The organism is Mesobacillus sp. MER 48 (genome assembly GCF_023714225.1).
GTDB lineage: Bacteria > Bacillota > Bacilli > Bacillales > Cytobacillaceae > Mesobacillus > Mesobacillus oceanisediminis_A.
In genome coordinates this window covers 230,420-345,762 of sequence record NZ_JAMAUR010000001.1, presented here as the reverse complement: position 1 = coordinate 345,762, position 115,343 = coordinate 230,420, and the positions used below count along the sequence as shown (strand labels likewise).

The window sequence follows — 115,343 nt, the reverse complement described above, 5'->3', positions numbered from 1 at the left end:
AGCAAGGAACATTGTGAATTTGCAGATGGATATTATGACAGGATTAACGGTGCGGTACTGGATATCCTCAGGAATGAAGCTATCCTGGATAGATGCTGTATTGAAAAGTATGCAAAAAAACATAGAGTCTGTCCCTTTGAGTTTTCATTGGATTTAGCATACGCAGCAGATGCGGTCATATGCGATTACAATTATATATTTGATCCAAAAGTCTCTTTGAAAAGGCTATTCGACGAACAAAAAAAGAAAACAGTCCTTCTTGTCGATGAGGCACATAATCTCGTTGACAGAGGAAGGGATATGTTCTCCGCTGCTCTGGAGAAATCACCATTCCTTCAGTTGAAAAGGGAGTTTAAAGAAAAGAATCATTCATTAGGCCATATATCCAAACGTCTAAATGACTATTTTATCCAATTAAGAAAGCAGGCTGGATTCTCAAAAACAATTGAGTGCGTGGAGCCACTAGAGGAACTGAATCAGTTAATAGCAGAGTTTATGGAACATGCGGAAAAAGAACTCCTTAGAGGGAGTGCAGGAGAATCAGACTTGCTGCTTGAAACTTTTTTCGTTGCGCAAAATTGGCAAAGAATCAGCAGTTTATATGATGAACGCTTCATTGTATATGCTCTAATCGAAAAAAATGATGTGCGTATTAAACAATTTTGTCTGGATCCTTCTCATTTAATCAAACAGGCAGGAAAAAGCTTTAAGTCCCGAATCTTTTTTTCAGCTACTCTTAATCCTATGGGCTATTACAGAGATATGCTTGGCGGTGATAGCGAGGATTATGTCTCTTTGATTCCTTCTCCTTTTTCTAGTGAACAGACAGATGTGAAGATTCAATCCTTATCAACAAGGTACAAAGACCGGACAAGGTCAATTAAACCAATAGTCAAAACAATGTCTGATTTAGTTCACAATTATCCAGGTAATTATCTGTTTTTCTTTCCATCCTACCAATATCTTAATATGGTACTGGAGGAGTGGAGCATTTCCAATGAGGATATCTGTACGATTGTCCAGGGTACAGGGATGAACGAAGAAGAACGTGCCGCATTTCTGGAATCCTTCACAGCTGATAATCAAGGATCACTCGTTGGTTTTGCTGTTCTTGGAGGTGTATTTTCTGAAGGAATCGATTTAAAGGGGGACAGGCTTAACGGGGTTGTGGTTGTAGGTGTGGGTCTCCCTCAGATTGGGTTCGAAAGGGACTTGATTAGTAAGCATTTTGCTGCTATAGGTAAGAATGGTTATGATTATGCATACGTCTTTCCTGGAATGAATAAAGTACTGCAGGCCGGAGGAAGACTTATTCGGTCAGAAGATGACACAGGCAGAATTGTGTTGATTGACGACCGTTACCTGCACAATAAATATCAGGCACTTCTGCCCGATGCTTGGAAAAAATTCACGCTTCTGTATTGATGAACATCCTTTCTATAAAGGGTGTTTTTTCTTTTGCAAGACGTTTGGATTTACAGCTTGGTTTGATAGCCTAGACATTTGAATTTTTTTACAGGATATTAAAGCCAAACTGGCGAATCTAACGTCTAATGGATAACAAGGAGTACAAGGGAGTGCATCTAATGCTGAAATTAATAAAAAAAGCACAAAAAGGCAATGATAAGGCATTTTTGGAGCTGTTCCAGCTATATGAACAGGATTTATACAGAATGGCGTTTATCTATGTAAAAAACCAGAATGACGCAATGGATGTTGTCCAGGAAACTGCTTACAGATCATTCAAGTCCATCAAAGATCTTAAAGAACCCAAATATTTTAAAACCTGGCTGATGAGGATTGCCATCAGCTGTTCCATTGACCTATTGAGAATAAGAAAGAACATTGTACCTTTAAAACCAGAATTTGCGGAATATACAAAAGAAGCTGTTCAAGAAGATGATATCTTAGGAATCGATTTGAAGGATTTAATTGAAAAACTTCAGGAAGAAGAAAAAAGTGTCATTCTCCTGAAATTCTATCAGCAAATGACATTCAAGGAAATCGCCGATATTCTCCAGCTTCCGCTTGGCACAGTAAAGACAATTCTTTATCGCAGTCTTGGAAAACTTCGAAAGACATTAAAGGAGGATGAAGCTAATGAACAATAACATTCAATCAGAAATTAATAAAATCGAGATACCAGAGGGTTTAAGCAGAAGAACTGAACTGGGAGTCCAAAAGGCCAAGACAGAAATGAGCAGCAAAACAAAAAAACGGAAGTTGCTGGCAGCCCCTGCAATCGCAGCAGCCATCGCACTTTCAGTTGCCGGATCAGTCCTATTTTTAGAGAATACTCCCGGAAATCTGGAAGTACAGAACATCCCGGCGAGCTATGCATTTGATGTAACGGACCAAAAACAACTCGTTGGATGGGCGGATAATGTTTTTATTGGGAAGGTACAAGAGACGAAGGGAACAAGTAATGAAGATGGGATACTTGAAACTCAATATGAAGTTGAGGTTGCCGAAAATATCAAAGGCCAATTGAATGGCCGGATAACTGTGAACCAACAGGGGGGATACGAAGGAAACAAACTGGTCCTGGTTGAAAATGATCAACTTCTGAAAGAAGGTGAGAGCTATTTATTCGTGTCACGTCAAAACAAAAAACACGAATGGCACACTATTGTCCCAGCTTATGGGGATATTCTAATAGAGAATGAAAAGCAAAAGGAGGAATTGATCAGCATCTATAAAGCCGCCTATGACAATGAGGTTCCGTTTGAATAATGTGATTGGTTAAAATCAAATTTGTGGTTTGAGGCTATGGTTCATGGCCTCTTTTTTTCAATTTTAATTCCCTATAAGCTAGTTGTCTTTAATATTGGCCTGGAAAAAGTACTTAATGGTATTTTTCATTTTCTCTTTGTTAGTGGTAAATTGCTGCAGGCGGTGACCGTTTGCACCTGACGGGTGAGGGAATCCAAAGAGAATATTTCTTTCTTCCAGAAGGCCTTCACTGGCATACACCCTCATGATTTCTTCGACACTCTTTCCGAGCGGGATCACAAGCGTATTCCGAAGCATGGCAGCCTGTGGTTCAAAATATCCCTTTAAGAAACCCACAAGCATATTGTTCTTTAGAATACCAGGTTTATGTCCAGTGTAATTCTTCCCATCATTAAAAACCGCATATGGAATGAGAGATGTTGTATGGAGAAGGTTGTCATTTTCATCAAATAGTTGCGCGCAGGATTCCAATGAAAGCCATTTTTGTAAGCCAAGTTCATCAAGCATTTCAATGATATGATTACGAAGTATTCCGGAAAATCTCGCTTCACGCTTGCATAAATAAGGAATCACGGAAACTGGATAGTTTACTTCAATCAGGGAGCGGGCAACAGCGATTGATTTGCTCATTTGCTGGAAACCCGGTGTTATTCCTACGATAAATACTTTCGCATCTGGATTTACATACTCGTTATGCGTACAATAATAGACCGCAAGGCGCCCTTCATTAGCTAATAAAAAGTCCTGAGTCAAAAGTTCCTCCCGTGAATAACTGTCTTTTAAAGGGAGATCAGCAATCTTTTCTATATATTCAACCAGTCTAGGCATGAATGATCCCCCTTGGATTTAATAACTGTATTATGATCGTATCTGTTTAAAAATATCAATTAATTGAACTAGCTGGCAAAGGAGATTTAAGGGTTGGAAGTGTAAGAAACGGTCTTTATTAGACATTTCAGCATAGTGAGCAGGGGAAAATGTCCGATAACCCCTATTTAATAGACATTTCAGCAGCGGGAGCAGGGGAAAGTGTCCAAGAACCCCTATTTAATAGACATTTCAGCAGTGTGAGCAGGGCAAAATGTCCAAGAACCCCTATTTAATAGACATTTCAGCAGTGTGAGCAGGGCAAAATGTCCAAGAACCCCTATTTAATAGACATTTCAGCAGCGGCAGCAGGGCAAAATGTCCAAGAACCCCTATTTAATAGACATTTCAGAAGCCGGAGCGGGGCAAAATGTCCAAGAATCCCCATTTAATAGACATTTCAAGAAAGGGAGCATGCCAAAATGTCCATGAAAAGGAGAATTCACGAAAATCGATATAGCTTTAATGTCAAATAGATTATAAAAGTATTATGTAAACTTTAAAAATAAATTCAGAACCCTGTTGACCCTGACGCAAGGTGATAGTTTACGCTATAGGTGTGGAGGTGATCAAGATATGTTCAAGGTGAAAGAAGTTGCCAACCTGACAGGAGTGAGTATTAGAACTCTGCATCATTACGACAGGATTGGTTTGCTGCAGCCAGAGGCTGTGACTGATGCTGGATATCGGCTTTATTCAGAAAGAGACCTAGAACGCCTGCAGCAAATATTGTTTTTTAAAGAAATGGATTTCACCCTGCAAGAAATTAAGGATATTTTGGACCGGCCCGATTTCAACAGGAAAGAATCCTTGAAGAATCATAAAGCTTTGCTTTTAAAGAAAAAGAAGCGGCTAGATGAGATCATCAGGACAGTGGAAAAGACGATTAATTCAATTGAAGGGGGATATGAAATGAAGGAGAAAGATATGTTCGAAGGATTCGATATGAAAGAAATTGAAGAACATCAGAAGAAATATAGTGAGGAAGCAAAGGCGAGATACGGAAAAGAGACAGTTGAAAAGGTAGAAAAGAGGACTGCGAATTATACTCCTGATGACTGGGGAAATATTCAGGCGAAAACAGAAGAGATATACCAGAGGCTGATTTCCGGTATGGCTGATGGCCCGAATGATCCGGCTGTTCAGGAAGCAGTTGCGGATTGGAGACAGTTCATCACAGATCACTATTATGATTGTACCATTGATATTTTTCGAGGGCTGGGGGATCTATATGTCGATGATCCACGCTTCACAAAGAATATCGATAAATATCAGCCCGGCTTGGCTGCATTCTTCAAAAGAGCGATCCATCATTATTGCGATGAACAAGAATAGTAAAGAAACTGGGCGGCCATTGAAATGGCTGCTTTTTTTAAAATCGGCAGTTCTTGGGCAAACGTTATTTTTCTTTTTTGGATGAACACTGTGATATTTACGAAAATAGACTTTGATAAAATGAAACGAATCCACCTGCTGATCGTAAATATAAATATGCCTCAAAGAGGTTTTAAAACTGACAACTGGTGAAAGAAGGATATAATAGTCTCTATAAAAGAGGTGGATGAAATGAAGAAGTTTTTTAAAAGAATTCGGTTGGTTTTTAAAGTGAAAAAGTTCTTTCCCTTTCTTATAGAATTTTTTGCTTCTGGAATTGTTCCGGTTAGGCAAAAAATAATTTCAGCGAGCTTGATCATTGGTTATTTTTTGTTTCCATTTGATATTATTCCGGACTTTTTGACACTAATTGGCATCGTTGATGATGTTGGTGTGCTATTAATTGTATTTCAACAAATTATTAAAATGGCACCTAAAGAATTAAAGGAGAAGCACAAATTGGAATAAAGCACCGGCGTTAAAATTATTTAATAGGAGAATGTTTGTTATAATCCTTTTAGGCTGAATATAGGCTTACGAATATTTTGATCATCTGTTTGCTTCCAGACGAGGGGGGATTTCTTTGCATAGAAATCAGGAATTATACAATTTTTTAAGGGAAAATAGTCGGAATTTAACGGAGGAATGGCATCAAAATATCGATAAAGAAAATACCGCAGGTGTATACGCCTCTAGTGATCCAGATGTCGTTTCTGCGCTGAAAGAACAAAATCATGAATTTCACCTTCATTTCATTGAATTATTCAAAAAGGCAGAAGGGGAATTCTTTCAGGACTTTAAACCATGGATCGAGAAGATTGCAAGTGATGGCGAGCATGTGAAAACTCCGATTCAGTTTGTGATAAAGGAATTTAAAAATGTAAGAAACCAGTACTTTGATTATATCCGCCGATTTGCACAGTTACATCCTGAAATAGCAAGAGAAGAGGTCGATTTCTGGTATGATACCATCCTTAAAGAAATGGATGAGGTAATCCTGCGTTTTATAGAAGCTACGTATAAATATTCCCAGGGTGTGTTGAAAGCACAGCAGGAAACAATCAATGAATTAAGCGCCCCTGTCATTTCGCTGACGAACCGTCAAGGGTTGCTGCCGCTTATTGGGGATATTGATACATCAAGGGCTAAAATGATCCTTGAAAATACATTGCATCAGTGCACCCAAAGGGGAATCCAACATTTGTTTGTTGATTTATCAGGGGTTGCAATGATTGATACCATGGTTGCCCATCAGATATTCCAGCTGTTGAATGCCTTGAAACTAATAGGGGTAAATGCAACACTTTCCGGTATGCGCCCTGAGATTGCACAAACAGCTGTACAGTTGGGAATTTCCTTTAAAGAAATAGACATAAAAACGAATCTTGCCCAGGCTATTGACCAGCGTAAATAAAAAAAAGGATTTCCGATATCTTATTCGGAAATCCTTTTTTATACAGAAATCTCTTATACCATTACATATCGATCTTCACGAAAACCAGATTTATCCTGGACAATTTCATCTACTTCAGAGCCTTCAAGTGTTTCTTTCTTTAATAATGCTTCAACAAGTTGTCCAAACTGATTTTGATGAGACCTGATAATCATTTCGGATTTTTCGAGCGCGTCATCAAAAAGTTCCTGCATTTTTGTTTCTTTTAATCCTTTGCTGAATGTGAGTGAGAAACCTTCCTGCAACAAACCAGTATCGACCATTTGTTCAATGATTTGTTTCGCCTGTTGAACATCTCCGCTAACACCAATACTGTGCTCCCCTAGGAACATTCTTTCAGCGACACCGCCAGCAAGGATCATCGCGATGCGGTCAATCAAATCGCTGTGCGTCGACAATTGAAGCTCTTTTGGAATCGGGGCTACATAACCAAGTGCCTGGCCGCGCGGAATAATGGTCGCTTTCCGGACAGAACCAGGTTTGGTGACAGCAGACACAAGGGCATGTCCAGCTTCATGAATGGCAACCCTGCGCTTAGTGTCAGCATCCTGAAGTGTCCTGGATGTGCTGCCAAGGATTGTACGGTCCAGGGCATAATCAATATCGCTTTTTGAAATGAAATCCTGTCCATTTCTCAATGCACGTCTGCTGGCAGTTTCAAACAATGAGTGGAGCTCTGCACCTGAAAAACCTGAAGTGCTTTCTGCCAGGTCATCCAATGATGAGAAGACATCTGGAGCAAGATTTTTCCCTTTAATATGGATATCAATGATTTCCCTTCTGCCTTTAGTATCCGGAAGAGGCACATTGAAAGAGAAATCAATCCGTCCAGGACGAAGGAATGCATCATCCAGCATGTCCTTTCTATTTGTGGCTGCAATGAACAGAATGCCATCGTTTGAATGTCCGCCATCAAGCTGGACCAGAAGCTCAGTGAGTGTCTTTTCGCCTTCTTCACCGCCATGTGGTTTACGCTTTCCGGCAAGTGCGTCGACTTCATCAATGAAGATGACAGCAGGACCTTGCTTCCGTGCACTCTGGAACAAGCTTCGCACCCTTGAAGCACCAACTCCGATAAACATTTCATTAAAAGCCGATCCGCTGGCTGAGAAAAAGTTTGCATTGAGCTCATGGGCAATTGCCTGGGCAAGAAGAGTCTTGCCGGTACCTGGAGGGCCGTATAAAAGAATTCCTTTAGGAGGTTTAATACCCATCCTTGCTGATTTTTCTGGGTTTTTCAGGATGGAAAGTGTTTGGCTTATTTCTTCTTTCATTTCCTCCTGTAAACCTCCAACATCAGTTAGCGTGATGGAAGGCAAAGGATTAGGCTTGGAAAGGCTGTTTTTCATTCGATTACCGGCACCAATTCCTCCGGTTTTCTTTTGGATTACAAATGCAGCACCCATCAAAAGCAGCAGAACACCGCCAAGAATCCAGGCACTATACTTACTATTGTTCATATATTCATAACTGATATTATATTTTTCTACTAATTTATCGACTATATCACTGCCAGGGGGAACTTGGGAAACAAATGTTGAATCATTTGTTTTAAGTATGAGAGTTCCATCCATTTTTTCAATCAGGGTAGCCTCATCGCCGTTAAGACTTTCTACTGACTTGACAAGCGAATTAAATGGAACCGATACTTGGTCATCATTATTTTGAACGACTATTGTCGCTGCTATTGTTACCAATACCATAAACGCCGCAAAAAGCGGAAGGACCTTAGAAACAAATTTCGGATTTGAATTCATGCTTTCAGCTCCTTATCGAATCTATATACCATTATAAGTAATATACCGATGTTATAAATGGGTAAATTGTCGTGGAGGAGGTGGTAAATATATGAAACTTTAAATACAAGAGTTTAAGGGTGCCAAAAATGCGGGTATAATGCATGTTTCAATTAATTTTGTTGGGAAAATTTATATGGACAAATTGTGACAACGATTATATGTGGGATAAATTGTAAATTATTTTGATTCGGTACTTGAAACTTTTGGAAGTTACCGATAGGATGAAAGAGAAAAAAGCTTGATAAAATTCCGACAACTTAGTCTATATTCAGGAGGGGTTTGCTTGAAGGGATGGAAAAATCCCATATTATTGATTCTGGGAATTGGGATTTCGAACATTGGCAACTGGATTTATTTTGTGGCAATTAACTTATTGGTATTAAAGATCACAGGCTCGGCTGCAGCGATTGCTGGCTTGTTTATTATCAGGCCCCTGGCGATCCTTTTGACCAATACATGGGCTGGAAGCGTAATCGATCGTGTAAACAAAAGAAAGTTGATGATCTGGATTGATATTATCCGGGGGATATTCATTGTAGCGATTCCTTTTTTTACGTCGCTTTTTCCTATTTATATCATCATGTTTTTGACTAATATTGCTGGCGCTTTTTTTGGCCCTACTTCTGAAACATACATAGCAAAGTTAGTTCCCCCTGAAAAAAGAAAACGGTTTAATTCCATTTTTTCATTCGCGACTTCAGGAGCCATGCTGGTCGGGCCAAGTGTCTCTGGCCTGCTGATCATGTATGGAAGCATAAATACCAGCATTTATATTAATGCAGTTACATTCTTTTTCTGTGCCGCGGCTATATACTTCCTGCCGGACGTCGATGGGGAAGAGGGAAAAGAAAAATACAGAGACAGTATCACTGTGAAAATGATTGCTGCTGATTGGAAGGCAGTGGCCGATTTTGGAAAGACAGCGGTTGGATTTATGGTGGTATTTATGATTTTCCAATTCATTACATTGATATCCTTTGCACTTGATTCACAGGAGGTAACCTTTATCCAGCAAGTCATCGGTTTATCAGAAAAAAATTATGGCTTGCTAGTCAGTCTTACAGGCGCAGGTTATATGGCTGGTTCCTTCGCAGTTTCTGCGTTGGCATCGAGGCTTTCAATTCGTACGCTGCTGGGTTTAGGGTCATTTTTATCGGTGACAGGATACTTTATGTTTTTTCTGGCAACTTCAGATACTGTTCCTATGGCTGTAATAGGCTTCATTATAATCGGATTCTTCTCTCCATTTTCATTTACAGGATACACGACCTTTTTTCAGAACAATGTCCCTCTGGATTTAATGGGAAGGTTTAGCAGCGCATTTGCATTTTTTCAGGCGATACTCCAAATCCTGTTGACACTCTTGTTGGGATACCTGGCTGAAACCTTAAAGCTGCAAACGGCTACCATCGGATTTGCGTCATTTGGGCTGCTCTTGGCAATAACGTTGACAGCAATGGTTTTCCTCCAATCCAAAAAGAATCTTTTTGTCCTGGAATCCGAGAGGAATTTGAATTGAAAGAGATTTGAAAGGCTGTAATGGCAATTTAATTGCCATTACAGCCTTTTTTCTTTATTCATAGATATTTGTTGGGCCATACATAAAAAATGAGAGAAAGTTCAAAAATACCTTTAATAAACGCGTTCTTCAATTGTGTTTCTGGAAAATGCACCTTTAGCAAATGCCTTGAGAAAGCACCCTTTTTTGAATCTGTTTTCGCTTTGATTGTTGCTTTTCAAATTTATACACTTTTCCTCTGTTAATAGGGTTACAGTGCTCTTTTCAACGATACTTCCGAATATGATAGGCAAAAATATTCGTAAAACCCAGAACCCGGTTTTTACAATTGATATGGATGTAACAAAATTTATGGGAAGAGCTTTGTTTTAAAATCTGGATGTTCCGAAGTTGCAAGGGTCCTTAGTAAAGGAGGTTGAAAGCTTGTTCCATGCTGCAGTGATAGTAAGCGGGGTTTTGTTTTCATTTGGTAAGGGGAAGTGGCAAAGATGGAGAGAGTTTTTACCAACCTTTTATTATTGGGCCTTGTTTAGTTGCTTCTATGAATATATATCATACATTGGCAAAAAACATTTGTGGGAGTTTGACAGAAATTTCATCAGTCTATTTGTAACGGAATCTTTATATACATTTTTGTTTTATCCGAGTATGATCGTTTTGTTTTTGGGAAATTTCCCTGAACATCGAAACAAACAGATTTTGCATTATTTCAAATGGATATCACTTTCCGTCCTGATAGAGGCACTGGCATTAAAGTATGGAGCCATTAAATTTGACCATGGATGGTCGATTATTTGGGAAATTTTCTTTTACAGTACGATGTATCCCATGCTAAGGCTCCACTATAAAAAGCCTTTAAATGCATTGTTCCTGTCAGTATTATTTGTACTTTTCTATCTGATTGTCTTTGATTTTGATGTTCTCTAAAGAAAAGTATTATGGAAGTTGTTTAACTGTTAAGGGAATATTTTCTGTCGTTGTGCAAATCTTAAAAAGGCGAACATGGAATATGAGGTGTAATGTGATTTGTCTTATTTGCAGGAAAAAGAGAGTAAATACATCATACTATCTCTTCTCGTGATTTCAGTCTTCGTTTTGCCGTATTTTATTTTGGGGGACGATGCCCATATTCGGGTCCATGATAATCTGGATTCCAATTTGGCATGGTATAAATTTCTTGCAGAGAGTGGTCAAATTGCTGGATCAGCAGAAACTGTTATTCCCCAAGTCATCAATGGGCTTCCAAGAAATGCGCTTGGGACTGAATTCAGCCTGATTGTTTGGCTATATGTTTGGTTCCCAACAATGATCGCTTATGGAATTAGCCAGGCAATTACTAGATTTTTCGCCTTCCTTGGCATGTATTTACTTTTAAAGGACCATTTTATTACAAGTAGGGAGAGAACCCTGATCCTCATTGGTACGGCATTGGCGTTTGCCTTAACGCCTTTTTGGCCCTCTGGGATGCTGAGTACCTTAGGGATGCCATTGGCACTATGGGCTTTCTTGCATATCAGACAAGGGAATGGAAAGTGGAGTCATTATCTTACCCTTACACTTTTGCCATTTTACTCTAGCATTGTTTTAGGTTTTTTCTTTTTCCTGAGCGCCATGGGTTTACTCTGGATTAGGGATGCCATCCGCCAAAAAGCGTTCAACTGGCGTTTCTTGATTGCGATTGTTTATATGACAGCGGTTTACCTGATTACGGACTACAGACTGGTATACTCTTTTCTGTTTGATAGTGAACCGAACAGCAGGGACGAATATTTTCACGCACGGCTGTCGTTTTTTGATTCTGTAAGACTCACTTTTAAAAACTTCATCTTCGGTCATACTCATGCCATGACGGTGCATACGTTTATCATTTTGCCGGTTATTATTGCTGCCATGCTGATTTTATGGAAGCACCGGAGATGGGAAAAAGAGCGCATATTTGTTTTTCTTTTCCTGCTGAATTTTCTATTATCGGCATGGTACGCATTCTGGTTTTATAAAGGCTGGGTTCCTTTAACTGAAAGATTCCACTTCCTTGATACTTTCAATTTTGCCAGATATCATTTTTTGCGGCCATTGATCATTTATATTCTTTTTGCGGTTGGGCTTAGGATTCTCTGGGAAGAAAAGTTATTTCAAAAAACTGTTCCATTCCTGATTGGAGCACAAATTATCTTATTATTGTTTAGCAATGAAGAGATCGTCCAGAGCAAAAAACCGAGTGTGAGTGAATTTTATGCTGAAAAACAATTTGAAGCAATAAAGGACCACATTGGGAAACCCCAAAGCAGCTACCGAATAGCCAATATCGGGCTGCATCCTGCTATCGCCCAATATAACGGATTTTACACACTTGATACCTATAATAATTTTTATCCCTTAAGGTATAAGCACCAATTTCGCAAGATTATCGAAAACGAGCTGGAAAAGAACCAGCAAATCCGTACTTATTTTGATGAATGGGGAGGACGATGTTACCTCTTCACAGATGAATTGGGCAAGCATTACATGTTCAAGAAAAACTCCAAAAAAAGAATCAAGAATCTGGATATCAATATCGAGCCATTCAAACAAATGGGTGGCGAATACATTTTTTCAGCGGTCCCGATCGATAATGCAATTGAGAATGATTTGAAGCTTGATGCCATCTTCACTTCAGATGCGAGTGCCTGGAAAATTTACCTATATCAGGTTTTATAACACCAAGGAGGCCCATCCATGAATTTGCCAATCTTATCTATTATCGTTCCCTGCTACAATGAGCAGGAAGTGTTGGAAGAAACTATTGAGCAGCTAACAATAAAACTTGAGCAAATGATAAACGAAAACCTGGTTTCGAAAAAAAGTAAAATCCTGTTCGTTGATGACGGGAGCAAAGACAATACATGGCACTTGATATACAAAGCCAGCCTTAAGAATGAATTAATAAAAGGCTTGAAGCTGTCCAAAAATGCAGGCCATCAAAATGCCTTGCTAGCAGGTCTTTTTGCGGCAAGAGATTCTTCAGATTGTCTGGTGAGCATTGATGCAGACCTTCAGGACGATATCGATGCAATCAATAAAATGGTTAGAAAGTACATTGAAGGATACGAAATTGTCTATGGCGTAAGAAGCAGCAGGGAGTCGGATACATTCTTCAAACGTTTGACCGCAGAAGGATTTTACAAGCTAATGGATAAACTGGGGGTAAAACTAATTTTTAATCATGCGGACTTCCGTTTAATGAGCAGGAGAGCGGTAGATGAATTGGAGCGATTTGCTGAGAGTAATATGTTCTTGCGAGGAATTGTTCCGTTAATTGGATTCAACTCAGCTAATGTCTATTATGAAAGAAAGGAAAGGTTTGCAGGGGAAACAAAGTACCCATTGAAAAAAATGCTTGCATTTGCCTTCGATGGAATAACATCGTTTTCGGTCACTCCAATCAGGCTCGTCATGCTTATCGGATGCCTATCATTTATTGTCAGCCTGATATCTGGCATTTACTTTTTAGCTTTAAAGTTTTTTGGAAATACAGAGCTTGGGTGGACGTCCTTGATCACATCGATTTGGCTTATTGGCGGCTTGCAGCTGATTGCCCTCGGATTGGTCGGAGAATATATTGGGAAAATCTACAAGGAAACGAAGCGCAGGCCAAAATATATTGTCGATGTTGACCTGTTCAACCTGCCCCTACCAAGAAAATTGGTGAACAAGGAGGAGGACGAGTATGAGTCAATCATTGAAACACGGAAGCTATCTGAGAACAACTAGCCATTTGAACAAGTGGATCGGAGGACGTTTTGTAAACTCCATGCAATTCTTGAGGTTCCTCATCGTCGGCATGCTTAACACCATGGTTGGAATGGGTTTGATGTTTTTGCTGAAAAATGGGCTTGACTGGCCATATTGGCATTCCACCTTTACCGGCAACAGCATAGGTGCTGCTGTCAGCTTCATATTAAATAGGGCATTTACCTTTCAGAGCAGCGTTCCAGTACGTGTTGGGGCACCTCGATTTGTTTTAGTGATCCTGGTCAGTTATATTCTTTCATTCTCGGTTAGTCATAGTATAACGGAAAGGATAAATGAAAGTACGATTCATGATCTATATTTGAGTTTAGACTCTATTGCAATTATTCTAGGATCTATTTTCTATACCATTACGAATTTTATCGGCCAGAAAGTATTTGTCTTTAAAGAAAGGGATTATTGCAGCTCTTGAGGCTGCATTTTTTTATTGACTATTTATCCTATAAGAGATAAAACTGAAAGAGTGCATGCTATTTTGGTACCTTTTCATTACGAAAAGGGGAAACAGCAGCATACTTTCATCTTCTAAAGGAGTAATATACTTAATGGATATTTGGGAATTGTTTGTAGCATTCATACTTGGTCTGGTAGAAGGATTAACCGAATTTGCTCCTGTTTCATCAACAGGGCATATGATTATTGTCGATGACCTTCTTTTGCATTCTAAAGACATATTTACGGAACCTGTTGCCAATACATTTAAAGTCGTCATTCAATTAGGATCTATTCTTGCCGTAGTAATCGTGTTTAAGGATCGATTCATAAACCTGCTGGGCTTGCAAAAGGGAGTTTCTATCGCAGATTCCAGGGGAAGACTTAGTCTTTCAAAAGTAATCGTTGGTTTGATTCCTGCAGGTGTAATTGGTGTTTTATTCGAGGATTATATTGATGAGCACCTATTCTCTGTGGAAACCGTCATAATTGGGTTAGTAATCGGTGCCATCCTGATGATCATCGCCGACCGCCTGCACCCTCGTGTGGTTAAGATTGATGATGTTGATCAAATCAGCTATAAGCAGGCACTTGGTATCGGTTTATTCCAATGTCTTGGTTTATGGCCAGGGTTTTCAAGATCAGGATCCACGATTTCAGGTGGTGTACTGCTTGGTTTGAACCACCGTGCAGCTTCTGATTTCACTTTTATCATGGCAGTACCAATCATGCTTGGTGCAAGCGCGATCTCTTTAATGAAGAATTGGCAGTACTTTACGGTGGATGCCCTGCCATTTTTCACGGTAGGATTCATTAGTGCATTTGTATTTGCTTTACTTTTCATTCGATTTTTCCTTAAACTGATCAATAAAATTAAATTGGTGCCATTTGCGATTTATCGAATTATTTTGGCAGCTGCCATTTATTTTATTTTTCTTTAAACCTTGTTACTTTGAGTTTTTATGAGAAAAGACGCCCTGGGGCGTCTTTTCCTTTTTTTGTTTCAAAAATTCAAAATCGGTGTGCTTTCGCATTACTTCTTGCAAGTATAGTGTTTTTGGTTACCTGGGTTTCACCATTGACCTGCGAATTGGTATGCTTCCGCCTAGTCCAAGTGTGGTGGAATAGTTGTGAGTGTGGATCTAAATGATCTTTGTAACTCATACAATCACCTCATGATTGGATTTTTGAAACACAGGATATTCGCTTGAATATCAGTTATATCGTTTGTATTAATGACTGGCAATATACTGGCTATTCAGAGACGATATAGAATCTTTTCTATCTTTTTTGTAACTTTTTACAATATTTTTCGTATTAATCATTGGATATACGTATTTTTTTCATGAAGAGAGGAGATTCTATGTCGCATTTTGCATTAGAAGTAAAGTCACTGACTAAAACGATTGGTAAAAAGACAATCGTGGATGATGTTAGCTTTCAAGTAGAAAAAGGGGAGATATTTGGACTTCTTGGCCCAAATGGCGCAGGGAAGACAACAATCATCCGTATGATTGTCAGCCTGATTAACCGTACTGGCGGGACAGTGCTTGTGAATGGGAACGATCTGGACAATTCTTTTACGGCAGCAATGAATGAACTTGGTGCCATCGTAGAAAACCCTGAGTTTTATAAGTACCTTAGTGGTTTTAAAAACCTCAGGCATTATGCCCGCATGGCTTTAGGTGAGGTAAGTGAAGAGCGAATCAATGAAGTCACAGAACTGGTAGGGCTGGAGAATGCAATACATGATAAAGTTCGAACTTATTCATTAGGGATGCGTCAGAGGCTTGGAGTAGCACAAGCTATTCTGCATAAACCTTCCATCTTGATTTTGGATGAACCGACAAATGGACTGGATCCCCAGGGCATCAGGGAATTCCGCGATTATTTGCGTTTACTTACCAGTCAGGGAACATCCGTATTGGTATCATCTCATTTATTGTCTGAAATGCAGTTGATGTGTGACCGATTCGCGATCATTGAACATGGACAGCTCATACATATCTCATCCATGCACGAAAATGAAACGTCAGAGACAGAGAAGCCAAGAACGGTAGTTGTGGAAATATCAGACCCTGTCATAGCGGCCAGGCTGCTGGCAGAGCAAATGCCTGGGATTAAAGTGACATCAAAGGATGGTTCACGTCTGACATTATCAATGAGAAAAGAACAAATACCCGTTCTTAACAAGCTGTTAGTCGAAAATAAGATTGATGTTTTCGAAATATTGAATGTAAAAGCAACGTTGGAAGATCGCTTCCTGGAAATCACAAATAAGGACAGAAAGGAGCAAATGACATGATTGGATTAATCCAGAATGAATTAATGAAGATCTTCGGAAAAATGGCAAGCTGGATTTATATGGTCATTATTGTCCTGGCTGTTTTAATTGCAGGAATTATCTATATGAAGGTCAGTGCTGATCCAAATCCAAATTGGCGTCAGGATACGGAGGCGGAAATCGCCATGCTTGAAAACCAGCTGGCATCTGCCTCTAATGATGAAAAGGCAATGATCCAAAACCAAATTGATCAAACTCAGGAGTTTTTGGATGAGGACATCAATCCAAATGCAAAGACTAACTGGCACTTCATGAATGATGTCGTTGTTGGTGTCAGCTCGCTTGTTACTTTGTTCGTAGTTGTAGTAGGGAGTGCCAACGTAGCGGCAGAATTCTCTGATGGAACGATAAAGCAGTTATTGATTCGCCCTCACCACAGATGGAGGATCCTGCTGTCAAAGTACATAGCCGTCATCATCTATGCCTTGATGTTGGTCATTACGTTGATCGTATCCGGCTATATTATTGGTTTGGTTCTATTTGGAAGCGGTGATTTTAATATGAAGATTTTTGAAATCACACTAGAGGGAAGGAAGGTTGCCATTGTAGGTGAACAATTCCTTTTGAAAATGCTTTACTTCATTCCGAGCCTGCTCATGATCATGACGATTGCATTCATGCTTTCTACGCTATTTAAAAGCCAGGCTCTAGCAGTCGGTATCGGTATTTTTGTCCTTTTCTTTTCGTCTACACTGGGTGGCATAATCCTGATGCTTGCTGACAAGTATACTTGGGCAAAATTTTTAATTTTCCCTCATTTGGATTTAACAGTCTATGCTCTTCAGGAAAGGATCCTAGAGGATATAACACTGCCGGTATCACTGTCTATACTCGCTGTATATTACGCAATATTCATGATGTTAACCTTTTTCTTTTTTCAAAAGAGGGATATCAGCATATAGGGAGAATAATTAAAGAGCGGCTCTGGCCGCTCTTTTTTAATTGGGAAATTAGAGAAAGGAGAGGTCAGTATGGTAAACCCTATTTTATTGGAGTTTCCAGGTGAATTTGAAACAGACAGACTTTTGATCAGGATGCCGTTACCCGGAGATGGAGAGGTTACATGTCAATCCGTCAACGCTTCTTTAAAGGAACTTCAACCCTGGATGCCATTCGCCCAAAAGGAACAAACAGTTGAAGAAACAGAAGTGGTGATCAGGCAAGGCTACCTGAATTTTTTAAATCGTACAGACCTAAGGCTGCTGGTATTCAAGAAAGATACCGGGGAATTTATAGCCTCATCTGGTTTACATAGGATTGACTGGGACGTTCCTAAATTTGAAATCGGTTACTGGATCGACACACGTTATAGTGGGAGAGGATATATGACAGAGGCGGTACAGGGGATCACAGAGTTTGCGGTAAAAGAACTTAAAGCTCGCAGAATTGAAATCAGATGCGATTCATTGAATAGTAAAAGCAGGGCAATTCCCGAGAAATTAGGTTTCTCCCTTGATGGAATATTAAAAAACGATTCAGTTTCCGTTGAGGGTGATTTGCGGGATACTTGTATTTATTCTAAGACTTTTTAACTTAATAAGGAATATAAAAAAGAGAGCAGCCACATTTAACTGCTCTCACTTTGTCTTTACTGTCCTTTCCATTCACGTAGCTTATCAATGACTTTATCGCCGACTTTACCTGCATCCTCCTGCATCTGTTCAAAAACCTTTTTCCACTTCGGAGCTTCCTCTTTTAATTTTTCTTCAACCTTACCAGCGCGGTCTTTTAATTCTTCTTCTAATTTATCTGCTTTATCCTTGATTGCCTTTTCGGTTTGTTTATAGTCAATGTCTCCAGTGTTGCTTTCATTGATTGATTTGACTGCGAATTCCTCATGTTCAACATGTGGCAAAGTTTCTTCCATAATGGCCCTGAATAAAGGAACCACATCCTTCGAGCTGCTGCTGGATAAATAATGCTTTCGGTCTGTTTGATCATATCCGAGCCAGACAGCACCTACGATATTGGGGGTGTATCCAACAAACCATTGGTCCTTCGTCCCATTGATATCAGCATACGGCAGCTGTGTTGAACCAGTTTTTCCGGCAAGGTCGACTCCTTTTATATAGGTTCCTTTTCCAGTACCAGATTCCACTACATTCAACAGCATGGATGTCATTTTATTGGCCACCGACTTAGAGGTTACACGAGTGGTGGAGCCATCATGCTCGGCTATTACTTTTCCCGTAGGACCGACGATTTTCGTAATCAGGTGTCCATCTTGGCGTTTACCGCCGTTTGGAAAGGCAGAGTAGGCTTCGGCCATCTTAAGGGGTGAAACTCCATTATGCATCCCGCCTAAAGCCAGAGCCAGATTCTGGTCTTCTTTCTCGACCTTGATGCCAAACCTCCTGACAGCATCAATACCTTTATTCAAGCCAATTTCATTCAATAGCCAGACAGCAGGGAGGTTTATTGAATTTTCAATTGCCTCATACATTGGCACTTCTCCCTTGTAGGTATCTGAGAAGTTTTTCGGACTGTAGTTTTTAAAGCTCATTTTTTTGTCAATCAGCATCGAATCATACTCATATCCTTCTTCTAGAGCTGGTGTGTAAACAGCCAGCGGCTTCATGGTCGAGCCTGGCTGGGCCCTTAAATGTGTCGCCCGGTTGAAGCCACGGAAGACCTTATCGCCGCGGCCGCCGACCAGGGCTCGGACTCCGCCGCTTTTAGGGTCTAGAAGCACAGATCCGCTTTGTACCAATACATCACTCGTCCGATCAGGGAACAGATAATCCTGCCGGTATACCTTCTCTAAGCCGGATTGGATATTCTGGTCCAGTTCTGTGTAAATCCGGTAGCCTCTTGTCATGATTTCATCCTGTGTCAATCCGTATTTGCTAGTAGCTTCATCCAATACGGCATCTACATAGGAAGGATATTTACGATCTGCAAGTGAACCGCCGCCGTCTTCTAATTGTATCTCTTCAGACTTTGCTGTCTTAAACTCCGAATCAGTAATCATCCCTAATTCGTTCATTTTTGCAAGAACCACATTCCGACGCTTGATAGCAGCATCGTAATTATTATAGGGATCAAGAGCGGAAGGAGCTTTAAGCAAGCCGGCGAGCAGTGCCGCTTCACTAATCGTCACATCCTGAATATCCTTGGCAAAATACTTCTTGCTGGCATTATTGATTCCGAATGCACCACTGCCGAAATAAACCTGATTTAGGTACATTTCAATAATTTCATCTTTTTCATAGACCTTTTCAAGTTCTACGGCTAGAAAAAGTTCTTCCACTTTACGTTTATAAGTCCGTTCAGAAGAAAGCAGGGCATTTTTCGTCAGCTGCTGGGTCAGCGTACTTCCGCCACCGGTAATCTGTCCTGCAAACAGGTTTCCGAAGAATGCACGCGCAATTCCCTTGATATCAAAACCATGATGTTCGTAAAATCGCTCATCTTCAATGGCGACTACCGCATTCGGCACATGCTCTGGCATATCTTCAATCGGCACCCCGCCAGTACGGTTTGTCGCAAGTTTGCTGGCTTCCTCTCCATTTTGGTCATAGATTGTGGTTGCCTGGCTTAAACCATCCTTTAACGTCTGGACATTGGCCCTGCTGGCAATAAAAGCAAACCAAAGGATGGACAGCAATATAAAAATCAATAAGATCAATAACAAAATTTGTGTCAGGTGGCGTCTTTTCCAGAATCGGACAATAGCCTCCCAGAGTCGTTGCAACAATTGCATAAAATTTCTCCTTTTGTGAATCAAACGTTTTAAAATCAGGTAGCTTTTTGACAGGTTTGAGCTCCATTGATGGAAAGCTGTCAAAATACCGATGTTTTCTTGACAGTTTTGAGCTCCATTGATGGGAAGCTGTCAAAATAAAGGTGTTTTCTTGACAGGTTTGAGCTCCATTGATGGAAAGCTGTCAAAATACCGATGGTTTCTTGACAGGTTTGATGTCCATTGATGGAAAGCTGTCAAAATACCGATGGTTTCTTGACAGGTTTGGGTTCCTTTGATGAAAAGCTGTCAAAATACCGATGGTTTCTTGACAGGTTTGAGCTCCATTGATGGAAAGCTGTCAAAATACCGATGGTTTCTTGACAGGTTTGATGTCCATTGATGGAAAGCTGTCAAAATACCGATGGTTTCTTGACAGGTTTGTGCTCCATTGATGGAAAGCTGTCAAAATACCGATGGTTTCTTGACAGGTTTGTGCTCCATTGATGGAAAGCTGTCAAAATACCGATGGTTTCTTGACAGGTTTGGGTTCCTTTGATGGAAAGCTGTCAAAATACCGATGGTTTCTTGACAGTTTTGAGCTCCATTGATGGGAAGCTGTCAAAATACCGATGGTTTCTTGACAGGTTTGGATTCCTTTTACGGAAAGCTGTCAAAATACCGATGTTTTCTTGACAGGTTTGGGTTCCTTTGATGAAAAGCTGTCAAAATAAAGGTGTTTTCTTGACAGGTTTGAGCTCCATTGATGGAAAGCTGTCAAAATAAAGGTGTTTTCTTGACAACTTCGGCTCCTGATCATGAAAACCTGTCAAAATAAAGACGGTTTCAAGACAATTTGAGTTACCCTTTCTTGAAACTTGTCAAAATTAAAATTAGGTTAGCAACCTAAAGTATCTTTCATTATATATTTTTTTTTAGTTTCGGAAAAGCTGGAGCCCTTTTGGCCTGTAGTTATTAGTATGACAATAAATGATAAATACTTGTATTATACAGCGACTATATGACTTACTACCGAATGGAACATGAACATATAGCAGGGGATAATTAGCGCATATTCACTTTATTTTTACAAATATCTTAAAAGGGGAGAAGAATATCATACGTAACAATCCCATAAAAAGAGTAGAGGAAAACAAAAAAAAAATGAAATTTAGATGTATTTTTCGCATCACCATAAAATTAAATAACTTTAAGAAAACAAACACCGGCAATCTATCATAGAAAAAAGGCGAACTTATAAAGTTCCGCCTTTTACATTCTTCTTACCAGCCTGCTGGAAGCATGGCAACAGGCATCAGGGATACTTGATATGTATACCCTCCATCTTTTGTACCGGTAGGCCATAATGCAGTGTAAATAACTTTGATGGAATTGTCCTGAGAGAATTCAGTTACATATACGACTCTGTCAGCCATGAAGCCGATTTGCTGTTCAGTCCAAAGGATTCTGTCAGCCATCATTCCAATTGAGCTGACTGTATATAAAACGCCTTCCAAATTTGGGAATAGGAATCTGCACCTTGATGGCCGACAGTAACCAATACATCCGCCCGGTTGTGGCAGCTTCAGCTTTTTCTGTGGGGTTCACCAACAGCTGCCATGGAAAAAACAAGCGTTAATGCCAAAAGAGTTTTGCGATCATATTCTTCATTAAGTTATTATTCCTCGTTATTACTACCATACAGGGGTATCTAAGTTTTCTGATATATACCTAAATATGTATATTGTCAGCGTTTTTATTAAAATTCCTGATGACTTTTTCTATATTGATATTCCATTAAGACTGTTTTCGTATTGATGGTTGTATCACCTTTATTAAAGTAACTATTTGCCGAGATGCCGCTCACTTGAATTGGTTGATACAGGTTTCATTATAGTGTTAAAGCAATAAAACCTACGAATAGAGCAGTGATAGAAAAATACCATTGTACTTTAACGCAGTCAGGAGTAATATGTAAGAGGTGAAAAAAGAGAGGAGTTGGTATCTTTGGGTTATTCAATAGAACCTGATCCCGATAGGCGCGGGGAAGTCGATAATCTAGTAGATTTGATACAATTGAAAGCTGGAAGACTATCAACTCTGATAAACGGTAATTGACTTCCTCAATTTAAAAACGAGGAGGTGGCGGAAATGTTAGAAATCTACAAAAGCAATGAAGATAGATGTTTAACACGTGTTGAAGAAATTTCAAAAGGCTGCTGGATCAATATGGTGCATCCTTCTGAGGATGAAATTACGAGAGTGGCCGGTGAAACGGGGATAGCGGTTGATTTTATCAGGGACGCCCTTGATGACGAAGAACGCCCTCGTATTGATAAGGAAGATGGCAATGTATATATTATTGTCGACTATCCATATATTACCCATGATGAGTCGGGTTTTCCAATTTATGAAACGATTCCTGTAGGAATTATCCAGACATCCAGCTGTATTATTACTGTTTCTTTAAAAGAGACACCAGTACTTGAGGAATTCCGCAATAACCGGGTAAAAGAATTCTATACATTCAAAAAAACCAGGTTTGCTCTGCAGATCCTTTACGTTATTTCAATTTACTATTTGCGTTATTTGAAACAGATTAATAAAAAGACGAATGAAATCGAGCGGGAACTGCACCAATCCATGAAAAACAAGGAATTATATGCCTTCCTTGCTCTCGAGAAGAGTCTGGTATACTTCACTACTTCATTGAAATCCAACAAGGTAGTGCTTGCAAAAATCATGCGCTTTAATTATTTGAAAATGTATGAAGAAGACAAGGATTTACTTGAGGATGTCATCATCGAAAATACGCAAGCAATTGAAATGGCTGAAACATACAGCTCCATTTTAAGCGGAATGATGGATGCTTTTGCCTCTATCATTTCAAATAATCTTAATATGGTGATGAAGTTTTTGACATCCATTACCATCATCCTGTCATTCCCAACAATGGTGGCAAGCTTTTATGGTATGAACGTTGAACTGCCTTTCCAGCACAATCCATATGCCTTCTTCCTGGCCATCAGCATGGCCGTGCTCCTGGCGGGGATCACTGCCTTCATTTTCTGGAAAAAAAGATATTTTTAATGTTATTCGCATACTAATTTTTGCAGGGTGTTATTTAACAGGATTAATTTTCACATAAAAAACAACGTCTGGACTTATGTCCAGGCGTTTTTTAGTCTAAAATCTTGTTTTTTACATATTCATGAATTAAAAGAATTCGTATCACATGTATAAGGGTGATTGAATGACTGAAATTTTTGTTAAAATATACAGAAAAATTTTGATGATTTTCCTCATTTTGATCAGCACAATAAGTTTGTTCCTGGCAGCAGGACTTCTTTCTTCTTCGAATATCAGCTTTTTTAAGTTCAAAGTCAACGGTGATATAGGTGCTGAGGTTTTCCTGCGTATCATCGGTTATGAGAATCCGCTTATAGGACATGCTTTAACGGGTGCAAATTCTGATTACCCGATTTTTTCCACAGGTTTCAAATTGCTTACAAATATTGAGACGAATGATATCAGGAGCCTGATTAGAAGTGAACTGCCAGGTTTCATGGCCTTTGATTCAAATTTCATCATCGCTGAAGAGGGTGTGGATTTTACGGATATACCGATTGAATCGGCTCCGCCTATTGATGTGCTTTTGCAGGAAAGGAATATGGCAGCGAATGAGCTGAAGGAGCTTAATAGTGGGAAGGTATATTCTGGGTCTTCACCATCAGAAAAATCTGTTTTCATTTATCATACCCATAGTTGGGAATCTTACCTGCCATTGCTTGGCATGGAGGGTGCGGAGAATGAAAACGAAGCAGTGGATGGGAAGACCAACATCACCATTGTGGGTGAACTGCTCGGACAGGAATTGGAAAAGCGCGGTGTTGGAGCGAGCGTGGATAAGACCAATATTGGCCAGGAGTTGGATAAAAAGGGCTGGCTCAGTTATAAATCTTATGAGATTTCACGTTCGCTGGTCCAAAAGGCGATGGCGGGGAATCAAAAATTGGATTATTTCATAGACCTGCACCGAGATTCAGTCAGAAAGGATTCAACCACTACTGTTATAAATAATCAACCATATGCGAGGATTGTCTTTGTCATTGGTGAGGAAAATAAGAACTTCCAAAAAAACCTCAAGTTTGCGAATGAGCTTCATAAAATCCTTAATAAGCAATATCCAGGCATAAGCAAGGGGGTCCTCCCTAAAAAAGGTATTGGTGTTGATGGGATCTATAATCAGGATTTGAATGCCAATTCTCTGGTAGTGGAAGTTGGCGGTGTCGATAATAATATGAAAGAATTAAAAAATACAGTGGAAGCATTGGCCGAAGCCATCAGCCAAATTTATTGGAAGGCGGAAGAGGTTAATGGCTGAGCATCGGGAAAAATACCTTTGGCTGCTTATGACGGTTTGCTCTACGCTTTTGTCTTTTCATTATTTAACTTATGAGACCACTATTGCTTGTTTCCTGTCTGGACTTATTATAAGCAGTAAATGCCTTGTGGAGGATTTTATCAGGCTTGATAAAGATGAAGAATAGAAAAGCAAGAGACCATTGAAAACACTTCAATGGTCTCTTGCATAGGCACTTTATTTAAACCAGCCTTTTTTTCTGAACCAGAGAAACATGGCTATTCCAATGATGAACATGGCGAATAAAGCTCCAAAATAACCGAACTTCCAAGAAAGTTCTGGCATTTTCTCAAAGTTCATTCCGTAAATTCCCGCTATGAAGGTAAGAGGCATGAAAATGGTTGTGATCACAGTGAGTACTTTCATCACCCGGTTCGTTTCATGAGCGTTCATCGATAAATAGCTATCACGAATATCTGTTGTCAACTCACGGCTGGCTTCAACCTTTTCAGCCAATCTTAATAAATGGTCATGAATGTCCGCAAAATATTCCTTTTGCTCAAGTACACCAGAAAGACGGTGTGAGTTGATCATCCTATATGCCAAATCCCTCATTGGTGTGATGGTATGGCGGAGTGAAAGGAGTTCATGCCTTGTGTCGAAAAGGTCTTCCAGCAATTCTTCCATTGAGCGCTCCGCTGAATTTTCGTCTATTTCGTTCAATAAATCCTCAATACGATAGACATGAGGGAAATAATTATCGACTATTTTATCCAAAACATGATAAAGGACAATAGAGGGATTCCATTCTGCTGGTGTCTTGGAAAGCTCTAATCTCATCCAGACATCTTCAACTTCACGTGTGTTGTCACTATGGAAAGTGATGATATAGTTGGGGCCCAGGAATAGGTCGACCTCTTCCTTGTGCATGGTTTCTGAATTCAATGCCTGAAAAACAAAAAAATGATAATCATCATAGTAATCCAGTTTAGGTCTTTGCAAGGTATGGATACAATCTTCAATCGATAATGGATGGAATTTAAGAGGCTCTCTTAAAAACTCAATTTCTTCTTCTGTCGGTGCATTGAAATCAATCCAATACCATTTGTCATTTTCTGATAAAATTTTCTCTATACTTCGGCCAGTTTGAATCTGGTCAGAATGACTAACAGAAATTGTACGTATCATAAAATCTCCCTGAATGAAAGTTTCGTCTTTAATCACTTTTCATTATTATATTAACAAAAGCGAACAGGAAGCAAAGCTAAAGGCTGAGAATCTTAATTATTTTAAATCCATGAATGTTGGGTGGTGGAAATAGAGCAGAAGGATAATGATGGGAATCGAGATCAATATGCCTGCTAAAGGACGTTTATAATGAACCCAAAGCACAGTGAACATTATCCCGTTGAAGAGTGCTGAATGCATGATTTTCCATCCATTACGATAAATAAATAAGTCCATTTTCTGAAAAAAATACTCGATGACAGTAAACAGCACAACCCATCCTGTCCAATAAAGCAGTTTCTTTATAAATACCGCAGGGATATGGTCCAGATAGATCATAATGATGATCGGGATGATGATTAAACTGAAAACCAAATCTATAACCGTGTGATTCAGCCATGGAGTCCTTGGATTGTATGCCCACAAGGTATGGTTAAAGAAAATAAAGTTATACATTAAATTGCATATTATATAAAATTGTATTGTCGGATAGAAATCCCGCCAACGTTTCCAGTCAACGACAAAATAGCCTGAAATAAGGAATATAGCTACGGTTACAACCAGATACATAACATGACGTCCTTTATCATTTTATGATATTGTTTCCAATTAAAAGGTTCCCGATACAAAAGGCGGTATGGAAAGGGGGAGAAACCAGATGTTGCATCATGTCGAAATCAATGTAACGGACCTTAATCAAACAATTGCGTTTTGGGACTGGTTTTTAAGCGAATTAGGATACGAAGTCCATCAAAAATGGGATCGGGGAATCAGCTGGAAATACCAGTCGACTTATCTGGTCTTTGTACAGACAGAGGATCAATTTATTAAATCAGGTTATCATCGTTCCAGAGTAGGCCTGAACCATCTTGCTTTCCATTCAAGTTCAAGGGAACAAGTAAATTGGATGACAGAGAAGCTCAAGGAAAAAAACATCCCAATCCTATATCAAGACAGGCACCCTTTTGCTGGTGGGAATGGACATTATGCAGTCTTTTTCGAAGATCCAGATCGGATAAAAGTAGAATTAGTCGCACCATGAAAATACAAAGAATAATTTTTCCAAGTGTAATTTCCCTATTTAAGGGAAATAGTATTTTACTTTTGTAAAATAGGAGGCATTGGAAAAAATTATGGCTGAAGCTTTTTTGGGCATGGTCATCTCCGCGATGGCAACGGGTTTGGGAGCAATACCAGTTTTATTCTTAAATAATGTCTCTTCCAGAGTGAAGTCACTTCTTCTTGGTTATGCATCAGGCATTATGATGGCAGCGACAACATTCAGCTTGATACCCGAGTCTTTAAAAGCATCGAATATCTGGGTGTTAAGCGTTGGTATGCTGCTAGGGACATTTGTTCTGAATTTCATCAACTCAAAATCGGAAGATCTTGATACTAGTGACATTAAATTTTTATCAGGTGTTGATCGTAAAACATTATTGATTGTTACGGCGATCACACTTCATAACTTGCCCGAAGGTTTATCAGTCGGTGTCAGTTACGGATCCGGTGAGGATAATCTTGGTGCTATCATAGCCTTTGCTATTGGCCTGCAGAATGCACCTGAGGGATTCCTCGTAGGGATCTATTTAATACATCAGAATATGTCGAAACTGAAATCGCTTTTAATTGCTACCTTTACAGGGGCTGTAGAAATTGTAACAGCGGTAATCGGGTATTTTCTTGCAGCAGATGTTGATGGGCTGGTACCATACGGTTTAAGTTTTGCAGCTGGGGCGATGCTTTTTGTTATATATAAGGAACTGATACCAGAAAGCCAGGAGAAGCATATAAAGTTTCCAACATATTCTTTTATCCTCGGATTGATTTCAATGCTGTATCTAACGATTAAATTTGGATGAGTCAGGTTTGGAATATTCATCAGGATTAATAAAGGAATCCAAACAATTAATTAAGTGAATTGAAGATGCAATTGAGAGTCTGTTATGCTAACAGTATCCATTGTAAGGAGGGATTTTTGATATGGGAGAATGCAAAATTGACCATAGCAAGGAAGATGTCCAAAAAAAGTACGAGTCACAGAAGGAGTTCCTGCCGCAGGAAATCCAAGCCTCATTCAGCAATTTTCTGGAGGAAGAACATACCCAGGATATCCTGAACGAAGTGTTCCATCTTCTTAAAAAGTATGACCTTGCGAACGAAAAAGAAAAAGAAGAGCGTAACAACAGATTGAAATTGGTCTTGAATAACGTTTAATCGCAAAGGAGCCTTATGCTCCTTTTTTTCATGCCTCAAGAAAGAAATTCTCAGAATAATCTTTGTTTAAATAATGGATAAAATTCTTATTGCCAGTAAAAAACAGAAGGAGTAAAATTAGGTGGATATTTCGATTTACAAAATAATTTGAATCATTTGAAAGAGGAAGAAGATATGCAAAGTCCTTCTGAACAGGAACTCCGGAATGAAAAAAATAGTATCTTAAATGGTGTTGCTTCAACAATTGTAACCAGCATGAGCAATAATTATTTTGCTCTTTTCGCGATCGGTGTCCTTGGTGCAACGAATTACCAAGTAGGTTTAATTAGTTCGCTTCCGCAAATCGTAGGGATGTTCGCCATGATCCTCGGGACCGCAATCATGAGCCGGCTTCAGGAAAAGAAGAGGTTCACTGGCCTTTCAATCTTATTTACTCGCTTCTTTTTGCTTGCGATGTTCCTTGTCATTTACCTGCCTCAGGAGTACAGGGCATGGACGTTTGTTATTTTAATCGGCCTTATGAATCTTCCTGGTTCATTTGCGATGCTCAGTTGGCAGTCATTTATTGGCGATCTTATTTCTGATAGCAGGAGGAGCGGTTTTTTCAGTGAGAGGAACAGGATTCTGACCATTGCTGGCATGTTCACCACATTGATGATTGGTATTGGGCTTCAGTGGTTTGACAAAGCGAATCCTATGCCATATCAGATACTGTTTGTTCTGGCATTCTTCTTCGGTGTCGTGGAAGTGTTTTATTTGAATAAACATATAGAACCGAAAAAAGAAGTGAAAAAAGAATTGAAACGGGTGAATTTCGGCTGGGACGCTTATAAACATAAACCATTCATCTATTTTCTGATCTGCGGATTATTCTTCAACTTTGCCTGGCAGCTGGCTTGGCCGCTGTTCAATATTTATAATATTAAAATTGCGCATATGTCTGGGTTTTGGATCAGCATTATCACAGTGGCGAACCAGGTAGGACAAATCATCAGCTTCAAATGGTGGGGTAGGATGGCTGATAAGCACAGCAATGCCAAAATGCTTGCATTTACAGCGGCAGGCATGGCGACCGCACCTTTTTTAACGATCCTTTCGACGAATATGTACTATTTGACATTTGTGAATTTCACTTCAGGCTTGTTTGTTTCCGGAACTGTGCTTTTGCTATTCAATCAACTTCTTGAAGTTACATTGGAGGAAAATCGCAGCAGCTTCATTGCGCAATATAATATCATTTTAGCTATTATCGGTTTTGTCGCTCCGCAAGTTGGGGTATTTTTGCTGCAGTTTAGTTCAATCAATACTGCTATGAATCTTGCTGCCGGTATGCGTCTAGTCAGCGGTGCTGTTTTTTTAGTCTTCTACTATTATATGAGGAAGCAGCAATACTTCAGGGGCACTCTCGTGTCTGTTCAGAAATCTTAGAAGGGAGCCGGTCAAAGGCTCCTTTTTCTAATGGTTTCAGTTAAAGGAATTTATGTCTTTTTACCGAATAAACTTTAATAATAATTTAAGACAGGTTGTGTCTATTTTGGCTATAATTACTTTTTTTGTATGTTCATACTTGCTGGGAAGCTTGATGGCAGGATTTGTTGTAGTAAAGCTGCTGGGAAAAAAGGATATAAGGACTGAAGGCAGCCGAAATGTAGGGGCACGCAATGCCGGCCGGGTAAATGGGAAGTTGTCATTCATCTTAACATTTATTGGAGATGCCCTAAAAGGGGCGCTTGTCATTATCGCAGGCCATTACTTTGGATTTTCATCAGATTTAGTACTCGGAGGGTTAGGATTTGCAATCTTAGGCCATGTAAAACCCATTACTTTGAAATTTAAAGGCGGGATGGGAATCTCCACTTTCATCGGCGGGATGATCGCTTTTGAACCGTTTACTGCACTGGTCATCATCGGCGGCTTCCTATTACTCTATCCGTTTTTAAAAAGTTTTACGTTTGCCGGTCTTGGTTCTTTTCTATTGATCCCAATCAGCTTTTATTTTCTTGGAACAGACACTGCAGTTATCATGATTAGCGGATTTCTCGTAATGGCAATCATTTATATTCACCGCGAAGATATCCTTGAGAGACTAAGGTAAGGAATGAAAATCTTCCTTCGGCGATGATCCTTTTTTCCATCAATACTGTCAATGTTTAACTCTTACACATGTTGAGGTAAAGAATTGAATAGGATAATATATCTGTTCGAAAGGAGCCTGAATGATGTGGACGTGGATATGGTATTTGATTCTGCCAATTGTATTATTGCTGTTAATAGAAGAGATCAGTCAGTTCATTTGGCGGCATTATTTAAAAAATCCGGAAGAAGATCATGAAACAATGTTTATTAGAATCCGAAATAGTATGAAAGGCACACTGAAAAAGTATCGAAAGGATCCTTCACATTAAGGTGGCGGATTCTTTTTTTAATATAATAAATTACTTGTCTTTGTTGAATTATTAAGTGTATTAAATTATGATATAGATATTCAGAAAATTTTGACATGTAGAGAAAGGATGATAATATGAGTAAAGTGGTTCCTGAAAGCTGGTGGGATCAACTGACAGTACCAGCTATAGCAGCACCGATGTTCCTTGTTTCCGGGCCTGACCTTGTGAGCACATGCTGCAAAAACGGAGTGATTGGATCGTTTCCAGCCCCTAATGCCAGGCCAATCGAGGTACTTGATGAGTGGATGGGCAAGCTGAATGAAGATTTAGCAGATGTGAGAACTCATGAACCCGAACGGAAAATCGCACCATGGGCAATGAATATGGTCGTGCATAGTACATACAGCCGTCTTGACGAAGAGCTTGCATTATTAAAAAAGCATAAGCCGCAGCTCGTCATCACCTCTCTGGGAAGCCCAAGGAAAGTAGTGGAAATTGTCCACGAATATGGCGGATTAGTGTTTTCTGATGTGAGTGATGTGAAGTTTGCCAGGAAAGCGGCAGAGACCGGAGTAGATGGCCTCATTCTTGTTGCCAATGGGGCTGGAGGGCATGCTGGAGAATTGAACAGCTTTGCTTTTGTGGATTCTGTCAGGACCTTCTGGGATGGAATCATTGTGCTGGCTGGATCTATTACTACAGGAAAATCGATCCTTGCTGCCCAGGCCGCAGGAGCGGATCTTGCCTATATGGGAACAAGATTCATTGTAGCAGAGGAAAGTATGGCAAATGACGAATACAAGAAGATGGTAGTTGACGCAACACAAGAAGACCTTATCCTTACAGATGCTTTTTCAGGTGTAAAGGCCAACATGCTAATGCCAAGCATTGTGAAAGCTGGATTAAATCCAGAAACACTTAAGAAAAAGGAAAGTGTCAATTTTGATTCCATGCAGAGGGAGACCAATGCCAAGGCGTGGAAAGACATTTGGTCAGCGGGGCAGGGAGTTGGGGCCATCAATGAAATTCAGCCTGCATCTGAGATTATCAAACAATTAGAAGCTGAATATAAAGAGGCTTTATCTAGTCTTAATGGAAAAGCGGTCAAATTGGCAGCCAATGCTGTAAAATAAACACCAATTTATTTTATATAGTAAATGTTCATGAATATGGCGGATGCTTGATGTGGAAAATGGATCAGCCATTAAAATGAAAAACACGTTTAATCGATTAAAGGAAGGAAGTATGATATAATAAAGGTTATAGTTTGAATATGTGAATTCATTGTTTGTTTCCCTTGAATTCAGGAGGAGACTGATAACAATGCACAATAAAATCCTAAACCTGATTTCATCAGCGGAAGAAACCGGTGCCCATATCTTTTATTCATTCAGGGATGATCATAAATATATTAGTAATCTTTTTGTCTATTTAAATGCTGCGATTGCACTTGGCAACCATGTCATGATTATTGAAAATGACCGGTTTATGCCTGAAATCCAGAAAAGGATCAAATCTGAATTTGATGAGACGCAGAGAGATATGATCCATACCCTGAATAATTACGATTTCTACTGCTATCGAGGCAACTTCCATAAAGAAACGATTTTAAGTTATCTGGAAAATATGATTGAACCATTCCTGGAAAAAAATATTCCCATCCAGACTTGGGCCCATGTAGAATGGAGAGATCAGGATGAAATCTTCCAGAATCTTGGCGAATATGAAAGAGAAGCTGATATCATGCTTAAGGATACAAAGCTGATTACAATCTGCGCCTATGATTTCGAGAGGGTACCAGACTCACTTGAAAAGATACTTATGGATTGCCATGATTATCATATGACCGATGACAACATAGACCTTATAGAACGTAAAAGCAGTATAAACTAATACATCACCTGCCTAATATAGGCAGGTTTTTCTTTTATTGATAGTGTCCCTCAAACGGAACCTCTTTCGATTAATTGAAATGGAAGGGTGATCTTTTTCGCAAATCCTTTTTTCTCTGAGCGCTTAAGCAATGCTTGGAAGGCGGTGGTACCTAATTGTTTAGTGGGTATGCTTATTGTCGTGATGTCCATGATTTCTGAAATAGGGTGATTATCAAAGCTGATTATGGCCAATTCTCCGGGGATATCAACTCCATATTTTTTTGCCTCTGTCACCATGCCTGTCGCGACCTGGTCATTACCAACTATGAAGGCAGTCGGCCTTACCTCCATTTTTAAATACTGCTCAATCACTTCTTTTCCATCTTCTATCATTAAACATTGACCAAGGACCCACTCTGATCGCACATCCTCGCCAATCATCTTCATCTTTTTCTCGTAAGCATCTTTTCGTTTACGGCTATTTGTCCCTTCAAGCCTTCCCAGGCATATCGCTATTTTTTGATGACCTTTTAAGATTAAGTAGTCCAGCCCGAGATTGAACGCATCAACATGTTTTATCGATATTGAAGGAAACTCCTCCTGATCAGAGTCTTCACATAACACAATTGGGCCTGCACCTTTATAATTCATTAAAGTTCCAAATGGTATTGCCCGTGAAGCGAAAATGACTCCGTCAATAAGCTGGCCTCTTAATTGTTCCAATGCTTCGAACTCTTTTTCTTCACGGTAGCCTGTCTGGAAAATAACCAGCTGGATATTATGATTCATTCCCTCTTCAGCAATACCTTCGAGCAGCTCCGAAAAATAAGGATGGTTAATGGTTGGCAGTACGACTCCTACCATATTTGTCCTGCCGCGCGATAAGTGGACTGCATTAATATTAGGGCTGTAATCCAGCTTTCTCATCGTTTCCAACACTGCATCCCGTTTCTCCGGACTAACATAAGGATGGTTATTCAATACCCGGGAAACGGTTGAAACAGAGACTCCAGCCAGTCGGGCAATTTCTCGTATATTAGCCATTTAAAAAACCTCACAAAAATATTCTTGACCTGAAACGCGTTCCATAAATTATGGTATAAGCAAATAGAATTTAAGGAGCTGTCATTATGTTTACAGGAATAGTTACATTAACAGGATTATGCCTATTTGAAATTATTTTAGCAAAAATTGCATTGGGAAAGTCAGAAATAGAGGATTTTAATTTTGAAGAATTCTTTAATGGGGAATCTTAATTACAGATGGACTTTAGGTTTTAAATACTCAGAATGCGTAGCAGGAAGAAATGAGGACTTAGGGTAAAAGAACGACATATTGTGATGATCCGGTAGAGATAAGGAGATACCTTATTGTGCATCATTTCAACCAGGGAAATGTTAGAATGAATTAAAGTTTGCATGAAATTTTGAAACTTTTTTCTTAGGTTGCCGTAAATACATCTGTTGAATAGAAAGAGGTGAAAAATATGAACAAAACCAAAAAGGTTATGGCTGGGATTTCAGCTACAGCTCTTTTAATGGGAGCTACAGCATGTAATAATCCGCAGGTTTTACCAGACAGAGATTGGGATGAGGGTTCATCTGCAGGTGAGGGACAGGATTGGAGTGCATCACAGGATCAGGATATCCCTCCGGTACCAGAAGGGACAGATTGTAGTGACTGGGAATGGGATGCTGAAGATGGGGTCTGGGAATGTGATGATAATAATTCCCCATACTTTGGCCATTTCTTTTTTGCCGGTATGTTCTTTGCCAATCGATCGATGCTTTATAAGAGCAATGATTATATGAAGTATAAGAACAGCTCGTCATTTAAAGGGGCCAGGCTGGACAGCAATTACAAAAACAGGACGCCAAAAGGCAGCTCTGGATTCGGAAGCGGGTCAAGAAGCACGACTGGCGGCTAAGGGAGAGAATGAATAATGAATTTATATATAAATTTTGCCTCTTATTTAGGACTTGGACTGCTTTTGCTGACAGCAGGGGTAGGGTTATTCGTGCTTGCTACTCCTAAAATCAAGGAATTTGAACTGATCGGCAAGAGAAATGTTACTGCTGCTCTTTCTCTTGGCGGGAAAATGCTCGGACTCGCCATTGTCCTTGGGGCTGCGGCAGAATATTCAATTTCCCTGCTTGATATGGCAATTTGGGGGTCTATTGGAATTTTCACTCAAATCCTCGTGTTTTTTGTCGCCGAGGTTGTAACAATCAGGTACAGCCTTCAAAAAGCGATAGAGGAAGATAATCGTTCTGTCGGTGTCATTCTATTTTCACTTTCACTTGCTGTTGGCTGGATTGTAGCCAAGAGTCTTTCGTATTAAGGAGATTTTAGTGCCATGAAAAAACTGACTTATTTTATCCATGATGGAAAAGGCGGCTACGAACCTTTATATGAATATACGACCGCGACTGTTGGCATAGATGAGTTTTATGCACGACAGTTATGCACCTATTTCGTGATCAAGGGAAACCAATATGAATTAGTGTCGAATGAAATGAACGGGGAAGAAGAAATCCTGGTTCTTGAGGACCGTGGAAGGAACAATTCAGTCATTGACGAGAAAAATTATAGGGGATTGGGCATTCACGTTGAATTTCGCAGGTATAGTGAATTTGAGAATTACAAATTGCTATCCACTGTTCCTTGCCAAACCCATCTCGATGTCATTCGTTATCTTTTAAAGGATGTAACGGATGTCCCGGAAATTGGCCAAATGTTGGTTACTTCTACTGAAATTGATGAGGACCGGGGAGTATACGTTCTGTATGTGAAAAATTTGCATGAAAACGACATGGAATAGGAGGCATTCCATGGAAGACCATCGAATAAGACGAATGAATTTCTATAGAGGGATCAAGAATTTCTGGCCTGACTTATATGGGGAAGAATACGCTTTATACGATGTAGCAGCAATTTCCCAGAACGAAGCGGATGAAATCAGGCTTTGTACTTCCAGAGTTGGAAAAGTGTTTTTCAAAATCTGTGACCTGCTGAGAAAGGTGGATAAAGATACCTTACTTGAGTTAGGATTTCCTCACCAAACCGTAGATTTTATCCGGCTAAAAACCTTGAATCCAGAAAGTGTCATTGCAAGACTTGATCTCATAAAAACGGATGATACATACAAATGCATTGAAATTAATGCCGATACTCCTACTTTCATCAAAGAGTTGTTTCACGTAAATGGACTGGTGGCAAAGAGTTTTGGCTATGGAGATCCAAATGAATCAAAAGAAGAGCAGCTAGCCGCAGCTATCAGGAAAGCCGTTCATGCCTCTGCAAAATGGGTAGCCGAAGTGGAACCATACGTCGTTTTTACAGCGCATGAAGATAATATTGAGGACAAGAACACTGTTTTGTATTTACAAGAATTGTACGGATTACCTTCAAGGTTTATCTCATTGGATAAATTAAGAATCCAGCCAGGAGAGGGCCTTTTTGATGAATATGGACGCAAAATTGACATTCTGTACAGGCAAACTTTCCCGATTGAGAGCATGATCCTTGATGAAGACCATTCAGGGAATAGAATCGGGCTCTGGTTGATGGATCTTATAAAAACAAAGAAACTGGCTGTGATTAATCCTCCATCTGCGTTCTTGTTGCAAAATAAAGCAGTACAGGCGGTGATTTGGGGAATGCATGAAAATAAGGATCCTTTCTTCAGTAAAGAAGAGCACCAATGGATACACCAATATTTTCTTCCCACGTATCTGGAAGCAGACTATTTCCTCGAAAAAAAAATCCCTTATGTCAAAAAACCGATTTTTGGGAGGGAAGGAGACACAGTTCAGATTTTCGATTCGAGCGGTCAATTGGTTCTTGAGGAGCAACAGAAAAATTACGATCAAGTACCATCAATTTTTCAGCAGTATATCAAATTGCCTTCTGTCCAATACCTATCTGAAAATGGGAGACAAAACGGACATATACTGACCGGGAGCTTTCTTGTCTATGGTGAACCGTCCGCTTTTGGTTACAGGGTTGGCGGCAAGATCACAAACAACCTATCATGCTTTTTGCCGGCTGGCTTGATCGTTTAGGATAGGAGGTACATACATGTGGATTTTACAAAGATTATTCACAAAGATGATGAGAATCAGTCTGTGGAAAATCACACTGATTGTTTTGGCTGTGATCCTGTTAAGCAGTCTGATTATTAAAACTCTTGAACCTGAAACATTTCCAAGATATCTGGATGCCGTCTGGTGGACAATGACAACAGTCGTCACAGTTGGATATGGAGATTACTCTCCAAGCAGTGACCTCGGAAGGATTTTCACAATGGTATTGCTCTATACAGTTGGAATCGGAGCAATGGGCATCATAATTGGCAAAATTTTTGAAAGCCTGGCACTTTATAAAAAGATGAAGGAGGAAGGGGAATTGGCATACAAAGGCAAGGACCACTATATTTTGATTGGTTCCTCCAAAGATAAGCTGAAAAACGTTGTTGAAGAAATCCTGAACTCCAATAATAGATCTGATATCGTTATTGTCGACCACAGCAATGAATCACCGGTGAAGCATGAACGAGTCCATTTTGTCAGTGGCAACCCTGCAGAGGAAGAAGTGCTGATTAAGGCTAATATCCTGGAGTCAAAGTCAGTGGCAGTATTTACAGATGATCGTATCGGGCTGCCAGAATATGCTGATGGGAAAACTTTGCTTATTGCTTCAAGGGTGGAGCATATATCCAAACAGTCTGGAAAAAACATATACACAATCGCCGAGATTATGAAGGAAAAGCATATTGCACTGTTCGAACATGCAAATATAGATGAATTCATATTATCGAATGAATCAGTATCCAAGCTGATGGCCCAGGCGGCAATCTTTCATGGCTCAAGTAAGCTATTCAAACAATTGCTCAGTAACATGGAAGGTGAAAACTTGTATGAGGTCGAAAAGAAACCGCATTGGGGGACATACAAGCAGGCAGCGATGGAGTTGTTCGATTTAGGAGCGACGCTCATTTCAGACGGCCATGCACTTGATGTTGCCAGAAAGCATAATGAACCTATTCCAGACGGAGCAAAGATGTTTATCATCTGTGATGAAGAGACTTTTAGGAAAATCAGCAGTTGAAAATCAATAGAAAAGAAGCAGGTAAATGAAAGCAGCGTGTTTCTCGTTGCTCGTCTGGGAGATACTGGTTTTCAGTCCTTCCTAAAAAAAATCCTATTTTAGAGTTTAAAATATTCATGAATGGATATAATAATCACGCAAGGTTAAATTGCAATTTTCTTAAATCGCTAGGAGGCAACAATAGTGGAACGTGGTAAGGTAAAATGGTTTAACAGTGAAAAAGGCTTTGGGTTCATTGAGCGTGAAGGTGGAGACGATGTGTTCGTACATTTCTCAGCAATCCAGGGTGAAGGCTACAAATCTTTAGATGAAGGACAAGAAGTATCGTTTGATGTTGAACAGGGCCAGCGTGGTCCGCAGGCTACAAACGTACAGAAGCTCTAACTAAGGATATCCAAAACAGACTCAGTAATTTGGGTCTGTTTTTTTTGTTTGAACAAGACCAAAAAAAAAAACACATCCACGATGTGCGAGGCTTAAAATCCAAAAAAAGAACTAATGATGTTTTTCTTTTTGAATTTCCTTAGAGGTGAGAGCGACGATGACAATTCTGTCTTTACCTCGGTGGTTTCTTTTTCCCTCTCTGGGGCAGCTTCCTGCATGCTGATGATAAGATTCTTAAGAACGTCTATTTCATTCTGTAGCTCATCTATTTCCCTTCTGTGCTGGAGAATCTGATATGCAACCACTTCATCCGCCTTTCTTTCAAGCTTTTGATCAAATTCATCCATCCGCCTGACCAGCGGTCCAAGAGCCATCTCAGTTGATCCGCCTATTACGGTTGCTTTTCTTGGCTTTCTCCCTTTAATTTTTAAATCCTGAAGCAGAACACCGTTATTAAGCTGATCTTTGATATCTTTCAAGATTTCGATGCTCTCATCCGAAAATTGATAATGCCCTAGCTCTGTACGTTCCATTTGAAGGTTCGCCTGTTTCACCCAACGCTGTATCGTACTTGGCGAAACCCCAAGCAACTTTGCGACTGCACTAGTGTTCATGATCATCCCTCCCATAAAAAAATTTCGCTGTTATAATAGTCAATTCCTTTGTGCCTGACAAAACTAGTTGTCTTTCGTCAAAGATAGTGAAGAAGCAACAGAATATGATTGAAGAATCATTACTAGTGCTTAAAATCCTTTCCTAACAGTCAGATTTTTGTCATAATTTTACTGAATACCAAACAATTACACAAAAGGATGGTAATATGGTAGTAATTATTAGAAAGACAGGTAAATAGTATGAGGATAAAAGATAAAAGGTTTCTTAAAAGATGGTTAGTGGCTGGAGTGGTTCTTACCATGTTATACTTCGGCATACTCCATTATCAGATCATTCAACACGCTAATGAATCTGTGCCACAAAATGCAGATTACATGATCATTCTTGGTGCCCGTGTGAAGGGGGAAAACCCATCACTAGCGCTTCAATTCAGGATAGACTCTGCGGCAGACTACCTAAAAGAAAACCTAAACACAATTGCCATAGCTTCAGGAGGTAAAGGTCCTGGCGAGGATATATCCGAAGCAGAAGCGATTAAACGAGCTCTGATGGAATACGGCATCGAAGAATCCAGAATTCTTCTCGAAGATCAATCTACAGATACATATGAAAATATTCGCTTCTCTAAAAGGTTAATACCGAAAGATGCTGTGTCTGGACTTGTCGTAACAAATGATTTCCATATTTACCGTGCCGGCATGATTGCAGAAAAAGAGGGACTCGCGTTGAACGGACTCCCAGCTGAGACCCCAGTACAAGCAGTCGTAAAGTCGTATGCAAGAGAATATCTTGCATTGACCAAATATTTTCTGATCAATGCATTCAGATGAAATGATTTAGAGGGATTTGAGGTGTGTAGATGAACGTGACAATGTTTGTTATGAATTTTGTATCATGGATTCTGATTTTATTTATAGCTCTCAGGATTTACCGAGAGCAGGAAATTAAGCCAAAGATATGGAAGATGGCACTCGTAATTTTCATAGGGTTATTCTCATTTTCTATTAATCTTCCTTATATGGACCAGCAGATTAAAGTAGCTATACTTCCACTCGGAGTTTGGATTCTCTTTGCTCGATATAATAAAAGGAACGAAGGTACTGGCTGGTCCCGATACCGAAAATATGCATGGTTAGGATTCCTGGCTAATTATATTTTCCTTTTGTCAGCATTATTGAGTCCTCTGATTCAATCGAGCATTTATCCAAATGACAAGTTATCAACATACATTTCAGACATCAGTGAAGCATCCATCCTGAAAACTCATCCATCTGCGAACGAAAAAATGCTGGACGCAGAATCATTTCAATCTGAAATTCCAAAAATGGATAAAAAGAAAATTTCCAGCGATGCCTGGTATTATGATTCAATGGAGAACGTTGAAACGCAGGCTCAGGCCGATGAACGATTTGCATATCAAATAACCGGGGTAAAAGCCAGAATGGGCAGCGGGGTTCACCCGGTGATCTATGTAGAAGAGGATGGAAGAGGGATTTTAATTATAACACCACAGGAACAATTTTATTTCCGCTCAAAAGCCTCTTTTTTAAAGGAGGGGAAGTAGAATGGGAAATAAAAAAAGTATGCTGCTCCTTGGGGGGCTGGGGCTGACCCTATTGGTGATACTCGCTGGTTACTGGTTCTATTTCGCTCCCCCGGGTGGGTTTCCTGGCAAACAACAAGCCATTAATGAAATGATGAAGGAATTCCCTGAGGCAGACATAGAGTTGATTCAAGATATCATTTTTATTGATTCAAAGCATGTTCTGGCCCCTTTTATTACAAAAAATGAAGGATATGGTCTCAGTTTCTGGGAGTGGAGAAAACACAAGTGGGAATTTGCACGCATTGACACAGGTGCGACTCCTCAATTATGGAAAACAGACCCTAAAGATCCCGGGAGTTACTATATTATCTGGAATTTTCATCCGGATAATCAGCTTGCAAACCTGAACTTTTATTTAAAGAAAGACGGAAACTTCAGCATATCTGATGGAAAGCACCACTACTTTCCAAAGGTCCAAATGGAATTGGAAATAGAAGTAGGTGGAAAGTCCAGTTATGGTTTTACTAAAATTCCTGATGAATGGATTGAATTTATCACTGTAGAAAATCAGTTGACTGCTTCCAGTATGCCGAATTCGATTTTTTCTGATTTTTTTCCGCCTGAACAATACTATTTAGGATGGAGCTCCGTTAACAAGGATGGAAGCGATGAGTATCCGCCTTTACCAGGGAACTCACATGGTTTTGGGAGTGGAGAGAGCCATATTGAACATATCAGGTATTTGGATAAGAGGGAAATTTACCAATGATTTTCTCCAGGATTCTTTAATAGAGCAGAAAAATTTCATATTGAACTTAGTTGAAACTTTTATACCATTTTTATCGTACATATAGATGTACTGAAGGGTGGAGAAATGGATAATTGGCTGTTTATATTCATTGCAAATCTTTTTGGAGGTATTATATTATTCTATTTGTTAATGTTTTTATTTTCCGGGTTTGAAGTTGATTCTGCTTTGTTCGTGGGAATTTTCGTGTTGATCCAGCTCAGTTTTATGACTGCTTTGATCTATAACTTAATGCACAAAGTTCAAAGGCTGGAAAGGCAAGTGGCCAGAAAGCTTGAATCTGGTGAAAAATAAGATTGTTTTATAAGAATTGGTTTGAAAAGGAGAATATATATGAAACCGAAATACTTGTTGAAAATCACAGCATTATTCAATCTACTCATTTTGTCTTTAGGGATGATTGCTGTACCAGCATTTGCGTCTAATGATAATGATGAGGATGCCATTAATGAAAAATATGGCCTTCCGATTGTTGTATACGGCGAAGCTCTTTCTGAAAAACAGAAGGATGAGGTCAGGGAGCTGCTGGGAGTGAAGGACCCATCAAAAGTTAAAGAAATAATTGTCACAGGAAAAGACCTAGTAAATTATATAGACGGTGACGAACATTCAAACATGTACTCGTCGGCGAAAATCACCAGGAAAGATACAGGAGAGGGACTGGTGATTAACCAGGTCACTCCGGAAAATATTACAGAAGTAACCGATGAAATGTATGCGAACGCCCTGTTGACTGCAGGAATCGAGGATGCAGTCGTGGATGTGGTTTCCCCGGTGAAGGTTACTGGTCACTCAGCACTCGTTGGAATTTACAAGGCGTATGATGAAGGTGAAGGAACAGAACTCAATAAGGACCGCACAGAAGTAGCGAATCAAGAATTGAACCTGGCGACAAAACTGGCTAAAAAGGATGGCCTTGATCAGGATAAAGTCAGTGAACTCCTGACTGAAATCAAGAAGGAAATTGCCGAGCAAAATCCGGCAACAAAAGAAGAAATCGAAAAAATCATTGATGATAAGTTAAAAACACTTGAGATTCAGCTAAGTCCTGAAGACAGGCAGCTCCTTATCGACCTGTTCAATAAGATGAGGGACCTGAATATAAATTTTGACAATGTAAAAACCCAATTAGAAACACTTTCGGATGATATCCAGAAAAGGATCGAGGAAGCAGTGGGTGATAAAGGGTTCCTGGAATCAGTCTCCAACTTCTTCAAGGAACTAATAGAAAGCATCAAAAGCATTTTTTCATAAAAACAGAGGAATCTTTCCTCTGTTTTCTTTTTCTTAAAACTATAATGAAAGAGGTGTTTCCATGGAGATCAGACAAGCCGAGGAACGGGACGCAGATAAGTTTGCAACACTAATGCAAGAGGTGGAAAGTTCCTCAGATTTTATGCTTTTTGGGCCAGGTGAAAGAAAGTTCAATCCGGACACTCAAAAGAAAATGATTCATGTACTTATATCCGAACAAAACTCAAATATCTTTCTGGCGGAGACTGGTGGTGAATTAACCGGATATTTAATCGCCAAAGGCGGAAGTGCGCCCAGAACAAAGCATTCAGCATATCTGGTAATTGGGATAAAAGATCTATATCGCGGAAAAGGGGTTGGGACAAGTCTCTTCACTGAATTATTGGATTGGGCGAGCGGCATAGGACTGCGCAGACTGGAACTAACCGTGATAACAAAGAATCAGGGAGCCATTGCATTATACACAAAAATGGGATTTGAAATAGAAGGAACGAAGAAGGATTCAATGTTCAAGGATGGACAATTCTACGACGAATTTTATATGTCGAGAATCCTTTAGACCAGGGGATTTTTTCAGGATTATAGCTTGTTGAGCGTTAGGCATTCCATTGATGCCTACTTTTAAGTGATTTCGGAGATTCAGGTCACCAATAGACTTCATTGGTGCCCACTTTTATGGGATTCCGGAAAGTAAGGTCACCATTCCGCCGAAAATCATTGAGGTCCATCAAAAAACGCCTGACAGAAGCCAGGCATTTTTCCTTTCAATCTGATAGGGATAATGATTTATAAGATTATCCCTGATACCGTTCATCCCATTCTTCCCTTAACAACCCCATTTTGATTGAATCATAGTATTTTCCGTTATATAGCCTGCACTTTCTGATTCTTGCCTCTTCAACCATGCCGAGTTTTTTGCCGACAGTCAGCATCCTGGCGTTTCCAGACCAGGTGGTAAAACCTATGCGGGGGATGGGGAAAGTGTCGAAAAGATGCTGGATCCAGGCTATTAGAGCATCTGTTCCATATCCACCATTCCAGAATTCAGGGAGATAGATGACGATCCCGATTTCAAGCCACTGAGATGATTCGTGCTCCCAATAATATGTGACCATTCCAATGATTTCATCATCGACTTTGATTAAATATTTCCGATCATAGCCCTGTTGGATCAGGTTGCTCATCTGTTCCCTGAATTTTTCATATTCAATATGCCTCAACGGATAATAAGGAGCATCCCATTTTTTCCACTCGGGGTGTTCATCATTATGGATAAGGCTCCACCATTTTTCTAAATCATCTTCTTTCACCTTGCATAGTGCCACTTGTTCTCCGGGCAATATATCTGGGGTTTGCATGAATCCGTACCTCCTTAATTGAAATGAGGCTAGCAGTTTATGCTTAAGTATTTCTCTTTTATTCTATTATTTCCTGCGACAGCTTAAAAATACAATAAAAGTTTCAAAATTGGCACAGAAAAAAGAGACGCTGCTGCAGCGTCTCTTTAGTTAATTGCTTCATCATCTATAAATGCATTTTCATCATTAACTGCAAAGAAATTTAAACCAGCGGCGATTGCGAAAGCTCCACCAAGTAATACAAATGTAGTCATCATTATGTAATCGCTCCTGTCATCGTTTTGTTACTTGTAATATTCCCATATATAAAACTATTAAACCTGATATTACAAAAGAATGACAAATCAACCTAAAAAATTTAATCTAAGGAAGGAATTTCATATTTTCTACTGAATTATTAAGTTTGTTTGTGAAAATAAAAAGGGGGGACATAAAGTTGGAATTCGTCAGCAACAAGATGACCAGGGACCTTGCAGTAACAATCCTGAACTGGGTATATGACTCGCCTTATGAACTTTACAATAATACTGTCAGTGAGGAATCAATAGAGGAGCTCTTGAATGAAGGTTATCGGACTGTAGTAGATCAGGCAGGTACATTAATCGGTTTTTATTGCACAGGACCTTCTGCGCAAGTTCCTGCAGGAAGAGAGATCGGAGTTTATAGTGAAACGGCTATAGATATAGGGATTGGCCTGGCACCGGAGATGACAGGAAAAGGTTATGGTTTTCTTTTCTTTTCTTTTGTATTGAAAGATTTGGAGTCCAGCACACAAAACCAGCCGTTTAGGCTTACTGTAGCGTCCTTTAATATAAGGGCCATTAAGTTGTATGAAAAAATCGGATTCATGAGGGAAGCTGAATTCAAAACAATGACGAATGATTTTATTACAATGGTAAAGCGCTGAAAAGATAATGCATTGCTGCTTCAAAGTAAATAGGGACTTTTTTTGAAAAAACAAATAAAAAATTTGATTTTTGTTAAATAATCCCTATATAATGAAAAAGCTGTGTGAAATTCCGGTTTCACAACAAGCATATATATAGATTGAAGGGGAGTATCAGAATGAAAAAGTTTTGGATTTTACTTGCTGCAATTACTTTTGCACTTGGATTGACAGCGTGTTCGGCGGACAAAGAAGCAGAACCCGAAAAAGCTGAAACAGAAACAGCCGAAAAGCCGGCAGTAAACCCTAAGAGCGCCATGTACAAATTTTACATGAGCATTGTGAACACAATCAACGAGGCTGATGCTGACTTGAATGCATATGAGGGAGCAGAGGAGCCTAAACCGGAAGAGAAGGCAGCGGCAAGTGAATCAGCTGCTGCAGTTGCAACTAAAGTTGAAGGACTGGAAGTTCCTGCTGAATTGAAAGATCAAAAAGCAGACCTTGAAGCGGCTCTTAAAGATCTTGCAGAATCATATAATTTGAAAGCAGAAGAGCTGAAGAAGGATGCTCCAGCATTTGAAGCAGCCGATGAGAAATTCGCACAGGCTGAAGAAAAGATTGGTGCAGCATTTGAAAGTGTTGACATGAAAAAGCCTTCTCTAGCAAAAGAATTGTAAAAACATAAGAAAAGCTGTGCCAGCCGGCACAGCTTTTTCATTGTTCATCATTCGTCTGCTCTGATGGGTTTTTCATATTGAAATATGCGTCCATCACGGCACGGCCGATTTTTTTATTCGCTCCGTGGTCAACACTGCCCTGATAAGCCCATGGCACGATGACCGCCATGGCGATTTCAGGATTTTCCGAAGGGGCATAGCCAACTAGGCTAATATTCATTGTTTCAATGAGAGGGTCACCTTTTACTCTGTACTGGCCATCATAAAAGGCTTCGGCAGTACCAGTTTTCCCTGCCGGTGAATAGGTGGCATTGCCAAAATATCGATAAGCAGTACCTCCTGGTTCCTGCATGACTTTTTTAAAGCCAGTGTGGACGCGTGCAAGCCATTGATCTTCCATGTCAATATCATTGAGAACTTTTGGCGAGAACGATTTATAAACCGGTCCGACCAGATCGCCGTTCATTGCTGGTTCACGTATTTCCTTGACAACCCTTGGCTGCATCCGGTGCCCGCCATTGGCAATCGTAGAAATATACTGGGCTAGCTGCATATTCGAATAGGTATCATACTGTCCAATTACCAAATCCAGCACTTTACCGACTGGAGAGTTGGCTCCTTTAGCTCCGGTTTGTTCGCTGGGCAAGTCGATACCTGTCCTGATACCTAAACCGAATGAAGCGAATGAGTTTCGGATTGTATCCCAAACCTGTGGGTCCAGATTCAACGGTTTTTGATAGCGATAGACTCCATTCCCAATTCTGATTGCGGTATGGAACATATAAACGTTGGAGGACTTTTTTAATGCTTCAATATCATTCAAGGACCCTAAATAACTATAGGATTTTTTTATCGGTGTACCTTTAATGTCCAAAGCCCGATCATCGAAACTGGTCCAGGGACTGATTGCGCCTGTTTTATAACCAGTCAGGACGGTTGCTCCCTTGACAACAGATCCAACATTATAGGTGTTGATGATGTTACCTAATGCGTCATCTTGCATTTGGACTTCATTCGTTTTTTTATCTTTTACGATCTTTTTTCCTGCCATGGTCAATACTTCACCGGTATTTGGGTCCATCAGCACGACATAAGCACTGTCGAGCAGTCCGGTTCCTGGCGACCTCTTCGCTGCCCATAATTCTTTTTCAATGATTTCTTCTACAGCCACTTGCAGGTCCATGTCTATACTGAGAATTAAATCTTTACCGCGCTGGCCTTCGGCTACTAATTCTTTCTCCAGGAGAACGCCTGCTTTATCGGTGATATTTATAACCCTTTCTTTTGTTCCTTGCAAAATATCTTCATATTCTTGCTCAAGGTAACTCTTTCCTACCCTGTCATTTCGGGTATATCCGCGAGAAATGAAATAATCAATCCTGTCAGCGGGGAGACCTTCACTGCTAGTAGTCACTTTGCCCAATACAGGTTTGAAGGTTTCTTTATATTTATACTCGCGCTCCCAGTCTGTCGTTGCATTCACGCCTGGAAGAAGAGTCAGGTTTTCGCTGACAATGGCAAATTCATCTTTTGATACATCTTTATTTTTAATGATCTGTGGAACGAACTTATATCCGTTGTTCATGATGCTGAAAATAGCAAGCTCCTCAATGTCCTGTTCACTTAATTGCTTGAGATGATCCTCTGTAATCCTTTCAATCTGGAGTTTATATAAATCCTTGTTTTTCAGCTTCTTATTTCTGAACTGGTCCATTTCTTTTTCAGTTATAAGGTCTTTTGCTTCCTCTGGATGTTTGAGCATCCAGAAATCCTTCATATCTCTTTCACGGACTTTATCAGTATCTTTATCGATGATTTTGGCCAGCTTTCCTGCTACATCGAGCATTTCCTCCTGGGAGGCACCTTCATTTGTATATGTAATAGCATTTAGAGGTTTATTGTCGACAATGAGCTCCAGGTTTCTGTCCAGCATTCTTCCTCGCGGGACCGGGTTATTGACCGTAACATCTTCTTTACGGTTGATTTCCCGTTTATAGTCCTCTCCATGGACTATCTGAACAATCCCGAGACGCAGGACAAGCAGTGAAAAAAGGATAAAAACAGAAAAGAACAAAACATTGACTCGAATGGGTGTAGTATTTTTTTTTGGTGTCAAATATCTCACATCCTTTGGAATAATTCTATAAAACTAGTTCCTTGAATTTTTCAGATCTTCCCGACTTTCTGGGTTTGTTTAGTATTCAGGACTTGATGTATGGGTAAGAAGAACTGTTATAGACATAATAAGAAAGGGCTATTGCGAAACCATCTTTTACCATAAGTTTACATAACTTTTTACTTTGATGTAAAGGTTTTCCTGTTAAATAAAAGGAATCCCTTAATAAATTGGGATTCCTCTGGTATCTATAAAGGTTCTTCCGGAATTATGGCGTTACTATCCGTACTTGGAACTTTACGTTTCTCAATATCGATTTCATCTGATGAATAAATTAAGACGACCATTTTTCCGGGATAGGTTTTCGCCCTGATCAAGATTGGCTGGCTATGTTTGTTTTTAAAAGTAAAGTCCGGGCCATACCAGCTGACAGTCGCGTCTCTTCCAGGAGGGACATAAGGGACCTGCTTGCTGTGTGAGTATCGCTCAAGTATTTTCAAACCTGAGCGGTCTGCAGCATTGAACAAAGTCGAAGACACTTGGCAGATGCCTCCGCCGATTCCTTCCGATAGTTCCCCTCTCACAATAATCGGTGCGGGTTGATAACCACGGGAAGCTGTTCTTTTTCCGACAACTTTATTAAAGGAGAATATTTCACCAGGAAAAACGACATGGTTATTGATAGCATCTGCCGCAAGGGAAATATTATGGGTTCTTTCTTTATTGGCACTGTTGAAATAGGTTATGTAATGGCCAATTAGTTTAGTCCTGATGTTGGCGATTATTTCACTGTCGACCTTGGGATACACGCGACGTGTTGGAACTAAGATTTGTGAAGGCCCGTGATCAAAAAAACTTTTAGCGAACCTTTCTTTGAATTTTTTTTCGTCAAGAGTGTAGCCAACCTTTTCAGGTATGATATTTCCATAATCATCAAGTCCTGCATTCTTCGGTTCTTTTTTTATTTGATTGGAAAGTTGCATATTCAAGGTGTGAAGCAATGTATGGTTAAGAATCGGAAATCCGAACCATGGTATGGAAAAATCCGTTCGATGGACTTCCGCAACCGGCTCATCTTCCCAAATAATAGATATATCATCATGGCTGTCCGAGGTACTGCTCGATAGTATAAGTCCAAATGCAAGCAACCATTTCATAGAAATTCACCTCCCGTAATATTATGGTTTAATAAATTGGGTTTAATGTATTATGGGATTGATGGTGTTTAATGGAAAATGGAAAAGTGGAAAAGGAGTTTATTGAATTTGTCGAGATACAAACGTCAGCGTCAAGTTTTTTCCGAATAGCACGCACGATAGATAAATACATTTTTCGCTATCACTCCATCTCATTTCTAGGGTGTTTTTTTTTGAAAAAGTAAGGAATTCCAAAAATTTCTAAAATAGCTATTGAGTCGGATGTTAATAATCGTGTAAAATTACACCTGGAGTAGGTGGCTTTTAAAATCACCTTTCTCGCTTTTCTTAATTTTTCTTAAGAAATTATTAAGAAATTTCCCCCTATCTTTCTGGAAGAGGTTGGCATATAATTTAACTGTATTAATAATAATAGTACACTTAGTACAGATTGGGGGTCATTATGTTTGAGCTTGACCTGAGGAGCCGAAAACCGATATACGAACAACTGGTTGATAAGATGAAAGAGTTGATTATCAATGAAGTGCTCAAACCTGATGAACAATTGCCTTCCGTACGACATATGGCACAGCAGTTGACTATAAACCCGAACACAATCCAGAAGGCATATAGAGAACTTGAAACACAGGGGTTCATTTATTCATTAAAAGGCAAGGGGAGTTTCGTCAACCCCATGGATACTGGTAAAGATATCGATAAAATACTGCAGGTAAAACAGGATTTGGAAAAACTCCTGAATGAGGCATTATACCTTGGTGTATCTGCAGAGGCACTCCATGAATTGGTCAAAAGCGTGGAAGCTACGAAAGGGGGACACGGGCAGGATGATTCAAATGATCGAAATAAATAAAGCATTTGAAAAACAAGAAGCTGTAAAAAATGTCAATATGACCATCAATAAAGGTTCAATCTATGGGCTGATCGGTTCCAACGGTGCAGGTAAGACCACCATCATTAAATTGCTTGCCGGCATTTACAAACAGGATTCGGGGAAAGTGATGCTTGAAGGAAATTCCATATATGAAAACCAGGCATTGAAGCAAAAAATCTTTTACATATCAGATCAGCCGTATTTTTTTCCTCAATATACAGTCAGGCAGATGGCCAATTTTTATAAAAGCATTTTTCCATCCTGGAATGAGGAAAGATTTGTAAAATTAGCTGAGGTCTTTGATTTCAGCATAAAAAAGAAATTGCACACTTTTTCAAAAGGAATTCAGCGGCAGGCAGCATTCTGGCTTGCATTATCGACGATGCCAGAAGTCTTGATTCTTGATGAACCAATGGACGGGCTCGACCCTGTAGCAAGGAAAAAAGTTAAAAACCTATTGATTCAGGATGTAGCAGATCGGGAAATGACCATTTTGATTTCTTCTCATAATTTGCGTGAAATCGAGGATATCTGTGACCATATTGGAATTTTGCATCAAGGCTCACTGCTTTTGGAAAAAGACCTTGATGACCTCAAGTCTGATATTCATAAAGTACAGGTGGCCTATAAGGGGGAAGCACCAGAATATCTTGGACAACGCCTGACAATGCTCCATTGCGAAAAAAGAGGAAGTGTAATGGTATGTATTATCCGGGGGAAAGAAGAAGAAATCGTAAAGGTCTTCAGTCAAACCCAGCCTGTTATCTTCGACCTGCTTCCATTGACATTAGAAGAAATCTTCATTTATGAGATGGGGGATATCGGTTATGCCATCAAGAATATCATTGTTTAATAATAAGGAAATGATCCTCCAGGTTGGAAGGAATATCGGCTGGATATCCGTCATCTATTTTCTTGCGTTATTCTTTGCCATACCATTAAGAATCATGATGAACTATTCCGGTGATGACTACCGCTATTTTACACCTGTAGAAGGATTATTCGACTTCGACTTTGCGATCCAGTTTATCATGATCATCACGGTACCTGTGGTGATGGCAATCTTTCTTTACCGTTTCTTACATGTTAAACAGGCAGCTGATTTAATGCATAGTCTGCCTTTGAAACGGGAACATATTTTCCACTTCTATACACTGACAGGGTTTGTGTTTCTGATTATCCCCGTTGTATTGAATGCTTTGATTGCGGTCATTATCCACAGTGCATTTGGGTTGGGTTTGTATTTCCAGCTTGGGGACATTCTCAGTTGGACTGGAATTGTCATTTTATACAATGCTGTATTTTTCCTATCCGGAGTATTAATGGCAATGGTTACTGGGATATCAGTGGTACAGGGAGTTTTAACATATATCATGCTGTTGTTCCCGGCAGGCTTTACCTTGTTGATTATCTATAATCTTGGTCTGTTGTTATATGGTTTTCCTAGTGATTATTTCCAAATCAGGAATATTGAATATCTTTCACCTATTTCGCATCTCGCTTTGCTTGAGAGTAAATCTATATCTGCTAAGGCCGTTCTCCTTTATCTAGTCATAGTGATAGCAGCTTACATATTGTCACTATTAATCTATAAAAAGAGGAATATAGAATCCGCGTCAGAAGCCATAGCTTTTAAAGGCTTAAAAAAGGTCTTTAAGTTCGGAGTTGTTTTTTGCATGACACTGCTGGGCGGCATGTATTTCGATGCCATGCAAAATGAATTCGCCTGGCTGATCTTCGGTTATGCTGCCGGAGCGACAATCGGTTATTTCGCTGCCGAGATGGTTCTGCAGAAAACATGGAGGGTATTTGGCAGCGGAAGGGGTCTGGTGGCCTATGCAGTCGTACTGGCAATCTTAATCATGATTACCCAGGCATTTGCTCCTTATGAGAAAAAGGTACCTGCACTTAATGACATCAAAAGTGTCATCTATGGGAACGGTATTTATTCCGATCCAAATGACCCTTATGCTCCAAAACCAATGTTCGAGCGGGAAAACATAGTGGCTGTAAGGGAATTCCATAAAAGTATCATTCATAATGAAAAAACAAATGAACAAGGAATGAAATCTCAAGAGTATTCTCTTTTTATCTATGAATTAGAAAACGGAGACAGGTTGGTCCGCCAGTATAGAATCAATCCGAACGACTATGTACCGCAATTAAAAAAGATCTATGAATCATCCGAGTATAAACATGCTCATAATCCAGTATTCAACATTAAAACCGAAGATGTTAATTCCATCCAGATCAATAAGAATATTACAGATGTGCCGTTGACGATTACAGATAAAGAGAAAATCAAACAGGCTATCTCCATCCTGAGGAAAGAAATTGAGCGGGAACCTTATACCGTGAACAATTATCCAGTCGGAAATACGTCATCGATTGAAATCATGTCCGGTATCAATAACTATGAAAATGTAGAACTAAAACAGTCTTATTCAAGCTTCATCAAGTGGCTGGAGGATAACGGCATGCTTGAGGAAGCCATAGTGACTCCCAAGGACTTAGACTATATTGTCGTAACAAATGAATCTATAAAATCAGATCAATTCAAAGAATATCAAGAAGAAGAATTATTAAATCGAATATTGAATGATGGAAATACGCTTAAAATAACGAACGATGACCAGCTGCGTGCCGCAATAGAGAAAGCAGGTTATGGGTGGTTTAATGAGGAGCCTTATACCGCTGTTTTTGTCTACAAGAAAGGAAACCACAAAGAAATACGGACATTCAGCAGTAAAGATGTTCCAACGTTCATTAAGCAGTACTTTAAATAGGGTACTGTAAAGGCACAATGTTGATATTTTATTGGATAGCAAATCGCCAGTAACGAAATCAACAGCCTTGCTTTACAGCTTTAATAATAGACAAATAGAGACAGGAAAGGTTGAAGTTGAAATGAATTTCAGCTTCTGGGCAAGGGGGATCGATATGGCTTATATTGATTTTGATGAACTCTATAGGATACATGGCAAAAAACTTCAGCAAATCGCTTTCAGGATTACTAAAGATCGACATTTAGCTGAAGACGTGGTCCAGGAAACTTTTATAAAGGCATATAAAAAAGCTGATACCATTGTTGACGAGTATAAGATTGGTTCCTGGTTAGCGGCAATCGCAGCCAGGACCGCCATTGATTATTTGCGGGCAGAGAAGCGGAGAAGATGGCTACCATCCGATCAAAGCATCATGGAACAGATTTTTAGCGATCACGACGTTGAACAATCACTAGAGAAGGAAGTAGAAATACTTCTGTTCAAGGAGCAAATCCAGCATCTTCTATATCTTTTGACCCAAGAATATCAGCAGGTGCTTGTACTTAAACTCCAGTACGGCTTAAAGGAAAATGAGATCGCCAGTAAGTTGAACATCAAATCCGGGACAGTCAAAACAAGGCTGCATAGAGCCAGGAAACAATTGAAAAAAGTCATGTCAGAGAAATATCCAGCTTGATACAGGATTTAGGCGATGAAAGTAATCGCCTATGTTTTTCATCGTAGGTACTGGCATTTAATTACTAATATTCAATAAAATGTATGAGGAGTAGAGTTATGATTTCAATAAACCATTTGAGTCATGAATTTGAAATTGGTAAAAAAGGGCGGAAGACAGTCATCCCTGTTTTAAAGGATGTTTCTTTGCAAGTTGGGAAAGGGGAAATCGTCACCATTGTAGGCAGAAGCGGTTCGGGAAAATCAACACTACTCAATCTAGTCAGTGGCTTCATTCGCCCAAAACATGGGGAAATAACCATCAATGGGATCAAAACATCGACCTTGTCCGAGGCGAAGTTTGCAGATTTCCGAATTCACCATCTCGGTTTCATCTTTCAAAGCTTTCAGTTGATTCCAAGTATGACTGCCTATCAAAATATTGAGCTGCCTTTGATTTTAAAGGGCGTGAAAGAGCAAGAAAGAAAACTGCGGACAAGCGAAATTCTGGATATGGTTGGATTGGCAGACTTTCAGGATCATTACCCCGGAGAACTATCGGGTGGTCAACAGCAAAGAGTGAGTATTGCCCGCGCTTTGATTGTCAATCCGCCGATCATATTGGCGGATGAACCGACTGGAAGTCTGGATTCAGAAACGGAAGAGGATTTGCTTAGGTTCATAAAAAAATTAAATAGTGAACTTGGCATAACCTTTTTAATCATTACCCATGATGACAAGGTTGCAAGGATTGGCCATCGGACCATTGAATTAAAAGATGGAAGAGTAGTTGAAGAGGTGATTGCAAATGAGGCTTAAAGATCAATTTCGTTTCGTCAGGCAAAACATGAAGAAGAACAGGACAAGGCTGTTCATGACCATCCTGGCCACAGCGATGAGTGTTGCATTCCTCATTGTCCTTGCTTCTGTAGGATTTGGGCTTCATAAATCGATTGTGAAAGAAACGCTGGAAAGAAGGATTGTGACAGAGATAGAAGTACCAGGAAAAGAAGATCCTCAAAATGGATTTAAACAGCTGAGCGAAAAGGATATTGCATTTTTTGAAAAAATTAAGGATGTTAAAGCTGTTACCAGAAGGAAAAACCTCCAGGATTATCAGTTTGAAGTTGGTGAACACCAGACCTTTGCGCGGGCAGTGGTTGCCGATATGCCTTCCGAAATGAAGTCCGGGCTTGAATTATCAGATGGGCATCTGCCGAAATCAGACAATGAGGTGCTTGTTGGCTACCATTTTGTTGAAGATTTGCGACCTAACGGAGGTGCAACAGAAGACATATATAATGAAAACGGCCAGATAAAAGAAGAATATCAATACAAAGGTGAACTTGTAGGAAAGAAAATCATCATGAACGTAATCAAGTTTGAAGATGGCAAAGAAATAAAAGAGAAGCTGGAAGTTACCATTGCAGGAATCCGTAAGAAGCCCACGAAGGAATGGGTCTATGACAATGTGGTATTTGTTTCCGAAGGGGTCCTTAAGCAAGTAGAGGAGTTTACAGGAACACCGCGGGGAATGATGAAGGACCCGAACAACCCAGACATGGAACTGCCAGCAATAGCGGCTGACCAGTTTGACGAGGTTAAAATATACGCTGAAGATATGGAAGCAGTAAAAGATATTACAGTTAAGCTTGAAGAAAACAATTTTCCATCCTATTCGGTCATTAATGAATTGAAGGATGTGAATGTAATGTTCACGATCGTGAAGGCTGGACTTATTTTCATCGGAACGATTGCCATCATCATTGCCTCGATAGGAATTTATAACACAATGACCATGGCCGTTACAGAAAGGGCACCAGATATCGGAATCATGAAAGCGATTGGTGCCAATCCAAAGACAATCAAAAAGATCTTCATACTGGAAAGCAGTTATATCGGCTTGATCGGAGCAGCGATCGGCACGCTCGTAGCCTATGTTATAAGTATAATTGTTAATTTTGGATTGCCGATCATCATAAAGCAGGCATTTGGTGAAGAACCGCCCGAGGGGTTGATATTTAGCCATATTCCCTTTACACTGCCAATAATCAGCTTCATAATTTGTTACCTTGTCACAATCCTTTCTGGTTTGCGTCCAGCACAGAGAGCTACAAAAGTAGATGTGCTCCAGGCTTTGAGAAGAGAAGTATAACAGGATGCGCTACATCTTTATAACTCCTGACTAGGAATGAATAGATTTGTTGCCTTTGGAAAAATCTAAACCTATCGACCATTTTACAGGGGGATAGGATATGTCAGTCATTGTTATTCAAACATTTGAATTGAAACAAGATAAGTTCCCGGACGGGATCAAGAATCTGCGCTTGATTCAAAATTTCCGGAACGAACAGTATGACCATAGGGTGGAGCTTTTGTCGCCAATATCAGGAGAAGATCATACCTATGCATTAGTTTCCACCTATGAAGGGTTAGCGGAAATGGAGCTTCAAAATAAGAAAATGTTTGAAGATGAGGAGTATAAAGAGCTAGTTGGTGAATTCTTTCTTGAAAATATCGTGCAAGGAAGCATGTATACACAGTTGTATCGCACAATGACTGGATTGAGCAAGGAATCGGATACCGATAAAGGCAAGAATTAACTCTAAAAAAGTCATTCCTTAGGGAATTGGCTTTTTTTTTGCCTTATCACTCAATACATAATATCAGGTGGATTCTCTAATGATAATACTTATCGAGAAAGGGGAGAAAGGAATGGATTTTTTTCTGCCATCTGTAAAATCCAAAGGCGGGGATCACTCAAATGAAGGAGATTTAAAATGGTGGCAATTATCCCTTATCGGTGTGGGATGTACGATCGGCACAGGTTTTTTCCTGGGTTCAGCCATTGGAATCAAAATCACCGGGCCATCAATCGTCATCTCATTTATCCTTGCGGCTATTGGTACTTACCTGGTCTATAATTTATTGGCAAAAATGACAGCCGAAGACCCACAGGATGGTTCTTTTTGCTTTTATGCCAAAAAGGCTTACGGAAAATGGGCTGGGTTCAGCTGCGGCTGGAATTATTGGAGTTCCAATATCCTGATTATGGGAAGCCAGCTAACCGCTCTTTCGATCTTATCCCAATTCTGGTTTCCCCATATCCCTTTATGGATTTTTGCAACTGGTTACGCAGTTCTCTCAATCGGCGTTGTCCTAACCGGAAATAAAGGCTTTGATAAGGTTGAAGATTTGCTTGCGGTTATTAAAACGGCAGCCATCATCATGTTCATCCTTATTGCTGCAGCAGCTCTTTTCGGATTGTTCAATCTTGAAACGCAGGAAGTTTATATGCCGAACTCAGTAGATAAACTTTTTCCTGGCGGACTAAAAGGCTTTTGGTCATCGCTGATTTATGCTTTTTACGCATATGGAGGAATAGAGGTAATCGGATTGATGGCGACAAGATTGAAAAATAAAGAAGATGCCCCAAAAGCGGGTGTGATCATGCTGATTTTACTGGTCATTGTGTACGTGCTTTCATTGGGCTTTGCTGTCATTCTGGCTGCACACGGAGCTTTTAACGATAAGGAAAGTCCATTTGTAACTGCCATGGGTCAGTTCAAGTTGGATTTCTTTCCGCATGTATTCAATGCTGCAATCATTCTCGCAGGTTTTTCGACTATGACAGCTTCTTTATTTGGTGTTACAACCTTGCTCGTCACACTGGCCGAGGATGGGGATGCTCCGAAGATTTTCTCCAAGAAAATTGAAAAGTGGAAGCAATTGCCGCTTCCATCCCTGGGACTTGCAGTAGTAGGACTGATCGCTTCCATAATTACCGCGTTGCTGCTTCCGGGAAAAATATATGAGTATATTACTACTGCCGCAGGAATCCTGATTCTATTCAATTGGGCTTTCATTATCCTGTCGGGGCTTAAATTAGTTGAAATGAAGGTATGGGGGAAAACACTCTCCACATTGGGCATATTCCTTATTCTTGCTGCAGTTACAGGAACTCTGGCTGAGAAGAGCATACGAATGGGTTTCTTTATCAGCATTATTGTTGTTTTGTTAATTGGATTGATCTCTGTTGTTTTGCAGAAAAAAGTATGGAATAAATAGAATGGAGAAAAATAATATAAATCTTAAATATTGGTGGAGATGGAGTGGGAACACCTTAGAGCCTGGCCTTGCTGTATACCATCCTTGGGGTAATATATGAAATGCCATTTACTAACGTACTATTGATTTCTCTGATCCTTATTATTGCTTCATACTTAATAGGGGACTTATTCCTTCTGTCAAAGACTAATAATACGATCGCAACATTAGCAGATTTCGGACTTGTCTTTATGATCATTTGAATAATAGGAGAAAGCTTGACCTATGGAGAGCGCCTATTGCTCCCATCCTTAATAGAAGCTGGCGGAATTGCCGTTACTGAATACTTTTTCCATAAATACGTATCCCGAAGTGTTTTGGAAGTTGGCGAAAAGTATAACAATGGAAATTACCGATACAAAACAGAGGCATCTGAAGAATTATACCCTGTCAAACCGGATGTCAGAAGCGATGAGGATACAGGTAAATAAAGAGGTAAATAAAGAAGGCCGCAAAAAGCTGTGCTTTTCAGCTCTTTTGTGGCCTTGTTGTTTCTTCAATCTTTTACATATACGGTTTCCGAGCTTTTAGCGACCTTGAATTCCAGTACATCAAAAACAATGCCATAGATGAATGAAGTCAAGAACATGGAACCAAACATATCCAGGATATAATGCTGTTTTACAAAAAGCGTCGAGATGATGATCAAAGATCCCATTAAAGGTATGAAAATCCTGTGGATGATATGCTTGTTTTGAATGTGAAGACTGCCAAGAATGATTGTGAATGTAGTCAACACATGGATACTAGGGAAAGCATTAAAGGGTTGATCGTGGCTATAAATCATTCCGACAAGGTCAATGAGGATCCCATCTCCTGTCAATTCCGGTCTTGGAACGGTTGTTTGAAAGAAGAAATAAATCAGGAAACAAATCAATTCTCCCACAACAATTAGAGTCAATGTCTTTAAATAAACTCGTGTATCCTTATACCAAAAATACACCAAATAACCCAAAATAAAACCGTACCAAATGATATAGGGTATAATAAAAACCGGAAGGAAGGGAATCATTTTATCGAAGTCAGTTGAAAGGATTACTGCCTCCCTTGGATTGTTGTTTATTAATTTGTAAATCATGCCTAATACTGGCATGACCAGTAAAAATAATAGATAAGGCAGATCTTTCTTTTTATTTTTCATGTCCTATCCCCTTTGCTGAATTGCTGATGGTGTATAAATACCACAAACAGTCCATTTTAATCCCCATTCAATCTTTACCTTTTCTGTAATCACTTATATAGACGATTTTCATAGGCTTTAGTTCCACAATTCTTAACCAAATCTATTTTTTATCTACAAGCGTGATTTTTCATAACGGTAATGGAAAGTTCCCCTCAACTGCTCAACCAGTTTAATAAAAACTCTAAGAAAATTATTCTCTAAAAAAAAGAAGCTTATAAAAAGAAGGGAGACAGAGAAAAGAGAGAATAAGTGATTGGATATCGTAAATTTCTTATGGAAATATTAATACTATCTGAAAAAATAAAAAAACCTTGATATATTATCAAGGTTTTTAAGCGTCCCAGAAGAGATTCGAACTCCCGACCTACAGTTTAGGAAACTGTTGCTCTATCCTGCTGAGCTACTGGGACAAGATTAGAAATAAAGTTGAAATTTGAGAAAGTAACTAGATTAGTGTGATATCCCGTCCACATCTCAGAATGAATTCCAAGAAGCGGCTCGATGTGGACGCTGAAGCCGTTTCGATGAAGCGGATTCGAACGTACTGAGCTACTGGGACAAGGTATATTGGTTTTGAATTTCAGCGACTTAATTATTATATGATGAATCCAGAAAAATTTCAAGATGATTTTTCCTGTAAATTTTCAGAGGGCAATCAAGAAGCAGATGATCTGGCTTCTTGATTGCTGTTCAATGTTGTTGTTTTCGATGAAACAGGCCCATTACTTCCAGGGTTTCTGTTATATTCACAAATGCCTCAGGGTCTATTTCTTCTATGAGTGTTTTGACTTCGGTAAGTTCATACCGGGATATGACCGTAATGATGACATTGCTTTGCTCATTGGAGTATCCGCCAATAGAGTCGATAACCGTCACACCGCGATAGACATTTTTAAGAAGATGCTGTTTCACTTCCTCGCCTTTTCTGGTAATGATCATTAAAGTAAGCTTCACATGATGTGTATGAACTTTATCAATCACTTTTCCCAGAACGAAAATGGAAACAAGGGTATTCAGTGCTGCATCCCAGCTGAATAAGAAGCCTGATAACAAAATGACGATAGAATTCATCGCAAACAATAATGTTCCCATTGGAAAGTCCTTTCGTCTGGCAAGGAGCATTCCAATGATATCAAATCCGCCTGATGAACCTGATGAGCGAAAGATAATACCTATTCCCAGTCCGACAATAGCCCCTCCGAAAATGGATGAAAGAATCGGGTCCTTAGCGAGTTTAAATACAGGTATAAAATAAAGTGCAATTGAGATGGTAATGACTGAAAGGATTGTATAAATGATGAATTTTCTCCCTAATTTCAAATAACCAATAACAAGCAGGGGGAAGTTCAACAGGAAATTGTAAATGCCCGTATTTATAGATGTGAGCATCGATAAAATGATGGAAAGACCACTGATTCCACTGCTCATGATTCCATGTGGAATCAGGAAGAGGTTGAATGCAAATGAAACGATGAGTGAGCCAATAATAATTCCAGCTGTCTTCAAGTAGGACGCCTCCAATAAATAGTGTGTGAGAAATATTATATCGGTGAAAATAAAGAAATGGATTTAAAAGTTTATTTTAAATTCATATATTATTTTGATTTAGAAGTGCTATTTTCAACCAAAAATCGAATGATGAAAATTATATATCTGCCAGAGAAGGGAAAAATACGATGATTTAATGTTGGAGGTGAGCAGCTATGGACAATGATTCAGTCAGGGACCTGGTAACCGTAAGAGATGAGATGGGAAATGAGAGACAGTTCGAAGTAGAAGCATTGTTTGAAATGAATGGACTATCTTATGCGATGTTGAGAGAAGGGGAAGAAACTGTGGTAATGAAAGTAGAGGACCAAGGTGAGGACCAATTTCTCGTAGGACTTGAAAGTGAAGGTGAAAAATCCAACTTGCTAGATGCCTATCAAATTGCTGTTGATGCAGCACCAGCGGAAGAGTGATGGGGCTAACAAATTACTTGATGATAAACGAAAAGCCCAGATGTTCTCTGGGCTGCACTTTTTTCCCTGCGGTTAAAATAATCACTAGTGGATATTTCGTTTCTTGAACCTTCCTCCTCGTACTTCAGCAATGTTACCTACAGCAAGGAAGGCAGTTTCATCCAGCTCTTCGACAATTGATTTTAGTTTCGCTTCTTCCAGACGGGTAATGACACAGAAAATTACTTTCTTGTCATCCCCGGTGTATGCTCCTTCACCTGTTAAATAGGTTACACCCCGGCCAAGCCGAGCAAGAATCGCTTCGCCGATTTCCTTATGCTGGTCACTGATGATCCACGCTGCTTTTGATTCATCCAGTCCAGCAATCACAATATCAATTGTTTTAAAAGCGATGAAGTACGCGAGAATCGAATACATTGCACGATCCCAGCCAAACACAAATCCTGCGGTTCCAAAAATGAAGATGTTAAAAAACATGATGACTTCACCGACTGAAAATGGGAGTCTTCGATTTGCGAGGATTGCCAGAATCTCAGTACCGTCCAGAGATCCGCCGTAACGGATGACTATGCCTACACCAGCCCCGAGAACGATCCCTCCGAATACGGTGGCAAGCAGCAAATCTTCTGTAAAAACAGGTACTTCATGAAGAAAGCTGGTTGTTAATGAAAGAACAGTAATCCCCAAAAGGGTGGAAAGTGCGAATGTTTTTCCAATTTGTTTATAACCAATGAAAAAGAAAGGAATGTTTAATACAAAAATAAAGAGGCCGAGGCGCCAGCCTGTTAAATGAGAGAGGATAATTGAAATGCCAACAATTCCGCCATCCAAAATTCTGTTTGGGACGAGGAATTCCTCAATTCCTACACCCATCAGGACAGCTCCCAAAATGATGAAAAAGATTCTTTTAGCTAGTTTTGTTTTTGTAATGCCCTTATGCTGCTGCCGGGCAAGAACTGCTTCTTGACTGCTGTTCATTTGTTCCCCCTTAGTAGAATCAACCGTTTGAATATATAATCTATTTTATCATAAAAGATGTAAATGTACTGTTTGAAAGTATGTTTCTATTTAATGTGTGAATCTTCAATAGTTCTTATCCAGACAGTAAGTAAGCCAGTAAGTAGTTCAATTTTCCAGGGTTGAAATGTCATGAATTGGGTACAAAATAGGAAGGTAAATGCTTTTTTAAAAAACGAAAAGGTGATGTATTGAATTGAATTTGACTTTATTCATTGGAATATTTCTGTTGGTGCTTTTTCTGATCGGCATGGTTGGCATCAAATTGATTAAAATTCCAGATATATTATTATATATTTTACTTGGACTGGTATTATCATTAGTTATTAAAGAATCCAAAGTAATTGAAGTGGCAGGGGAGATTGGATTAGTCCTGCTGTTTTTTATTCTTGGAATGAAATTCCCTGTAAACAGGTTGATATCGAACAGTTCCAGGGTTTGGAAGGGCGGCTTGCTGGATGTGGTGCTGGGGGTTTTGGTAACTGCTGTGATCAGCTCGCTGTTCGGACTGGATTGGGTATCATCCTTGATTGTAGGTGGAATTGTCTATGCTACCAGTTCGTCTATTACGGCAAAACTGTTGGAGGACAAGAACAGGACTGAGAATAAAGAATCCGAGTTCATGCTTCTGATCCTGGTTTTTGAGGATTTGATTGCTCCCGTCCTTGTAACAGTACTTATTGGACTCTCTGGAAAAGGATTGACGGTTACTGATTTTTTAATAATTTTAGCGAAGATAGGCATTCTCGCCGGGATTGCCGTGTTCTTTGCAAAGGTTGTCTTTAAAAAGGCGGAATCAATTCTAAAAGAAATCAACCAGGACGATATATTCATCGTTTTGATTACCGGCATTGCCCTCACCTACGGAGGAATTGCCATAATGCTGGAGCTATCAGAGGTAATCGGTGCCTTTCTCGCTGGTATGATGCTATCTGAGTTAACAATAAAGGACAAGGTTGAAAAAGCAGCATTGCCAGTAAGGAATATATTCCTTCCATTCTTTTTCCTGAATTTTGGTCTTCACATTGAATTGACGAGCGATATTCCTTATTTAGGACTGCTTGTCGTGCTCGTTCTGTGGTCGTTGATCCATAAATTGATTGTTGGGTATATGGGAGGGCAATGGTTTGGCCTGTCAAGAAGCGATTCGCTAAAAGCGGGGCTATCGCTTACTCAGCGGGGTGAGTTTTCCGTAATCATAGCTGCAATTGCAACTGGAGAGTTAAAGGTTTTCGCCAGTATATATATCTTGGTTATTGCTTTTATAGGAACAATTTTGTTCCAGTTGGCACCGAGGTTAAATACATTGATCGTTGATAAAGTTAAAGAAAAAAGAAGTTAAGCATTAAAGGGTCATCCCTTTAATGCTTTTTTATGTGGCCGGTACTTGGCCGGAATAATCCCTTATTCCAGTATTTCTTTTACACGCCCAACCTGACCGTCCTCAAGCCTAACCTTAATTCCGTGTGGATGTGTGCCCGAATTGGTAAGGAGATCTTTAACGACTCCCTGAGTGAGTTTTCCTGTTTTCTGGTCTGCCTTGAGAACTATATTTACTTTTAAACCAGGTTTGATGTCATTTCGATTTTTTCCATCTTTACTCTTTGTCATCAATCTTCACCTCACTTCATTTCAAGTATTCTATTCTACCATCTTTTGCTTTATTATATAGGAAAAAAGCAAAGAGGGATTGCCTTGGAGGTTGGGAGATTGCCATGGTTGATTTTTTTTGTTCTTTTGTTTGCCGCCATATTGATTTATTTTCAACAAAATCAAAAAGAAAAATACGAAGGGTTTGATCTGATTCCTGAACGCACTGAGGATATTCCGCTATATAAAGGGCTGGAGGCAGATAGCCCAGTCTATAAAATAGAGGGAAATCATTGGAGTGAGGTCATGAAGTTTTACGAGGAGGAGCTCCCGAAAAATGGTTGGAGTTTAATTATGCAGCAAGCCTCGTCAGATTCCAATGAGGATGGAGCTGGCTTCACATCAAGCTGGGAAAAGAAAGGGACAGATTGGGCATTGTCAATCAGCGGGTCATATTTCATAAATATGGACCAGACGGAGGTCACATTCGATAGAACAGTACCAATAAAAGCTGCAAAATGGGTCGAATCTGAAGTGCCTGAGGTCTGTATAAATGAGCAGCCAGACCGAAGTGGTGATTGCTTCAAGATGACTGACAAAAAAATAATCAGTCAAATTGGAGAAATGATCAATGAAGCACCAGAAGCAGGAAATCAGCAACTTTTATATAAAGAGAAAAGCACTATTATGTTTGGAGCTTTGACTATTACTGTCTATTATGACTTGGATAACGGGATTTATTTAGTTTCAGATAAGGGAACAAAATGGATGAAACCAGAAAAAGAGTTTTTTGAATTGACCCGAATTTCAAAAGAATATTAAACGTGTGATTAAATGGAAGTTGAATCTTGTTTGTTACTATTTAACTAGGCCGACCCGATTATTTTCTATTCCCTGTTCAAAATAACGATTTAAAAAGAGATTATTTTTCGCTTAAAGTGTATCCTATTGATAGTAAGTAATAGACTTTTATTAATATGAAGAAAAGGGAAGTGACCTTTGTGAATCCAACAGCTGCGGTGGCAAATGAATTACAACTAAAAGCCGAAACAATCGCAAAGGAAATGGTAGATTCAATAGTTGAAATTGTTGGTGTCGAAATCCCAAAGAAGGAAATTGACCAGGCAATTGTTGTTTATACTGAGTACCTTGGGTTTCTTGGTGACTCAATCAGGAATGCAGATGAAACCACTCCACATGGGTTGATTGAATGGAGCAAGGACAATGGAGAGAGGGAAGCTGCAAGAGGAGGACAAATTTCTGACATACTTCTCAGATATCCGCCAACAAGAATAGTGTTTATCGATAAAATGGCAGATATAAGTCTCAAACATGGTGTAGACACTGAAGATTTAATTTGGATCAATAAAAAAGTAAACAATATGCTTGATATCAGCATTAATGAAACTGTATTTGCCTTTGAAAGGAAAGCTTCGAAACTGATGAAGGAAGTCCAGGACGAAGTGGATATCTTGTCGGCCCCTGTGGTTCCAGTCCAGGAGAATATAGCCGTCTTGCCTTTAGTCGGAAAAATGGACCATGATCGGGCGAGACTAATCATGGAACGGGCGATTCCACAGGTTGCTCAGCAAAAGGTTCAATCGTTGATCATTGACTTTTCAGGAATTGTCACGATAGATGCAGCGATTGCCAAGCATATTTTTGATATTCATAATGTCCTGCGGTTGTTGGGAGTGGAATCGTTCGCAACTGGGATGCGCCCCGAACTAGCACAGGCTGCGGTAGAAGGTGGAGTTGATTTCTCGAGGATCAATACATTCGCAACTGTAAAACAGGCAATTGACAGCATCAATAACCAAAATTAATGGTTTATAGGAGGATGGATTTGAATAAAATAGGATCAAATATTAAATTAATTGCACTCGATATGGACGGAACTCTCCTCAATGAAAACCATGAGGTTACAGATGAAAATAGACAGGCAATCAAGGAAGCTGAACGAAGAGGGGTATTTGTGGTACTCAGTACCGGACGCAGTCTCAAAACAGCTCGAGATTATGTTATATCCCTCGAATTATCTTCTTATCTTGTGACAGTTAATGGTGGAGAAATATGGGGACCAGATGGGGAGCTCGTTGAAGTTAATCCGGTCGATACAGAACATATCCAATGGATGTTTGAGCTGTCTAGGAAGCACAAAACGGGATTTTGGGCTACAAGCAGTGAAGACGTTTGGAGGAATAACATGCCAGAGGACTTATTTTCACAAAAGTGGCTCAAGTTTGGTTTCCATATTGAAGAGGATGAAATCAGGAAAAGTGTATTAACAGAGTTAAAAGAAAAAGGTTTATTTGAAATAAGCAATTCCAGTCTGAAAAATATTGAAGTCAACGCATTAGGAATCAATAAGGCCAAGGGCTTGCAGAAGGTCTGTGAATTATTAGGGATTTCAATGGAAAACGTGATGGCCGTTGGAGACAGCCTGAATGACATTGCAATGATCACTGAGGCTGGATTGGGAATCGCGATGGGAAATGCCCAGGATGTTGTCAAGGAAGCTGCGGATGATGTTACAGGTACGAATCGTGAAAGCGGAGTCGCTCAGTCAATTCATAAATGGGTGCTCGTTTGAAGAGAGGAAGCAGTTGCACTGCTTCCTCTCTCTGTTTCATATCGTCACACCTTAATCTCACTTCCGAAGTGTCTCGATATATTTTGCCTGAAGCCTTTTGATTGAATATCCTTTACCATGGCCTTATTTTCAGATATTTGTACAACTGTCCTGCCATTGATTGCCTCAGCGAAAACCTTCTCAACTGATGATTCTGTTACGCCCTTCCCGATTTCTATTGTTTTAGGAGCAGAATGTGTTGTGACCACATTTCTAATTTTTACATTGTCAGCATGATTATTGCCTCCGAAAACCTTGATGTCTGAACCAGCGTTTGAAAAACCCCTTAGTTCTATATTTTTTAGCATGACATTTCGGGCTCTGTACTGGATGGCCAAGACAGGTTCGCCATTATAGTCATAGGATGGATCGCCAATTGCCGTGAAATGGTTGACGGCAACGTTTTTGTACGCAGATACAACCATGGCTCTAGGTGCTGAATGGGCATATAGTTCAGTGTAAACCGGATGGATGGAGATGATGTTGGCTGCTGTTATGTTAATGGCTGTTTTTGATTCAGGATCATTCTCCTTGTGATGGCCAATATGCCGAAAATTATAAGATCGATTATCGTTCACGGATAAATGGCCTATAATGACAACATTATTTGCTGCAGAAGATGTATGGTGGGCCTTAATTTCAATACCGCCGAAGCATCTGGTGGTAGAGTTGTTCAATAGCCATACATTTCTTGAACCATCATCTATTTCTATTCCGTTGGAGTTTGAAAATCCTTTTTTATGTGCTTTTCCGCTTGGATCACTCATATGGCAATTTGAAATGAAAATGTTATCGCTATGATGAGTGGTAATCCCATCATCGCCAAAACCGTAGCCTGTCAGATTGTCCAGCCAGATAAATTCACTTCCGCCCCTTGCCCGGTACCCATCTCCATAGTAATTGTAGAGAGGTGACGAAATGTCGAAGCAATGAAGCCCGGGGTTGATTCCTTCAACATCCTTTACCCAGCCGTATTTTACATTGGCATACAGCAGGCAGCTGGAGTGGTTTCCCAAGGTGCTTGTTTTTTCAACATTTCCGAGCCGTTCAACATTCCAGTCCAGGGTCATTCCGCTGACATAAATGTTGCGATTTCCCGTTCGGTGATGTTTATTCGTTACTAGCCTTTTTCCTTTTGGGGAAGAGTCATGAAGCTTGATGACTGTTTTTCCCTTTCCTGCGCCGACAAGGATGGTATAGGATGGCAGTTTTATCTCCTTCACGATAAATATACCTTCTGGTACATATACCTTTACATGTCCACGTCCAACAGCCATCCTGAAAGCTTCGGTATTATCTGTCTTACCATCTCCGACCGCTCCGAAGTCTTCAATATGAACCTCCCGATTAATTTCTTTTACGAGGTGTTTATACTCTTCATTCAATTTTCCTATCCAATCGGGAAAGACATTTCCATTTCTGTCAACAATCGTGTCATATTGAACAGCGTCATCAAAGGCTGATTTAGTCTGGAAAACTCTTCTTAGGCTAGTCTGGAAATTAGTGAAAATAGACGATATTTTTTTATTTGAATTCATTAATAGAGGCTTGTAATCCTCGCTGACTTCTCTGAATAACTGGTTAGTTTCACTGATCAATTGAACCATCGATAATTTTTTCCCGGAGATGCGTGAGATCATTTCAGCATTTTTCCTGGGGTCATGATTTCTTTCTAATTTCAGCATCTTATTCCCACCTTTTAAAAAAGCTGCTAGAATATTATTCCCGATGGAGGGAAAGATAACCTCTTTGTATGTTAAAAACATGATATTTAAGAGAGTATTAAGACCCAATGAGTTTTTATCCTGCCTATTAAGGTAATCATAGAATAGATAGATTTTCTTTTAAAAGAAAGTGGGTTTTCCATGATTACTTTAGGTCCAAGAGTGCTGAAAACTGGAATCGCAGTGGCCCTGGCCCTCTACTTAACAAAATGGATTGGATTAGAGCCGCCGGTTTTCGCGGCAATTGCAGCTTCGTTTACAATCCAGCCATCGATTTATCGCTCCTGGAAACAAGTTTTAGAACAATTCCAGGCTAATTTGGTCGGTGCGCTCATCGCCGTTGCCTCCATATATTTATTCGGAAACAACCCTGTTGTCATCGGCCTGGTAACAATGATTGTCATCATATTAAGTCTTAAGCTTAAAATGGAAAGTTCAATATCCTTAACAGTTATCACGGTCTTAATCATGATGAGTTCACAGGAATTTGAAGGTATCATTACAGCTGCCAACAAGTTCCTGATTGTCCTTGTAGGAATGGGATCGGCATTTCTCGTGAATCTCATCGTTTATCCGCCTAATTTCAATAAAAATTTCACAGGTAAAATGGATAGCAGCTTTAAAACATTGTCATTGCTGATCAGGACGGCAATATCCAATGAACTTACCGAAAAAACTTTTCAAACACAGTGGGTCCAATTGCGAAAAGATATCGCTAAATTGGAAGAACTATATAAAATACTCGACGAAGAGAGAGAGAAAATATCAAAGTTCAAACGCCTTGATGTTAGGGAACTGGTCGTGTTTAAACAAATGCTGGCTTGTCTTCATCACGGCTTGAGACTCCTTGATATTGTCGAGGGCCATTTCTTTCAGAGCCGGCCACAGCAGGAGGAGAGCAGAGAGTTTGATGATCATCTTGAAGAACTAATCCAATACCATGAACTGATTCTCCTGAAATACTCTGGCAAAATCAAGGAATTTAATGTAGATCCGATTGTCGAGGAAAGCGGGAATTTCCTTGAAACAATCATGGAGGATAAAGCAATGGACCGAGATGACAGACTGCGTCTGACGATAATAGGTTCAGCTATTTATGATTATGCCTTTCAACTCAAAAGGCTCGATGATTTGATTGATCAGTACCAAAAAAGAAAAATATGAATGGATTGAAGGAAATAAGCAAATAGACCGGCAGAGCCTAAAACAAAAATAAGAATAAATAATCCTTATTTGTATTAAGTATTAATATGTATGACCACAAGAATGCACTCATTGCATTCTCACGTGTAAATACAGGGAATTCATTTTACTTCTAGGAGGGAATGCATTGGGCAGACCAGCAGGTTTTTGGGTGAGACTAGGTGCAGCAATTTTGGATGGATTAATTATCGGTGTACCACTTTCAATCATTAGTTACCTGATAACAGGCAACGCGGAAGACAACATATTTACTTCCACAATGAACTTGATATACACTGTTCTTGTGCCAGTAATATGGTCTGGGTATACCGTTGGAAAGAAAATTGTAGGGGTAAGGATCGCGAAAGTCAATGGCGAAAAACTTGGTTTTGGGACGATGCTCATGCGTACAGTAGTCGCTGGGCTTGTTTATCTATTGACTTTAGGGATTGGTGTAATTGTCAGTGCCTTCATGGTAGGTTTGCGCCAGGATAAAAGAGCGATTCATGATTTTATTGCTGGAACTTATGTAACCTATGAAAAACCTGATGAAATAAATTATGAACAGTAATACCATTAGCGGCTTTAGGCACCTGGGATACCAGGTGTCTGTTTTTGTGTGGAAAAGCCTGGATTATGGTAGTATGATAGATTGAAATAGATTCCGAATAAAGAATGGGAAGTGAACCAATGGGTCCAATTATGTTAGGTGTTTTAGCTGCCTTCTTTTTTGCTTTTACCTTCGTCCTTAATCAGTCAATGGAATTATCAGGTGGAAGCTGGATATGGAGTGCTTCATTAAGATACATATTCATGGTCCCGTTCCTATTGGCAATAGTAGCTGCAAGGAAGAATTTAAAGTCATTAATCCAGCATATGAAACAAAATCTATTCCCGTGGTTTTTATGGAGTTTTATTGGATTTGTCCTTTTTTATGCACCCCTGACATATGCGGCTGCCTATTCTCCAGGATGGCTGATCGCAGGTACATGGCAAATCACGATTATATCAGGCGCTTTTCTCAGTCCCTTGTTTTATGAAATAAAACAGACAAACGATGGTTTAGTAGCTGTCAGAGGAAAAATCCCTTTTAAGGGACTGGGGATGTCCGTTGTCATCCTATTGGGCATCATGTTGATGCAAATCGAACATGCACGGCAGATTCCTCTCCAAATGGTATTGCTTGGAGTGATTCCAGTCTTGATTGCATCTTTTGCTTATCCACTTGGCAATCGAAAAATGATGGAAGTTATTAATGGAAGTCTCGACGCCTATCAGCGAGTGCTTGGAATGACTTTGGCCAGTCTGCCATTCTGGCTCGTTCTTGCTGTTTTTGGTTATGTTACAGAGGGAGCTCCATCCATGAGCCAAAGCCTGCAATCCCTTCTTGTTGCCATTGCCTCAGGAGTAATCGCAACCGTATTGTTTTTCAGGGCAACAGATTTAGTTAGGGGGAATATGGCCCAACTTGCTGCTGTCGAAGCAACCCAGTCAATGGAGGTTCTCTTTGCGTTAGCTGGTGAATATTTAATCCTTTCGATGCCGCTGCCTTCTCCTTTATCCTGGGCAGGTATTGGACTTGTCATGCTTGGAATGGCATTGCACAGCTACTCTACGCTTAGCAGAAAAGAAGAAAAGCTGAAAATAAGTGCTTAATCTGAGAACAAGTTATTAGTAATTTAGCACTCTTTAAAAGAGGTGGATGCGGGATGCAGTACAAACTTACTGAACAAATGGAAAAGGCATTGGAAATCGCGGAAAAAGAGCGCAAAGGTTCTTTAAGTACCTGCATTTTGCCCGGTCATCTATTGCTCGGCTGCCTGAACGACGGTTCGTTCCCAGTCTGGGAGGCAAAGCAAAAAAGCTTAATTGACCCTTCGTTCGTGAGGGAATCTTTAATTCCTCATGAAGAGACGATGTCGTATGAGTTTTGCCAACCATTTAATCTGCCAGTCTGTCTATCAACAAAACTGGTACTCAAGCAAGCGGTCAACTATATGAAAAACTACAATCAAATTTTTCTCAATGAGGGACATGTCCTGAAAGCACTGATCAAGACAGGGCAAACAAAAGGATTATTAACCAGGGATCAGGAAAATGCCCTTTTGAATATAGCAACTATTTCAAGGGACATGATACTATCTTTAAAAAGATACAACTCAACCGGAGGAGAATACAAATATATCAGGATGTTAAGTAATCAGGACGGGGAAAAACTGATTCGTTTCATCCAAGAAGAATTCGGGTCCCGATGGACGGACTCGATTCAGCAATCCATAGTACAGCAGAAATCATCTATATGTGTTGCCCTGGATCAGGATGGGGAAGAGATTGTAGGGTTTGCAGCCTTTGACATTCAAAAACCAGGCTTTTTTGGACCGATGGGCGTTGTAAAGAACAGAAGATCGAAGGGCATTGGAGAGTCATTATTGCATTTTTGCCTGAAAGAAATGAGCAAGATGGGCTACAAGGAAATCATCATTGATCAAGCCGGACCGATTGAATTTTATGAAAAAACCTGTAACGCTAAAGTGATTCCCTCAATCGACTTAGACTGCTATTGAGACCATTATATGGTCTTTTATTTATGACCAGCTGTTACTTATTTACTATATATTCCAGCATAGTTATAATGCTTTTTAATCATTTTAATCTGAAAAGTATAAATATTCAAAATAATTAAAGGTTTTTACAAAATTTTGCAGTATTTCTTCGGTAATTAAATTTTCAGGGGGTGCAAGAAACTTGGGAAGATTATCGAAGCAAAAGACTGCTAGAAAGCTCTGGGCGGTAATACTGGCCTTCATAATGGTATTTTCGACTTTTTCATCACAGCTAGCCATTGCTGCATCACAGAAGCCAGCTAGTTTTTCAAAAGAAGAACTCGTACTGGAGAAAAAACGGGAAAAAGAATATGAATCAGGCAATACAGGAGAGAATGAAACTGAGTCAGCAGACCATAAAGAGCTGACGAACCTGTTAGATGGACTGGGCATTGAACCGCCGCCATTGAAAGGTGATAAACAAACAGCTGCTGAAAAGGAAAAGGATGCTGTTCTCCTTAAAGCCTTTGAAAGGGAGCAAGTAATTGATGTCATCATCAGGATGAAGGACCAACCTGATCTCAATAAGATTTATCCCCAGGTAAAAGAAAAGAAAAACCGGGCAGAAAAAATAAAATCAATTCTAGACCACCTCAAAGAAAAAGCGGACAATTCCCAAAAGGGATTACAACAGGCACTATCAGCAATGGAGACAAAGGGAAAAGCCAAAAAGAAAGAGACTCTATGGATTATCAATGGAATAACCGCTTCCGTCACAAAGGAAGCTCTGGATGAACTGAAAAAACGTGAAGATATTGCGGAAATCTCCCTTGATGAAACCCTCAGCTTACCTGAGGTGACTGTGGAAGAGTCTCCCCCGCGACTGCCTGAATGGGGACTCGAAAAAATCTATGCTCCTAAAGTGTGGGGACAATACGGGTTAAAAGGAAAAGGGATTGTTGTTGGTATCATGGATTCCGGAGTAGATGGAAACCACGAAGCTCTAAAGAAAAATTACCGCGGTCGGGACGGAAACGGTCAGTATTCCTGGATTGACCTGTCAGGTCAGGGGTATAAAACGCCAAATGACGGATTTGGCCATGGAACACACGTAGCGGGTACTGCCGTTGGCGGAGGAGACGGAGAGCCGATCGGCGTAGCACCTGAAGCTGAATGGATTGCCGCCAAAATTTTCAACGACGGCGGTTCGACAACACTATCAGCCATCCATCAGGCATTCCAATGGTTCATGGCTCCAGGCGGGGACCCTTCAAAGGCTCCGGATGTGGTCAATAATTCATGGGGGAATGCCAATACTTATAATCTCGAATTTTATGAAGATGTCAAAGCATGGGTATCAGCAGGGATATTCCCAGCTTTCGCAGCTGGAAACGATGGCCCTGGCTCACAAACAATCGGTTCACCGGGAAGTTTTCCGGAAACTTTCGCGGTCGGGGCAACGGATATTTATGATCAAACAGCTTATTTCTCAAGTCGGGGTCCGGTTTTTTGGAAGGATGAGAATGGAAATGAGCAGAGACTTATCAAACCGGATATCTCTGCGCCTGGCCACAAGATCTATTCAGCATGGCCATCCAAGCGAAATGAAGGAAAATACAATACAATCAGCGGTACTTCGATGGCCACTCCTCATGTCACAGGGGCAGTCGCGCTTTTATTGCAGGCGAATCCCAGCCTGACAGTCGACCAGATAAAAGAAACACTTAAACAGACTGTCAGAGTTGAACCGCATATGGGTACTCTGCCCAATGATTCCTATGGCAGCGGAATCATCAATATTTATCAGGCTGTCACCGAAACAGCCTTTGCGGGTGAACTTGCCGGAAAGCTTACAGACAAGGCTGGAAAGCCAATACCAGGGAAACTTGAGGTTGCAGAAGAAGGGCTGTCCTATGACATTGGCAAAGATGGAACTTTCAAGTTCAAAATCAGGGAAGGCAGCCATAAGGTTAAGGTCACTTCCTTTGGCTATAAGGATTTGCAATTCACAATACAGCTGAAGAAGGGCGAAACAGAATCTGTGAACTGGGTATTGGAGAATGCAGATACTTTTAGTGTAAAAGGAAATGTATCAATTGAGGACGGGGAAACAATCCCTTTTGCCTTTGTAAGGGTAAAAGGAACTCCTCTATCCACTTATCGAACGGATGCAAGCGGAAAGTTTGAGGTCAAGAATCTGCCAGCAGGAAAGTATGTTCTGCAGATTTCGGGTGAAGGAATAACTGGCCTGGCAAAGGAGATAGAAGTCAGCAAGGATCTCTCTCTTGAACTGAAGGTCAAAGCGAACGCCACACTGACAAAAAAAGAATGGAGTATGGCGAATGGGAATATGCACAGGAATGCAGTATCCGGAAATGCCATAGACCTGGATGCGCTTGTTGAAGGATGGAACTACGATACAGGAGGTAAAGGAAAAATTTTATTTTCCACTCCTGCAACAGCCAAAGGGAAATTGATTCTGGTTACCGACAGCGGGTCTGTTATTGCAGTGGATACTGTAACCGGAATAGAGCTATGGACAGTGAAAATTGGAAGCTCGAATAGGTCTTCACCAACGATAGAAGGAGACAAAGTCTATCTTTCAGGCGGGCAGGACGGAAAGATGTATGCACTCGATTTAAAATCAGGCAGCATTGTATGGACTGCAAACACAGGTGCAATAGGAGTCTATGAATCTCCTTTATACATTGATGGGACACTGTTTGTTGCTTCCGATCTTGGAGATCAAGCAAAGCTGATTGCGTTGAATGCTGAAACAGGCAAAAAGAAATGGAGCGTCGAACTTGGAGGCCCTGCCTATTTCGGGCCAAGTGCAGGCGACGGGATGCTATTTATCGGCAGCTATGATAATCAAAAACTAAGAGCTCTTCGTGTAGAAGACGGAAGCGAAGTATGGAGCAAAACTCTTGTAAATGAAGGAATTGCATCCAAGCCGGTATACGATAAAGGAACACTATATGTTGCAGGTACCAATTTCAATACAGAAGGCGGCACACTTTATGCCCTTGATGCGAAAACGGGCGAAGAAAAGTGGAAAGCAGGCGGAATTGGAGATACTCAGGCTGGGTCTCCAATCGTCTATGAAAATATCGTTGTGATCGGTTCAGCTGTACAGCCTGCATTGCGCGCTTTTGACTCGAATACTGGCGAGGAACTCTGGAACAACCGGGCTGTCGGAACGACGCTGAACAATGGTTCTGTATCTGCTAATGGGCTTCTGTTTTTTGCAGGCACAAGCGGAAACCTATCTGTCATTGATGTGTATACCGGTGAAAGATTGAAGGATTTCAGCCTTCCAGTTTACAGTACTTCTGGTATACCGATCCTGCCAGGACAAATTTTCGTGCCTTACCAGAACGGTGTTCAAAGTTACAATTCACCAGCTTCTGTAAAAGGGACATTGAAAGATACAGGTGGGAATGCCATTAAAGGTACTGTTACTGTTGCCGAAACAGGAAATTCTATTGAAACAGATAAAAATGGAGAATTTCTGCTAAAACAGACTCCGGGAGATTATACGATCCGGATTTCATCTTACGGCAAAAAGCAAATTACCGAACAAGTTGGGTTATCTTCCGGGTATGTTTTAACAAAAGACTATGAACTTGAAGATGCAGCAAAAGGGTCAATCTCCATCCTGGTAAAAGACCAGCGAACTGGCAAGCCTGTAGAGGGAGCAGGGATTGAATTGAAGGGCTCACCAGTGAAAGGTCAAACAGACAGCAAAGGGTTATTTTCAGTTGAAGAAGTGTTTGAAGGAACCTTCACTGTGTCGATTTCTATGAAAGGATTTAAGGCTGGCAGCAAGGAAATCGTTGTAAAAGCCGGTGAAAATGCGGATATGACATTCGAATTGCAGCCAATTGATATTGCGGTCTTGAATGATTACAATAGCGAAATCACCACCATGCTGAACGTTAATGGGTATACAGCTGAAGAGCGGGAATGGGACGTGATTGAGGAGATCGGCCGTTATAAAGTGATTTACTTGAATGGATGCTATGGTTCAGATGGAATCAAGCCAACAGAGGCACAGTTTAAAGATTTAGTCGATAAAGCAGAAGCGAATGATGTCAGCATCATCTTCACCGACCAGTGGGGCTCAAATTATGGGTCCATTCATCATTTGAAAGACTTCTATAATAATCCTAAAGAGCTGGGCCATGATTATGATGTTGGGGAAATCAGAATCCAGGTTGAAGCTGAACATCCTATTTTCAAAGGATACAAAGCGGGGGACAGAATCAATGTGTTAGAAAGGAACGCTGATTTTGCCTGGTTCAACCATTATTCTGGAAGGACAATTGGAAAAATCGGAAGCACCGATCAGGGTTTTGTCGGGGCGGGTATCGCTTATAATGCTGTCTCCGAAGACAGTGCCCATTTATTGTTGTCAAGTCATGCTACAGTTCCGTGGGAATCATCGAAAGCATGGCTGCGAGGACAGCAGCAAATTTTGTTCAATAGCATTGACTACCTGTATAACGTGAAATATGGAAAGGTCACTGGTAAAATAACCAATTCATCCGGACAGCCTATTGAAGCATCTATCGAAGTATTGGAAACTGGCGTAAAAGCGGAAACTGACGAAAACGGAAGCTTTACCATTTTTCATGATGAAGGAACCTTTAAGCTGGAAGTGCGTTCGAAGGGATTGGGATCCAAGTCAGAGACAATCTCAGTAGCCAATGAATCCCCAGCAACTGTTCAAATCGCACTTGGTGAATCAGAAAAAGGTGTCCTGGAAGGCAGTGTCAAGGATTCAGTATCTGGCATGGAGCTTTCCGACGTCCTTGTTTCTGTGAAAAACCAGGCGGGAGAAATAGTAGAACAAGTACAGACCGCAACGAATGGACGTTATAAAATATCAGGATTAGCGGAAGAGGTATTTGAAATTACTTTCAGCAAGGAAGGATACATCACGAATAAGCAAAGCATTGATGTAGCACGTCATACTGGAGATTTGGATATCAAAATCATCCCTATGCCATCTGTCGGAGTTGTAGGTGACTACTATTCAACAGATAAAAACTTTAAGGCATTATTTAAAGAAATCGGGGTTGAAGTCAGGGATGTACAGCCTGCAGATTTAATTGAAAAGATGAATGAGTTTGATGTTATTTTCTTCAATGATCCGAGTTCATCAGCTATAAACGATGAGATGTTTGCTGCTGCCGACAAAGCACAGACCAGCCTGATCTTTGGTGATGCGGTATGGGGTGGCGGAATCAAGCAGCTCGTGAGTTACAGGAATGATCCAAAAGAGCTGAAAACAATAAGGAAAACGACAGAAGCGGCTCAATATAAAGTTCTCGAAGAGCATCCTGTCTTCAATGGAGCAAAGGAAGAAGAATTGGTTGAAATCCTGTCCCCGGCTGCCAGCTATATCGGATATTTCAAGGACTACAGCGGTTATCCTCTGGCTGAAATCAAGCATGAAGGTTCTGATGTCCCTCATGGTCTTGGCATGGCTTATAAGCCACGGTCGGCCGGAAGTGCAGAATTGCTGATGAGCGGCCATGGTTTTGGTTATTATCATGGAGCGAAAGACTACACCGAGGAAGGAAAGCAGCTTTTGATCAACTCGGTATTATGGGCAGCCAATGTCGAGTATCCCGTAATCAGCGGGAAGGTTGTCGATGAACAAGGCAATCCATTGAAAGCGGATATCAAAGTAAAGGGACAGCCGTTCCAGACCCAGTCAAGCAACGAGGATGGGGGCTTCACGATCGCTATACTGCCAGGGGAATACGAAATTGAAATCAGTGCCTATGGGTATGGTGCAAGAACAGTGAACGCTAGTGCAGAAGTGGATAGTGAACCAAAGGAGGTTATTCTTTCTCCAGCTGAGAATGTCGGAGTGATTTCTGGAACAGTTGAAGATTCCATGGATGGAAATGCGCTAGAGGGTGCCAAGGTAACCATCCTCGGAAAACCAAGAGAAGCAGTGACAAATTTGCAGGGACAATATGTTATCACCAAAGTTGAGCCGGGAGATTACACAGCAAGGATTGAAAAGGATGGATATGTACGCCAGGATGTCAGCCTGAAGGTGACTGATAAACAAAAAGTTTCCCTGAGTGTGAAATTACGTCCTTCACCAACAATAGGAGTGATCGTGGACCTGACTGCTTCGGGAACATCGTATAAGCAGTATCTTGAGGAAAGAGGTTACAAGGTGTTGTACCTCAATTATCAGGATATAGAAAAATTGGATGAGGTGGATGTTGTTTTCGCCAACTCGGATTATGCACCGAGCCTCGTCCCGTCAAAAGAGGATTTCCTCGCATTCCAAAAAGCCCTGGATGAAAAGCGTAAATCGGTCATTTGGACTGGCCAGGCTGGCGGAAGAGGTTCCATTCGCTATTTGCAGGAATTCAACCAGGATCCAAAGACAATCTTTGAACATAATAACAAAGCCGGAGCACAAGGGGTTGTACTTGAAGACCATCCATTGACAACAGGATTCAACACAGGGGATATTATCGAGATTCCAGGAAAATCGGGTTACTATTATGGCTTTGACGGTTATTCAGGTAAAACTGTCGTAGACTTCTCGCATACAGCAACCGGAGAAAAGGGCAGCATGGTCGCATACAAGGGCAGAACAATCGATTCAGTCGAAATCCTGCTCGCCAATATGACAATCAGCCATGTTTTCAAGCCGAATGATTCCTTTGACCCTGCAAGGGAGCGTCTCTTGAATAATGCACTGAACTGGGCACTCGACGAAAAAGACGCCATTGTCGGTGAACTCCAGGGTACTGTCCGGAATGAAAATGGACCAGTCATGGCGTCGATTATAGTAAAAGAAACGGGCAAAATCTATCAGACAGATGACAAAGGCAATTTCTTTGCTGCATTTGAGGAAGGAACCTATTCGCTGACTGTGGAAGCTTTTGGTCACGAATCAAAAGATTTTACCATCACAATTTCCAATGGTCAGGCAGTGACTGAAGCTTTCGCCATCAAACCTGTCAATTCCGGTATTCTGGCAGGTAAAATAGTTGATGCATCTACTAAAGAAGAGATTGCCGGGGCAAATGTCGAGGTAATTGGCACACCAGTGACCGTGAAGACAAATGAGGAAGGGAATTATCAGACGACACTGCCTGCAGGAACTTATGAAGTTAGAGTGATTGCGACGGGCTATAGCCCGATTTACCAGTCAGTCGAAATTACAGAAGGGCAGCAAACTGATTTTAATGCCTCTCTTATTGAATCCGAGAAGATTGCTATTCTTGCCAACCCTGCTCAGAAGGATAGAATCATGCCTTTCCTTGAGGCAAATGGGTATGATAGTGAACTCTATCCTTATAAAGAATACGAACGGTTGATAGAGAATTTGCAAAATTATAAAGCAGTCATTGTCAATGACACTTACATGAATGAAGATCGCTTCAAGGCTATGGTTGAGAAGGCGAACGAGAATGAAGTCAGCATGATTTTCACTGCGAATTATGGAGGGACAATTGGTGATCTTAGCAACGCTTACGGTGATCCGGAATCCCTTGAAAGAAGTTACGTTGATAGAGAAATCAGTTTGAAAGTGGCAGAAGATCATCCTATCCTGAAAGGTTTCAATAAAGGGGATGAGGTCCAGCTCCTTGTAAATCCAAAAGGTGTTGTGCAGTACTCGGTGTATTCAAATTATAGTGGAACAACGCTTGCATCTCTGACGAATCCGAATAAGGGGGAGCTGGGAAGCACGATTGGCTATAAGTTCAGTTCATCGAATAGTGTCCACATCCTGCTTTCTGCACTACAAATTAGTGCATATGGCCACCCGAACGATCGCTGGACTGAAAATGCTAAAAAAGTATACTTGAATGCGATTGATTATGCGTTGACAGCAAGCCAGGGAGAGATTACTGGGGAAGTCAAGGACAGTCAAGGGAAGCCGATTGCAGGAGCTTTTGTCACCATTGAGGGAACCAGCCACAAAACGACAACTAATAAAGCTGGCCAGTATAAATTTGGCATTGGTGTTGGTGAGTATAACTTAAAAGTCCAGGCAAGAGGCTTTAAAGAACAGACCAAGGAAGCGAAAGTCGAAGATGTGGGAAGCAGGGTTGAGCTGCACTTTACCCTTGAAGCAATTGATGGATCAGAATTGAAGGGTGCCATTACATCCAAGAAAAGCAAGAAACCGATAGCTGATGCACAATTGATTTTGATTCCGAAAGATGAGCCGGACTTTAAGACCGAAAGCTCCGCCAAGGATGATGGAACCTATCTATTTAAAGATTTATTGCCTGGTGACTATACTCTGCAGGTAACTGTCGATGGTTACCTCAAGGAAAGTTTCGAGTTCACTATAGGCTCAGATGATTTGGAATTTAACCTGGAATTGAATCCATTTGAAGCAGCCGTGCTTGGAGATGTAAACGGAGCACTGTCAAAGCTGCTGAATGAACAAAAATTGTATGCAGAAGAAAAAGGCTGGGACATCCTCGGAAATGTCGAGAAATATGAGATCATCCTGGTCAATACGAGCAAAGGTACTAGAGAACAGTTCCAACAGCTGATAGAAGAAAGCGATGAACATAAAACCAGCTTGGTGTTCACAGGAACATGGGGTGTCGATGAAGGTTCCATTCCAGTGCTCAACGAGTTAGTGGGAAGTCCTGAAATCGATCAGCAAGGGTATAATGAAGGCGCTGTTTATATCGATGGAGTAGATGGACACCCAATTTTTGATGGCATTAGTTTTGATGAGGACGGTCTGGTCAAAATCCATACCGCAAAAAGTCCATACTCAACTTTCAAAAATTACTCAGGTGTACCACTCTCGAGCTTATATATCGATAGTGAAAGAAAAGGTAATTCGATTGAGTTTGAATTCAGAAGCAAGGAGCATATGCATTTGCTGATGTCTTCATTTGCGGTCACCAATATGATCGGACCTGATTATGGATGGACGAAGAATGGGCGAAAATTATTCGTAAATGCATTGCGCTGGTCGAAGGATGCAGAGCAGGAAATCCCTGAAGAACCATTATGGGATCAAGAAGAAATGATGGTAAAAGGAGAACCTGCCTTGGTAAAGGGTACAGCAACCAATGGCACCTCTGTGAATATCTACGAAAAGCGCGGAAACGAAATCTTCCTGATTGATTCTGTTAAAACTGGACGTGACGGAATCTTCCAGGCAGAACTGAATTTGGATAATGGTATCCATACTTTGATTGCAGAAACTGAAAACTACGCAGGTAAAACGAAGGCAATAAAGGCAATGAAATTGATTGTGACCGGGAAACCTGAGAAAAAAGACAAAGCAAGCTGACAGCAAAACTTATAATTTAAAGACCAATTCATATTGGCTCCCTTTCTGGGGGAGCCTTTTCTTTTTGAAAAGAGCATTTAAGGGTACTATGATAATGTAATACTTAAACTGAAAATTAAGGATTTTGAGCATCAAATTTTTTAATCCATTTTCAGTCCATATGCTTATCATTTCACAAACTGGGTACTTTTGTGATAGATTAATATTTAAAATATTCTCACAAGTTTTAGGAAGGTGACAAAATGACATCAGGAATTGAAGTAAATGACAGCAGTTTGCCATTGCGCCGGGATGTGAAAATGCTTGGAAACATCCTTGGTGACATACTTGTCTATCATGGCGGAGTGGAATTGTTTGAAAAAGTAGAAAAGATCAGGGCAATGTGTAAAACACTCAGAAATCAAAATGACCCTGAAACATACACGGCTTTAAAAACGGAAATTGCAGGATTGTCTGTTCCGATGAGAAAAAATATCATTCGCGCGTTTTCAGTCTATTTCCATTTAATCAATGCAGCAGAACAAAACCATCGGATCCGCAGACGCCGCGACTATCTGCTCGATTCGGACATAAGCACACAGCCAGGTTCAATAGAAGCAGCCATCCTTTCACTAAAAGACAATTATATATCCTCCGATATTATTCAAAATGTCATCAATGCCATATCGTTGGAATTAATCATCACAGCCCACCCTACAGAAGCTACTAAGCGCTCTATCCTTGAAATACAGAAAAGGATTGCGGATATCCTTAAAAGCCTTGATAATCCGCTGTTATCCCGGAAAGAGCGTGAGAAGGTAGAGGAAAGCTTATTCAATGAGGTTTCTGTCCTGTGGCAGACAGATGAACTGAGAGACCGCAAACCGACAGTCATTGATGAAGTCAGGAATGGACTATATTATTTTGACAAGACATTGTTCGATGTCCTGCCTGAAATCCATCAAGTGGTGGAAACTAGTTTGAAAGAACATTATCCGGAACATGAATGGAAAGTCCCTCATTTCCTGCGCTTTGGATCTTGGATTGGCGGTGACAGGGATGGGAATCCAAATGTCACACCTGAGGTCACATGGGAAACATTGCAAAGACAAAGACGCCTTGTGTTAAAAAAATACAAAGCTGTATTAGTTGATTTGATGAAACGATTCAGCCATTCAACTACAAGAGCAGCTGTAAGTGAAGAATTACTGGAATCCGTCAAACGGGATGAAGAAAAATACCTTGCCGACGATCAAAAATGGAATGTTGAAGGCGAGGTGTACCGCCGGAAATTCGCGGTCATTATTCAAAGGCTTAAGGAAGCAGGCAGATCAGAGATTGGCTACAAAGCATCAGAAGAATTACTCGATGACCTTCTTGTCATAAAACGAAGCATTTATCAGCATCACCCGGTACATCATGAACTGAAAACATTACAAAAATTGATCAGACAAGTACAACTATTCGGATTCCATCTTGCCACGCTTGATATACGAAACCACAGCGGGGAACATGAAGCGGCAATCGCCGAAATATTGAAAAAGGTGGGGATCACTCAAGATTATCCAGCACTATCAGAAGAGGGAAAACAGGAACTGCTTGTCAAGCTTCTGGAAAACCCAAGACCACTGCTGCTGCTTCACGAGGATTACTCAAAAGAAACACAGGAAATGATCGAGGTATTCCAGATGATCAAGCGGGCGCATCAAGAATTCGGCAAACGTTCAATTTCCGTTTATCTAGTGAGTATGACGCAATCTGCGAGTGATTTGCTAGAGGTACTTATTCTGGCAAAAGAAGCAGGTATATACAGGCTCCATGCTGACGGAACCCTGGAATCTGATCTTAATGTCGCTCCGCTTCTTGAAACAATCGATGATTTGACAGCCGGTCCAAAAATTATGGAAACATTATTCAATCTGCCATTATACCGCACTCACTTAAATAAAATGGGAGATCAGCAGGAAATCATGCTGGGATACTCAGATGGAAGCAAGGATGGCGGAACTTTGACAGCAAACTGGAAACTTTACAAAGCCCAGCTTGAGATTAATGAAATGGCAAAGAGATATAACATTGCTCTCAAGTTCTTCCATGGTCGAGGGGGGTCACTAGGACGGGGAGGCGGACCTTTGCATAGAAGCCTTCTTTCACAGCCGGTCGAGACACTTGGACAGGGCGTGAAAATCACCGAACAAGGGGAAGTTCTCTCATCCCGTTATCTTTTGAAAGACATCGCTTATAGAAGTCTTGAGCAGGCTACTTCGACAATGATGAAGGCGGCAGCCAATGTGTTGAAGGAATCAGAACAGGGGCATGTCCGCGATAAAAGATGGGTAGATGCGATTGAAGAAATTTCTGCTGTTTCGTTAAAGAAATATCAGTCCCTGGTATTTGAGGATCCCGATTTCCTTGTTTATTTCAATCAGGCGACCCCGCTGAAAGAGCTTGCGGAACTTAATATCGGTTCGAGGCCAATGAGCCGTAAAAACAGCAGCAAATTCGAAAATTTGCGTGCTATTCCATGGGTATTCGCCTGGACACAGAGCAGGCAACTGTTCCCGGCATGGTATGCAGCTGGATCAGGCCTGCAGAGCTTTGCGCAGGAAAATTCGGGAAATCTGAAGCTATTGCAGGAAATGTACGCTGAATGGCCATTCTTCCGCAGTACGATTGATAATCTGCAGATGGCTTTGATGAAAGCGGATATCACCACTGCCCAGGAATATACTTCCTTAGTTGAGGACAAATCCATTGCCGACCGTATCTTCAGCAATATCCTGGAGGAATATGAACGGACAAGGAACATTCTTCTCCAAATTTCGGAGGATGAAGAGCTGCTTGACCATACACCGAACATCAAAGATTCTGTCCATAGGCGAAATCCGTATGTCGATCCACTAAACTTCATTCAAGTGGAATTGATTAAAGAACTTCGCAAGGATGAAAATCCGGATGATGAATTATTGACACAGGTTTTATTGACAATCAGTGGCGTTGCCGCTGGTTTAAGGAATACTGGTTGACAGGATGACCCGCCGATTGGCGGGTCTCTTTAGTTATTAGTAAAAAACTGGATGGGTTTTTTAAGGTTCAAAATGGCAGTTTCATTTGCCTTTCCATGGTCATTTGCGTTAAAATTTCATGATTAAGAGTCTTAGCCATCATCATCGTAAGATTAAGGATTTTACGGATGCCTTCTTTGTGGCCGTTTTTGATGGCAAGGTTATCGCAATGAATTTCACTATCAATGCTGACTTGCTGCTCGGGGACCGGATGTTCAATATGCCCAATTTCATGCCAGATGATTGCTTCCTTTATGTCATTGTCAATACAGAAAGAGGGATAGTCGTATACAACGATGAACCAATCACACTCATCTTCATAAGATCGATAAAAGAGGGTCAGAACCCGGGGATCGATATCCCATAAATCAAGCCACTTTCCATTTTTGAATCCAAATACCTTCAAGATGGCTTCCTTATTTTCGATGATTGCGATTCTTCCATAGGCATTGTACTTCTCATGTTCCAAAAATTCGCCAATGCACTTCAAAAAAATCCTCCCTTTTCTATAATGCTTTGTTAATATTGTTAAATATATTAGTCGATCCTAATCAACATGCGTAAAATAAAAAGGGCAGGGAAAAAGAAAATGTGAAAGGGGGAAGCTGTGTATGCTTTGTTCACATGGTTATTTGAAAGTGAATCGAAGAATAGTGGATAATGAGCAAATTTATGAAGAGAATGAACAGTTCATAACAATGTATCATGATCGAATAACCACAGCTTCTGATATTTTTTACCTCCATGATATCCTTGATATTACCTTTAAAAATATGTCAGGAATGAAAGGATTCCTTTATCTCCATACCACAAGAGGGGTGTATTCCTTTTATACAAATGCCAAGCCGGACCGGCTGATCAGGGCTTATAAAGAAATAAAACATCAAAGTTAACTGCTTACATATAAAACAGCATAAAATCACACCCTATATACAAAGGGTGTGATTTTATGCTTTCTTCCATTATTTGTGCAGCAGGAGAACCGTTGAATAAATATCTTATTGTTTTAGGCACCATCTCGCTGCAGGAAGTATTGGATGCCGAGGCAAAATATCATAAGATATTAAGGGCATATTGGCACGAGAATAATTTTTTGACATATGAATGGTGGTTCCTTGTTGTCCTTTCCATTGTTCCGGCTATTATCTGGTGGATGAAGGTCGATAAAACAAGACTGATTGAAAATACTTCATTTGGTCTTTTTTATGGAGTCACAGCCATCTTCCTGGATTCAATTGGCACCAATGCCATGGTGTGGACATATCCAGTCAGGCTGACTCCATATTTAAATCCGCAGTTATATCCCTATGATGTTGGAGTTGTCATCATACCTTTCATGCTCGTATATCAAAGGTTCAGCAGTTCGTTTAAGAAATTTTTCATCGCAACTGGACTGTTATCTCTTTTCCTGGCATTTATGGCAGAGCCATTTATGGTCCATCTTGGAATTTATAAAGAATTCACATGGAAACATATATATAGCTTCCCAATTTACTGGTTATTGGGATTGATGTGCTGGGCAATCATTAAAAAATTCAAATCATATTCCACATAATCGAAAACCCTGGCTCTTGAGCCAGGGTTTTTCATGGTATATTGTTGTGAGAAGGATGTGGCACAATGACGCAGTTTACAAAAAATGTGATTAATATCATTAAAAATATTCCATCTGGAAAAGTCATGACATATGGCCAAATCGCAAAAGCCGCTGGAAGCCCAAGAGCAGCAAGACAGGTTGTCAGAATCCTGCATTCCATGTCAGAAAAATATAACTTGCCATGGCATAGAGTCATTAATTCCAAAGGGGAAATTGGTTTCAAGGATGAGGAGATGTTTCAAACCCAGAAATCTTTGCTAATCTCAGAAGGTGTTCAATTTAAGTCTGATCGAGCAATTTCCCTTCTTGTTTATTTATGGGATATAGATTGGGAATTTGGTGAACAACCTTGAGGGAAAATTAAGTATTCCTTATCCATTTATAAAGGCAGTGAATGGATATTATTTACAATCCAATGCGGCAACATTAGGGTGAAGAATAAACAGGGCATAAAAAGCCGTCATATTAACAGCAAAGCCCCCAAAAAGGTCTAAATACCCATCGGGGGTATTAATCTAAATTAACTTTTGGTAAGATCCTTTCGGTCAACTGATAAGGGTGGCTGCTCAAGCCATTCGTTCGCAATCATGATATTAATACCATCTTCTGAATATTTGAGGACCTCTGCATTCACTCGGGAATAATCCACGACGAGGTCACTCCTTTGGCTTTCCGCGATTCTGGCAGATGGGACAAGGTACAGAAACAACCGTTATTTTAAGTCGTTAGAGCAAAAGTTAGCAAAAGCCCAACAGATCCTGTCAAGGCGAATCATCGGCTCTGGTAATTGGAATAAACAACGAAAAAAGGTTTCCCGAATTCACGAAATGATTGAAAACAAACGGACAGATTTCCTACATAAGACCTCTACGGATATCATCAAAAACCACGATCTTATCGGAATAAAGATTCTGCAAGTATCAAACATGATGAAAAATAAGAAGACAGCTGGGTCTATCGCGGATGTGTCTTGGTATCAATTCAAAACGATGCTAAAATACAAGGCTGAATGAATGGTACGGCAAGACAGTAGTGGAAGTGAGTAAAACCTTCCCTAGCTCTCAGCCGTGTTCGAGCTGCGGTTATAAAAATAAGGATGTTAAAGATCAAGGTTTGCGTGAATGGACCTTTATATGTGGTGTGCATCACGACCGCGATATTAATGCAGGGTTAAATCTCAAATACGAAGCCATAAGACTTCTAACCGGGGCTAGCCTAATCCATAACTGGCGGTTACGATGGTGTTCTTAGGAATCCCCCGCTTCAACGGTTCGCAAGAGCAGTTAAGTGGCGGGTAGTTCAACATATATAGTCGATTTCTTTTAAACACAGGTAATGAAGACGGTGCCGCCAGGAGACCCTGCTGTAAATAGGGGGGCTGCCCGTCTGCCTTCGCTTTGATTAGCTTTCCAGCTCAAGATATTGCCGGGAGGTAGTTATAAATTCACGGACAGTAAAGGGTAAGTATTTATTTTTTTTCCAAATCATCCCCAGCTCTAGATTAACATTTGATTGAACAAGAGGAATGACAGCAATTTCATCATTGCTTATATTTTTGCAAATTTTACTAGGCAATAGTGCTATTCCCATTTTTCCCTCGACCATTCCAAGCAGGAAATCCTTTTGTGAACTTTCACAGACGATATTGGGCTGGAAGTGATTCTTGGAACACTCCTCAATGATTAGGTCATAAAGCGTGAAGTCTTTCCGGTATAGTATAAACGGCTCATTATCCAATTCAGAGAAGTGCACCTCTTTTTTTAAAGCTAATCCATGGTCCCGATGGACAATTAACATCAAAGGATCCTTTATTACATTTATGATTTCAAAGCTGCTGTTAGGGGCAGGCAATGTGCAAATCAGACCTATATCCAAAGTTCCTTCCTCTACACCCAGCTTTATTTTCTTGGTCCCTACTTCTGTTAAAGTTATTTTCACTAGAGGATATTTCTCTTTATATTGGCTTATGAACTTTGAAAAGAAGGCAGCACCCACAATAGGAGGAATGCCGATTCTTATTTCCCCGCTTTTCAGTTCCATAATGTCAGTTAACTCAAGTGTGAGGTTTTTGAATGCCTGTAAAACTTCCTTTGCATTAATTAATACCGCTTTTCCTGCATCAGTTAATTCCAGCTGCTTTGAGGAACGGTAAAATAAAGGAACACCCAATTCTCCCTCTAAATTTTTAATTGCCTTGCTGATTGAAGGCTGGGTTACATGCAATGTTTGTGAAGCTTTCGTGAAGCTTAAATGCTTCGCTACCTCTGTAAAGTACTCCAAATGACGAATGTCCATAAATCTTCCCTCCCTTGAAAATGGATTAATGTTTTATTGTTTTTTTATAATATTCTAACATTTTAAATGATAATACCTCATTGAGTCTACTGTGTGAACCTGCTGTTTCTATTGTGAGTAACTGCTTTATAGCTAAAAAGCATAAAGGATATAGATTATATGTATTTCATTTATAACTGCAACCCATTATATAATGAACTAAATTTATCAGGTGCATTGTAAAATCTGAATACAGAAAATTAAAAATTTTCTGCAGGAAAAGGAGATGTAAAGATGAGCAATTTACAAAAAGAGGCGCTTTTCATTCACGAGAAGTTCAAAGGAAAGTTGTCGGTAGAAGTAAAAATGCCATTAAATAGCATGAAGGATTTAAGCTTGGCATATTCCCCTGGGGTGGCTGAACCGTGCAAGCAGATCTATGATCAACCAGAAAAAGTCTATGATTATACCATCAAAGGCAATTTAATCGCAGTTGTTTCTGACGGAACATCGGTCTTGGGTTTAGGCGATATTGGCCCCGAGGCGGCAATGCCAGTAATGGAAGGGAAGTCTGCCCTATTCAAGTCGTTCGCAGGGATTGATGCCGTTCCTATTTGCCTGGATACGAAAGACCCTGAAGAAATCATTAAAACAGTAAAGCTGCTGCAGCCAGCCTTTGGAGGAATCAATTTGGAGGATATCGCATCACCCAATTGTTTTTACATCGAGGAACGGCTGAAAAAAGAAATGAATATCCCGGTATTCCATGATGATCAGCATGGAACCGCAATCGTAACAGCAGCGGGGTTGATTAACTCTTTGAAGCTTGTAGATAAAAAAATCGATGAAATAAAAGTAGTTATCAATGGAGCAGGTGCTGCAGGGATTGCCATCGTAAAGCTTTTAATCACAATGGGTGTAAACGATATTATTATGTGTGATACAAGGGGCGCAATCTATGAAGGCAGACAGGAAGGCATGAATCCGCTGAAAGAATCCATCTCAAGGATTACCAACCACCGCAAACTTAAAGGACAGCTGGCAGATGTGATTGTTAATGCCGATGTTTTCATTGGAGTTTCCTCCGCCGGTGCCATGACTAAGGAAATGGTAGAAACAATGGCTGGCGAGGCAATCATTTTTGCCATGGCCAACCCGGTGCCTGAGATTATGCCTGAAGAAGCAAAGGCTGCCGGAGCGAGGGTAGTTGGAACAGGTCGTTCTGATTTGCCTAACCAGGTAAATAATGTCCTTGCGTTCCCTGGTATTTTCAGAGGAGCTTTGGATGTTTTGGCTACCGATATAAATGACGAGATGAAGGCTGCAGCTGTTAAAGCAATTGCAGGTTTAATTCAGAGTGAGGAGCTAGAAGAGGATTATGTGATACCAGCGCCATTAGACAGCAGAGTCGTTCCTGCAGTAAGAGAAGCGGTGGCGAAGGCTGCCTGGGAAACAGGTGTAGCGCGCAAAGAGGTTTTATCCAATCAGTTGGTCAATACCCAGCAATAAATCACTTTATTTCTGTAGAGATTGTTTCCTAAACAGACTAGTGTTCAGTTTTGCAAGTTGGATTTATCAGTGACGAAGGCATTCCAGATCAATCGGCGGTATTTTGACGGAATTTAAATTATGTTGAATGAGAGAGTGATTAAGTTGAGAATTTATGAAGTGCTTGACACAAAGGAAATGCTTCGTTGCGAATTTATCGAAAACTATCATGTCTTATACGAGAAAATTGAACTTAGAGACTATGAGATTAAAGATGATTGCTTATTAGAAAAGGGCTGCACTATACAAAAATATATTACTATTTTTAAAGGCAGTTCGTTTTCTTCTCTAATGAAAATCAAAGCATATCCGATTCAAGTGGTGGATATCATTGAAATTCGAAAGATGGTTGCAAATGACTTCCCTGAACTATTCAAAAATGTTCAATTTTCCCCCAAAGCTGTTTAAATAAGGCCAGTATCCTAAAATTTGTAGTTCTCACAATGAATTCAAAATTTTCAAGAAGCAACAGCAAAATCAATACTTAAACAGCTTTAACTAAAAAAATTGGATTTGTCCCCTTTAAGTTGTTCAGTTTTTCTGTACAGAAGGAATGTAACTTGAGGGGGAATTTTTACTGGTAATAAGGATCAGTAATTTTTGCAGGTTGATTGATTGACGAGAAAGTTTTTATTGACATAAAATCCTGTGTCATACATAATGTCTAATAAACTGAAAATTTAAATATAATCGTCAACAGTAATGACAGGGAACCAGTAAATAGAAATCAGGCAATAGAGAGTAGGATTCACCGGCTGAAAGATCTTACAGCCTGCAAAGCTATTGAACCTATCCCTTGAACTGTCAGGAAAACCTGACCGGCTTCCGCCGTTTCCGGAACATGAAGTCGGGCACTTGTATGATAAGTGCCAAAGAAGGTGGTACCGCGAAAGACAAGCTCTTCCGTCCTTTTATCAAGGGATAGGAGGGCTTTTTTTTATTCATCAAAAGATCATAGGCTTTTTAATTATTGTTGAACCAATAACAAAAAGAAGGTGGCAGCATATGAAAAGAAAGAGGATTGTCGTAAAGATTGGAAGCAGTTCACTGACAAACTTGAATGGCGGGCTTTGTATCGATATGCTGCGCGAACATGTAGATGCGCTGGCGCGCTTGAAGAAGCTTGGCCATGAAGTGATTTTGATTTCATCAGGAGCCGTTGCCGCCGGTTTTGGCGACCTCGGGTATTCATCCCGGCCTGTAACCATTGCCGGGAAGCAGGCAGCTGCAGCAGTAGGGCAGGGCCATCTTCTCAAGGGATATACAGAGGAATTGAAAAAATATGGACTTGTTGCCGCACAACTGCTGCTTACACGGCAAAATTTCCTTCATAAAGAACAGTATCAGAATGCATATGCAACAATATCCGAACTACTAAAACGAAATGTGCTTCCAATCATAAATGAAAATGATTCCGTATCGATTGAGGAGCTGGCATTCGGTGATAATGACTTGCTTTCCGCATTGGTGAGCGGCCTCATTCATGCAAATCATTTAATAATCTTGACAGATATCAATGGAATATATGATCAAAATCCCAGGACCAATCCAGATGCCAAAAAGTTCAACTACCTTGCGAAAATTCCGGATGAATTATTCGAAAGTGCATCAGGAGCGGGTTCAAAAGTCGGGACGGGAGGAATGAAAACAAAGCTTGAAGCTGCACGGACTGCAACGGCATTGGGAGTTCAGGTTTTTATTGGCTCTGGTACTGGAGCGGAGAAACTGGTAGAGATTCTGGATGGGAAAGGGGATGGCACCTATATTGGATGTACTTCTCATGCAAGCCTGAAAACATCGAAGCAATGGCTGGCACTGCATTCGATTCCAAGAGGAAAGGTTGAGGTGGACAAGGGGGCAGTTCAGGCCATTTTAAAACATGGTAAAAGTCTCCTTCCGGCTGGGATAACAAATATTATTGGCAGCTTTATGGTTAACGATGTCGTGGAGATAGTTGGCCCCAATGGCGAATTAGTAGGGAGAGGACAGGTCAATTTTTCATCAAGGGAGCTAGGCGAAATTAAAGGGTTATCAAGTTCAGAGGCGATGGCCATTGTCAACAGTGATAGAAGCGTTGTTATCCACCGTGATCACTGGGTCAGCCAGCGAAAGGAGAAGAATTAATGAGTGCAATCGAATTGATTCAAAAAGGGGAAAAAGCAAAAAAAGCAGCTGCGTTAATGGGAAAAAAGACAACAGAACAGAAAAATTCAGCTCTAATACTCATTTCCAGCCAGCTGATCAAGGAAAAGGAATTTATCCTTGCAGAAAATAAAAAAGATCTGGCTGCCGGGACAGATAATGGGATGAGTGAATCAGTTTTGGATCGGCTTAGGTTGGATGCGGCGAGGCTTGAAGATATGGCGGAAGCCTTAATATCGTTAACACAGCTAAAGGACCCAGTTGGTGAAGTATTGGAGCAATGGGAACGGCAAAATGGCCTTTTAATTTCACAGACGCGCGTCCCGCTCGGGGTTATTGGCATGATCTATGAGGCGCGCCCGAATGTGACGGTTGATGCATCAAGCCTTTGTTTGAAAACTGGTAATTCTGTGCTTCTGCGCGGAAGTTCAACAGCGATCAAATCAAACAAAGCCATTGTCCAGGTAATCCATCGAGCGCTTGAGAAGAGCGATTTGCCTGTTGATGCAGTTCAGCTTGTTGAAGATACAAGCAGGGACACTGCATCTGAAATGTTCAAGTTGAACCGCTACCTCGATGTACTGATTCCCCGAGGCGGTGCGAAACTGATCAAAACGGTTGTGGAAAACTCTACTGTTCCTGTATTGGAAACGGGTGCGGGTAACTGTCACGTGTTTATCGATCAATCAGCTGACAGAAATATGGCAATCAATATTTCTATGAATGCGAAAACACAGCGTCCGTCTGTTTGTAATGCGTGTGAAACAATCCTTGTCCATGAAGAGTGGGCAGCCATGCATCTGCCCAAACTGGTAGAGACCCTGCAGGACAAAGGGGTAATCATTCACGGTGATGAAATGGTTCCCGGGAGAGCAATCATTCCAGCCACTGAGCAAGACTGGTCGACAGAATATTTGGGATTGGAAGTAGCCATAAAAGTAGTTGGCAGCATAGATGAAGCCATTTCGCATATTAACGGGTATGGGACAAAGCATTCTGAAGTGATTGTTTCTTCCGACCCTGAAAATGTATACAGGTTTTTACAGGAAGTGGATGCTGCTGCAGTTTACCACAACGCTTCAACTAGATTCACAGATGGATATGAATTTGGATTTGGGGCTGAAATTGGAATCAGTACACAAAAGCTTCATGCACGGGGGCCAATGGGGCTGCAGGCCTTGACTTCAACCAAATATATAATTAAGGGTAACGGACAAGTGAAATAATCAACGATCATGTTTTACATAAATAAAAGATAAAAACGCCAAAAGCATGCGTTTTTATCTTTTATCTGCCTAATATTTAATGTGTGTTATTTTTTTCATGAAGAACTTCTTGCAATCGGTCTGGGAAGTTTGTAAACATTCCTGTGACACCCCAATCAAGGAGTTTTCTCATATCTTCCTTCTCATTGACTGTATACGGATGTATCAGCAAATTATACTCTCTGACCTTTTGTACATATGCTTCATCTATACGGTTGAAATTCATGCCCAGTCCGATGCTGTATGTTTTATATTCCTCTAGTTCAGCATCTGTAATGGCTGCTGTCTCGTCATACCATAATAATTGGATAAGCGGGATATCAGGATTTAAATCATGAATCTTCTTCAGGCTTTCAGGGCTGAAGGATTGGATCAAAACTTTGCTGGAAGGAGCATTAACTCCTGTTAACTTATACTCTTCAAGTATTTCTAACAATTTTTCTTCCATCCCTGGGTATACTTCAGGCGATTTTGTCTCGATATAGTAGCGGGCATCCTTGCCGAATTTCTGGATCACTTCTTCAAGTGTTGGCACTTTCAGTCCTGCATATTCCTCTTTTGCATAGTCCGGATATTTTTCATTGAACCATGAGCCGGCATCCAGCTTTTTGATTTCATCCAGCGTATAGTCCTTGACGAGTCCGGTTCCGTTTGTTGTCCGGTCCAATGTTTCATCATGCATGGCAATCAATTGGCCATCCTTTGTCATTTGAAGGTCGACTTCTATGTAGTCTCCTTTCATCTTCTCACCCAATTCATAGGAAGTGAGTGTGTGCTCCGGTGCATATCCAGATGCTCCCCGATGTGCCACATTTAAAATTTGGTTTGCTGTTAAGGATGGATCAACAGGTTCAGCCGCCGCGGCCGAGTCAACTATTCCCGAACCGATTCCAATCAAGGCTGCTGACATTAAGATGTTTCTGAAAATTGGTTTCATATTTTGTAATCTCCTTTCGTGATATTTCTTCTTAATAATAATTCCGAAAGTTTAAGAGAATATGAATTTAAAGTTAAGAAGAGTTTAGATTCTATTAAGTTATGGATTTAGCAAATATCTTTTAAACGTTGACTAATTAGAGGTTCTTTTCATTGTAAGATTAAGGATGAATTTAACGGAGGAATCACTCATAGGATAATGTATTCAGTAAAGTTCCGGGAGGAGAAGGAGATTTGGCAGGAAAAATAGTTACCATCACCATTGCCAGTGTGTTCATTGGGGTCGGGATAAATGGTTTTATTATTCCTTCTCATCTGATTAATGGGGGCGTTTGGGGAATCAGCCTATTGCTTAGTTATTTATTAGGATGGAAATTGGCAATAATCTTTACTTTTTTAAACGTTCCTATTTATTTTATAGCCATTTATTATGATATGAACCTTTTTTTCTACGGCCTAATTGGTACATTTATATCTGCCTTAATGATCAGCCTTTTATCTCCTCTAAATGGAATGTTTCATTTTCCGTTTCTGATAAGTATTTGTTTAGGAGGTATCTTTGTGGGAACTGGAGCCGGCCTGATGTTAAGAATTCATGCGAGTCCTGGAGGTCTGGATTTACTGGCGCTGATGCTATCAAAAATTTTTTCGCTAAATGTTGGAGTGATCATCCTGATGATAGATACTTTCATCATCTTAAGCGGGGCAGTCATCTTTAAACAGACTGTATTTCTTTACTCCCTAGTGATTGTTACACTTGTTGGCCTGATAGCATTACTGTTTACATCAATAAAATCGATAACAATATATAGGTATTGATTGGAAAAGGATAGGGGGGAACCTATCCTTTTTTTACTTTAAAGCTAAAGAGAATATGAATTTTAAAGTTAAGAAGAATTTGTCTCCTATTCCAAATTATGGAAAGTGTAAATTAACTTATTAGATTTTTTAATATTTTCAAACTATTTTGTTGATTCCAACACATTTTAATGCTTAAATAGATTTAAGTATGACACATATCAGATATGTGATATCTGACGATAAGGGGGTGAAGTGGTGAAGGTGGAGAAGATTCCAACTAAAAAAGTGTCTGAGTCGGTTACGGAGCAAATCGAGAAAATGATTGAAGAGGGGACTTTCCTTCCGGGAGAAAAGCTTCCTTCGGTCCGTGAACTTTGTGACATGTTCGGAGTCGGCCGTTCCGCGGTACGGGACGCCATTACAACCCTTAAAGGAAAGGGTGCTGTTACCGTGAAGCAGGGGGAAGGTACCTACATATGTAAGTTCGACTCTGGAAAATTATTTAACAATCACCTTCTGCTTCCAAGTTCAAAGGACATAAGCCAGCTTTTTCAGGTAAGGAAACTCCTTGAGCCAGGCATTGCAGGCATTGCTGCGCAGAACCGTTCTGAGGCCGATTTGGAGTTAATGGCCGAATTGCTTTCCGGAAAAGGGGAAAATAGCTGGGAAGCTGATTATAACTTTCACATGGCGATTGCGAGAGCTGCCGGTAACGAAATCCTTGTTCAGCTGCTTGAATTCATTTCAGCATCCATGAAAAAAACGATGATCGGATTCCATGGCTTTATAGAAGAAGACAGGGCAGTTTTTGAAGAGATCGCCGGCCAGCACTACGGGATTTATCAGATGATCCTGACAAAAAATCCTGCTCACGCAAAACGATTGATGCAGGAACATCTGGACTGTGTAGAAGATCTGCTGAAAAATAGTTCCGTTTTAAATGTTTAAAAAAACAAATTTTGTTTCTTACTCAGAAACAGTTGGAGGGCTGCCATGATTACCGCAGAGCTTTTAACGGAGATAAAAGCTGTTTTTCCTGAAACTCAGATATCGGAAGGAGGAGACGGAAAGCAACCTTTTGGCAATGGAGGGGTGTTGACAGTATTTCCGAATACCGAAAAGGAAATCGCAAGTCTATTAAAATATGCCAATGAGACAAATAAAACCGTGAATGTCATTGGCGGAGGGACAAAAAAAGGATACGGGGGAACAACTGAAAGTGCAGATATCCTTCTGTCACTGTCCAATTGTAAAGGAATCGTCGAGCATGTTCCCGGGGATATGGCACTTACAGTTAAACCGGGTACCACCTTTAAAGAAATCCAGGATTATTTGCTGGATTTTAACCAAAAAATCGCACTTGATCCATTCTTGCCTGCCTATGCGACAATTGGCGGTATAATTTCTGCCAATGACAGCGGACCCAAACGGCTTGGCTATGGGTCGGCGCGTGATGCAGTCATCGGACTCCGGATTGTTTATCCAGACGGTACTGTCATCCGCTCAGGAGGAAAGGTTGTAAAGAATGTTGCAGGCTATGATATGAACAAATTGTTTATCGGGGCAATGGGCACTCTTGGAGTGATTTCCGAAATCACCTTGAAGCTTCGTCCTGTGGCAAAATACGAAAGCCTGGTACTTCTTAAATTTCGTCAAGAAAGTCTGGAAGATGCAAGGACTTTTGCTGTAAAACTGCTGGATACGGTAATTGAACCAGTTGCCCTGGAGCTGATCAATCCCTCATTATCAGCAAAACTCTTAAATGAAAAGGTTTACACCATGGCAGTCAGTCTCGAAGATGTGGAAAGCTCCGTGATGTATCAGGAAGATTTTATCCAGAAGCATAAGCCATCTGAGTCCAGTCTGGACATCCTTCGGAATGAAGAGGCAAGATCATTCTGGAATGAATTTTATGGATTCGTGCCAAATGCTGCTGTTAGTAATACTGAAAAACAAACAGAAGCAATATTGAAGATCGGCACTGTGAATATGAATGTAATCAAAATATTGCAGGAATGTCAGGTGGTACAGGATTCCCATAATCTGCTCATAGAAGCGCATGGCGGTCTTGGTCATGGAATAAGCCAGTTGGTACTGAAGGGAGCAGAGGCAGACATTAATTCTGCAATCCATCCTTTAAGAAGCAAAGCTGAAGAACTTAGCGGTTATGCTGTAGTCAGGCATTTACCCCTTGAACAGCGCAAAATGGTAAATGTATGGGGAGAAAAGCAGGCACACCAGTTCATTCTGGATGGAATCAAAACAAAGATTGATCCAAATCGAGTCCTGAATCCTGGACGTTTTGTTGGGGGGATATAATTGTGAGTTTACGAGAGATAGATTTAAAGCAAGAGCCTGCTTGCAGTTCCAAGACTTTAGGCAATTACCTCTGGAGCGACCTTCCAGATGAAAATAAATGGGCCGACTGTGTCCATTGCGGCATGTGTCTAGAATCTTGCCCAACCTATGAACTTACGGGTCAGGAACAGCATTCTCCGCGAGGAAGGGTCCATTTGATCAAGTCGGTTGCAGAAGGCAAACTCTCGGTAAATGAGCAGTTCATGGATCCTGTGTTCGCCTGTCTCGATTGTCGTGCCTGTACAACTGCCTGTCCTGCCGATGTCAATGTCGGTGGCCTGATTGAAGAAGCCCGCGGACAAATTCGCCAGGCGATGCCGCTGACAGGCTGGAAGGGTGCAGTAAACAAACTGTTCCTTCAAGAGTTGTTCCCGCATCAAAATCGCCTTAATTCCTTGGGCAGCCTGCTGAAATTTTACCAAAAGAGCGGCATTCAGAAGGCAGTCAGGAAAACGGGGCTGATCAACATCATGCCGAAACACCTTGTGGAAATGGAAGCAATCATGCCGGAGGTACATGAACCTGTACGCAAAAAATATCAGAATGTCGATGTGATCAAGGCGAAAACAGAAACAAAAAATGAAGTAGCGATGCTGACTGGCTGCGTAATGGACGTCATGTTCAGTGATGTCAATGAAGCAACCATAAATGTATTGACCCGAAATGGCAACGATGTCATCATTCCGAGGAATCAAACATGCTGCGGGGCACTGCATGTCCATGCTGGTGACAGGGAAACAGGCAGGAAGCTTGCCAGGAAAAATATTGAAGCATTCAAGGATGCTGATAAAGTCATTGTTAACGCAGCGGGATGCGGAAGCATGCTAAAGGAGTACCATGAATTGTTCCGCGACGATCCCGAGTGGCATGACAGGGCGTTGGAGTTCTCCAAGAAGGTTGAAGACATTTCTAAATATCTTCATGACACTGGATATGAAAAGCCAAAAGCAGCGATGAACGTCAGGATGACCTATCATGATGCTTGCCACCTGGCACATGGACAGGGAATAAGACAGGAACCGCGGGATCTTCTTTTGAATATCCCTGGAGTGGAAATGGTGCATATGCCTAACTCTGACCGCTGCTGCGGCAGTGCGGGAATCTATAACATCACAAACCCTGATATGGCCGGTGCTGTCCTTGAAAGCAAAATGGAAAATGTCCCGGAAGATGTTGAGATGATTTCGATGGGGAATCCGGGATGCATGCTTCAGATGGCAATCGGAGTCGAGAAGCACGGAAGAAATCAAAAGGTTGTCCATACGATTCAGCTGCTTGATTGGGCTTATCAAAAAGAAGATAGCCAGAAGGAGGGTGAATGATGGCAAAGAAAGGTATTCAATCGAAGGACCCTCATGTCCTGAATCTAGCTAAAATCGTCGGTTATGATCCTGTCCGCAAGTCCGTTCTCTATGAAAAGGAAGATCTTCTTGCCTATGACTGTGACGGTTTCACCATCCATAAGCATCTGCCAAGGGTTGTCGTTTTCCCGAAGAATACAGCTGAAGTTGCTGCCATCGTTAAATACTGTCATGAAAGTGAACTGCCATTTTTAGCAAGAGGGGCAGGAACGGGTCTGAGCGGAGGAGCAATTCCTTTGAACGGAGAGGTAATCATCAGCATGGTCCGGATGAAAAAACTCCTGAGTGTTGATTTTGAAAACAGACGTGCAGTGGTGGAACCAGGATTTGTCAACCTTAAACTTACCAACTCCATTTCAGATAAGGGATATTATTATGCTCCGGATCCATCGAGCCAGTATTGCTGTACGATCGGCGGGAATGTGGCCGAGAACGCTGGGGGAGCGCATTGCCTGAAATATGGTGTTACGACGAACCATATTCTCGGACTTGAGGTTGTCCTGCCAAATGGGGATATTATAGAAATCGGAAAAGATGGTATCCCGGATCTGCCGGGCTACGACCTGCTTGGATTATTGACTGGTTCCGAAGGCACATTGGGGATTGTTACAAAAATAACTGTAAGGATATTGAAGAATCCAGAAGGAAAGCAAACCGTGCTTGCCTACTTTGATAAAGTAGCAGATGGCAGCAAAGCTGTATCAGATATTATTTCAGCTGGAATTGTCCCTGCTGCACTGGAGATGATGGATCAAACGGCGATTGAAGGCGTGGAGGCAGCCGCTTTTCCTGTAGGGCATCCAAAGGACATAGAGGCTGTGCTCCTGATCGAAGTGGATGGAATTGCCGCTGGCCTCGATGAACAGATCAACCAGATTCTTGAGGTATGCAATAACAATAATGTCCGCGAAGTAAAAGCAGCCCAGAGTGAACAGGAAAGAGCAAGATGGTGGGCCAACCGGAAAACGGGTTTTGGAGCGATGGGCGCAATATCACCTGATTATTTAGTACAGGATGGCGTTATCCCAAGAAGCAGGCTCCCTGAGGTTTTAAAGCGGATCAATGAAATAAGCGAAGAATTTGGGCTGAGGATCGCCAATATCTTTCATGCCGGGGATGGGAACCTGCACCCACTCGTTCTGTTTGATGCGAGAAAGCCGGGGGAATCCGAAAGAGCGCTGGAAGCCGGAAGCATGTGTCTGAAGGTTTGTGCAGATGTCGGCGGAACGATAACCGGTGAACATGGAGTTGGAATAGAGAAAAGGGAAGAAATGCGGTTTGTGTTCAATGACGAGGAAATCCATGCACAAACAGAAATCAGGCAGGTATTCAACCCTAAAAATCTCTTGAATGCTGGAAAACTCTTCCCATCTCCTGGACGTTGTGTCGAGGTGAAAAAGGAAATTGCCGCGGCTTCATCTCAATAAAAATCAGAATAATCAAAAGGGATAAAATATTTGAAATGCAACCGAAATTCATGATATGATTTTTTTAAAGAAATTTTGAAACAGCGTTTCGTAATAAGAAACAAATACTTATTAACGAAAAGGTAAAGGGAGGAAAGTATTCGCATGGCAGACTATGTAAAAGCGGGCAACTTACAGGTAGCAGTAGAACTATATGAATTTATCAATTCCGAGGTTCTTCCGGGAACAGGGGTGGATCAGGAACAGTTCTGGTCCGGATTGGGCAGTCTGGTCCAGGGACTGGCCCCAAGAAACAGGGAGCTTTTGAAGGTCCGCGACGAAATCCAGGAAAAACTGAATTCATGGCATAGGGAAAACAACGGAGATTTCGATTTTGAAAAATATAAGTCGTTCCTAAATGAAATCGGTTACCTGGAGCCGGAAACGGAAGATTACCAGGTCACTACAGAAGCTGTTGATGAAGAGGTTGCTTTGCAGGCAGGTCCGCAGCTGGTCGTCCCAGTCAATAACGCACGCTATGCGATCAATGCGGCAAATGCACGCTGGGGAAGTCTGTATGATGCGCTTTATGGCACAGATGCCATCAGTGAAGAAAATGGAGCAGAAAAAGGTCTTGGCTACAATCCGGTACGCGGTGATAAAGTTATCGCTTATGGCAGGGATTTTCTTGACAAGGCTGCCTCATTAGCGGAGGGGTCCCATAAAGATGCAGAGAAATATGCCGTTGTTGATGGAAAGCTGGCTGTTACACTTTCTGGCGGTACCAGAACTGGCTTAAAGGAAGAGGAAAAGCTGGCAGGTTACCAGGGAGATGCTGATGCACCAAAGGCTGTATTGCTGAAAAATAACCGTTTGCATTTTGAAATCCAGATCGATCAGGAACATCCGATTGGCAAGACTGATAAAGCCGGGGTAAAAGATATCCTGCTTGAAGCAGCACTGACAACAATCATGGACTGCGAGGATTCTGTCGCAGCGGTTGATGCTGAGGACAAAGTTGTCGTTTATCGCAGCTGGCTGGGATTGCAAAAGGGTGATCTTTCCGCGACATTCAACAAGAATGGCCGCAGCATGACCAGGACGATGAATCCTGACCGCCAGTACTCAGCTCCTAATGGGGAGGAATTTACCCTTAAAGGCCGCTCACTTATGTTCGTTCGCAATGTGGGCCACTTGATGACAAGCAATGCTGTCCTTGATGCCGAAGGAAATGAAGTTCCAGAAGGTATCCTCGATACGGTCTTTACTAGCTTGATCGCTAAACATTCCGTAATTGGAAATACAAAATACCAGAATTCCTCCAAGGGTTCAGTCTATATTGTAAAACCTAAAATGCATGGCTCAAGGGAAGTTGCGTTTGCCAATGAGTTGTTCGACCGGACAGAGGATTTAGTCGGTCTTGAACGCAATACTCTTAAAATCGGAGTAATGGATGAAGAACGCCGTACAAGTCTAAACCTTAAGGCTTGTATCCGTGAAGTGAAAGACAGGGTCGTATTCATCAACACTGGATTCCTCGACCGTACTGGCGATGAGATGCATACTTCAATGGAAGCTGGTCCAATGGTCCGCAAAAATGATATGAAATCATCCGTTTGGCTTCAGGCTTATGAAAAGTCCAATGTTGCAACAGGACTTGATGTTGGTTTCCAAGAACATGCGCAAATCGGTAAAGGGATGTGGGCGATGCCTGATTTGATGGGACCAATGCTTGAGCAAAAGATTGGCCACTTAAAGGCGGGAGCCAATACTGCATGGGTGCCATCTCCAACAGCTGCGACTTTACACGCGCTTCACTACCATCAGGTGGATGTATTTGAAGTCCAGGACCAGCTGGCAGGCGAATCAAAGGATTACCGTGATGATATCCTGCAAATCCCTGTCGCTGACAATCCTCAATGGAAGGAAGAGGAAATCCAGGAAGAGCTGGATAATAACGCACAGGGAATCCTCGGTTATGTGGTCCGCTGGGTGGAGTCAGGAATTGGCTGCTCCAAAGTTCCTGACATCAATGATGTAGGATTGATGGAGGACAGGGCAACATTAAGGATTTCCAGCCAGCATATGGCAAACTGGCTTCATCATGGAGTTTGCACTAAAGATCAAGTACTTGAGACTTTACAACGTATGGCAAAAGTCGTTGACAAGCAAAATGAGCTGGATCCTTCCTACCGCCCAATGGCAGAGGACTTTGACAACTCGGTTGCTTTCCAGGCCGCATGCGACCTTGTGTTTCGCGGGTTTGAACAGCCAAATGGATATACAGAGCCAATCCTCCATCGCCGCCGGCAGGAAGCTAAAGCAAAGTATGCTGTGAAAAACTAATCTATTTCAACTGGGGCATTCTATCCAGATAAGAGTGCCCCTGTTCCATATGTAAAAAACAGGTCAAGAAAAATAGTTTCTTATTTTAAATAAACATGCAATAAACCATAAACTGCATAGATAACTCTAATGAACCTTAGAGTCTGAGAGGAGCAAAAGGATGAAATTCGCTAGATTTACAGTTGATACAAAGGAGTATTCAGGTGTCGTTACGGATGAAGGCATCAAGGGCATTTCAGGAGATATGTTGGGTAGCTGGGATTATTCAGGAGAAGTCTTTTCAGCTGAAGAGGTTAAGTTCCTTGCCCCTCTTGTTCCAAACCAAATAATTGGAATCGGCGCCAATTTTGTTGCGAAAAAGGAGGATCTCCCATCTGAACTTCCGGAGATTCCTGTGTTTTTCTTTAAACCTGTATCTTCTGTTATCGGGACTGAAGAAGAAATCATCATACCTGAAGGAACAGAACAAGTTAAATTTGAATCTGAACTTGCCGTCGTGATTGGGAAAGAAGCAAGGAATATTTCAGAATCGGAAGTTTTAGACTATGTGTTTGGTTATACGATCGGCAACGATGTCACAGCACCAAGCTTTTTCCACCAGGATGGACATTGGACAATCGGCAAATCCTTTGATACCTTTACACCACTTGGACCAGTAATCGAAACTGAACTCGACCCTTTCAAAGTAAATGTAAAGGCAAATTTAAACGGTGTTGAAAAACAAAACAGCCCTGCTGAGTTGATGATCATTCCAATCCGCAAAATGATTTCTTATTTGACAAAGGTCATGACGCTTAAACCCGGGGATGTCATCCTTACAGGCAGTCCAGTAGGTGCAGAGCTAGTGGGCTCAGAAGATGTAATTGAGTGTCAGATTGATGAGATAGGAACGCTTAAGAATGTTTTTACAGCTGTCAAGGAAAAAACAACTGCCAGCTGACAACACCGCAAACTAATCAAGGGGCAGCAGTACATGAGGTGAGGGAAAGTGGAAAGGGAAAATGTTGTTAAATCAGTCAGCCGTGCACTTGATATCATCCAGTTGGTCAGTTTGAAAAAGGGCGGATTAGGAGTAACAGAGATTTCAAAACAAATAGATATTAATAAAAGCTCTGTTTACAGAATACTTTCAACTCTTGCTCAATATGGTTATATTGAACAAGACGAGTCAACAGGCCGTTATAAACTGGGGTATAAATTTCTGGAAATCAGCTCTAAACTGCTTGATTCAATCGATTTGAGAGCAGAAGCTAGACCATTCCTCCAGGAGCTGGAGAATGAGACTAATGAAGTCATCCATCTTGTCGTATATGATCAGGGAGAGGTCGTTTATATTGAGAAACTGGAAGGAACTGAGACATTAAGGATGCATTCAAAGGTTGGAAAGCGTGCTCCTATGCACTGTACATCCGTAGGAAAAGCGATTCTTGCTTATCAGCCAACTGCCATCGTCCAGGAAATCATTGACCGTAAAGGCCTGCCAATACACACAGATAAGACCATTACTGAAAAAAATGTCTTGTTCGAGGAGTTGATCCGGGTAAAAAAAGCGGGATATGCTCTTGACCTTGAAGAGAATGAAAGTGGAATCACCTGTATTGCCGTCCCTATTTTCGACCATCTTGGAAAAGTTGTTGCTGCTGTCAGTATTTCAGGACCATCAATCCGGATGACCGAGGAAAGACTTGAGCAGCTGAAAAAGAAGATGGTCAATGTGGGGCTGAGGATTTCTTCACGACTTGGCTACTCAAAACCAAATCAACTTAATTAAGAAGAGTCAAAAAATTTGTTCGATGTTATATCGGGCAAATTTTTTTGTTTTTTTTAGATATAAAACCCAACCCGCATTTAACCTGCTGTTCTTTTGAAAAATCATCCATACCATTTAACTTCAAAAAATATTTAATCTTTGACAAAAACATCTGTTTCCCAGCTTTATATGCAATTGAGACCTGTTAATTTATAAAGGCAAAAAAATCCTTTTATTAATATAATAATCTAAATTTTCTTAAAATTGTTGAAATTCGGACTGGATTGTTTGTATAATAAGAAATAGGTGTTATATAACATGAATCTTATAGTTATATAACAATGTTGCGTGATTCGCAACAATAAAATTCATTGTTTTTTATTATCAAACAAAAGGGAGATGGTGTTTTGTGAGTACTGGATTGTTAGCGTTTTTATCCTTGCTGCCGATTCTTGCGGTAGGTATTTTTCTGGTCGGACTAAGATGGCCAGCAAGCAAGGCGATGCCAATTTCATATTTGGTGGCCATAGGCCTTGCCTTGTTCGTATGGAAAGTGCCTGGTGCCAATGTTGGTGCTGCCTCAGTTCATGGGTTGATTGTAGCAGGAACTCTTCTTTACATTATTTTTGGAGCGATCTTGCTGTTGAACACTTTACAGGAAAGCGGCGGGATAAAAACAATCCGCCAGGGATTCACCGATATTTCAGCGGACAGAAGGATACAGGTTATCATTATTGCCTGGCTGTTTGGCTCGTTCATTGAAGGCTCCGCAGGATTCGGCACTCCAGCAGCGGTGGCTGTACCTTTACTGGTCGGACTGGGATTTCCGGCTATGGCGGCGGTAGTGGCCGGTATGGTCATCCAGAGTACCCCAGTCTCGTTTGGTGCAGTTGGGACTCCGATGCTTGTAGGCGTTTTTACAGGATTATCCGCAGACTCAAGCATCACGAGTGATTTCCTTGGCCTCGTGGATCTCATTGCTGTAAAGGTTGCTCTGCTGCATATGATTGCAGGAACCCTGGTACCATTGTTTGTTGTTGCCCTGATGACAAGGTATTTCGGGAAAAACAAATCGTTCTCGGAAGGAATCAAAGTCTGGAAATTTGCACTGTTCGCTTCGTTTGCGATGACGATTCCATATATAATTGTCGTGAACATCCTAGGACCAGAGTTCCCTTCAATGATTGGCGGCCTGGTTGGATTGGTGATTGTCATTTTTGCCGCTAAAAAAGGATTCCTGATGCCATCGAAAGAAGAAGAATGGGATTTTGAAGAAAAATCAAAGTGGGATGCTGAATGGATCGGCAATCTTGAAATCAAGGATGTTACCCATAAAAGCGGCAGCATGAGCATGTTTCGTGCATGGACACCTTATGTTCTCGTTGGTGTGCTATTGATCCTGACAAGGCTCAATTCCCTTCCGATAGCAGGGTGGTTTAAAGCATGGACCGTATCATTTGAAGACATATTCGGCTCAGGAATTACATCCAGCTTTCAGCCGTTGTACTTGCCGGGAACCATTTTCATCATCGTCTCCCTGATTACCTATTTCCTGCATGGAATGAATGCAAGCGCATACAAAAAAGCATGGTTCCAGTCCGGCAAAACCATGATTTCTGCTTCAACTGCACTTATTTTTACCGTGCCAATGGTTCAGGTTTTCCTGAACACCGGTGGCGGGGCTGCGGGATTTGATAAGATGCCGATTGAACTTGCAAATGGGGTGGCTGCCCTGGCAGGAGATAATTGGCCGCTGTTCTCAACCTTCATTGGAGGTATGGGCGCGTTTATCGCCGGCAGCAACACGGTCAGCAATATGATGTTCTCTTTATTCCAGTATAACGTAGGATCAAACATCGGTGTCGATCCTACCTGGATCGTTGCTCTCCAGGCAGTTGGAGGCGCAGCTGGAAACATGATATGTGTGCATAATGTGGTAGCTGCATCCGCGGTCGTTGGCCTGGTAGGAAAAGAAGGCGCTGTCATCAGGAAAACTCTCTTCCCATTCACATATTACGCATTGCTTACCGGATCGGTTGGCTACTCAATTGTCTGGTACTCACAAAAAGGAATATTCAACCTCGGTTCCTATATTGCCGTAGCCATCGCCATTGCCGCGGTATACATCATTGCTACTAATAACAGAAGATCTGGTCTCTTATTGCAGGAGACACAGCCAGTGGTTAAACAGTAGAACTTTAGAAAGGGTCTCCATCAAGGTAACGGAGACCCTTTTTAGGATAGTTTTAACAAAAGTGTCTCCATCAGGAAAAAAAGGGAATAACCAAGGATTAATGCACTCAAGCGTTGAGTGCATTATTTTTATCATTATAAGACAGCAGACTCCCTCTTCAATCGAGAGAAGTTCATTTAGCCTTGAGATAAAGGGAGATGAATGTCGGTTGGCGAGAGCCAAAGCACTAACTGGCATGATATAATTGGAACATATGTTCCTGTTGGGCAGGGTGAGTTTAGTGCTAGTGAAAAAGGCGTTTAAGTTTCGTATTTTCCCAAACATCCCCCACTTCAAACGGTTCGAAAGAGCAGTTAAGTGGCCGGTAGTTCAAGTATTTCAGATGAAAGATATCAGAGAACTGTCTTTCTGATTTCAGATTGACATCCTGTTCTGTAAACCCATGCGTAACAGAAATGTTTTCATTGATGAACATCTCTTTGAATATAGCGACATGCTGTTGTGAAAGTTCCAGTGCATGCTCCACCAATATTTTGATTTCTGGATCTTCAATGTTCTGCAAAAAATAATGCAGGACACATATTGACGTAGTGTCGCTTAAGTCGTGGCCCATATGAAGGATAAATCGGCTGCTGTCATTTTGATGGTATTATGATTGCTTTCCAAGATTCCGCCCCCTTTCATTCAAGAAGTACTATTCCCAATACAAATCATAAATATAACGATGAACACTAATTAAATGATACATAATTCAAGGGATAAATCCTAAATTTAAATACGATTCATAAATGGTTTTATTGCTCCTTAAAGAGGGAAAAACAAGGAGGAGTATATTGCATTGTGAGGTAGATTATGGATTTTGCTGAATTAGAAAAAGAAATCAGTGGATATATTGGACGTTTGTTGCGGGAAAACTTTGGGCGTGGTCCAGGCAATGTTTTTTGCACGATTTCAAGCCCGTTTGTTTCAATTTATATCACCAATTTCTTATCCCCAATGGAAAACACACTTATTTCAAATAAACAGAGTGTCTATGTGCAAAAAACAAGAGACTTAATGATGGAAACACTTGAAGAACAAATTAAATCATACATCGAGATGAATACGAAAGATGAAATAAAAGAGTTTTATTATGATTGGAATCTTGAAGCCAAATCAGGAATGTTCCTGTTTATTTTTAAAAATGACCGCCCTTATAACTTTGGATGCTTTGATAATAAAGACTTAATCGAAAACGAAACTGTCAAACTCAGTATGGAAATACAAAAGGCCCCAAAAGAAACTCATTGCAAGTTGTTAAATGAGCGCACTTTGATCATTGTTCGGCACGGTATCCTCATCAGTCTGGAAAAAGAATTCATCCAACTAGGCTTTTCGGAAACCTTGAAAATTGCAAAGCTAAATCTTGAAAAGAAGGTCATTAAAAATCATCGGGATTCCTATGAAAAATATCTTAATGCCAGGATCACCGATTATTTTGTGGACTGGAATTTCGAACAGGATAAAAGCTATACTTTATTCATTTTGAAGCCTTAATTAAAGATGAACTTGAATAAAAATAGATAAGATGTTACTATACTTATTAGGGTAATGATTAAGACTCTTAATCTTACTTAAAAACATTTTGTAAGTTTTATTCAAAAAATCAAATAAAATGACTTCTGATTGTAATGAATGGGCATAGAACCAGAACATAAGTCAGAAAAGGATTAATCTGATTAATCCTTTTCTGGCTTTTTTTATTGTCATATATTGGATTAAATAACTACTGTAAAGGATGATTTTACAACATAATGACTATCAGCAATAGAGATTTAATTTCATGTATTGAAAACTTTATTTCAGCAAAAAAGACGACTCTTTCGGATACACCGAATACAATCAAGAAAAAAGAGCTGGAATCCTATTTAGAAGAATTTGCGGCCGAGCAGGGCATTGATTATAAAAAAAAGGAAGAGCCGACCAGAACTAGCTATTCCTTTACCGTACAGGGACAAGAGGCACTCGTGGAATTTTTCTATCGGTACAGTCATTTTTACACCAGACATTCTATTACTCTTAAATAATCAAGCTGTTCCTATGGAGCAGCTTTTTATATTTTGTTATTGAATTAAACAGAATGGTATAGGATAATTTTGTCAATGTGCTTTAAGGGGGCAGGGAAATTGGAAAAGTCATTTAATCGCTTTTTTGAAGAATATCTGAAAGAATGGAAGAAGTCTTCTTTAACTCAATTTAAAACGATGATTTCAAGGGAATACCAGGCAAGAGAAGTAACACAGGGGAAAATTCATGATTTTGGATTTGATGAATCCATTCGAGGATGGGAGCATGGTTTCAATTTTGTCAAAAGCAACGGCGCAGTATGGGATTTAGCAGAAGTAAAGAGGATTCAGCTCAGGGAGCAAGAAATAATGGCAGTAATCATTGCGAAACTGGTTATTGACGGAAAAAAGATGGATACTTGTAATCTTTTCTTTCAAACATTCACTTATGATTTCGGCTGGAAGTTAATCAGGAGTTACATAGAGGCTGGCATTCCTGTAAGCCAGTTTGATTAGCGAAGTACCGCAAGGAGGATGAACGATGAACATCGCAGTAAAAGTTATATTGATCATCATTGGATCGCTCTCAATCATATTAGGAGTGATTGGGATCGTGGTTCCTCTTTTGCCTACTACCCCGCTAATCTTGTTAGGGGCAGCTTGTTATTTCAAAGCGTCCGATGAACTGTACAAAAAATTAATCCGGAATAAATGGCTGGGCGGGTATATAAAGGATTTCCGTGAGAAAAACGGAATCACGCTGAAGAACAAAATTTTAAGCATCAGTCTTATGTGGATATCGATAGCTGCAACATTGTTAATAGTCGATTTCTATTTTTGGCTTGCAGCTGGTCTAATTATTATAGCTGTAACAGTAAGTGCTTATATCCTATCATTCGATACTCTTTAAAGGCTGCCAAACCAGAGGGGAATTAAGCTTTTGCCCGGGACTCGTATATTACAAAAATTTAATATCGGTAATACAAGAAAGAGCAATGTGATCCATTGCTCTTTTAATCTTTTTTGATAATGAGTATTAAGTTCAACCAGAAATAATTAATATTACTGGATCATTATTCAGAAAAGGAATCTATTAATGAAAAGAGCGTCCATTAAATCAAAAGTGGCTGAATTAATTGTAAGCAAGGGGATTGTGGACATCTGCACTTAGGGAATGGATTTGTAGAGTCAAGTGATATGCATTAGTAATGCAGGGGCAGGGGGCGTAAATAAATATTGATGGTGTTGGGCATCAAGCTGTCTTTCTGAGCTTGTTTAAAACTGTTGAACATTGCCTTTCCTCCGGTATAGTTAGCGGAGTGGATTGTGATTCTTTCAGCGTAAAGTTGTTTAGTAATCATTATCTTCACGAGCATTAATCCATTCCGTACATGATTTGTAAGGTCATGGTCGAGTGAAAGATGGTCGATATCGTAATTATGAAGAAGGTACAGACATTCATCAATCGTTTCGGCCAAAATATAACCCTCTGGCGGTCGGCGGTAATCATCCATAAAAACACTTATTTTCTCCATTTCTAGCACTCCTTCCTAAAAGAGGGGTGACTATGAAAAGTCGGATAGCCCAAAATTCTTTCTTAATCTAAAGCCTAACACATATCGCGACAAAAATGGACATTTTCAGCTTGGGAAATCCTTCTAATTTTAAAAATTTATGTTTTATTTATTTTATTTGTGTTTTTTTAAGTCATGCAAAAATTTTTAAAACAATCAAAACCCTAATCAAGTTTATCGTCGGGGTTTAAAAATTGTTGGGCGGAAAATCCTAGCGAGCAGGCTCAGTTTGACCAGGCTGACAGGGTGAGATTTAAGGTGCAGCACCCTGATAAACTGAGTGTAAACTTTTTCATCATGGGAACAAGCCAGGGAGACCTTTTTAACAAACCATTGTAATAAATGAAGACCAGCAGGTTTTGGGCTGCTCGTTGTGCTAAAACGAAAATCTTCAGTTAAGGCAGTCAGCCATGGCATATCGACAATCCTGCTTTAATGCTTCCTTTTTAGAATACATTCGCTGCCCCCTGCTATATATATAGAAAAGTTATGTTTCTTCAAGACCTATAAGTTAAAATGTAGGTAGCTGAACAATACGATAATTTTACCTAAAGAGACAGGGAAATGAAAGAGCTGTTATATATAGATCCAGGCTCATGGATAAAATACAATATCCTGCGACTTGTTCAAGAAACCTGTATCCCTATTATGATTGGAGAACATGCTGATGAATGAGCAACAGTTTGATAGATTGCTGAATGTTGGAACCACGGGCCAACAGAAAGGATTCATGACATCCTTGCATTATCATCGTTATGAACCTACTCCATACGAGGCACTTGAGTTATTTTTTCAAGAGTATGAACTTAGTCGACATGATCAAATAGTTGACTTTGGGTGTGGTAAAGGGCGTTTGAATTTTTATCTTAATTATCGTTTCAATTCAACTGTCACTGGAATTGAAATGAATGAGATCTTCTATTCGGAAGCACTTGAAAATAAACTTAACTATTTGAAGAATCATCGTAACAGAGCGGATGCCATCCATTTTCACTGCATTTTGGCAGAGGATTATGAAATTTCCCTTGATGAAAATAAATTTTACTTTTTTAATCCTTTTACAGTGCAGATTATGATGAAGGTAGTTAAGAATATCCTGTTATCTTTTGAAAGGGAACCGAGGCAAATCGACTTGATTCTTTATTTTCCATCGGAAGATTATATTTTTTATTTGGAGTCGCAGACACCATTTGCACTGGTATTTGAATATGAATTACCGGATCCCAACCTGAATGAAAGATTTTTAGTGTACAGATTGAACCCTTAAAGCAAGTTTTAAAGAAATGAAAGAAATTAGCAAAATCCTGCTTTTTAAAGGGATTTAACCGTGAATAGAGAAATTATTACTGAATAAGGATTGATAAGGGAGGAAACAAATTGGAAGAGAAAGTGATGAATGCAATACAGGATGATTACCCAGAGGATTTTGCCTGGTGTTATGGCTGCGGAAGGATGAATGAACACGGCCATCATTTCCGTACAGGTTGGAACGGTGAAAAGACAATAACAATATACAAACCCAAAAAAGAACATATGGCATTACCAGGTTTCGTATATGGCGGTTTGATTGGTTCGCTGGTGGATTGCCATGGCACTGGTTCAGCTGCCCTCTACCTGCATCGGAAAAATGGTAACGAACCAGGTAATGGGGCAGAGCCTCCAAGGTTTGTAACAGCATCGCTTCATGTCGATTTCCTGAAGCCAACACCTAATGGAATCGAATTGAAAGCAATAGGAACCGTCCGCGAGATTCATCCAAAGAAATATCGCGTAGAAACAGAAGTATATGCTGGAGAAACATTATGTGCTAAAGGGGAAGTAGTGGCTGTTGTCATGCCTGATACTTTTTTAGAAAAATAATGCGTGAAAAAGACCCTGTTCACCCTCAGGGTCTTAAATTTGATTATTTCACAGGTTCAAGCAAATTTGTCGGGAGAAAACCTTCTTCGCCTGAATCCTTCATTTTCACCTTTGTGCGTCGGAGGTCTCTTTCCACAATTTCCGCTTCACTTCCCTGCTTGATTTCCTTGACATCTTGATCTTTTACGATCTTGTCCACTCCTTCTACATCATTCAATTCAATCAATTTATAAAGTTCATCATAAGCTTCTGCTGAAAGTGCAAGATAGGCATCTTTTTGGACTGTGGCCGTATCTCCGGACTGCAGGGTGTTATCCTTTACTTCCTGTTCACCTTCCTTGTAGGTATCCTTCATGTTCTGGATGATTCCCGGTGTTTCTTCTTTTACTTTATCAACGACTTCTTTTGACTTTTCCTCGGTTGCTTTCGCGGCATTTTTTGTTTCTTCTTCTAATTGTTTTGCTCCCTGTTCAGCTTCATCATTGCTGCATCCAGAGATCAACATAACTGCTAATCCAGCAGGCAATATCCATTTTTTTAATGAAACGGTCATAAGTAAAATCCTCCTGATCCCACTATTCGTATATTGTAAGATACCACTCAGGTTAGCAATTAAAACATCCATGCTACATCGACAAATACTCAATATTGGATAATAATACCTTTATACATTATTTTCGAGGGGGGGATTTGCATGAAAGGGAAAAGAGGACTATCTCCACTTGCCACAGCCAAGAAATTCATAGATGACCGGTTTCCTGACTGTGACGCAGCGCTTCTGGCCGGGAGTGTAACCAGGGGGGAAGCAACCGAAACCTCCGATTTGGATATGGTGGTCTTTATAAAAGATATTCCCTCAGCATACAGAGAGTCATTGGTCGCATATGGGTGGCCAATTGAAGTATTTGTACATAATCTGCACACCTGCAGAGAGTTTTTTCAAAACGATATTAGCAGGGCGAGGCCCAGTTTGCCCAGAATGGTTGCTGAGGGAGTGGTCATCAGAAATAATGAATTACTGGCTGAAATAATCGATGAAGCGAAAAGTATCATTGAAGAAGGTCCTGCCGAATGGACGCTGAAAGAGATCGAGTTCAAGAGATATTTCATCACCGATACTCTGGATGATTTCATCGGGACAAATAATAAGGCAGAAGAACTCTTCATTGCCAATGGTTTGGCTGACCAACTTCAAGAATTTATTTTAAGGACCAACAAACGGTGGATCGGCAAGTCAAAATGGGTAGTGAGGGAATTAATAAGATTTGACCCTGAATTTACTGAAAGATTTATTGGATCGTTCGAAATATATTACAAAACCGGAAACAAGCAAATGATCATAAAATTGGCGGAGGAAATATTAGAAGAATACGGTGGCAGATTATTTGATGGTTTTTCAATTAGATGAAAAAGCAGCCATATTATTGACTGATTTAGATTGCTTATTCTCAGTCTTTTTGAATCTTGACAGGTTTGAAGGAGTAGTGTGAAAAGCTGTCAAAAACCCGTCGTTATTTTGACAGGTTGGATGGTGTAGAGAGAAAAGTTGTCAAAAATCCATCGTTATTTTGACAGGTTTGAAGGAGTAGTGTGAAAAGCTGTCAAAAACCCGTCGTTATTTTGACAGGTTTATAGTTGTAGAGCAAAAAGCTGTCAAAAATCCGTCGTAATTTTGACAGGTTTGAAGGAGTAGTGTGAAAAGCTGTCAAAAATCCATCGATTTTTTGACAGGTTAGATGGTGTAGAGCGAAAAGCTGTCAAAAATCCGTCGTTATTTTGACAGGTTTATAGGTATAGAGCGAAAAGTTGTCAAGAATCCATCGTTATTTTGACAGGTTTATAGGTATAGAGCAAAAAGCTGTCAAGAATCCATCGTTATTTTGACAGGTTATATGGTGTAGAGGGAAAAGCTGTCAAGAACCCGGCGCTATTTTGACAGGTTTATAGGTATAGAGCAAAAAGCTGTCAAAAATCCGTCGTAATTTTGACAGGTTGTGAGGTGTAGAGCGAAAAGCTGTCAAAAATCCATCGATATTTTGACAGGTTAGATGGTGTAGAGCGAAAAGTTGTCAAGAATCCATCGTTATTTTGACAGGTTTATAGGTATAGAGCGAAAAGTTGTCAAGAATCCATCGTTATTTTGACAGCTTATATGATGTAGAGAGAAAAGCTGTCAAGAACCCGTCGCTATTTTGACAGGTTATATGGTGTAGAGAGAAAAGCTGTCAAGAATCGGTCGTTATTTTGACAGGTTAGATGGTCGCGAGCGAAAAGCTGTCAAAACCACGTCGTTGTTTTAAAATAAGCTTTTCAAATGGAATTTAAGCTTTGTAAATTGTGAAGGCAGCTATGCAAAAACAGCTGATGATAATGATCTCAATCGTGAGAAGGTACCAAATCCCTTCAGAAGCGGCAGTTCCTGCCATCGGTGCCGTGAATCCCATGATTAAACCAATTAGATATCCAGTCAATATTGTTTTGAAGTTAAATAGATTTCCAAATAGAATACCTGATAAACCTCCAATAATCACGGAAAGCAACGCGGCCTCCAGGAAGTGTAAAGGATATAAGTTGATAAAAATCAGCCCCGTTCCCAGCGCTAATCCGGCGGCGGCCACCATCGTTATATTCCTGCCCAGGTGTAAATCGATATACATTCTACGATTGTACAAATAGATATATAGAATATAAGCTGATAAAAAATTTATTGGATAAAAAATCACAATCCACTCCGGCAAGATTCATCACCTCTACATTCACTTTATTCATGTACGGAGAGGAGGTGCTAACAATTAGAATGGTGCTAGTCGTTTGTTCTTAACCCGTTGTAATTTATAATAAATAAAATGAATAGTTTAAACTGAAAGGATGTTCTTTATGGATGAAATAGTTAAAAAGCTGCGATTTAAAGAAGGCAATACATTGGTATTGAATGCACCAGATGGATTCCGCTTAGGGGTGGAAGGTGAACAGCAGAGTGATAAAAATAATTTCTTACTTTTGTTCGTGAATAATAGTGACGAAGTCAGGGCGTGGCTGCCAAAGGCGCTGGAAGCTTTAAAGGAAGATGCAGTTTTCTGGATTGCATTCCCGAAGAAGAGTTCAAAGGTTAAAACAGACATCAACCGCGACTCTCTTTTTGCGATCGTAAGCGAACTATCTGATTATAGAGCTGTAAGCAATGTCTCCATAGACTCAAAGTGGTCAGCTCTCCGATTCAGGCAAGAGCACCTGGTGAAAACAAAAAAATGACGGTATAAATTTAGCTTTCCTTTTATAAAATGTATGATAAAATGAATAAGTCAAAATTACATATTCCGTCTATACGGAAGAGGTTCTAGCTACCCTCTCAAAAAAACTAAGGGAAAACAGTACTGCTGTCTTAGTGGTGCTGTTTTTTCGTTGTAAAGGAGAATTTTTTATGAAAAACGAGAAAGCTGTTGTCGTTTTCAGTGGCGGGCAGGATAGTACAACATGCCTGTTTTGGGCTTTAAAAGAATTTAAAGAGGTTGAATTAGTGACATTTGATTACAACCAGCGTCACAGGACAGAAATTGACTGTGCGAAGGACATTGCAAGTGAACTTGGAATCAAGCATCATATCCTCGATATGGGACTGCTGAACCAATTAGCGCCAAACGCATTGACCCGGAACGAAATTGAAGTGAAAGATGGAGAGGACGGGGAGTTGCCGTCCACGTTTGTTCCAGGTAGGAACTTATTGTTTTTATCATTTGCTGGTGTTCTTGCGAGTCAAATCAACGCAAAACACATCGTAACAGGTGTTTGTGAAACGGACTTCAGCGGCTACCCTGATTGCCGGGATGTTTTTATAAAATCAATGAATGTTACCCTTAATCTTTCAATGGATGATAACTTTGTCATCCATACACCTTTAATGTGGCTGAATAAGGCGGAAACATGGAAGCTGGCCGATGATCTTGGCGCAATGGAATTTGTCAGGACAAAGACATTGACTTGCTATAACGGGATCATCGCCGATGGATGCGGGGTATGCCCTGCCTGCAGGCTGCGGAAGAAAGGACTGGATGAGTTCCTGGAAGGAGCTGAGTCATGATGTATGATTTCCGAATTGTCGACCAGCTTCAAAAAATAGATGAAGATATAAAAAGAGGACAGTTAAAATATCACTCAAAACGTGTCCTTGTCAGCAAGGAATTTACCTTTGATGCCGCCCATCATCTTCATGAATATGATGGGAAATGCAAAAATCTGCACGGACATACGTATAGAGTCATCTTCGGTCTGAGTGGTTTTGTTGATGCCCGCGGTCTAATGATTGATTTTGGTGACATAAAGGATATTTGGAAGACAGAAATAGAACTATACCTTGACCACAGATATTTGAATGAAACCTTGCCGCCGATGAATACGACGGCTGAAAATATGGTTGTCTGGATTTATGAACAAATGGCAAATGCTCTGGCAAACAGAAAGCACTTGTATGACGGAGCTAGGGTTGAATTCGTCAGACTCTATGAAACTCCTACAAGCTATGCAGAAGCAAGACGGGAGTGGATGAAGATTGAGTAAGATTCCCGTTATGGAGATTTTTGGGCCGACCATCCAGGGTGAGGGAATGGTAGTAGGCCAAAAAACAATGTTTGTACGTACCGCAGGGTGTGACTATTCATGTGCCTGGTGTGATTCAGCATTTACTTGGGATGGGTCCGGAAATGATTTAATCAGGCAAATGGATGCAATAGAAATTTGGAATGAGCTCACAACACTAGGTGGAGATGGGTTCTCATATGTTACGATTTCAGGAGGTAATCCAGCGTTACTGAAAAACTTGTCGAGTCTTGTTAATTTGCTAAAGGAAAAAAATATTAATATATGCCTGGAAACCCAGGGCAGCAAATGGCAGGATTGGTTCCTGGATATTCAAGCGCTGACCCTGTCGCCAAAACCGCCTAGTTCAGGGATGAAAACTGATTTTTATGTCCTGGATAAAATTGTAGATCGTTTGGCTGAAAAAGGCGCATTACAAAATGTAAGCCTGAAGATCGTAATTTTTGATGACATTGATTATGATTACGCTAAAATGGTGCATACACGATATCCTGCACTATCTTTTTATCTGCAGGTAGGGAATGATGATATTGTTACCGAAAACCGCCAGGAGCTTGCGGTTTCATTGGTCGATAAGTATGAATGGCTGATTGACAAAGTGATGAATGATAATGAAATGAAGAATGTAAGAGTTCTGCCGCAGCTTCATGTGTATATTTGGGGAAATAAAAGAGGGGTTTAAATAAACAGGAGGTAAGATTATGAGAATCTTTTTATAC

At 40.5% G+C, this 115,343-nt stretch carries 111 protein-coding genes, 1 tRNA gene, 2 pseudogenes, 1 riboswitch and 1 other annotated feature (2 of these 116 running past the window's edge); of the genes and pseudogenes, 88 read left to right on the top strand and 26 right to left on the bottom strand.

Annotated elements, in window-relative coordinates; all coding sequences use genetic code 11:
• From M3593_RS01670 to M3593_RS01660, 3 genes are all read left to right on the top strand, one after another.
• Window positions 1–1,425, top strand: the 3' portion of a protein-coding gene (locus M3593_RS01670) for an ATP-dependent DNA helicase (protein WP_251540399.1). It extends 864 nt beyond the left edge of the window; the window shows 1,425 of its 2,289 coding nt (coding positions 865–2,289); the start codon falls outside the window, past its left edge; its stop codon occupies window positions 1,423–1,425.
• Between the two features lie 161 nt (window positions 1,426–1,586).
• Window positions 1,587–2,111 carry a sigma-70 family RNA polymerase sigma factor gene (locus M3593_RS01665; protein ID WP_144480522.1) on the top strand — a complete coding sequence of 175 codons (525 nt, stop codon included), beginning with the start codon at window positions 1,587–1,589 and terminating at the stop codon, window positions 2,109–2,111.
• Window positions 2,101–2,733, top strand: coding sequence for a hypothetical protein (locus tag M3593_RS01660; protein ID WP_251540397.1), 633 nt, complete (start codon window positions 2,101–2,103; stop codon window positions 2,731–2,733). The genes M3593_RS01665 and M3593_RS01660 overlap by 11 nt, the downstream gene beginning before the upstream one ends.
• A 78-nt stretch (window positions 2,734–2,811) precedes the next feature.
• Here M3593_RS01660 and M3593_RS01655 read toward each other — a convergent pair whose 3' ends face one another.
• Entirely contained in the window at window positions 2,812–3,561 is a 750-nt protein-coding gene (locus M3593_RS01655; RefSeq protein ID WP_251540395.1) for a hypothetical protein, read from the bottom strand.
• A 615-nt stretch (window positions 3,562–4,176) separates the two neighbouring features.
• Here M3593_RS01655 and M3593_RS01650 point away from each other — a divergent pair.
• The 3 genes from M3593_RS01650 (at window position 4,177) to M3593_RS01640 (ending at window position 6,388) form a co-directional block, all read left to right on the top strand.
• Window positions 4,177–4,935: a MerR family transcriptional regulator gene (locus M3593_RS01650; protein ID WP_251540392.1), complete on the top strand. Its 759-nt coding sequence runs from the start codon at window positions 4,177–4,179 to the stop codon at window positions 4,933–4,935.
• Window positions 4,936–5,166: 231 nt separating this feature from the next.
• The gene (locus M3593_RS01645; RefSeq protein WP_251540390.1) at window positions 5,167–5,442 is read left to right on the top strand and encodes a YkvA family protein; all 276 of its coding nucleotides are present in this window, start codon (window positions 5,167–5,169) and stop codon (window positions 5,440–5,442) included.
• Between the two features lie 115 nt (window positions 5,443–5,557).
• Entirely contained in the window at window positions 5,558–6,388 is an 831-nt protein-coding gene (locus M3593_RS01640) for an STAS domain-containing protein (protein WP_251540388.1), read from the top strand.
• A 53-nt stretch (window positions 6,389–6,441) separates the two neighbouring features.
• On the opposite strand, the gene M3593_RS01635 is transcribed toward M3593_RS01640, so the two are convergent.
• Entirely contained in the window at window positions 6,442–8,184 is a 1,743-nt protein-coding gene (locus tag M3593_RS01635; RefSeq protein WP_251540386.1) for an AAA family ATPase, read from the bottom strand.
• 325 nt (window positions 8,185–8,509) lie between these two features.
• Between M3593_RS01635 and M3593_RS01630 the strand changes: the two genes are divergently transcribed.
• The 6 genes from M3593_RS01630 (at window position 8,510) to M3593_RS01610 (ending at window position 14,907) form a co-directional block, all read left to right on the top strand.
• Window positions 8,510–9,745, top strand: a complete 1,236-nt coding sequence (locus M3593_RS01630; protein ID WP_251540384.1) for an MFS transporter — start codon at window positions 8,510–8,512, stop codon at window positions 9,743–9,745.
• A 438-nt stretch (window positions 9,746–10,183) separates the two neighbouring features.
• Window positions 10,184–10,672: a CBO0543 family protein gene (locus M3593_RS24200; protein WP_353056075.1), complete on the top strand. Its 489-nt coding sequence runs from the start codon at window positions 10,184–10,186 to the stop codon at window positions 10,670–10,672.
• Between the two features lie 99 nt (window positions 10,673–10,771).
• Window positions 10,772–12,442 carry a DUF6044 family protein gene (locus M3593_RS01625; RefSeq protein WP_251540381.1) on the top strand — a complete coding sequence of 557 codons (1,671 nt, stop codon included), beginning with the start codon at window positions 10,772–10,774 and terminating at the stop codon, window positions 12,440–12,442.
• 18 nt (window positions 12,443–12,460) lie between these two features.
• A complete protein-coding gene (locus M3593_RS01620; RefSeq protein ID WP_144480540.1) occupies window positions 12,461–13,495 on the top strand; it encodes a glycosyltransferase family 2 protein in 1,035 nt (344 codons plus the stop codon).
• Window positions 13,452–13,946, top strand: coding sequence for a GtrA family protein (locus M3593_RS01615; protein ID WP_251540379.1), 495 nt, complete (start codon window positions 13,452–13,454; stop codon window positions 13,944–13,946). Before M3593_RS01620 ends, M3593_RS01615 begins: the two co-directional genes overlap by 44 nt.
• Before the next feature lie 133 nt (window positions 13,947–14,079).
• Window positions 14,080–14,907 carry an undecaprenyl-diphosphate phosphatase gene (locus M3593_RS01610; RefSeq protein ID WP_251540377.1) on the top strand — a complete coding sequence of 276 codons (828 nt, stop codon included), beginning with the start codon at window positions 14,080–14,082 and terminating at the stop codon, window positions 14,905–14,907.
• Window positions 14,908–14,977: 70 nt separating this feature from the next.
• Here M3593_RS01610 and M3593_RS01605 read toward each other — a convergent pair whose 3' ends face one another.
• Window positions 14,978–15,130 (bottom strand): YpzG family protein, encoded by a 153-nt coding sequence (locus tag M3593_RS01605; RefSeq protein ID WP_079509236.1) that lies wholly within the window; start codon window positions 15,128–15,130, stop codon window positions 14,978–14,980.
• A 199-nt stretch (window positions 15,131–15,329) separates the two neighbouring features.
• On the opposite strand from M3593_RS01605, the gene M3593_RS01600 reads away from it, so the two are divergent.
• The 3 genes from M3593_RS01600 to M3593_RS01590 all read left to right on the top strand — a co-directional run bounded on the left by M3593_RS01600 (window position 15,330) and on the right by M3593_RS01590 (window position 17,842).
• The gene (locus M3593_RS01600) at window positions 15,330–16,271 is read left to right on the top strand and encodes an ABC transporter ATP-binding protein (RefSeq protein WP_251540375.1); all 942 of its coding nucleotides are present in this window, start codon (window positions 15,330–15,332) and stop codon (window positions 16,269–16,271) included.
• Entirely contained in the window at window positions 16,268–17,212 is a 945-nt protein-coding gene (locus tag M3593_RS01595; RefSeq protein WP_144480548.1) for an ABC transporter permease, read from the top strand. The genes M3593_RS01600 and M3593_RS01595 overlap by 4 nt, the downstream gene beginning before the upstream one ends.
• Before the next feature lie 69 nt (window positions 17,213–17,281).
• The gene (locus M3593_RS01590; protein WP_144480550.1) at window positions 17,282–17,842 is read left to right on the top strand and encodes a GNAT family N-acetyltransferase; all 561 of its coding nucleotides are present in this window, start codon (window positions 17,282–17,284) and stop codon (window positions 17,840–17,842) included.
• Window positions 17,843–17,898: 56 nt separating this feature from the next.
• On the opposite strand, the gene M3593_RS01585 is transcribed toward M3593_RS01590, so the two are convergent.
• Together M3593_RS01585 and M3593_RS01580 are read right to left on the bottom strand one after the other, a co-directional pair.
• On the bottom strand, window positions 17,899–20,013 hold the full coding sequence (locus M3593_RS01585; protein WP_144480552.1) for a PBP1A family penicillin-binding protein: 2,115 nt from the start codon (window positions 20,011–20,013) through the stop codon (window positions 17,899–17,901).
• Window positions 20,014–21,275: 1,262 nt separating this feature from the next.
• Window positions 21,276–21,473 (bottom strand): hypothetical protein, encoded by a 198-nt coding sequence (locus M3593_RS01580; RefSeq protein ID WP_144480554.1) that lies wholly within the window; start codon window positions 21,471–21,473, stop codon window positions 21,276–21,278.
• A gap of 670 nt (window positions 21,474–22,143) precedes the next feature.
• On the opposite strand from M3593_RS01580, the gene M3593_RS01575 reads away from it, so the two are divergent.
• Together M3593_RS01575 and spoIIP are read left to right on the top strand one after the other, a co-directional pair.
• Window positions 22,144–23,082 (top strand): magnesium transporter CorA family protein, encoded by a 939-nt coding sequence (locus M3593_RS01575; RefSeq protein ID WP_144480556.1) that lies wholly within the window; start codon window positions 22,144–22,146, stop codon window positions 23,080–23,082.
• Between the two features lie 163 nt (window positions 23,083–23,245).
• Window positions 23,246–24,376, top strand: a complete 1,131-nt coding sequence (gene spoIIP, locus M3593_RS01570; protein WP_251540373.1) for a stage II sporulation protein P — start codon at window positions 23,246–23,248, stop codon at window positions 24,374–24,376.
• Window positions 24,377–24,592: 216 nt separating this feature from the next.
• Here spoIIP and corA read toward each other — a convergent pair whose 3' ends face one another.
• Entirely contained in the window at window positions 24,593–25,543 is a 951-nt protein-coding gene (corA, locus tag M3593_RS01565) for a magnesium/cobalt transporter CorA (RefSeq protein ID WP_251540371.1), read from the bottom strand.
• A 96-nt stretch (window positions 25,544–25,639) separates the two neighbouring features.
• Complete coding sequence (locus tag M3593_RS01560; RefSeq protein ID WP_251540369.1) at window positions 25,640–26,152, bottom strand: CBO0543 family protein; 513 nt, start codon at window positions 26,150–26,152, stop codon at window positions 25,640–25,642.
• Between the two features lie 88 nt (window positions 26,153–26,240).
• On the opposite strand from M3593_RS01560, the gene M3593_RS01555 reads away from it, so the two are divergent.
• From M3593_RS01555 to M3593_RS01520, 8 genes are all read left to right on the top strand, one after another.
• Complete coding sequence (locus M3593_RS01555; RefSeq protein ID WP_251540367.1) at window positions 26,241–26,624, top strand: VOC family protein; 384 nt, start codon at window positions 26,241–26,243, stop codon at window positions 26,622–26,624.
• A 91-nt stretch (window positions 26,625–26,715) separates the two neighbouring features.
• On the top strand, window positions 26,716–27,444 hold the full coding sequence (locus M3593_RS01550; RefSeq protein ID WP_144480873.1) for a ZIP family metal transporter: 729 nt from the start codon (window positions 26,716–26,718) through the stop codon (window positions 27,442–27,444).
• Window positions 27,445–27,565: 121 nt separating this feature from the next.
• Window positions 27,566–27,799, top strand: a complete 234-nt coding sequence (locus M3593_RS01545; RefSeq protein ID WP_251540365.1) for a group-specific protein — start codon at window positions 27,566–27,568, stop codon at window positions 27,797–27,799.
• A 174-nt stretch (window positions 27,800–27,973) separates the two neighbouring features.
• Complete coding sequence (locus tag M3593_RS01540; protein WP_251540363.1) at window positions 27,974–29,227, top strand: MFS transporter; 1,254 nt, start codon at window positions 27,974–27,976, stop codon at window positions 29,225–29,227.
• A 106-nt stretch (window positions 29,228–29,333) separates the two neighbouring features.
• A complete protein-coding gene (locus tag M3593_RS01535) occupies window positions 29,334–29,894 on the top strand; it encodes a glycerol-3-phosphate acyltransferase (protein WP_186326862.1) in 561 nt (186 codons plus the stop codon).
• Between the two features lie 121 nt (window positions 29,895–30,015).
• On the top strand, window positions 30,016–30,204 hold the full coding sequence (locus M3593_RS01530; RefSeq protein WP_251540361.1) for a hypothetical protein: 189 nt from the start codon (window positions 30,016–30,018) through the stop codon (window positions 30,202–30,204).
• A gap of 116 nt (window positions 30,205–30,320) precedes the next feature.
• The gene (locus M3593_RS01525) at window positions 30,321–31,319 is read left to right on the top strand and encodes an NAD(P)H-dependent flavin oxidoreductase (RefSeq protein ID WP_251540359.1); all 999 of its coding nucleotides are present in this window, start codon (window positions 30,321–30,323) and stop codon (window positions 31,317–31,319) included.
• A gap of 190 nt (window positions 31,320–31,509) precedes the next feature.
• Window positions 31,510–32,079 (top strand): MEDS domain-containing protein, encoded by a 570-nt coding sequence (locus M3593_RS01520; protein WP_144480576.1) that lies wholly within the window; start codon window positions 31,510–31,512, stop codon window positions 32,077–32,079.
• A 50-nt stretch (window positions 32,080–32,129) separates the two neighbouring features.
• Here M3593_RS01520 and M3593_RS01515 read toward each other — a convergent pair whose 3' ends face one another.
• Window positions 32,130–33,104: a LacI family DNA-binding transcriptional regulator gene (locus tag M3593_RS01515; RefSeq protein ID WP_144480578.1), complete on the bottom strand. Its 975-nt coding sequence runs from the start codon at window positions 33,102–33,104 to the stop codon at window positions 32,130–32,132.
• Window positions 33,105–33,190: 86 nt separating this feature from the next.
• Between M3593_RS01515 and M3593_RS23950 the strand changes: the two genes are divergently transcribed.
• From M3593_RS23950 to M3593_RS01485, 7 genes are all read left to right on the top strand, one after another.
• Complete coding sequence (locus M3593_RS23950; RefSeq protein WP_260983665.1) at window positions 33,191–33,316, top strand: hypothetical protein; 126 nt, start codon at window positions 33,191–33,193, stop codon at window positions 33,314–33,316.
• A 230-nt stretch (window positions 33,317–33,546) separates the two neighbouring features.
• Complete coding sequence (locus M3593_RS01510; protein WP_144480580.1) at window positions 33,547–33,987, top strand: aminotransferase yhxA; 441 nt, start codon at window positions 33,547–33,549, stop codon at window positions 33,985–33,987.
• 15 nt (window positions 33,988–34,002) lie between these two features.
• Window positions 34,003–34,401: a DUF350 domain-containing protein gene (locus M3593_RS01505; protein WP_144480582.1), complete on the top strand. Its 399-nt coding sequence runs from the start codon at window positions 34,003–34,005 to the stop codon at window positions 34,399–34,401.
• A 15-nt stretch (window positions 34,402–34,416) separates the two neighbouring features.
• The gene (locus tag M3593_RS01500) at window positions 34,417–34,881 is read left to right on the top strand and encodes an RNA helicase (RefSeq protein ID WP_144480584.1); all 465 of its coding nucleotides are present in this window, start codon (window positions 34,417–34,419) and stop codon (window positions 34,879–34,881) included.
• A 10-nt stretch (window positions 34,882–34,891) separates the two neighbouring features.
• Window positions 34,892–36,124, top strand: a complete 1,233-nt coding sequence (locus tag M3593_RS01495; protein ID WP_251540358.1) for a glutathionylspermidine synthase family protein — start codon at window positions 34,892–34,894, stop codon at window positions 36,122–36,124.
• A 16-nt stretch (window positions 36,125–36,140) separates the two neighbouring features.
• Window positions 36,141–37,169, top strand: a complete 1,029-nt coding sequence (locus M3593_RS01490; RefSeq protein WP_144480590.1) for an ion channel — start codon at window positions 36,141–36,143, stop codon at window positions 37,167–37,169.
• Window positions 37,170–37,352: 183 nt separating this feature from the next.
• Window positions 37,353–37,553 (top strand): cold-shock protein, encoded by a 201-nt coding sequence (locus tag M3593_RS01485; RefSeq protein WP_144480592.1) that lies wholly within the window; start codon window positions 37,353–37,355, stop codon window positions 37,551–37,553.
• A 92-nt stretch (window positions 37,554–37,645) separates the two neighbouring features.
• Here M3593_RS01485 and M3593_RS01480 read toward each other — a convergent pair whose 3' ends face one another.
• Window positions 37,646–38,167, bottom strand: a complete 522-nt coding sequence (locus M3593_RS01480; protein WP_251540357.1) for a MerR family transcriptional regulator — start codon at window positions 38,165–38,167, stop codon at window positions 37,646–37,648.
• A 246-nt stretch (window positions 38,168–38,413) separates the two neighbouring features.
• On the opposite strand from M3593_RS01480, the gene M3593_RS01475 reads away from it, so the two are divergent.
• The 5 genes from M3593_RS01475 to M3593_RS01455 all read left to right on the top strand — a co-directional run bounded on the left by M3593_RS01475 (window position 38,414) and on the right by M3593_RS01455 (window position 42,335).
• On the top strand, window positions 38,414–38,998 hold the full coding sequence (locus M3593_RS01475; RefSeq protein WP_483308910.1) for a YdcF family protein: 585 nt from the start codon (window positions 38,414–38,416) through the stop codon (window positions 38,996–38,998).
• Between the two features lie 29 nt (window positions 38,999–39,027).
• Window positions 39,028–39,732, top strand: coding sequence for a hypothetical protein (locus M3593_RS01470; protein ID WP_251540356.1), 705 nt, complete (start codon window positions 39,028–39,030; stop codon window positions 39,730–39,732).
• 1 nt (window position 39,733) lies between these two features.
• On the top strand, window positions 39,734–40,483 hold the full coding sequence (locus M3593_RS01465) for a hypothetical protein (RefSeq protein WP_144480603.1): 750 nt from the start codon (window positions 39,734–39,736) through the stop codon (window positions 40,481–40,483).
• Between the two features lie 372 nt (window positions 40,484–40,855).
• Window positions 40,856–41,776 (top strand): DUF1002 domain-containing protein, encoded by a 921-nt coding sequence (locus M3593_RS01460; RefSeq protein ID WP_144480606.1) that lies wholly within the window; start codon window positions 40,856–40,858, stop codon window positions 41,774–41,776.
• A gap of 61 nt (window positions 41,777–41,837) precedes the next feature.
• On the top strand, window positions 41,838–42,335 hold the full coding sequence (locus M3593_RS01455; RefSeq protein ID WP_144480609.1) for a GNAT family N-acetyltransferase: 498 nt from the start codon (window positions 41,838–41,840) through the stop codon (window positions 42,333–42,335).
• A gap of 235 nt (window positions 42,336–42,570) precedes the next feature.
• Here M3593_RS01455 and M3593_RS01450 read toward each other — a convergent pair whose 3' ends face one another.
• Window positions 42,571–43,134: a GNAT family N-acetyltransferase gene (locus M3593_RS01450; protein WP_144480611.1), complete on the bottom strand. Its 564-nt coding sequence runs from the start codon at window positions 43,132–43,134 to the stop codon at window positions 42,571–42,573.
• Window positions 43,135–43,570: 436 nt separating this feature from the next.
• Between M3593_RS01450 and M3593_RS01445 the strand changes: the two genes are divergently transcribed.
• Window positions 43,571–44,041, top strand: a complete 471-nt coding sequence (locus M3593_RS01445; protein WP_251540355.1) for a GNAT family N-acetyltransferase — start codon at window positions 43,571–43,573, stop codon at window positions 44,039–44,041.
• 158 nt (window positions 44,042–44,199) lie between these two features.
• A complete protein-coding gene (locus M3593_RS01440) occupies window positions 44,200–44,700 on the top strand; it encodes a hypothetical protein (protein WP_251540354.1) in 501 nt (166 codons plus the stop codon).
• Between the two features lie 37 nt (window positions 44,701–44,737).
• On the opposite strand, the gene M3593_RS01435 is transcribed toward M3593_RS01440, so the two are convergent.
• Both M3593_RS01435 and M3593_RS01430 read right to left on the bottom strand, forming a co-directional pair.
• Window positions 44,738–46,816, bottom strand: a complete 2,079-nt coding sequence (locus M3593_RS01435; protein WP_251540353.1) for a peptidoglycan D,D-transpeptidase FtsI family protein — start codon at window positions 46,814–46,816, stop codon at window positions 44,738–44,740.
• Window positions 46,817–47,064: 248 nt separating this feature from the next.
• Window positions 47,065–47,973 (bottom strand): VanW family protein, encoded by a 909-nt coding sequence (locus M3593_RS01430; protein WP_144480615.1) that lies wholly within the window; start codon window positions 47,971–47,973, stop codon window positions 47,065–47,067.
• Between the two features lie 442 nt (window positions 47,974–48,415).
• Here M3593_RS01430 and M3593_RS01425 point away from each other — a divergent pair, with 442 nt between their 5' ends.
• The 9 genes and pseudogenes from M3593_RS01425 (at window position 48,416) to M3593_RS01385 (ending at window position 56,822) form a co-directional block, all read left to right on the top strand.
• Complete coding sequence (locus M3593_RS01425; RefSeq protein WP_251540352.1) at window positions 48,416–48,823, top strand: GntR family transcriptional regulator; 408 nt, start codon at window positions 48,416–48,418, stop codon at window positions 48,821–48,823.
• Window positions 48,798–49,697: an ABC transporter ATP-binding protein gene (locus M3593_RS01420; RefSeq protein WP_144480619.1), complete on the top strand. Its 900-nt coding sequence runs from the start codon at window positions 48,798–48,800 to the stop codon at window positions 49,695–49,697. Before M3593_RS01425 ends, M3593_RS01420 begins: the two co-directional genes overlap by 26 nt.
• Window positions 49,672–51,630 (top strand): DUF6449 domain-containing protein, encoded by a 1,959-nt coding sequence (locus M3593_RS01415; RefSeq protein WP_144480621.1) that lies wholly within the window; start codon window positions 49,672–49,674, stop codon window positions 51,628–51,630. Before M3593_RS01420 ends, M3593_RS01415 begins: the two co-directional genes overlap by 26 nt.
• A 154-nt stretch (window positions 51,631–51,784) precedes the next feature.
• Window positions 51,785–52,306, top strand: a complete 522-nt coding sequence (locus tag M3593_RS01410; protein WP_251540351.1) for an RNA polymerase sigma factor — start codon at window positions 51,785–51,787, stop codon at window positions 52,304–52,306.
• A gap of 98 nt (window positions 52,307–52,404) precedes the next feature.
• Window positions 52,405–53,103, top strand: coding sequence for an ABC transporter ATP-binding protein (locus M3593_RS01405; RefSeq protein ID WP_144480623.1), 699 nt, complete (start codon window positions 52,405–52,407; stop codon window positions 53,101–53,103).
• Complete coding sequence (locus M3593_RS01400) at window positions 53,093–54,439, top strand: ABC transporter permease (protein WP_251540349.1); 1,347 nt, start codon at window positions 53,093–53,095, stop codon at window positions 54,437–54,439. Before M3593_RS01405 ends, M3593_RS01400 begins: the two co-directional genes overlap by 11 nt.
• A 100-nt stretch (window positions 54,440–54,539) precedes the next feature.
• Window positions 54,540–54,887: a hypothetical protein gene (locus tag M3593_RS01395; RefSeq protein ID WP_144480627.1), complete on the top strand. Its 348-nt coding sequence runs from the start codon at window positions 54,540–54,542 to the stop codon at window positions 54,885–54,887.
• A 112-nt stretch (window positions 54,888–54,999) separates the two neighbouring features.
• On the top strand, window positions 55,000–56,352 hold the full coding sequence (locus tag M3593_RS01390; protein WP_251541223.1) for an amino acid permease: 1,353 nt from the start codon (window positions 55,000–55,002) through the stop codon (window positions 56,350–56,352).
• A gap of 68 nt (window positions 56,353–56,420) precedes the next feature.
• Window positions 56,421–56,822, top strand: a pseudogene (locus tag M3593_RS01385) (DUF2512 family protein).
• Between the two features lie 65 nt (window positions 56,823–56,887).
• Here M3593_RS01385 and M3593_RS01380 read toward each other — a convergent pair.
• From M3593_RS01380 to M3593_RS01370, 3 genes are all read right to left on the bottom strand, one after another.
• Window positions 56,888–57,532, bottom strand: a complete 645-nt coding sequence (locus tag M3593_RS01380; RefSeq protein ID WP_251540347.1) for a phosphatase PAP2 family protein — start codon at window positions 57,530–57,532, stop codon at window positions 56,888–56,890.
• A gap of 378 nt (window positions 57,533–57,910) precedes the next feature.
• Window positions 57,911–57,984: transfer RNA gene (locus M3593_RS01375), tRNA-Arg, on the bottom strand.
• 280 nt (window positions 57,985–58,264) lie between these two features.
• A complete protein-coding gene (locus M3593_RS01370) occupies window positions 58,265–59,080 on the bottom strand; it encodes a YitT family protein (RefSeq protein ID WP_144480635.1) in 816 nt (271 codons plus the stop codon).
• A 197-nt stretch (window positions 59,081–59,277) separates the two neighbouring features.
• Here M3593_RS01370 and M3593_RS01365 point away from each other — a divergent pair, with 197 nt between their 5' ends.
• Window positions 59,278–59,535, top strand: coding sequence for a DUF1292 domain-containing protein (locus M3593_RS01365; RefSeq protein WP_144480637.1), 258 nt, complete (start codon window positions 59,278–59,280; stop codon window positions 59,533–59,535).
• An 84-nt stretch (window positions 59,536–59,619) separates the two neighbouring features.
• On the opposite strand, the gene M3593_RS01360 is transcribed toward M3593_RS01365, so the two are convergent.
• Complete coding sequence (locus tag M3593_RS01360) at window positions 59,620–60,513, bottom strand: YitT family protein (protein WP_144480639.1); 894 nt, start codon at window positions 60,511–60,513, stop codon at window positions 59,620–59,622.
• Between the two features lie 235 nt (window positions 60,514–60,748).
• Between M3593_RS01360 and M3593_RS01355 the strand changes: the two genes are divergently transcribed.
• On the top strand, window positions 60,749–61,894 hold the full coding sequence (locus M3593_RS01355; protein ID WP_251540345.1) for a cation:proton antiporter: 1,146 nt from the start codon (window positions 60,749–60,751) through the stop codon (window positions 61,892–61,894).
• A 62-nt stretch (window positions 61,895–61,956) separates the two neighbouring features.
• Here the strand turns inward: M3593_RS01355 and M3593_RS01350 are convergent, their stop codons facing one another.
• Window positions 61,957–62,163 carry a YwbE family protein gene (locus M3593_RS01350; protein WP_144480643.1) on the bottom strand — a complete coding sequence of 69 codons (207 nt, stop codon included), beginning with the start codon at window positions 62,161–62,163 and terminating at the stop codon, window positions 61,957–61,959.
• Window positions 62,164–62,262: 99 nt separating this feature from the next.
• Here M3593_RS01350 and M3593_RS01345 point away from each other — a divergent pair, with 99 nt between their 5' ends.
• The 3 genes from M3593_RS01345 (at window position 62,263) to M3593_RS01335 (ending at window position 64,735) form a co-directional block, all read left to right on the top strand.
• Window positions 62,263–62,964 (top strand): hypothetical protein, encoded by a 702-nt coding sequence (locus M3593_RS01345; RefSeq protein WP_251540344.1) that lies wholly within the window; start codon window positions 62,263–62,265, stop codon window positions 62,962–62,964.
• A gap of 179 nt (window positions 62,965–63,143) precedes the next feature.
• Complete coding sequence (locus M3593_RS24195) at window positions 63,144–63,968, top strand: STAS domain-containing protein (protein WP_251540341.1); 825 nt, start codon at window positions 63,144–63,146, stop codon at window positions 63,966–63,968.
• A 14-nt stretch (window positions 63,969–63,982) separates the two neighbouring features.
• Window positions 63,983–64,735, top strand: coding sequence for a Cof-type HAD-IIB family hydrolase (locus M3593_RS01335; protein WP_483308908.1), 753 nt, complete (start codon window positions 63,983–63,985; stop codon window positions 64,733–64,735).
• A gap of 44 nt (window positions 64,736–64,779) precedes the next feature.
• Here the strand turns inward: M3593_RS01335 and M3593_RS01330 are convergent, their stop codons facing one another.
• The gene (locus M3593_RS01330; protein ID WP_251540340.1) at window positions 64,780–66,459 is read right to left on the bottom strand and encodes a glycoside hydrolase family 55 protein; all 1,680 of its coding nucleotides are present in this window, start codon (window positions 66,457–66,459) and stop codon (window positions 64,780–64,782) included.
• 180 nt (window positions 66,460–66,639) lie between these two features.
• On the opposite strand from M3593_RS01330, the gene M3593_RS01325 reads away from it, so the two are divergent.
• The 6 genes from M3593_RS01325 to ppc all read left to right on the top strand — a co-directional run bounded on the left by M3593_RS01325 (window position 66,640) and on the right by ppc (window position 82,535).
• Entirely contained in the window at window positions 66,640–67,662 is a 1,023-nt protein-coding gene (locus M3593_RS01325) for an FUSC family protein (protein WP_251540339.1), read from the top strand.
• 166 nt (window positions 67,663–67,828) lie between these two features.
• The gene (locus M3593_RS01320) at window positions 67,829–68,251 is read left to right on the top strand and encodes an RDD family protein (RefSeq protein WP_251540336.1); all 423 of its coding nucleotides are present in this window, start codon (window positions 67,829–67,831) and stop codon (window positions 68,249–68,251) included.
• Window positions 68,252–68,370: 119 nt separating this feature from the next.
• Window positions 68,371–69,336 (top strand): DMT family transporter, encoded by a 966-nt coding sequence (locus tag M3593_RS01315; protein ID WP_144480655.1) that lies wholly within the window; start codon window positions 68,371–68,373, stop codon window positions 69,334–69,336.
• A 53-nt stretch (window positions 69,337–69,389) separates the two neighbouring features.
• Window positions 69,390–70,244 carry a GNAT family N-acetyltransferase gene (locus M3593_RS01310; RefSeq protein WP_251540334.1) on the top strand — a complete coding sequence of 285 codons (855 nt, stop codon included), beginning with the start codon at window positions 69,390–69,392 and terminating at the stop codon, window positions 70,242–70,244.
• A 181-nt stretch (window positions 70,245–70,425) separates the two neighbouring features.
• Window positions 70,426–79,530, top strand: a complete 9,105-nt coding sequence (locus M3593_RS01305) for a carboxypeptidase regulatory-like domain-containing protein (protein ID WP_251540333.1) — start codon at window positions 70,426–70,428, stop codon at window positions 79,528–79,530.
• 242 nt (window positions 79,531–79,772) lie between these two features.
• Window positions 79,773–82,535, top strand: a complete 2,763-nt coding sequence (gene ppc, locus M3593_RS01300; RefSeq protein ID WP_251540332.1) for a phosphoenolpyruvate carboxylase — start codon at window positions 79,773–79,775, stop codon at window positions 82,533–82,535.
• Between the two features lie 67 nt (window positions 82,536–82,602).
• Here ppc and M3593_RS01295 read toward each other — a convergent pair whose 3' ends face one another.
• Window positions 82,603–83,064: a hypothetical protein gene (locus M3593_RS01295; RefSeq protein WP_251540331.1), complete on the bottom strand. Its 462-nt coding sequence runs from the start codon at window positions 83,062–83,064 to the stop codon at window positions 82,603–82,605.
• Window positions 83,065–83,185: 121 nt separating this feature from the next.
• On the opposite strand from M3593_RS01295, the gene M3593_RS01290 reads away from it, so the two are divergent.
• From M3593_RS01290 to M3593_RS01280, 3 genes are all read left to right on the top strand, one after another.
• Window positions 83,186–83,467, top strand: a complete 282-nt coding sequence (locus M3593_RS01290; protein ID WP_251540330.1) for a hypothetical protein — start codon at window positions 83,186–83,188, stop codon at window positions 83,465–83,467.
• Between the two features lie 92 nt (window positions 83,468–83,559).
• Entirely contained in the window at window positions 83,560–84,129 is a 570-nt protein-coding gene (locus M3593_RS01285) for a CBO0543 family protein (RefSeq protein ID WP_144480666.1), read from the top strand.
• A gap of 65 nt (window positions 84,130–84,194) precedes the next feature.
• Window positions 84,195–84,524 (top strand): MGMT family protein, encoded by a 330-nt coding sequence (locus tag M3593_RS01280; RefSeq protein ID WP_251540329.1) that lies wholly within the window; start codon window positions 84,195–84,197, stop codon window positions 84,522–84,524.
• Window positions 84,525–84,691: 167 nt separating this feature from the next.
• On the opposite strand, the gene M3593_RS01275 is transcribed toward M3593_RS01280, so the two are convergent.
• The gene (locus M3593_RS01275; RefSeq protein WP_251540328.1) at window positions 84,692–84,820 is read right to left on the bottom strand and encodes a DUF3231 family protein; all 129 of its coding nucleotides are present in this window, start codon (window positions 84,818–84,820) and stop codon (window positions 84,692–84,694) included.
• Window positions 84,821–84,845: 25 nt separating this feature from the next.
• Here M3593_RS01275 and M3593_RS01270 point away from each other — a divergent pair.
• Window positions 84,846–85,422, top strand: a pseudogene (locus M3593_RS01270) (RNA-guided endonuclease TnpB family protein); the annotation flags it as partial.
• A gap of 150 nt (window positions 85,423–85,572) precedes the next feature.
• Here M3593_RS01270 and M3593_RS01265 read toward each other — a convergent pair.
• The gene (locus M3593_RS01265) at window positions 85,573–86,466 is read right to left on the bottom strand and encodes a LysR family transcriptional regulator (RefSeq protein WP_144480670.1); all 894 of its coding nucleotides are present in this window, start codon (window positions 86,464–86,466) and stop codon (window positions 85,573–85,575) included.
• Between the two features lie 273 nt (window positions 86,467–86,739).
• Between M3593_RS01265 and M3593_RS01260 the strand changes: the two genes are divergently transcribed.
• The 4 genes from M3593_RS01260 to M3593_RS01245 all read left to right on the top strand — a co-directional run bounded on the left by M3593_RS01260 (window position 86,740) and on the right by M3593_RS01245 (window position 91,361).
• On the top strand, window positions 86,740–87,954 hold the full coding sequence (locus M3593_RS01260) for an NAD(P)-dependent malic enzyme (protein WP_251540326.1): 1,215 nt from the start codon (window positions 86,740–86,742) through the stop codon (window positions 87,952–87,954).
• A 144-nt stretch (window positions 87,955–88,098) separates the two neighbouring features.
• Window positions 88,099–88,401: a hypothetical protein gene (locus tag M3593_RS01255; RefSeq protein WP_251540324.1), complete on the top strand. Its 303-nt coding sequence runs from the start codon at window positions 88,099–88,101 to the stop codon at window positions 88,399–88,401.
• 285 nt (window positions 88,402–88,686) lie between these two features.
• Window positions 88,687–88,907: a binding site (T-box leader), on the top strand.
• A gap of 91 nt (window positions 88,908–88,998) precedes the next feature.
• Window positions 88,999–90,117 carry a glutamate 5-kinase gene (gene proB, locus M3593_RS01250; RefSeq protein ID WP_251540322.1) on the top strand — a complete coding sequence of 373 codons (1,119 nt, stop codon included), beginning with the start codon at window positions 88,999–89,001 and terminating at the stop codon, window positions 90,115–90,117.
• Window positions 90,117–91,361 carry a glutamate-5-semialdehyde dehydrogenase gene (locus M3593_RS01245; RefSeq protein ID WP_251540320.1) on the top strand — a complete coding sequence of 415 codons (1,245 nt, stop codon included), beginning with the start codon at window positions 90,117–90,119 and terminating at the stop codon, window positions 91,359–91,361. The genes proB and M3593_RS01245 overlap by 1 nt, the downstream gene beginning before the upstream one ends.
• 76 nt (window positions 91,362–91,437) lie before the next feature.
• Here M3593_RS01245 and M3593_RS01240 read toward each other — a convergent pair whose 3' ends face one another.
• Window positions 91,438–92,337 carry a glycerophosphodiester phosphodiesterase gene (locus M3593_RS01240; protein WP_251540319.1) on the bottom strand — a complete coding sequence of 300 codons (900 nt, stop codon included), beginning with the start codon at window positions 92,335–92,337 and terminating at the stop codon, window positions 91,438–91,440.
• A gap of 233 nt (window positions 92,338–92,570) precedes the next feature.
• Between M3593_RS01240 and M3593_RS01235 the strand changes: the two genes are divergently transcribed.
• From M3593_RS01235 to M3593_RS01195, 9 genes are all read left to right on the top strand, one after another.
• On the top strand, window positions 92,571–93,155 hold the full coding sequence (locus tag M3593_RS01235) for a YitT family protein (RefSeq protein WP_144480680.1): 585 nt from the start codon (window positions 92,571–92,573) through the stop codon (window positions 93,153–93,155).
• Window positions 93,156–93,392: 237 nt separating this feature from the next.
• Window positions 93,393–94,085 (top strand): FadR/GntR family transcriptional regulator, encoded by a 693-nt coding sequence (locus M3593_RS24190; RefSeq protein WP_144480682.1) that lies wholly within the window; start codon window positions 93,393–93,395, stop codon window positions 94,083–94,085.
• 45 nt (window positions 94,086–94,130) lie between these two features.
• The gene (locus M3593_RS01225; RefSeq protein ID WP_251540316.1) at window positions 94,131–95,456 is read left to right on the top strand and encodes an FAD-binding oxidoreductase; all 1,326 of its coding nucleotides are present in this window, start codon (window positions 94,131–94,133) and stop codon (window positions 95,454–95,456) included.
• Window positions 95,457–95,458: 2 nt separating this feature from the next.
• Window positions 95,459–96,817 (top strand): (Fe-S)-binding protein, encoded by a 1,359-nt coding sequence (locus M3593_RS01220; protein ID WP_144480686.1) that lies wholly within the window; start codon window positions 95,459–95,461, stop codon window positions 96,815–96,817.
• Window positions 96,817–98,283 (top strand): FAD-linked oxidase C-terminal domain-containing protein, encoded by a 1,467-nt coding sequence (locus tag M3593_RS01215; protein ID WP_144480891.1) that lies wholly within the window; start codon window positions 96,817–96,819, stop codon window positions 98,281–98,283. Before M3593_RS01220 ends, M3593_RS01215 begins: the two co-directional genes overlap by 1 nt.
• Window positions 98,284–98,427: 144 nt before the next feature.
• A complete protein-coding gene (locus M3593_RS01210) occupies window positions 98,428–100,608 on the top strand; it encodes a malate synthase G (protein ID WP_251540314.1) in 2,181 nt (726 codons plus the stop codon).
• 160 nt (window positions 100,609–100,768) lie between these two features.
• Complete coding sequence (locus tag M3593_RS01205) at window positions 100,769–101,548, top strand: fumarylacetoacetate hydrolase family protein (protein WP_144480690.1); 780 nt, start codon at window positions 100,769–100,771, stop codon at window positions 101,546–101,548.
• A gap of 48 nt (window positions 101,549–101,596) precedes the next feature.
• Window positions 101,597–102,379, top strand: coding sequence for an IclR family transcriptional regulator (locus M3593_RS01200; RefSeq protein WP_144480692.1), 783 nt, complete (start codon window positions 101,597–101,599; stop codon window positions 102,377–102,379).
• Between the two features lie 388 nt (window positions 102,380–102,767).
• On the top strand, window positions 102,768–104,552 hold the full coding sequence (locus tag M3593_RS01195) for an L-lactate permease (protein ID WP_251540313.1): 1,785 nt from the start codon (window positions 102,768–102,770) through the stop codon (window positions 104,550–104,552).
• A gap of 283 nt (window positions 104,553–104,835) precedes the next feature.
• Here the strand turns inward: M3593_RS01195 and M3593_RS24185 are convergent, their stop codons facing one another.
• Window positions 104,836–105,165 (bottom strand): DUF3231 family protein, encoded by a 330-nt coding sequence (locus M3593_RS24185; protein WP_353056070.1) that lies wholly within the window; start codon window positions 105,163–105,165, stop codon window positions 104,836–104,838.
• Window positions 105,166–105,404: 239 nt separating this feature from the next.
• Here M3593_RS24185 and M3593_RS01190 point away from each other — a divergent pair, with 239 nt between their 5' ends.
• The 4 genes from M3593_RS01190 (at window position 105,405) to M3593_RS01175 (ending at window position 107,507) form a co-directional block, all read left to right on the top strand.
• Entirely contained in the window at window positions 105,405–106,088 is a 684-nt protein-coding gene (locus tag M3593_RS01190) for a Na-translocating system protein MpsC family protein (RefSeq protein ID WP_144480698.1), read from the top strand.
• A 257-nt stretch (window positions 106,089–106,345) separates the two neighbouring features.
• A complete protein-coding gene (locus tag M3593_RS01185; RefSeq protein ID WP_144480700.1) occupies window positions 106,346–106,618 on the top strand; it encodes a hypothetical protein in 273 nt (90 codons plus the stop codon).
• 99 nt (window positions 106,619–106,717) lie between these two features.
• Entirely contained in the window at window positions 106,718–107,113 is a 396-nt protein-coding gene (locus M3593_RS01180; RefSeq protein ID WP_251540311.1) for a flavoprotein, read from the top strand.
• 25 nt (window positions 107,114–107,138) lie between these two features.
• Window positions 107,139–107,507: a YbaN family protein gene (locus M3593_RS01175; RefSeq protein WP_144480704.1), complete on the top strand. Its 369-nt coding sequence runs from the start codon at window positions 107,139–107,141 to the stop codon at window positions 107,505–107,507.
• A gap of 292 nt (window positions 107,508–107,799) precedes the next feature.
• Here the strand turns inward: M3593_RS01175 and M3593_RS01170 are convergent, their stop codons facing one another.
• Window positions 107,800–108,132: a cyclic-phosphate processing receiver domain-containing protein gene (locus tag M3593_RS01170; RefSeq protein WP_251540309.1), complete on the bottom strand. Its 333-nt coding sequence runs from the start codon at window positions 108,130–108,132 to the stop codon at window positions 107,800–107,802.
• Between the two features lie 706 nt (window positions 108,133–108,838).
• Between M3593_RS01170 and M3593_RS01165 the strand changes: the two genes are divergently transcribed.
• Window positions 108,839–109,438: a methyltransferase gene (locus tag M3593_RS01165; RefSeq protein ID WP_144480708.1), complete on the top strand. Its 600-nt coding sequence runs from the start codon at window positions 108,839–108,841 to the stop codon at window positions 109,436–109,438.
• A 125-nt stretch (window positions 109,439–109,563) separates the two neighbouring features.
• On the top strand, window positions 109,564–110,031 hold the full coding sequence (locus M3593_RS01160; protein ID WP_395883626.1) for a PaaI family thioesterase: 468 nt from the start codon (window positions 109,564–109,566) through the stop codon (window positions 110,029–110,031).
• A 43-nt stretch (window positions 110,032–110,074) separates the two neighbouring features.
• Here the strand turns inward: M3593_RS01160 and M3593_RS01155 are convergent, their stop codons facing one another.
• On the bottom strand, window positions 110,075–110,584 hold the full coding sequence (locus M3593_RS01155; protein ID WP_144480712.1) for a hypothetical protein: 510 nt from the start codon (window positions 110,582–110,584) through the stop codon (window positions 110,075–110,077).
• Between the two features lie 141 nt (window positions 110,585–110,725).
• On the opposite strand from M3593_RS01155, the gene M3593_RS01150 reads away from it, so the two are divergent.
• Window positions 110,726–111,439: a nucleotidyltransferase domain-containing protein gene (locus M3593_RS01150; protein WP_144480714.1), complete on the top strand. Its 714-nt coding sequence runs from the start codon at window positions 110,726–110,728 to the stop codon at window positions 111,437–111,439.
• 913 nt (window positions 111,440–112,352) lie between these two features.
• Here M3593_RS01150 and M3593_RS01145 read toward each other — a convergent pair.
• The gene (locus tag M3593_RS01145; RefSeq protein WP_251540307.1) at window positions 112,353–112,652 is read right to left on the bottom strand and encodes a hypothetical protein; all 300 of its coding nucleotides are present in this window, start codon (window positions 112,650–112,652) and stop codon (window positions 112,353–112,355) included.
• Window positions 112,653–112,908: 256 nt separating this feature from the next.
• Between M3593_RS01145 and M3593_RS01140 the strand changes: the two genes are divergently transcribed.
• The 5 genes from M3593_RS01140 to M3593_RS01120 form a co-directional block, all read left to right on the top strand.
• The gene (locus M3593_RS01140; RefSeq protein ID WP_251540305.1) at window positions 112,909–113,283 is read left to right on the top strand and encodes a hypothetical protein; all 375 of its coding nucleotides are present in this window, start codon (window positions 112,909–112,911) and stop codon (window positions 113,281–113,283) included.
• A 73-nt stretch (window positions 113,284–113,356) separates the two neighbouring features.
• Window positions 113,357–113,399, top strand: a riboswitch (PreQ1 riboswitch).
• Between the two features lie 53 nt (window positions 113,400–113,452).
• Window positions 113,453–114,109 (top strand): 7-cyano-7-deazaguanine synthase QueC, encoded by a 657-nt coding sequence (gene queC, locus M3593_RS01135; RefSeq protein WP_144480720.1) that lies wholly within the window; start codon window positions 113,453–113,455, stop codon window positions 114,107–114,109.
• Window positions 114,109–114,585 (top strand): 6-carboxytetrahydropterin synthase QueD, encoded by a 477-nt coding sequence (gene queD / locus M3593_RS01130; protein ID WP_251541220.1) that lies wholly within the window; start codon window positions 114,109–114,111, stop codon window positions 114,583–114,585. The genes queC and queD overlap by 1 nt, the downstream gene beginning before the upstream one ends.
• A complete protein-coding gene (queE, locus tag M3593_RS01125; RefSeq protein ID WP_251540303.1) occupies window positions 114,578–115,306 on the top strand; it encodes a 7-carboxy-7-deazaguanine synthase QueE in 729 nt (242 codons plus the stop codon). The genes queD and queE overlap by 8 nt, the downstream gene beginning before the upstream one ends.
• Window positions 115,307–115,325: 19 nt before the next feature.
• On the top strand, window positions 115,326–115,343 hold the 5' portion of the coding sequence (locus tag M3593_RS01120; RefSeq protein ID WP_144480724.1) for a VUT family protein. The gene runs 522 nt beyond the window's last position; only the first 18 of its 540 coding nucleotides appear in the window; it begins with the start codon at window positions 115,326–115,328; its stop codon lies off the right edge, out of view.

Excerpts from the sequence above, each read along its gene's own strand:
- M3593_RS01665 (WP_144480522.1), top strand. The coding sequence starts at position 1,587 with ATGCTGAAATTAATAAAAAAAGCACAAAAAGGCAATGATAAGGCATTT.
- M3593_RS01660 (WP_251540397.1), top strand. The coding sequence starts at position 2,101 with ATGAACAATAACATTCAATCAGAAATTAATAAAATCGAGATACCAGAG.
- M3593_RS01655 (WP_251540395.1), bottom strand. The coding sequence starts at position 3,561 with ATGCCTAGACTGGTTGAATATATAGAAAAGATTGCTGATCTCCCTTTA.
- M3593_RS01650 (WP_251540392.1), top strand. The coding sequence starts at position 4,177 with ATGTTCAAGGTGAAAGAAGTTGCCAACCTGACAGGAGTGAGTATTAGA.
- M3593_RS01645 (WP_251540390.1), top strand. The coding sequence starts at position 5,167 with ATGAAGAAGTTTTTTAAAAGAATTCGGTTGGTTTTTAAAGTGAAAAAG.
- M3593_RS01635 (WP_251540386.1), bottom strand. The coding sequence starts at position 8,184 with ATGAATTCAAATCCGAAATTTGTTTCTAAGGTCCTTCCGCTTTTTGCG.
- M3593_RS01620 (WP_144480540.1), top strand. The coding sequence starts at position 12,461 with ATGAATTTGCCAATCTTATCTATTATCGTTCCCTGCTACAATGAGCAG.
- M3593_RS01615 (WP_251540379.1), top strand. The coding sequence starts at position 13,452 with ATGAGTCAATCATTGAAACACGGAAGCTATCTGAGAACAACTAGCCAT.
- M3593_RS01610 (WP_251540377.1), top strand. The coding sequence starts at position 14,080 with ATGGATATTTGGGAATTGTTTGTAGCATTCATACTTGGTCTGGTAGAA.
- M3593_RS01605 (WP_079509236.1), bottom strand. The coding sequence starts at position 15,130 with ATGAGTTACAAAGATCATTTAGATCCACACTCACAACTATTCCACCAC.
- M3593_RS01600 (WP_251540375.1), top strand. The coding sequence starts at position 15,330 with ATGTCGCATTTTGCATTAGAAGTAAAGTCACTGACTAAAACGATTGGT.
- M3593_RS01595 (WP_144480548.1), top strand. The coding sequence starts at position 16,268 with ATGATTGGATTAATCCAGAATGAATTAATGAAGATCTTCGGAAAAATG.
- M3593_RS01590 (WP_144480550.1), top strand. The coding sequence starts at position 17,282 with ATGGTAAACCCTATTTTATTGGAGTTTCCAGGTGAATTTGAAACAGAC.
- M3593_RS01585 (WP_144480552.1), bottom strand. The coding sequence starts at position 20,013 with ATGCAATTGTTGCAACGACTCTGGGAGGCTATTGTCCGATTCTGGAAA.
- M3593_RS01580 (WP_144480554.1), bottom strand. The coding sequence starts at position 21,473 with ATGATGGCTGACAGAATCCTTTGGACTGAACAGCAAATCGGCTTCATG.
- M3593_RS01575 (WP_144480556.1), top strand. The coding sequence starts at position 22,144 with ATGTTAGAAATCTACAAAAGCAATGAAGATAGATGTTTAACACGTGTT.
- spoIIP (WP_251540373.1), top strand. The coding sequence starts at position 23,246 with ATGACTGAAATTTTTGTTAAAATATACAGAAAAATTTTGATGATTTTC.
- corA (WP_251540371.1), bottom strand. The coding sequence starts at position 25,543 with ATGATACGTACAATTTCTGTTAGTCATTCTGACCAGATTCAAACTGGC.
- M3593_RS01560 (WP_251540369.1), bottom strand. The coding sequence starts at position 26,152 with ATGTATCTGGTTGTAACCGTAGCTATATTCCTTATTTCAGGCTATTTT.
- M3593_RS01555 (WP_251540367.1), top strand. The coding sequence starts at position 26,241 with ATGTTGCATCATGTCGAAATCAATGTAACGGACCTTAATCAAACAATT.
- M3593_RS01550 (WP_144480873.1), top strand. The coding sequence starts at position 26,716 with ATGGCTGAAGCTTTTTTGGGCATGGTCATCTCCGCGATGGCAACGGGT.
- M3593_RS01545 (WP_251540365.1), top strand. The coding sequence starts at position 27,566 with ATGGGAGAATGCAAAATTGACCATAGCAAGGAAGATGTCCAAAAAAAG.
- M3593_RS01540 (WP_251540363.1), top strand. The coding sequence starts at position 27,974 with ATGCAAAGTCCTTCTGAACAGGAACTCCGGAATGAAAAAAATAGTATC.
- M3593_RS01530 (WP_251540361.1), top strand. The coding sequence starts at position 30,016 with ATGATGTGGACGTGGATATGGTATTTGATTCTGCCAATTGTATTATTG.
- M3593_RS01525 (WP_251540359.1), top strand. The coding sequence starts at position 30,321 with ATGAGTAAAGTGGTTCCTGAAAGCTGGTGGGATCAACTGACAGTACCA.
- M3593_RS01520 (WP_144480576.1), top strand. The coding sequence starts at position 31,510 with ATGCACAATAAAATCCTAAACCTGATTTCATCAGCGGAAGAAACCGGT.
- M3593_RS01515 (WP_144480578.1), bottom strand. The coding sequence starts at position 33,104 with ATGGCTAATATACGAGAAATTGCCCGACTGGCTGGAGTCTCTGTTTCA.
- M3593_RS23950 (WP_260983665.1), top strand. The coding sequence starts at position 33,191 with ATGTTTACAGGAATAGTTACATTAACAGGATTATGCCTATTTGAAATT.
- M3593_RS01510 (WP_144480580.1), top strand. The coding sequence starts at position 33,547 with ATGAACAAAACCAAAAAGGTTATGGCTGGGATTTCAGCTACAGCTCTT.
- M3593_RS01505 (WP_144480582.1), top strand. The coding sequence starts at position 34,003 with ATGAATTTATATATAAATTTTGCCTCTTATTTAGGACTTGGACTGCTT.
- M3593_RS01500 (WP_144480584.1), top strand. The coding sequence starts at position 34,417 with ATGAAAAAACTGACTTATTTTATCCATGATGGAAAAGGCGGCTACGAA.
- M3593_RS01495 (WP_251540358.1), top strand. The coding sequence starts at position 34,892 with ATGGAAGACCATCGAATAAGACGAATGAATTTCTATAGAGGGATCAAG.
- M3593_RS01490 (WP_144480590.1), top strand. The coding sequence starts at position 36,141 with ATGTGGATTTTACAAAGATTATTCACAAAGATGATGAGAATCAGTCTG.
- M3593_RS01480 (WP_251540357.1), bottom strand. The coding sequence starts at position 38,167 with ATGAACACTAGTGCAGTCGCAAAGTTGCTTGGGGTTTCGCCAAGTACG.
- M3593_RS01470 (WP_251540356.1), top strand. The coding sequence starts at position 39,028 with ATGAACGTGACAATGTTTGTTATGAATTTTGTATCATGGATTCTGATT.
- M3593_RS01465 (WP_144480603.1), top strand. The coding sequence starts at position 39,734 with ATGGGAAATAAAAAAAGTATGCTGCTCCTTGGGGGGCTGGGGCTGACC.
- M3593_RS01460 (WP_144480606.1), top strand. The coding sequence starts at position 40,856 with ATGAAACCGAAATACTTGTTGAAAATCACAGCATTATTCAATCTACTC.
- M3593_RS01455 (WP_144480609.1), top strand. The coding sequence starts at position 41,838 with ATGGAGATCAGACAAGCCGAGGAACGGGACGCAGATAAGTTTGCAACA.
- M3593_RS01450 (WP_144480611.1), bottom strand. The coding sequence starts at position 43,134 with ATGCAAACCCCAGATATATTGCCCGGAGAACAAGTGGCACTATGCAAG.
- M3593_RS01440 (WP_251540354.1), top strand. The coding sequence starts at position 44,200 with ATGAAAAAGTTTTGGATTTTACTTGCTGCAATTACTTTTGCACTTGGA.
- M3593_RS01430 (WP_144480615.1), bottom strand. The coding sequence starts at position 47,973 with ATGAAATGGTTGCTTGCATTTGGACTTATACTATCGAGCAGTACCTCG.
- M3593_RS01425 (WP_251540352.1), top strand. The coding sequence starts at position 48,416 with ATGTTTGAGCTTGACCTGAGGAGCCGAAAACCGATATACGAACAACTG.
- M3593_RS01420 (WP_144480619.1), top strand. The coding sequence starts at position 48,798 with ATGATTCAAATGATCGAAATAAATAAAGCATTTGAAAAACAAGAAGCT.
- M3593_RS01415 (WP_144480621.1), top strand. The coding sequence starts at position 49,672 with ATGCCATCAAGAATATCATTGTTTAATAATAAGGAAATGATCCTCCAG.
- M3593_RS01410 (WP_251540351.1), top strand. The coding sequence starts at position 51,785 with ATGGCTTATATTGATTTTGATGAACTCTATAGGATACATGGCAAAAAA.
- M3593_RS01405 (WP_144480623.1), top strand. The coding sequence starts at position 52,405 with ATGATTTCAATAAACCATTTGAGTCATGAATTTGAAATTGGTAAAAAA.
- M3593_RS01400 (WP_251540349.1), top strand. The coding sequence starts at position 53,093 with ATGAGGCTTAAAGATCAATTTCGTTTCGTCAGGCAAAACATGAAGAAG.
- M3593_RS01395 (WP_144480627.1), top strand. The coding sequence starts at position 54,540 with ATGTCAGTCATTGTTATTCAAACATTTGAATTGAAACAAGATAAGTTC.
- M3593_RS01390 (WP_251541223.1), top strand. The coding sequence starts at position 55,000 with ATGGATTTTTTTCTGCCATCTGTAAAATCCAAAGGCGGGGATCACTCA.
- M3593_RS01380 (WP_251540347.1), bottom strand. The coding sequence starts at position 57,532 with ATGAAAAATAAAAAGAAAGATCTGCCTTATCTATTATTTTTACTGGTC.
- M3593_RS01365 (WP_144480637.1), top strand. The coding sequence starts at position 59,278 with ATGGACAATGATTCAGTCAGGGACCTGGTAACCGTAAGAGATGAGATG.
- M3593_RS01360 (WP_144480639.1), bottom strand. The coding sequence starts at position 60,513 with ATGAACAGCAGTCAAGAAGCAGTTCTTGCCCGGCAGCAGCATAAGGGC.
- M3593_RS01350 (WP_144480643.1), bottom strand. The coding sequence starts at position 62,163 with ATGACAAAGAGTAAAGATGGAAAAAATCGAAATGACATCAAACCTGGT.
- M3593_RS01335 (WP_483308908.1), top strand. The coding sequence starts at position 63,983 with ATGGATTTGAATAAAATAGGATCAAATATTAAATTAATTGCACTCGAT.
- M3593_RS01330 (WP_251540340.1), bottom strand. The coding sequence starts at position 66,459 with ATGCTGAAATTAGAAAGAAATCATGACCCCAGGAAAAATGCTGAAATG.
- M3593_RS01325 (WP_251540339.1), top strand. The coding sequence starts at position 66,640 with ATGATTACTTTAGGTCCAAGAGTGCTGAAAACTGGAATCGCAGTGGCC.
- M3593_RS01315 (WP_144480655.1), top strand. The coding sequence starts at position 68,371 with ATGGGTCCAATTATGTTAGGTGTTTTAGCTGCCTTCTTTTTTGCTTTT.
- M3593_RS01310 (WP_251540334.1), top strand. The coding sequence starts at position 69,390 with ATGCAGTACAAACTTACTGAACAAATGGAAAAGGCATTGGAAATCGCG.
- ppc (WP_251540332.1), top strand. The coding sequence starts at position 79,773 with ATGACATCAGGAATTGAAGTAAATGACAGCAGTTTGCCATTGCGCCGG.
- M3593_RS01290 (WP_251540330.1), top strand. The coding sequence starts at position 83,186 with ATGCTTTGTTCACATGGTTATTTGAAAGTGAATCGAAGAATAGTGGAT.
- M3593_RS01280 (WP_251540329.1), top strand. The coding sequence starts at position 84,195 with ATGACGCAGTTTACAAAAAATGTGATTAATATCATTAAAAATATTCCA.
- M3593_RS01265 (WP_144480670.1), bottom strand. The coding sequence starts at position 86,466 with ATGGACATTCGTCATTTGGAGTACTTTACAGAGGTAGCGAAGCATTTA.
- M3593_RS01260 (WP_251540326.1), top strand. The coding sequence starts at position 86,740 with ATGAGCAATTTACAAAAAGAGGCGCTTTTCATTCACGAGAAGTTCAAA.
- proB (WP_251540322.1), top strand. The coding sequence starts at position 88,999 with ATGAAAAGAAAGAGGATTGTCGTAAAGATTGGAAGCAGTTCACTGACA.
- M3593_RS01245 (WP_251540320.1), top strand. The coding sequence starts at position 90,117 with ATGAGTGCAATCGAATTGATTCAAAAAGGGGAAAAAGCAAAAAAAGCA.
- M3593_RS01240 (WP_251540319.1), bottom strand. The coding sequence starts at position 92,337 with ATGAAACCAATTTTCAGAAACATCTTAATGTCAGCAGCCTTGATTGGA.
- M3593_RS01225 (WP_251540316.1), top strand. The coding sequence starts at position 94,131 with ATGATTACCGCAGAGCTTTTAACGGAGATAAAAGCTGTTTTTCCTGAA.
- M3593_RS01215 (WP_144480891.1), top strand. The coding sequence starts at position 96,817 with ATGGCAAAGAAAGGTATTCAATCGAAGGACCCTCATGTCCTGAATCTA.
- M3593_RS01210 (WP_251540314.1), top strand. The coding sequence starts at position 98,428 with ATGGCAGACTATGTAAAAGCGGGCAACTTACAGGTAGCAGTAGAACTA.
- M3593_RS01205 (WP_144480690.1), top strand. The coding sequence starts at position 100,769 with ATGAAATTCGCTAGATTTACAGTTGATACAAAGGAGTATTCAGGTGTC.
- M3593_RS24185 (WP_353056070.1), bottom strand. The coding sequence starts at position 105,165 with ATGGGCCACGACTTAAGCGACACTACGTCAATATGTGTCCTGCATTAT.
- M3593_RS01190 (WP_144480698.1), top strand. The coding sequence starts at position 105,405 with ATGGATTTTGCTGAATTAGAAAAAGAAATCAGTGGATATATTGGACGT.
- M3593_RS01185 (WP_144480700.1), top strand. The coding sequence starts at position 106,346 with ATGACTATCAGCAATAGAGATTTAATTTCATGTATTGAAAACTTTATT.
- M3593_RS01175 (WP_144480704.1), top strand. The coding sequence starts at position 107,139 with ATGAACATCGCAGTAAAAGTTATATTGATCATCATTGGATCGCTCTCA.
- M3593_RS01170 (WP_251540309.1), bottom strand. The coding sequence starts at position 108,132 with ATGGAGAAAATAAGTGTTTTTATGGATGATTACCGCCGACCGCCAGAG.
- M3593_RS01165 (WP_144480708.1), top strand. The coding sequence starts at position 108,839 with ATGAATGAGCAACAGTTTGATAGATTGCTGAATGTTGGAACCACGGGC.
- M3593_RS01160 (WP_395883626.1), top strand. The coding sequence starts at position 109,564 with ATGAATGCAATACAGGATGATTACCCAGAGGATTTTGCCTGGTGTTAT.
- M3593_RS01155 (WP_144480712.1), bottom strand. The coding sequence starts at position 110,584 with ATGACCGTTTCATTAAAAAAATGGATATTGCCTGCTGGATTAGCAGTT.
- M3593_RS01150 (WP_144480714.1), top strand. The coding sequence starts at position 110,726 with ATGAAAGGGAAAAGAGGACTATCTCCACTTGCCACAGCCAAGAAATTC.
- M3593_RS01145 (WP_251540307.1), bottom strand. The coding sequence starts at position 112,652 with ATGGTGGCCGCCGCCGGATTAGCGCTGGGAACGGGGCTGATTTTTATC.
- M3593_RS01140 (WP_251540305.1), top strand. The coding sequence starts at position 112,909 with ATGGATGAAATAGTTAAAAAGCTGCGATTTAAAGAAGGCAATACATTG.
- queC (WP_144480720.1), top strand. The coding sequence starts at position 113,453 with ATGAAAAACGAGAAAGCTGTTGTCGTTTTCAGTGGCGGGCAGGATAGT.
- queD (WP_251541220.1), top strand. The coding sequence starts at position 114,109 with ATGTATGATTTCCGAATTGTCGACCAGCTTCAAAAAATAGATGAAGAT.